We start from the raw sequence: 112370 nt of genomic DNA, 5'->3' as shown, positions 1-112370 counted from the left end.
CACGGTCGTTTTCGAAATCGTCGGACTGCACGACTTCGGCAAGCAGTACGGCCTTCGCGTCCGGACCGTCCACTACCTCAAGCTCATCGTCGGAGGTCCCTTCTACCAGGTCCTCCTGGCCGGCGCCGCGATACGCGCCGTCTGGCGGGAGCAGCGGGGACGCAACGAGTGGGAGCTGACCAGTCATGTCGGCGCGCATCTCACCGAGACCCGAGAGGACGCCCACCGGTGACCACAACTCTGCCTCCGGCTCCTGACACCGCCACTCCGCCCGCTGCCGCGAAGCCCCGGCCGACGGTGCCCGTTCATATCCGGCCCGTCATACGCTTCCGCAGCTCGCGGCCCGATCTGCTGCTGTGCTTCGGGCTGCTGGCCGTGATCCTCCTCGTCCAGGGCTGGAACATCACGCACTTCCCGACTCTCAGCGACGACGAAGGCACCTATCTCGCCCAGGCCTGGGCGGTCCAGCAGGGCGACGGGCTCGCGCACTACACGTACTGGTACGACCATCCGCCGCTCGGCTGGATCCAGATAGCCGCGCTCACCTGGATTCCGTCGCTTATCGCGCCCGAGACGATGACCGTGGCGACGATGCGGTTCGCGATGCTGCTGGTCAGCGCGGCGTGCGCGGTGCTGTTGTACGTGCTGGCGCGCCGGCTGTTCCTGCCGCGCTGGGCCGCCGGACTTGCCATGCTGCTCTTCGGGCTCTCCCCGCTCTCCGTGGTGCTTCAGCGCGAGATCTTCCTGGACAACATCGCGGTGATGTGGATGCTGCTGGCGTTCTGCCTGGCCGCGTCCCCCAGCCGCCATCTGTGGCACCACTTCGCCGCCGGGCTCGCCGCAGCGACCTCGGTGCTCACCAAAGAGACGATGCTGGTGGTGCTGCCCGCGCTGCTGGTGACGATGTGGCGGCACAGCCACCGGGACACCCGTAAGTTCGCGGTGACCGGCGCGATCACCGCATGTGCGCTGATCGGGCTCGCGTATCCGCTCTTCGCGCTGCTCAACAATGAGCTGTTCCCGGGGCCCGGCCATGTGTCGCTGATCGACGGGATCACGTACCAGATGGGCCGCGAGGGCTCGGGCTCCATCTTCGATTCGGGCTCGGGCTCGCACGGCGTCTTCCGGTCCTGGCTCTACTACGACCGGGTGCTGCCGCTCGGCGGACTCGCAGGCGCGGCCCTGCTGCTGGTGACCCTGCGCTGGTCGGTCACCGCCCGCGCGCTCGCCGGACCGGCGCTGGTGGTGGCGATCCTCGCGCTCGTAGCGATGAGGCCCTCCGGCTATCTGCCCGCGATGTACGTCATCCAGGCGCTGCCGTTCCTGGCACTGGTGCTGGCGGGCGGCGCGGCGAGCGTGGCGCACGCGGTGCTGCGGCGGCGGCTTGGGGCTTCGCCCCCAGACCCCCACTCCCGCCAGGACGCAGGGGGAGGGGTCCGGGGCGGAGCCCCGGCGATACGGTGGACGGTCGCCGCCGTCCTCGCCCTTGCCGCCGCCGCATACGTCGTGCCGAGCTGGTACGCCGGAAACCGCGACGCCCTCACCGTCGACGCCAACGCCCCCTACCGCGCGGCCGCTTCCTGGATGCAGAACGAGGTCGCCGACCCCGCCTCCACCCGGGTCCTGGTCGACGACGCGCTCTGGCTGGACCTCGTGCACGACGGGTTCGAGCCCGGCACCGGCGCGATCTGGTTCTACAAGGCCGACCTCGACCCCGCGGTGACGAAGACGATGCCGCGCGGCTGGCGGGATCTCGACTATGTCGTCTCGTCGCCGACCGTCCGCCGCGATGCCGTCGACCTGCCCAACGTCAAGGCGGCACTTGAACATTCGAAGCCCGTCGCCGTCTTCGGCGACGGCGAGGACCGGATCGAGATCCGCCGGATCACCGGAGGCGAGCGATGACCACCACACCCCGTACGGGCGCCGAGGAACTCGGCGATCCGGAGCTCAGTGCCGCCCAGCTCGCCGAGCCCGGCGCTGTCACCGTCATCATCCCGACCTTCAACGAGTCCGAGAACATAAGGGAGTTGCTCCACCAGCTCACCGAGTCCGTGCCGTCCCGGCTGCCCTGCGAGGTCGTTTTCGTCGACGACTCCACGGACGACACTCCGGATGTGATCCGCCGCGCCGCGCAGGACTGCCCGTTCCCGGTCGCCGTGTTGCACCGCGACGTCCCGACCGGCGGGCTCGGCGGTGCGGTCGTCGAGGGTCTGAAGGGCGCGGGCTCCGACTGGATCGTCGTCATGGACGCCGACCTCCAGCACCCGCCCGAGCTCGTGCCCGAACTCGTCGCGGCGGGGGAGCGGTCGGGCGCCGATCTCGTCGTCGCCAGCCGCTACATCCGCGGCGGCAGCCGCGCGGGCCTCGCCGGCGGCTACCGTATCGCCGTCTCGCGCGGGGCGACCTGGCTGACGAAGGCACTCTTCCCGCGCAGGCTGCGCGGCATCAGCGACCCGATGAGCGGCTTCTTCGCGATCCGGCGCAGCGCGGTGACGGCCGAGGCGCTGAAGCCGCTCGGTTACAAGATCCTGCTGGAGCTGGCGGTGCGCTGCCGCCCTGAGACGGTCGCCGAGGTGCCGTTCGTCTTCCAGGAGAGGTTCGCCGGCGAGTCCAAGTCGACGGCGAAGGAAGGGATGCGCTTCCTCGGGCATCTCGTCGCGCTGCGTACGGCATCATCGGCGGCCCGGATGGTGGCCTTCGGTCTGATCGGCCTCACCGGCTTTCTGCCGAACCTGCTCGGGCTGCATGTCCTGACCGCAGCCGGAATGCACTATCTGCCGGCCGAGATCGTCGCCAACCAGTTCGGCGTGATCTGGAACTTCCTCCTCATCGAGGTGCTGCTGTTCCGGGACCGCCGCAGGCACCGGCACTGGGCGGACCGGGTGGGCCGGTTCGCGCTGCTCGCCAACGCCGATCTGCTGCTGCGCATCCCGCTGATCGCGCTGTTCGTGGGCCGGATGGAGATGGCGGTGCTGCCCGCCACCACGCTGGCGCTGCTGACCACGTTCGTCCTGCGGTTCGCGGCGACGGAGGCGCTTGTCTATCTGCCGCGCAGCGGTGGGCGCCACCGGGACGAGGGAGGCGGCCGCAACAGCCGCAGCAGTCGAGGGAGCCGCAAGGAAAGGACCGTGTAATGCCAGCCGAGTCACCCACATCCGGGCCCTCGGGGCCAGAGACCGGTGCGTCCAAGCCGCGCATGCTGCGGATACCGCGCGTCCGCGCGCCGCGCCGCATGCGAGCGGCGGGCGCCGCGCTGCGAAGCGGGAGACGCCGCACCGCGCCGCAAGGCGCGAGACGCCGCGTCGCGCTGCAAGGCAGGAGACGCCGTGTCGCGCTGCTCGCCGTCGCCGCGCTCACCGGGGGGCTGCTGATATCCGCCCCGCAGCAGGCTTCCGCCGGCCCGCCCAACCTGATCACCAATCCGGGCTTCGAGACCGCCGGCGTTGCCGACATGCCCGCCTGCTGGGAGAAGTCCGGCTGGGGCGACAACGACTTCACCTTCGAGACCGTCGCCGACGCCCACTCGGGCAGCAAGGCCATGAAGGTCTCGCTGAGCCGCCGGGTCGACGGCGACCGCAAGGCCCTGATCACCGAGGACGCGGTCTGCGCGCCCAAGGTTAAGCCGGACAGTCAGTACGACCTCTCCCTCTGGTACAAGAGCACCACCCCCGACACCGCCGTCACGCTCTTCCGGCACGATGTGACGGGCGGCTGGCAGTACTGGACGGACCTCAAGACCCTTCCGATGAGCGCTGGTTACGAGCGGGTCGAGGTCCGCACCCCCGCCGTCCCGCCCGGCACCGACCAGATCACCTGGGGCGTGTCCGTGTACGGCACGGGCTCGGTCACCACCGACGACTACGTCATGGAGGAAGTGACCGTACCCGCCCCCGACCCCGTCTGCACGGGGACGCCGGAGGAGTGCGCCAAGGGCCGCTGGGACGTCCTGCCGGTCCAGAACCCGGTGCGTTCCATGCATTCCGTGGTTCTGCACAACGGGAAGGTCCTCGTCATCGCGGGCTCCGGCAACGACGAGGCGCAGTTCCAGGCGGGCACCTTCACCTCCGCCGTCTATGACCCGGCCACCGGCGCCTTCCGGACCATCCCCACCCCCGTGGACATGTTCTGCGCCGGCCATGTGCAGCTCCAGGACGGCAAGGTCCTGGTGATGAGCGGCAACAAGGGCTATCCGTCGGCCGACGGCACGATCGGCTACCAGGGGCTGAAGGACTCGTACATCTTCGACCCGGCGACCGAGACGTATACGAAGACGAACGACATGAACGGCGGCCACTGGTACCCGTCGGCGACGATCCTCGGCAACGGTGACGTCATCTCCTTCGGCGGTCTGAAGGAGGACTCGACGGGCAATGTGACGGCCGAGAAGTTCTCGGCGGCCCAGAACAAGTGGCTGCCGATGAACGAGGTCAACCAGACCTGGTCGTACTGGGGTCTGTACCCGTCGATGATCCTGATGCAGGACGGACGGCTCTTCTACTCCGGCAGCCATGTCTTCGGCAACGGCACCCAGGGCTCCGGCGCCTCCATCTACGACTACACCGCCAACACCATCACCGATGTGCCCGGTCTGCAGAACAAGGACCAGCGGGACGAGTCGGCGAGCGTGCTGCTGCCGCCCGCCCAGGACCAGCGGGTGCTGACGATCGGCGGCGGCAACAACGAGACCAACCCGGCCGCCAACCGCTTCACCGACATCATCGACCTCAAGGAGCCCAACCCGGTCTATACGCACGGTCCGTTGCTGCCGCAGGGCCAGGTCGACCAGGGGCAGGGCAAGCGGCCGCAGACCGGCGCCGAGGGCAAGATGTTCGTCTCGGCGGTGCTGCTGCCCGACGGGAAGGTCTTCGAGACGGGCGGCGGGCTGCACGACCGGGCCGACCCGGTGTACGAGGCGTCGTTCTTCGACCCGGCGACCAATACGTACGAGGAGGGTCTCGCGACGGACCCGATCCCGCGGACGTACCACTCCTCGGCCTTTCTGCTGCCGGATGGGCGGGTGATGGCGGTGGGCGACAACCCGGGCAACGGCACGTACAACCACAATGTGTCCGTCTACACGCCGCCGTATCTGCTCAAGGGCGCCCGACCGAAGATCACTTCGGTGATCGACGGGCAGTGGACGTACGGCGACACCCAGCGGATCACGGTCGACCGGCCCATCGCCAAGGCGGAGTTGATCCGCCCGGCCGCGGTCACGCACTCCTCCGACCCCAACCAGCGGTTCCTGGACCTGCCGATGACGGTGGACGGCAACAACGTCGACCTCAATGTCACCAGCAACCCCAATATGGCGCCTCCCGGCTGGTACATGCTCTTCGCGGTCGACGCGAACGGGATCCCGTCGGTGGCCGAGTGGGTGCATCTCGGGGGACCGGCGGCGATGGCGGCCGATGCCCCGTCCGCGCATGTCCACGACTTCGCGGACGCTCCGGCGAAGGCGCCGAAGAAGGCGCAGAAGAAGCGGAGTTCGGCGCCGGTGAGCCCGGAGATCGCGGGCTGCGACCGGCACTACGGCGCGGCCGGGGTCTGTGTCCCCACGGTGTTCCCACGGGAGGTGAAGGCGACGACGGCGGCGCGGTGCGGGTGGCTGGCGGCGCATGAGTACGGACGGCTGAAGGTGAACGGGAAGGACGACCCCTTGCGGCTCGACCCGAACAGGGACGGGGTGGCGTGCGGGAAGGAGGACGGGGCGAGGTAGCCCCGGGCGGATCGGGCACGCCCTTCGGGGCGTGTCCGCGCGGTCCGGGGCGGAGCCCCGAATTCAGCCTCGTGGGGGTCCCCCCGGACGAAGTCTGGGGGAGTTTGAGGCGCGGGGTCCGGGGCGGAGCCCCGGGTCAGAGCTTCAGCCCGCCCCGCATCGTCGTCAGCGCGCGGTCCACCAGCTCGACCAGATCGTCCTGGTGGTCTCGCGCCGCCCAGTACAGCATCACCTCGCGCAGCGCCCCGAGCACCGCCGCGGTGAAGACCCGTACGTCCAGGTCGTCGTGGTCCCGGCCGGTGCGGTCGGCGAGTGCGTGGACCAGCAGCTCGGACGTGGTGTCCATGGCCTCGGTCATCCTGGCCCGGACAGCCGGGACCTCCACCAGCAGCTTGGTGCGCTGAATGACCTCCTCGCGGTCGTCCCGGACGAAGGTCGACAGGCGGTGCGTGATCACATGCCGGATCGCGTCCAGCGGGTCCTCGTCGGCCGGACGCGCCCGCAGTTCCGCTTCCATGACCGGGTCGTACTCGTCGGTGAGGACGATGTCTTCCTTCGTCGGGAAGTAGCGGAAGACCGTGGACGGGGAGACCTCCGCGGCCTCCGCGATCTGCTCGATGGTGGTCGCCTCGTACCCCTGCTCCGAGATGAGCCGGTACGTCGCCCGGCGGATCGCGATCCGCGTCTTGAGCTTCTTGCGCTCGCGCAGGCCGAGTTGTGGCTGCGCTTCGGCGAGGGAATCGCGCGCGGGGCTACGTGTCGTGGCGGCCATGTCCGTCATTGTCCTGCATCGCGGCGGCGAGACATGGCAGCCAACCCGAGAGTCAATGTCAAATGACTGCAACTCTCAAAAGTTGTCATGAGTGCTGGTAGGCGACCAGCGAGATGCCCACGTAATGCACGATGAACGCCGCGAGCGTGAGCGAGTGGAAGACCTCGTGGAAGCCGAACCACCGCGGCGACGGATTCGGTCGCTTCATTCCGTAGATCACGCCGCCCGCGCTGTAGAGCAGCCCGCCGACGATCACGCAGACGAGCACCGCGATCCCGCCGGCGCGCATGAAGTCGGGCAGGAAGAAGACCGCCGCCCAGCCCATCGCGATGTAGCAGGGCGTGTAGAGCCAGCGCGGGGCGCCGACCCAGAAGACCCGGAACGCGATGCCCGCCACGGCCGCCGCCCAGACGGCCCACAGCAGTGCCTGCCCGGAGGAACCGGGGAGCAGCAGCATCGTCAGCGGGGTGTACGTGCCCGCGATGATCAGGAAGATATTGGCGTGGTCGAGCCTGCGCAGCACGGCTTCGCCACGCGGGCCCCAGTTGCCGCGGTGGTAGAGGGCGCTCACGCCGAAGAGCAGGCACGCGGTGAAGACGTAGATCGCGCAGGCCACCCGGGCCCGGGTGGAGTCGGCGAGCGCCGTGAGCACCAGGCCCGCGACCAGGACGGCGGGAAACATCCCGGCATGCAGCCAGCCGCGCAGCCTCGGCTTCACAGGGAGTGGCTCTATGTCGGTCACTTCGGACGCGGCAGCAGTCATGACGAGGATGGTACCTACGCAACCGTAGGTAACAGTGGGCCCGTACCTCCTCGCCGCGTCCTCCCTGCTGCCCGGCCCGAGCGGCCCTCGAGATGCGGATCGGGCTTCGAGTGGCGATGCTCACGTGAGAGGTCCTCTGGACATATGCGCATACTGCACGGATGATCAGATGAGTGCGGTCGGCACCGGATGAGCGCCAGGAAGCAACAAAGGGACCGAAGCATCCGGGTCGCAGCCCCCACGGGGCAACAACCTTCGAACCCCTCACTTAGGAGCGATCGTGGCGCGCGACATCGCGGCTCCCAGCACCGTCCCCACCAACCACCAGGAGCTCGTCTCCTGGGTCGACGAGATCGCAGCAATCACGCAGCCGGACAGCGTCGTCTGGTGTGACGGATCCGAAGCCGAGTACGAGCGCCTGTGTGAGGAGCTCGTCGCCAAGGGCACCTTCAAAAAGCTGGACCCGATCAAGCGACCGAACTCCTACTACGCCGCGTCCGACCCGAGCGACGTCGCCCGCGTCGAGGACCGCACCTTCATCTGCTCCGAGAAGGAGGAGGACGCGGGCCCGACGAACCACTGGAAGGCCCCGGCCGAGATGAAGGACATCTTCGCCGGTGAGGAGGGCATCTTCCGAGGCTCGATGCGTGGCCGGACCATGTACGTGGTGCCGTTCTGCATGGGTCCGCTGGGCTCGCCGCTGTCCGCCATCGGCGTCGAGATAACCGACTCCGCCTACGTCGCCGTCTCCATGCGCACCATGACCCGCATGGGACAGCCCGTCCTCGAGGAGCTCGGCTCGGACGGCTTCTTCGTCAAGGCCGTGCACACCCTCGGTGCCCCGCTGGAGCCGGGCCAGAAGGATGTCCCCTGGCCCTGCAACACGACCAAGTACATCTCGCACTTCCCCGAGACCCGCGAGATCTGGTCGTACGGATCGGGCTACGGCGGCAACGCTCTGCTCGGCAAGAAGTGCTACGCCCTGCGCATCGCGTCCGTCATGGCGCGCGACGAGGGCTGGCTCGCCGAGCACATGCTGATCCTCAAGCTCACCCCGCCGCAGGGCGAGTCCAAGTACGTCGCCGCCGCCTTCCCGAGCGCCTGCGGCAAGACCAACCTCGCCATGCTGGAGCCCACCATCTCCGGCTGGACCGTGGAGACCATCGGCGACGACATCGCCTGGATGCGGTTCGGCGAAGACGGCCGGCTGTACGCGATCAACCCCGAGGCCGGTTTCTTCGGCGTCGCGCCCGGCACCGGTGAGCACACCAACGCCAACGCCATGAAGACCCTGTGGGGCAACGCCGTCTTCACCAATGTCGCGCTCACCGACGACAACGACATCTGGTGGGAGGGCATGACAGAGGAGGCCCCGGCCCACCTCACGGACTGGAAGGGCAACGATTGGACGCCCGCGTCCGAGACCCCGGCGGCCCACCCCAACGCCCGCTTCACCGTGCCCGCCTCGCAGTGCCCGATCGCCGCGCCCGAGTGGGAGGACCCCAAGGGCGTGCCGATCTCGGCGATCCTCTTCGGCGGCCGCCGCGCCAGCGCCGTTCCGCTGGTGACGGAGTCCTTCAACTGGCAGCACGGTGTCTTCCTCGGAGCGAACGTCGCCTCCGAGAAGACCGCGGCGGCCGAGGGCAAGGTCGGCGAGCTGCGTCGCGACCCGTTCGCGATGCTGCCGTTCTGCGGCTACAACATGGGCGACTACATGGCCCACTGGATCAAGGTCGGGCAGCAGGCCGACGCGTCGAAGCTGCCGAAGATCTACTACGTGAACTGGTTCCGCAAGAACGACGCGGGCAAGTTCGTCTGGCCGGGCTTCGGCGAGAACAGCCGCGTGCTCAAGTGGATCGTGGAGCGTCTGGCGGGCAAGGCCGAGGGCGTCGAGACGCCGATCGGCATCCTGCCGACGCGTGAGGCCCTCGACACGAACGGCCTCGATCTGCCCGAGGAGGACCTCGACTTCCTGCTCAAGGTCGACAACGAGGTCTGGCGTGAGGAGGCCGCGCTGGTCCCCGACCACCTCAACACCTTCGGCGACCACACGCCGAAGGAGCTGTGGGACGAGTACCGCGCGCTGGTCGCCCGGCTCGGCTGACGCCCGTACTGGATCGTCGCGGCGGGCCAACTCGACATCCGCCCTGACCTGTGGGGTCACGCAGGTCCGCCGCGTCCCGGCCCCCGGAGCCCCCTCACGGCTCCGGGGGCCGGACCCTTTTCCCCGCTGGAATCAGCCACTCTCACCCACGCGACGCGCCCGTCGGCTGCGCTGGGCCGGAGATGCGAGTTGAGCCGCCCGTAGCGTATGACTCCCGTCACACGTGACCCACCTGTCCATGAACGTAAGCTCTTCAGACTTATGTGAAGGACATGTAGGAACTGGGGTGGGGTTGTGAGTAATGAGGATGTGGTGCCACCGTGCGCGCCACCCGAAGCCGATTCGCTTGAATCGGTCGATGCCGGCCAGGGGGAAGCCACCGACGCCATTCGGCGTGAGCCGACGTCAGCGGGCTTATGGGGAAGGAACTACCGAGTCGGATACTGGATCGCCTGGCTGGCGGTTCTCGGCTTTCTCATCACGGCTGCCATAGCGTGCTTCGGTCACTCGGCCGCGTCCGCCGCCGGCACCTGCGGAGGGGGAGGTGAGTTGGACTACAGCGGCGACTGCCTGCGGGACACGGCGATCGCGGATCCGGACGCGACGATCGGCGGCAAGGCCGGATCCGGAGCGGTCACGGTGATCTACGGCGGCACGGCCCGCGACTCGGGCCTGGACACCACGGCGGGCGCGGACTGGGCTCGCCGGGAGAGTCGATTCCCACCGCCGCCTTCGCGGGCGCCGCTTCCCCGGGGGCTTTCGAACGCCTTCGTCGACGCCGATGAGGAAATCAGGGCAGCGGGAGGAAAAAAGGCATCGTGACGCTGATACCGGGCAGCACGAGCGTCAATCACTACACGACGATCCACAAGTTCACGCGCCACGCTTTCCCTGACGACGGCTGGCCGAAGCCGCCAAAGGTGAAGAAGCAATCGAGCGGATTGAAGTGGTCACCGACGGGGACCTGATATTCTCCGTGGCATGGGAAGTGAAACTGGCGTAAGCCCCCTGTATCGATTTGTCGATGATGAATCGCAGCGGGTGTTTCTTGCCTCATGGGACATCGAGGGATTTTTCGTCGATTCGCCACAGGAAGAGTCGGGTGCCATTGGCCTGATCGGAACCTCGATGGCACCGGATCAGGTCCCCGGACTCCTTCAGAATGTGCGGCTCCAGGTGATGGACGTGCAGGGCGAAGTGATCGGTGAGTACTACATCGGCAGGGTCGACTTGAGGGCGGCCCGCGCGAGTGAACGGGTCAGCGGCGCCACGGATGTGGAAGCATCTTTCTTCGGCTGTTCCTTCCCTTATCCGTGGGCGGGAAAGTTCTGGCAGCTTTGGGCTGCGGGGCACCCGGCCGAATTGGGTGAATGGCGAAAATTCCCATCGGAATCCCATGGCAGTTGGCTGCACGTCGCGCAGACCGTCTGGTTCGGATCCGGTCGGAACGCGGCACGCTACGGCGAGGATGCGACGTGCGCGATTGACGGCGGCGGCCTGGCCGACATAGCGGGCTTCTATTGCGCTCTCGGAGAGGCCGTGAATGGTCCGGGAGGCTATTTCGGTTCGAATCTCGACGCGCTTGCCGACTGCCTGGCGTCGAGTCGATCGAATGCTGATCAATTCCGGCTAGTCTGGCAGAACTTTGCAGAGGCACAGGAGAACATCGGCGCGGGCGTTCTCGGATCTGCGATTTCCGTCCTGCGTGAATTTGGGGTCGAGGTCGACCTGAGTTGAGATACCAGAAGGGCCCACCGAAGAAGTCTTCGGTGGGCCCCTCTTGCGTACGGAATTGGTGGCACCCGGTCCGCGCGCCTCCGCGGCCCGCGAACCGGGGCCGTCAGTGGGCGCCGACCAGGCGGAGTTCGGCCAGGGCGGCGGTGTGTGCGTCCATCCGCTCGGCGGAGAGGATCGCGGCGGCGGTGTCGGCGCGGGATGCCGCGACGACGAGGGCGCGGCCCGCGAGGGCGAGTGCGCGGCGGTGCAGGGACGCGGGGTCCGAGCCGCTCAGGCCCGCGTGGCGGACGGGCGGGGTGCCGCGGAGGCGGGCGACCTGGGCCGCGATGCTTTCGGCGGCCCTGTCGAGGCCGAGCTCGTCGGTGACGGCGAGCAGCGCGGAGAGATGACCGGCGAGCTGGATGTCCAGCTCCTCCTCGCGGGTGCGGTGCGGGTACTGGGCGTCGTCGGCCATCGCGTGGACCGACTTGGTGCGGATCGGCTCGTACATGGGGATGGCCTCCTGCTCGCTGTCAGGAGACCATCCTAGCTTAGATTCTGTCTAAAGTTGAGCCGGGTCGGGACACTTTGCTCAGGCCACGCTCGCGGCCGGCTCAGGGCTGGCTGTAGCCGTCCAGGAACGTCCCGATCCGCGTCACCGCGTCCGCCAGGTCCTTCGCCGCCGGCAGCGTCACGATCCGGAAGTGATCCGGCTCCGGCCAGTTGAAGCCCGTACCGTGCACGACCATGATCTTCTCGGTGCGCAGCAGGTCGAGCACCATCTGCCGGTCGTCCTTGATCTTGTAGACCTTGGGGTCGAGCCGCGGGAACAGATACAGCGCGCCCTTCGGCTTGACGCAGGTCACGCCCGGGATCTGGGTGAGCAGGTCGTACGCGACGTCTCGCTGCTCCAGGATCCGCCCGCCCGGCAGGACGAGGTCCGCGATCGACTGCCGGCCGCCGAGCGCCGTGGCCACCGCGTGCTGCGAGGGCATGTTCGCGCACAGCCGCATATTGGCCAGGATTGTCAGGCCCTCGATGTACGAGGCGGCGTGCGCCTTCGGGCCGCAGACCGCCATCCAGCCGGAGCGGTAGCCCGCCACCCGGTAGTTCTTGGAGAGCCCGTTGAAGGTCAGGACCATCAGGTCCGGGGCGATCGCGGCGGTCGGAGTGTGCGTGGCGCCGTCGTAGAGGATCTTGTCGTAGATCTCGTCGGAGCAGACGATCAGGTTGTGCCGGCGGGCGATCTCCGTGAGAGCGCGGAGCATCTCCTCGGAGTACACGGCGCCTGTCGGGTTGTTCGGGTTGATGATCACGATCGCCTTCGTGCGATCGGTGATCTTCCGCTCGATGTCGGCGAGGTCGGGCATCCAGTCGGCCTGCTCGTCGCACCGGTAGTGCACGGCCGTGCCGCCCGCGAGGGATACGGACGCGGTCCACAGCGGATAGTCCGGGGCCGGTACAAGCACCTCGTCGCCGTCGTCGAGCAGCGCCTGCATCGACATCTGGATCAGCTCGGAGACGCCGTTGCCGAGGTAGATGTCCTCGACGTCCAGGTCGATGCTCTTCGTCTGGTAGTGCTGCATCACCGCGCGACGCGCGGACAGCAGCCCCTTCGCGTCGCCATAGCCGTGCGCGCCGCCGAGGTTGCGGAGGATGTCCTCGAGGATCTCGGGCGGGCACTCGAAGCCGAAGGCCGCGGGGTTGCCGGTGTTGAGCTTGAGGATGCGATGCCCTGCTGCTTCCAGCCGCATTGCTTCCTCGAGGACCGGGCCCCGGATTTCGTAACAGACGTTTGCGAGCTTCGTCGACTGGATCACCTGCATGTCGCTGAGCTTACGGGCGCGTAAAGCTGATCGCTTCCTGTTTTGGACCTCGCAGCGGCCCGGGAAGGGCTACGAGTGGGTGGTTCGAATGTCCGGTTTGGCGCATCGGCCGGTGAGAGCGGCTCGTTCCCTTCGAAAGGGGCGGCGGGACGGTCCGTACACCTGCGGTTTGCGCTGCGGGCGCGGGAAGGCGGCGGATCGATGTTGCCCTCGTCACCCTGTTGTCAGTGGTGCGGCCTACGGTGGCGCCATGACTCTGCTGAGTTTTGACCGCTACTGCGCCGAAATCGTCACGCAGACCGACCTGTTGAGATCCCGCATCGACGGCGCGGACCTGACGGCCCCGGTGCCCTCCTGTCCGGGGTGGAATCTCGGCCAGCTGCTGCGGCATCTCGGCGGCGGGCACCGCTGGGTCGAGACGATCGTACGGACCAGGGCTACGGCACCTCCCTCCGACGAGCAGCTGCGCGACCTGTCCGGCTACACGGACGAGGACCCGGCCGTGCTCGGCCCGTGGCTCGCCGAGGGCGCCGAGCAACTGGCTCAGACGCTGCGCGCCGCCGGGCCCGACGCGCAGATGTGGACCGCGGTGCCGGGTCGGACGCCGGTGTTCTGGGCCCGCCGCTTCGCGCACGAGACGCTCATCCACCGGGCCGACGCGACGCTGGCGGTCGGCGCGGAGTTCACGGCGGAGGAGGGGGTCGCCGTTGACGCCGTCGACGAGTGGATGGAGCTCGGCTCGCTGCCGCAGATCTTCGAGTACCACCCGGAGCAGCGCGAGCTGCTCGGCCCGAGCCGCACGCTCCACTTCCACGCCACGGACACCACGCCGGAGTTGGGGGCGGAGTGGCTGATGGACCTCACTGGCGACAAGATCGCCTGGCGCCGAGCGCACGAGAAGGCGGCGGTCGCGGTGCGCGGCCCGCTGACGGAGCTGCTGCTGGTGGTGTACGGGCGGCGGCCCGCGCGGAGCGAGCGCATCGAGATCCTGGGCGATGCGGAGCTGCTCGATTTCTGGCTGGAGCGGGTCGGGTTCGGGTGACCGGCGGTTCTTCCGGTCAAGCGGCGAATCGGTGGACGTAGCGCTTCTGCCAGGGGGTCTCGACGGCGCGGGCGTCGTAGTTCTGCCGCACGAACTCCACGGCCCGGTCGGCCGGAACCCCGTCGAGCACGGCGATACAGGCGAGCGCGGTGCCCGTGCGCCCGCGGCCGCCGCCGCAGGCGATCTCGACGCGCCCGTCGGCGGCGCGGTGCCACGCCTCGCCGAGGACAGCCCGGGCGTCGGTGTCGCTGCTGGGCAGCCAGAAGTCCGGCCAGCGCAGCCAACGGGCTTCCCAGGGGACCTCCGGCGGCCGCTTGCCGAGCAGATGGACGGCGTACGTGGGCGTCGGACCGGGAGGGAGCGGTCGGCGCAGGCCGCGGCCTCGGACGAGGCGTCCGGAGGGGAGGCACAGGACGCCGGGGACGGTGGGCTGCCAGGTCTCGGTCACGGCCACACCGTAGGGCATCCCGGCCCCCGGACAGGGCGGCCGGAGCGTACGCGCACCGTGCCGCACACGCCCCGGCCACCGAGAAGGCGGCCGGGGCGTCGCGTTCGCTCAGGACTCCTCGCATACCTTCCATGCGAGCCGGTAGATGGTGTTGATCTCACCGTCCGTCGAGTCCATCGTCATGAAGCTCGTCGTCTTCTTCGGATCCGAGGTTCCGGCATTGACCCGGATTTCGGTGTTGATGTTGAAGTTTCGCTTCACCCCGCACGGCGCCCATACCAGCTGACCCCATTCCGTGGAGTCGGTCGCCTGCCAGTTGTCGTCGAGTGGGCCCTTGAAGGGGTGATTTCTCGCCGCCGTGTCCGGTGAGCCCTGGAAGTAGTACGACGCTTTCTGGGTGGCAGTGGCGCCGGACTGCAGACCCGCGAAACCGCGGTAGTCGGCGCTGGCGATCGCGTACGTGAAGCCCTGCGGAACGTGCACGACGAGATTGAGCTGGCAGTTCTTCCGGTAGTCGGTCGGCCCTGCGCCCACGCCGACCTTCGCGAGGTACTCGCTGTACGTCACGGTGAAGGCGGTGTTGTCCTCGGACACGGCCACCGCGGCGGTGCCTGGGCGACACCCCGATCCGTTTACCGTCGCGATGTCGATCGTGATTTTGTCCGGGGGCGCGATGCTGACTGCGGAAGCGTTTTGTGCGGCAAGCAGTGAAGCGAGAAATGCCACTGCCGCGCCGCCCGCAATAAGTGTACGGGACATGATTCTCCCATCGGGAAATGTGAGGGGTTCACCCGGAGGCAAGCCCATAGAAGCGCATGGGCATGTCAACTCTTCAAGCAGTTCTGAGTGCTTCTCGAAGAGCCGGATCGATGGGAATGGTAGGGACCAATGCGGGCGTTGAATAGGGCTGTTATCGGCCGCGGTCGAGGGGGGGGCTGAAGGGGGCCTGAAGCGTGCGGAAGACCCCGGAGAGCGCTGCGGTGCTCTCCGGGGTCTTGGGCCACTGCGCCCTGTGCAGGCTGCTGGGCTGTCAGGCGGTGCTGCAGACGCCGCCGAAGGCAGGGTTGAGCAGGGCAACCACATTGAGGGTGTTGCCGCAGGCGTTGAGGGGAACGTGAACCGGAACCTGAATCACGTTGCCGGTGAGTACGCCCGGGGAGTCGGTGGCGACACCCTCGGCACCCGCGTCGGCCATGGCGGGCGCGGCGCCGCCCAGGGCCATGATGACGCCCGCGGCAACGGTTGCGACCTTCTTGTGCTTCATTTCGATCCTTTCGGCAGCGGTGTCATACGCATGCGCGACCTTCGCGCTGCGCAGCCAGTTTCCTGTAGTGAACACCTCTGCGCATTTGTAACGATTGGTTTCCCATAAAGAAACCTCAACAAGGCTGCAGGTCCAGAAAGTCACTCGTATGCAGCACGCGTAATTTGGCGGACTGCCGAGAGGATTCTCCAGGATTGCGAATCAGTGGCTCCAGGTGCGTATTTTGCATTTGTTGAAACAACTGACGCACCGAACATGAGCACGTTACTGGTTCTGCGTTCCGTTACCCGACAGGACGGGGATGTCGCTGAGGATGTGCGACAGCGGCTCGTCACCCTTGACCTGGGTGGAGTTCTCGGCGCACTGCTGGTTCTGCGGGGCCGAGAGAACCGGGATGTCCTGGACCGAGACCGGTACGACGCCGACGAGCGAGCCGACGTCCGCCTTGGCGGGAAGGCCGACGCAGGGCTTGTTCAGCGAGCCCTGGACGAGGCCGATCTGCGGGCTCATTGCACCGCTGGTGCTGGAGTTGCCGAAGCTCTGAATGGCGTTGTTGCCGCTGGTCGACATGGTGCCCTCGTCGTCGCCGATGGCCATGGCATGCGGCGCCATCGCCGCGCCGGCGCCAACCATCGAAGCGGTAACCATCGCGGCAGTCAGAATCTTCTTGATCACTGTTTGTCCCTCTTCGCTGTGAACGACCGATCGTGGATCAGGCTGATCAACCGCGTCCGGGCGAGTTTGGTTCCGTGCGTTCACTCGAATGCCGGTATCGCGACGGCGCACTCCTGCGCGATATCGGCGGAGGGTCTTCTTGAGGCCCTCCGCCGATGGTGCAGATCGTCGTGCCCGGATGCGCCATGACAATAGGAGGCATGGCTAGGCCCCACGACGCAATGCGCCGTCGGCTGGAGGCGTACACCCGGAGCAGATATCGTGCACGGTCTGCACGTTCATTTGACCACGGCTCGATGATCTACAGGGCTCGGTTTCATCCGTTTGCCGAATGGATTTTGGCGGGCATTCGCCATTCTGGATTGAGGCACGGTCGGGCCCCACTTCGCTATCAGAACGGTGAAACCATATGACAATTACAGTGACCGGACCGGTGCCCGTCGGCCATGGGAGAAGGCGACGGGCCGTCGAGAGAGAAGTCGGCGCCGGTCGTGGCCTCGCGTGGCTTCTGGTGATCACGGGTGCGGCCGGGCTGCTGGCTTCGTGGGTCATCACGATCGACAAGTTCAAGCTGCTTGAGGACCCGTCCTTCACGCCGGGGTGCAGTCTGAATCCGGTGGTGTCCTGCGGGAACATCATGAAGAGCGAGCAGGCGTCGGCGTTCGGGTTCCCGAATCCGATGCTCGGGCTTGTGGCCTACGCGATGGTGATCGCCATCGGTGTCGCGCTGTTGGCAGGTGCGCGTTACCGGCGCTGGTACTGGCTGGGTCTCAACGCCGGCACCCTGTTCGGCGTCGGCTTCTGCAGCTGGCTCCAGTACCAGTCGCTGTACAGCATCAACGCGCTCTGCCTGTGGTGCTGTCTGGCCTGGGCCGCCACGATCGTGATGTTCAGCTACGTCACCCTGCACAACATCAAGCACCGCTTCATCAGGGTCCCGGAGGGACTGCGCAAGGGGCTGCTGGAGTTCCACTGGGTGCCGCCGGTGCTCTGGACCGGCGGCATCGGGATGCTCATCCTGACCCGCTGGTGGACCTTCTGGACCAGCTGACCCGGACAGAGGCGTACGCAGACACAGCGAAGTCCCCGGCAACTGGCGCCGGGGACTTCGGTCTGCCGCTGGGACTCAGCCGTTGCCCTCGCCATTGCCCGACAGGACGGGGATGCTGCTGAGGACGTGCGACAGCGGCTCGTCACCCTTGACCTGGGTGGAGTTCTCGCTGCACTGCTGGGTCTGCGGGGCCGACAGGATCGGGATGTCCTGGGCCGAGACCGGTACGACGCCGACGAGGGAGCCGACGTCGGCCTTGGCGGGAAGACCGACGCAGGGCTTGTTGAGCGAGCCCTGGATGAGGCCGATCTGCGGGCTCATGTCCCCGAAGGTCTCGGAGTTGCCGAACGTCTGCTGGGCGTCGTTTCCGCTCTGCGACGTCGTACCGCCGTCGTCGCCGATGGCCATGGCCTGCGGCGCCATTGTCGCTCCCGCGGCCGCCACGGAAAGGGTCAGTGCCGCAGTCGTCATAACCTTCTTGAGCATGTTCCGTCCTTCTGTTGCATGGTCGCGTGGTCGCGTCGATGCCCGCTACTGGAGCGCCCTGGAGAACTACTCCCTCGGGAGGTTGGTTCTCCGGGTTCACCCAAATGGCCCGTACGACGCGACGCGCCGGCAAGCGGATCACATATTGCGCTGCTAATAGGGGCGTTGGGCCGAACAGGGGGTACCGACGTAGTGAGCCGTGTCATCTGTGGGGGGCAATCCGTTTCGATTCGTGTGAGCCCTACGTCGGGCAAAACATCGAACAGAAGGTGCTATCCATGAATTCTGTCAAGAAGGCCGCCCTGGTTCTCGCCACCGCTGGTCTCGCTGCCGGATCCGCTGCCGGATCCGCCTTCGCCGACGCCGGCGCGACTGGCGTTGCCCAGAACTCACCGGGTGCGCTGTCCGGCAACATGGCGGAGGTCCCGCTGCACCTGCCGGTCAACCTGTCGGGCAACAGCGTCAACGTCATCGGCGCCCTCAACCCGGCCTTCGGCAACATCGCGGAAAACAGCTGACCGCGCTTCGCATCGGGGTGGTGTCGCCGGTACTGGCCGGTGGCACCACCCCGGCATTGTGTCCCTGGCCTGGAGGCACAGAACGGCCGGCCTGGACGCACAGAACGGCAGGGGGTGCAGCCGCTGACGGCTGCACCCCCTGCCGAACGCGCTGTCGGGGAACGCCGGTTCAGCCACCCAGCTCGACGCCACCCAGCAGCGGGGTGACTTCGGCGGCAGTCTTGAGGGCCTGCTGCGGGGTGGCGCCCTTGACGCTGTTGAGGTCGGTCGCGGTGTCGGCGACCGAGTTCACCGCGGACCGCCCGTCGGTCAGATCCAGAGCCGATGCCGAGCCGAGGGTCTCAAGGCCACCGTTGAGGCTCATGGGAGGCATGGGCGTCGTACTGGCGGCGAAGGCGGGAGAGGCCCCCATCGCCACGACGGAACCGGCAACGACTGCGGCAACCCGCGAGTACTTCATCTTTTCGCATCCCTTTCTCCGGCCGCGTTCGTCGCCGCCGTCGTCATGGGTAACGAGTTCTGGCTGCAGCGGAAACCCCTGCATTCCACGGCCTGGGCGGGATCAGACCGGGTGCCGGTCATGGAGCCAGCCCCTGCGCTGAGGCGGCGGACCGGGGCGGCCTTCGGGTTCGCCGCCCGACTGCGCCGGATAGTGGGCGAGCCGGCTCCACTCCATGTCGGGCAGGCCTGGCAGCGTGCGGTCGGCGGCAGCCCACTCCCGTACGAGCTGTTCGTAGATCGGGGTCCCGGTCGGCGAACTCACCGGGTTCGGCACTGTGGCCGTCTGGACGCGCTGCCATCGGGCAGATGCGGTAGTCCTTGCCATAAGTCGGCCAACGCGCGCCCGCCGGGCGAAGTCACTGCCGTGGTACGGAGGTGGAGTACGGCGGGAACGGATTTTCGCCCTCTGTGAGGCACGGTGTGGAATTGCGGATCTGTCGGCTGACGCCTTCGGCCATCCAGGTGAACGGGTGGGGTGAAGGGCGTTGGCAGGCCACTAGGGTGCCGGACCATGACCACAGCCCGCTCTTCCAAGAACGCTGTTCGGCGCGGCCAGTTGGGCACCCTTTCGGTGCTCGCATGGACCGGTGACCCTGATGAGGGACATGACATGCCTTATCTGCTCGCCTACTCCCTCGGCGACGGCGCCGACGGTGCGCAGGCGGGGGAGGCGGCCGTGCTGGCGGTGATCGAGGAGGTCGGGCTCTCGGCCGGTGGCGGCATGGCCGACAAGACCCGCTCACCCAGCTCCCCGATCCGGCTGCTCGTCGAAGGCGGCCGGGCCGTCCTCAACATGCCCTACCTGAGCGCCCAGTGCCCCGCCCCGCCGGAGTGGCTCCGTGCCGCGGAGGAGCGCGGTCATGCGCACCTCCTGATCGCCAGCCGCCCCTGGCCGGACGCGGTTCCGGGCAGGCCTGTCACCGAGGAAGCGCTCCAGTCTTTCCTCGGCGACGAGCGGACGCTCACCACCGCGGCCCACGTTCTGCTGCCGGTGAGCCAACTACGCGGCTGACAGCCGCAGTTTTCCCTGTACGACCGAGCGCCTGACCGGAATCCGTCCCTTGTCGACCGTGGCCGATCCCCTAACAATGCGCATGACAAACCGAAGGAACCCTTCGGTCAGAAGTCGCAAGAGGGGACCCCCACATGAACAAGCCTCTCGCCGGCGCCCTGCTCGTCCTCGGACTCGTCGGGGCAAGCACGGCACCCGCGGTCGCGGCCGCCGGCCCGGACACGGCGTCGCGCGCCACGGCCACCGCTTCCCAAGTCGACGCCAGAGCAGTCGACTTCGCCGGGACGGTGGCGCTCAGCAACTGTTCCGGATCGGTGGTGCGCATGCCGGCCTCGGAGCCCGACGACCCCGCCCTCGTACTTTCCAACGGGCACTGCATAGAGAGCGGCTTCCCGGCCGCGGGCGAGGTCATCGTCGACCAGCCGTCCAGCCGCAGCTTCGGCCTGCTCAACTCCGCGGGCAGCAGAGTCGCCACACTGCGGGCCAGCAAGATCGCGTACGCGACGATGACGGACACCGACGTCTCGCTGTACCAACTCACCAGCACCTACCAGCAGATACAGAGCCGGTACGGCATCAAGGCGCTCGAACTGGGCGCCGCGCACCCGGTGCAGGGCACCGCCATCAAGGTTGTCTCCGGGTACTGGAAGCGCATCTACAGCTGCAACATCGACGGCTTCGCGTACCGCCTCAAAGAGGGTGAGTGGACCTGGAAGGACTCGGTCCGCTACACCTCCAGCTGCAACACCATCGGCGGCACCTCGGGCTCGCCCGTCGTCGACAACGCCACCGGCAAGGTCGTCGCCGTCAACAACACGGGCAACGAGGACGGCCAGCGCTGCACCGACAACAACCCGTGCGAGGTTGACGAGAACGGCACGGTCACGGTCCGCCAGGGGATCAATTACGCCCAGGAGACATACGGGATAGTCCCCTGCGTCGGCCTCGACAACAAGATCGACCTGGGCCGGCCGGGCTGCGTGCTGCCCAGGCCGTGAGCTGATTCGGTAGCATGTTCGATTATCTGGGTACCCTGGAGGTATGCAAGCACACCTCCAGGGTTCGCTCTTCGATCAGACCGACGAGATCCGACTCGGTCCGCTGAAGGACGTACGGCGGACCGTGCTCGGGGACGGGGCGTGGATCGACGTGCTCCCCGGGTGGCTCGGCGGGGCGGACGCCCTCTTCGAGGAGCTCGCCGCCGGCGTTCCGTGGCGTGCCGAGCGGCGGCAGATGTACGAGCACGTGGTGGCTGTGCCGCGGCTGCTCGCCTTCTACGGGGTGCGGGACGCCCTCCCGCACCCCGTCCTGGACGAGGCCCGCGCTGCCCTTTGCGCGTATTACGCCTCCGAGCTCGGAGAGCCGTTCACCACGGCCGGGCTCTGCTACTACCGGGACGGCCGCGACAGCGTGGCCTGGCACGGCGACACCCTGGGGCGCGGCTCCCGGGAGGACACCATGGTCGCCATCCTGTCGGTCGGCGCACCGCGCGATCTGGTGCTGCGGCCTCGCAGGGGCGGCCGCGCCCCGCTGCGCCGGCCGCTGGGGCACGGCGATCTGATCGTGATGGGCGGCTCCTGCCAGCGGACCTGGGAGCACGCCGTGCCGAAGACGGCGCGCGCCGTGGGGCCGCGCATCAGCATCCAGTTCCGGCCGCGGGGAGTGAGCTGACTACGCGGGTGTGCGGTCCGTCCGGCGGACCGAGCGGCCGGCCAGTACGTCCGTACGCGATCCGTCCTCGATCACGAACTTGCCGTCGATCAGCACATGCGGAATGCCGACCGGCAGTGTACGAGGGGCCTCGAAGGTCGAGCCCGCCGCGACCGTGTCCGGGTCGAACAGCACCAGGTCGGCGCGGTAGCCCTCACGGACCAGACCGCGGTCCGGCAGCCGCAGCCGGGCGGCCGGGCGGGAGGTGAGGTGGGCGACCGTCTCCTCCAGGGAGAGGATGCCCAGCTCCCTTGCGTACCGGCCGAGATAGTGCGGGAAGGTGCCGTACGCCCGCGGGTGCGGCTTGTAGCCCTGCAGGATGCCGTCGCTGCCGCCGGTGTGGATCCGGTGGCGCATGATCTGCCGGACGTTCTCCTCGTGGCCGACGTGCTGGAGGATCGTCGAGCCGAGACGGTCGCTGATCAGCAGTCGGCGGGCCGTGATCCACGGGGCCTCGCCGCGCTGGGCGGCCGACTGCGCGATCGTCTTGCCGACGCAGCTCGCGAGCCCCGGGTCGCTCACGCCCGAGATCTCGATCGTGTCCCATTCGATGGGCACGCCGTGGCATCCGTCCGCGCCGATCTCCTCCATGTGGTGGCGGATCTTCTCGGCGGTCTCGTCGTCCTGGAGGCGGGCGAGCACCGCCTCCGGACCACCCTCGCTCGCCCAGCTCGGCAGCATCGCGACGAGCGTGGTGCAGCCGGGGGTGTACGGGTATGTGTCGAGACTGATGTCCGCGCCGGCGTCCAGCGCCTGGTCGAGAAGGGCGAGCAGATCCGGCGCCTTGCCCTTGTTCACGCCGAAGTTCATCGTGGCGTGCGCGAGATGGAGGGCGCAGCCGGCGTCGCGGGTGAGGGAGACCATCTCCTCGTACGCCTGCAGGGCACCGGCGCCGTACGAGCGGTGGTGCGGGCAGTAATAACCGTCGTAGCGGGCCACCACCCGGCACAGCTCGGTCAGTTCGGAGTCGCCCGCGTACATGCCGGGGGTGTAGGTCAGGCCGGACGACATGCCGACCGCGCCCTGTTCCAGGCCCTCTGCGACGAGCTGCTTCATGCGGGTGAGCTCTTCGGCGGTCGCGGGGCGGTCGTCCCAGCCCACCGCGTACATCCGGACGGTGCCCTGCGGGATGAGGTACGCGGCGTTGACCGCGATGCCGCGGTCGAGGCGGTCCAGGTACTCGCCGACCGTACGCCAGTCGAAGTCGATGGAGGTGTCCCCGGGCGCACCGCCGTTCCAGCCGGTGATGGCTTTGCGGACCGCGTCGAGGGTCCGGTCGTCGACCGGCGCGTAGGAGAGGCCGTCCTGGCCGAGGACTTCGAGGGTCACGCCCTGCGCGGCCTTCGCCTCGTGCGCGGGGTCACGGAGCAGCGCGAGGTCGCTGTGCGCGTGCATGTCGATGAAGCCGGGGGACAGAGCGAGGCCGTGCGCGTCGAGGGTGCGGCGGGCGCTGAGGCGGGTGCCGCGGTCTCGCCGGATCTCGGCGATGCGGCCGGCGTCGAGGGCGACGTCTGCGCTGTAGGGGGCACTGCCGGTGCCGTCGATGACGCGGGCGTCGCGGATGACCAGGTCCATGGGTGTCACCTTTCAGCGGCGGGCTCCCGTAACCGGGGCTCCGCCCCGGGACCCCGCTCCTCACGCCGGAGGGGCTTGAGTGTTCCGGTCCGGCGGACATTTCAAGCCCGTCCGGCGATTGAGGACACGCCCGGAGGGCGTACGGGGGTCTGGGGGCTTGCCCCCAGTTACGGGAAGGGGCGGGGTGGGGGAGCAGCCCCGCAGGGTCAGAAGAACGTGCGGATGTAGTCCGTGACCGTCCCGTCCGCCTCCACCAACGGGATCAACTGCCACTTGTCGAAGCTCGTGCACGGGTGGGACAGGCCCATGCCGACCCAGTCGCCCACCTCCAGCTCCGCCTCCTCCGTCGTATGCAGCCAGCCGTGCTGGTCGGACAGGCCGCTCACCGTGATGCCGTGCGCCGGCCGGATCTCGCCGGTGCGGGCGTCTCGTACGACCTGGGCCTCGGGGAGATCGAGGTCGTACGCCGCGTCCCGCTTGCCCGCGTTGACGAAGGCCTGCTCCGGCGTGGGGCGGGAGACGACCTGGGCCCAGAGGCGGAAGGCGGGCTGGAGGGCGCCCTCGTCGGAGACGCGGTTGAAGGGGGTGAGGTGGCGGTAGTGGCCGTCGTCGTGCGAGACGTACGCGCCGGAGCGGAGCAACTTCAGTACGGGGAGGGAGAGTTCGGGGATCTCGGCGAAGACGTCCGCGACCGCGTCGAACCAGGCGCTGCCGCCCGCGCTGACGACGATCTCTTCCGTCTCCGACAGGGCGGCGAAGCGGCCCGCCTTGTCGAAGTCCGCGGCGAGGGAGACCAGGCGGTGCAGCCAGGCGCGGACGCGGTCGCCGTCGGCCTGCGGGACCTCGCCCTCGTAGCCCGCGACGCCGACGAGGCGGAGGGTACGGGTGGCGGCCACGGCGTCGGCTACGGCCGCGCAGTCGGATTCCGTACGTGCTCCGGTGCGGGCGGCCTCGCCGGCGCCGAGTTCGACGACGACGTCGAGGGGGCGGGTGGTGCCCGCGGACCGGAGGGCTTCGTCCATCAGCTCGACGCCGCGTACGGAGTCGACGTAACAGATGAAGCCGAAGTCGGGGTCGGCCTCCAGCTCGTGCGCGAGCCAGCGGAGGGCGGCGGGGTCGACGACCTCGTTGGCGAGGAAGATCCGCTGGATGCCGTAGGCGCGGTAGACGCGAGCCTGGTGGGGGACGGCGGCGGTGATGCCCCAGGCGCCGTAGGCCAGTTGGCGGGCGAAGAGCTGGGGGGACATGGAGGTCTTGCCGTGTGGGGCGAAGGCGAGGCCGTGGCGCTCGGAGTACGTCTCGAGGAGGGCGAGGTTGTGCTCGACGGACTCGGCGGAGAGGGCGAGGACGGGGGTGGTGAAGCCGCCGGTGAAGAGGTTGCGGCGCTCGGCGGCGAGGGCGCCGACGGTGAGGCCGGCGGTTGCGGCGTCCGGGGGGAGTGCCTTGAAGCGGTGGTCGACCGGTTCGTCGGCGAGTCGTCCGACTGCGTTGTCGGCTGCCATGGGGCCTCCTTGAGGTCGCCTGCCTTGACTGCGTTGCATTATGCGCAACGGTCATTGCGTACTTCGCTTAGCGCTGTCTAACATCCCAGCCAACGCCGGGTCAATGATGTCCGGCGGCCGACCATTGAGGAGCTTGAGCGATCGTGACCGCGACCGTGACCGCGACGGCGACCGTGCCCGGACCCGTGGACATCGTCTGTCTTGGCGAGTCCATGGTCACGTTTGTGCCCACGGCTCCGGGCCGCCTCGCCGATGTGCCGTCGTTCGTACGCGGCATCGGCGGAGCCGAGTCCAATGTGGCGTGCGGTCTGGCGGCGTCCGGGCACCGCGCGAAGTGGGTCGGCCGGGTGGGCGCGGACGGGTTCGGCGAGCATCTGGTGGCGGCGATCGCGTCGTACGGCGTCGACACGTCGGCGGTCCAGCGCGACCCGAACCGGCCGACGGGGATCTACTTCCGTACGGCGGGCGAGCGGGCGACAGGCACGGCGGGCGAGGAGCCGGACCGCGCGGAAGTCGTCTACTACCGCGCCGGTTCGGCGGCGTCGGCGATGTCACCGTCGACGATGCGGTACGAGGACCTGTGGTCCGGGCGGATCCTGCACCTGTCCGGCATCACGGCGGCCCTCTCGGCGGACTGCCTGTCCCTGATGCGCGCCCTCACGACGCGGAGCCCGAGCCGTCCGCTCGTCTCCTTCGACGTGAACTACCGCGTCAACCTGTGGCAGGACGTGGCGGACCCGCGGGTGCTCCTGGACCTGGCGCGGGGTGCGGACATCGTCTTCGTCGGCGAGGACGAGGCGGAGGCGGCGTGGGGTGTACGGGGCGCGGCGGCGATCCGCGAGGCGCTGCCGGAACCGGAGGTCCTGGTGGTGAAGAGGGGCGCGCGGGGAGCCGTGGCGTACGCCCGCTGCGCGCAGCCTTTCCGCTACCCGCCCCATCCCGAACCGGGGGCTCTGCCCCCGGGCCCGCGCGCCTCAAACGCCGGCGGGGCTGATCTTCCCCCCGACACTGTCACGGACGAGCCCGCACCCCGCGTCGACGTCGTCGCACCCGTCGGTGCCGGGGACGCCTTTGCCGCCGGGTTTCTCTCCGCCACCCTGCGAGGGCTCTCCGCCCACCAACGGCTGCGGTACGGGCATCTCATGGCCGCCGCCACCCTCACCGTCGCCGGGGATCTCGCCGTGCCGCCCGCTCGGGCGTATGCCGACCGACTGGTCACCCTCGACGCGCGCGACTGGGGGAGACTGCGACTCGGCCCCGGCTGGACCGCGACCGCGGAGCAGCACCCGCAGGGCACGCAGGACCCGCAGGAGGTACGTATCCCATGAGCCAGACCGTCGACCGCGCGCTGAGCATCCTTCCGCTGCTCGCCCAGGGACCCGCCGACCTCGGCCAGGTCGCCGAGCGCCTCGGTGTGCACAAGTCCACCGCGTTGCGGCTGCTACGTACGCTCCACGAGCACGGACTCGTCTACCGCCAGCAGGACCAGCGCTACCGCCTGGGCGCCCGGCTCTTCGCCCTGGCCCAGGAGGCCGTCGAGAATCTCGACGTACGCGAGATCGCCCACCCCCACCTCGTCGCGCTCAACGAGCAGATCGGGCACACCATCCACCTCGCCGTGTACGAGGAGAGCGAGGTCCTCTACATCGACAAGGTCGAGAGCCGCTATCCCGTCCGGATGTACTCGCGGATCGGCAAGCCCGTGGCCATTACCGTCGCCGCGGTGGCGAAGCTGCTGCTCGCCGACCTTCCCGAGGCCGAGCGGCGCACCGTCGCCGAGAAGCTCGACTACCCCATGTACACATCCCGTTCGATCCCGAACTCCGCCGCGTTCCTCAAGGAACTCGCCGTCGTCCGCGAACAGGGATGGGCCACCGACCTCGGCGGCCACGAGGAGTCCATCAACTGCATCGGCGCCCCCATCCGCGGTGCGGACGGCCGCGCCGTCGCCGCCATGTCGGTCTCCGCGCCGAATGTCGTCGTCACGGCCGAGGAACTCCTCACTCTCCTCCCGGTGGTGCGCCGCACGGCCGACGCCATCAGCCGGGAGTACTCAGGCGCTGTATCCCCTCAGCAAAAGACTGGCCCGCAGAAGGAAGTCTCATGACCGAGAAGACCGCGATCACCCCCGCCCCGCACACCGCCCCGCCCGCCAAGTTCTCGCACGGCGTCCGCAAGGGGAACATCCTCCAGGTCGCCGGTCAGGTCGGTTTCCTGCCCGCCGTCGAGGGACAGCCGCCGACGCCCGCCGGGCCGACCCTGCGCGAGCAGACCCTCCAGACCCTCGCCAACGTCAAGGCGGTCCTCGAAGAGGGCGGTGCGGGCTGGGACGACGTGATGATGATGCGCGTCTACCTCACGGACGTGGACCACTTCGCCGAGATGAACGCGATCTACAACACGTACTTCGAGGAGCAGGGCCTCAAGGCGCCCGCCTCTGCCCGTACCACGGTGTACGTCGGCCTCCCCCAGGGCCTCCTCATCGAGATCGACGCCCTGGCAGTCCTCGGCTGACCTCCGGCTGATCTTGCTCTACCCCGCACTTCACGGCGCGGCGCGCTTCCCCGAAGCGCCGCGCCGTGATCCCCCACACCCAAAATCCCCCGAACAACGAGGTCCCCCGCCATGCTCATAGCCGCTGACTCCCCACCACCAGCCCCGCCCCACACCGGCGGACTGCTCCTGCTCTTCGACGGCACCGCCGGTCTGCTGACCGTCGCCGCCCTCGGCATCGCACTCCTCCTCTTCCTGATCATCAAGGTCAGGCTGCAGCCGTTCGTCGCGCTGCTCGCCGTCTCCATAGCCGTCGGCCTCGCCGCCGGTCTCTCCGTCACCGAACTCTTCGGCACCGTCCAGAGGTCCGCCGCCGTCTCGGTCATCGAGCAGGGCATGGGCGGCATCCTCGGGCACGTAGCGATCATCATCGGGCTCGGCACCATGCTCGGCGCGATACTCGAAGTGTCCGGCGGCGCCGAGGTGTTGAGCGGCCGCCTGCTCCACCTCTTCGGCGAGAAGCGCGCCCCGCTCGCCATGGGCCTCACCGGCCTGATCTTCGGCATCCCGGTCTTCTTCGACGTCGGCATCTTCGTCCTCGCGCCGATCGTGTACGCCGCCGCCAAGCGCTCCGGCAAGTCGATCATCCTCTACGCGATGCCGCTGCTCGCCGGTCTGTCGATGACACATGCCTTCCTGCCGCCGCACCCCGGCCCGGTCGCCGCCGCCGGACTGCTCCATGTCTCGCTGGGCTGGGTCATCCTGATGGGCATCGTCGTCGGCCTCCCGGCGGTCCTGGCCGCCTGGGTCTACGCCGCCTGGATCGGCAAGCGCCTGTTCGTCGAGGTCCCGCAGGACATGGTGGAGGCCGCGGAGGACGCGAAGGCCGCCGTCGCCGCCGAGCAGTCCGCCGCCGGACGCACCGCGCAGGAGCGCCCGGTCTCCCTCGGCACGGTCCTCACCATCATCGGCACGCCGCTCGTCCTGATCCTCGCCGCGACGTTCTCCTCCATCGCGCTGGACCCCTCCACGCTGCGCTCGGTCATCGAGTTCTTCGGCAGCCCCTTCGTCGCACTGACGATCGCGCTGCTGATGGCGTACTACCTGCTCGGCTTCCGGCGCGGCTGGTCCCGCAAGTCCCTGGAGACCGTGTCGACCTCCTCGCTGAAGCCGGTCGGCAACATCCTGCTCGTGGTCGGCGCGGGCGGCGTCTTCGGCGCCGTACTGAAGGCCAGCGGCGTCGCCCAGGCGCTGTCCGACACCTTCAACGACATCGGTCTGCCGATCATCTTGCTCGCCTATCTGATCTCGCTGGTGCTGCGCGTGGCCCAGGGCTCGGCAACGGTCGCGATCGTCACCACGGCCGGCATCGTGCTGCCGCTGGTCGAGGGCGGTGACCACTCGCAGGCCTTCCTGGCGCTGGTCATCATGGCTATCTCGGCCGGCTCGATCTTCGCCTCGCACGTCAACGACGGCGGCTTCTGGATCGTGGCGAAATACTTCGGGATTTCGGAGCGGGACACGCTGAAGTCGTGGACGGTCCTGGAGTCGGTGCTGTCTGTCGCGGGCTTCGCGGTCGCGGCGGCGCTGAGTCTGGTGGTCTAGCGCCAGGGATACGTACGTAAGAGGGCGCCCCGGGACGACAGTGTCCCCGGGCGCCCCCTGTCCGTCAGCTCGCGCAGTACTGCTGCTCCTTGCCGATCGAGCGGTACATGCAGTCGGCGTTCTCAACCAGCTGCAGAACCGCGTCCCGGTTGCGGCTCGTCTCGCGCTCGATCACCTCGTCGGGCGGGTAGAAGCCGCCGCCGCCGAAGCCCGTCGGGTACATCTCGAAGGTGTACGCGAAGATCTTCTGGTTGCCCCACAGCCAGTCGTCGATCGAACCGTCCGTGATGTAGAGGTCGCTCGACTGCTCGGGGGTGTAGCCGTTGCTCGCGGCCATCTTCTTGCCGACCGCGGCGAAGGCGTCCCGGTCGTCCTGGGTCAGACCGGGGGCGGTGTCGGCGTTCGTGTAGCCGTACGGCCAGAGAACCAGCTCGCTGTACGTGTGGAAGTCGATGCCCGCCTTGATCTGCTGCTTGCCGCCGACGACCCGGCTGCGTGTGAAGTCGGCGACCACCTTGACCTCGGGCGCGGACTCGGCCCGCGCGCCGCGGAACGTCTCGGAGCTCGGGGAGCCCGAAGAGCCGTTGCAGCAGCCCCACTTGAAGTTCCAGTTGCGGTTGGGGTCCGTGCCGATGGCCGAGGAGCCGGAGTTGGGCTGGCGGTTCTTGCGCCAGCTGCGGTAGGAGCCGGTGGCGATGTCGTACTCGCCGCCGTCCGGGTTGACGTCCGGGATGATCCAGATCTCACGGTTGTTCACGGCGTTGGTGACCCGCGAGTCGGTGCCGTAGTCGTCGCCGAGTTCGCGCACCAGATACAGCGCCATCTCGACGGTGAGGTGCTCGCGCGCGTGCTGGTGGTGCGTGAAGAGCACCTCGGGCTCGTTCTCGTCCGTCGCGACGTTGTCGCTGATCTTGATCGCGATGATGTCCCGGCCCTGGTAGCTCTTGCCGATGACGCGCTTGCTGATGATGTTCGGGTGGGCGGCGATCCGCTGGTTGATCTCGGCGTTCATCTCGGCGTAGTTGTGATAGCGCGCGTCGGCCGACGGGAAGTCAAATGGCTCGACGGCCCGTCCGTTGGTCCTGGCCGGCGGCGCGGGCAGCGCCTCGATTTGGTAGCCGAGTGCGCGCAGCCGCTTCGCCTGGGTGGCGGTGGCGCTGACGACGGCCGAATGGGCGTCCGCCTCGTCCACCGATACACCGGTGGCGGCGAGTGCGGTACGGGCTGCGGCGTCGGCCGCGCCATGGATCTCGTACTGCCGGATCTGCTCCTCGGCGGGGGCGGCCGGTGAGGGCGCGGCCTTCGGGTCCGGGGACGCGGCCTCGGCCGTGAAGGGGGCGGCTACTGCGAGCGCCAGCAAGGCCGCGAGGGTCGCGGTCTTTCTGCCGCGAATGCGAAGTCGCATGCTGTCTCCTGGGTGGGGAGTGTGGGGGGTTGTTCAGGTGCGACGCCATGTCGTGTGCGGGTGTTCGGGCTGATGTTCGGTCTGTTCGGTTGTTGGGACCGGTTGTTCGGTTGTTCGCGCACATCGTGGGGCTATGGCATGGCCGGGTCAAGGGGCCACCTTCAGCCATACCTTCGCCCGCGGAAAATATCGGCATATATGCGGCGGAGCCCAAGCCCGAAGAGTGCGGGGGCCGCAGACCCTCTTGCGCGATCTCTTTCGCCCCGCTTTGGTGACCCCAGTCACATCCTGGGGCGAGTGGGAAGGCGGCCAAGCTCATGGCAGGCACCACCGACAGCAGTACTGACGAATCCATCTCCCTTCCGCGCAAGTCGAGTTGGAAGTACATCGGTCCCGGAATCGTCGTCGCGGCGACCGGGGTCGGAGCGGGTGACCTCGTTGCCACGCTCATCGCCGGCAGCAACTTCGGCTACACACTCCTGTGGGCAGCCGTGATCGGCTGTGTCGTCAAGATCTCCCTCGCCGAGGCGGCCGGCCGCTGGCATCTGTCCACCGGGCGCACGCTCTTCGACGGCTGGGCCAGCCTCGGCCGCTGGACCACCTGGTTCTTCGTCGTCTACGTCGTCGTCTGGGGCTTCGTGTACGGAGCCGCCGCCATGTCGTCCAGCGGCCTGCCCCTCCAAGCGCTCTTCCCCGACGTCATGGGCCTGAAGTGGTGGGCGATGCTGACCGGCGTCGTCGGCCTGGTCTTCGTCTGGTTCAACAAGTACGACGTGTTCGAAAAGGTCATGACGGTCCTGGTCGGCGTGATGTTCGTGGTCACCGTCTATCTGGCGATCCGGGTCACGCCGAATCTCGGCGATGCCTTCGCCGGACTGCTGCCGGTCCTCCCCGACGAGAAGGACTCGATCCTCAACACTCTCGGTCTGATCGGCGGCGTCGGGGGCACCATCACCCTTGCCGCATACGGATATTGGGTCAACGCCAAGGGCTGGACCAACGCCGGATGGATGAAGGTGATGCGCTTCGACAACCGCGTCGCGTACCTCACCACCGGCATCTTCGTCGTCGCGATGCTGTTCGTCGGCGCCGAGCTGCTGCACTCCGCCGGCGTCGCCATCGCCAGCGGCGACAAGGGGCTGATCCAGCTCGGCGACATCCTGGAGAAGGAGTACGGCGACGCGACCGCGAAGCTGTTCCTCATCGGCTTCTTCGCCACGTCCTTCACCTCGCTGATCGGCGTATGGCACGGCGTGAGCCTGATGTTCGCGGACTTCGTCGAGCGCTACCGCAAGGACCGTGCGGGCGCGGGTGAACAGGCCGTCACCGGCGAGGAAGTGGCCTCGGGCGCCCGCGAGAAGTCGGTGCCGTTCCGGGCGTATCTGCTGTGGCTGACCTTCCCGCCGATGATCCTGCTGTTCCAGGGCCAGCCGTTCCGACTGGTGATCATCTACGGAGTGCTGGGCGCCGCCTTCATGCCGTTCCTCGCCCTCACACTGGTTTGGCTGCTCAACTCCGGGCGTACGCCGAGGGAGTGGCGCAACGGCATGCTGAGCAACGCGATGCTGGTCATCGCGGGCCTGCTGTTCCTGGTGCTGTGTGTGAAGCAGATCGCCGACCAGCCGTGGGCCCAGTTCTTCTGACCCACCACGCACTGTGCACAACGGGTCAGCAGCGCCGCCGGGGGAGCGGCGGCGCTGCTGAATCACTCTCGTACTACGGGAGGCCGTGAACGTGCGGTCCCACCGCGTTCGACCAGGCGTTGCCCGACTTCGCGTCCCAGTTCGTGGACCACGTCATCGCACCGCGCAGCGACGGGTACGTCTTGGACGGCTTGAACGATCCGCAGTTCGTGCCCCGGGCCAGGCAGTCCAGGGCGTTGTTCACGATCGTGGGGGAGACATAGCCGCTGCCCGCGCCGCTGGTCGAGGCAGGCAGACCGAGCCCGACCTGGGACGGCGCGAGACCACCCTCCAGCTGGATGCAGGCGAGCGCGGTGAGGAAGTCCACCGAGCCCTGCGAGTAGACCTTGCCGTCGCAGCCGAGCATCGAGCCGCTGTTGTAGTACTGCATGTTGACGACCGTCAGGATGTCCTTGATGTTGAGCGCCGTCTTGAAGTACTCGTTCGACGTCGACTGCATGTCGATGGTCTGCGGCGCCATCGTGATGACGAGCTTCGAGCCCGCCTTCGAGGAAAGCGAGCGCAGGGCCTGCGTCATATAGGTGGCGTTGAGGCCGTTCTCCAGGTCGATGTCGACGCCGTCGAAGCCGTATGTCTGCATCAGCGAGTAGACGGAGTTGGCGAAGTTCGTGGCGGAGGCCGAGTCGTTGATCGTCACGGTGCCGTTCTGGCCGCCGATCGAGATGATCACGGACTTGCCGGCGGACTGCTTGGCCTTGATGTCGGCCTTGAACTGGTCGACGGTGTAGCCGCCGAGCCCGGCCGAGTCGAGGTTGAAGGTGACACCGCCAGGTGTGCCGGTCGCGTCGGCGAAGGAGACCGCGATGATGTCGTAGTTGGCGGGCACATCGCTGATCTTCTGGACGGTGGCGCCGTTGTTGAAGTTCTGCCAGTAGCCGGTCACCGCGTGCTTGGGCACGGTCCCCCCGCCCCCGCCGCCGGTGCCCGAGGTGGTACCGGTCACCGCCGCGGACTTCGCGGACTCACCGGCCGCGTTGGTCGCGGTCACCTGGAACTGGTACGAGGTGGAGGCGCTCAGTCCGGTCGCGGTGGCCGAGGCCCCGGTCACCGACTGCACCTTGGCGCCGTTCTGGTAGAGGTTGTAGCCCGTGGCGCCCGACACCGGGCTCCAGGACAGGGCCACGGACGACGAGGTCACGGCCCCGGTGCTCAGCCCGGCGGGCGTGGACGGCACCACCGGGTCGGGGTCACCGCCGCCGCCACCGTCCGGACCGAAGACGCTGACATCGTCCGCGTAGTACGCGGTCTGGCCGTACCAGCCGTGCGTGTACACGGTGACGGAGGTGGTGCTCGCACCGGTGGTGAAGCGGGTGGTCAGCTGCTTCCAGCCGGAGGAGTCCGGCGTCCAGGTGGAGACGTCGGTGGTGCCGGTGCCGGTGGCGCCGAGGTAGGTGTAGCCGCCCTGCACCCAGGCGCTGAGTGTGTACGTCGAGTTGGGCTTGACGGCCACGGTCTGCGTGCACTTGGCGTTGTCCTGCCCGGCGGGGGTTGCCTTGAGGGCGGAGGCGCCGCCGTGCACGGGGGAGGAGGTGGTGGCGCCGCTGCCCCCGGAACAGGTCCAGTTGGTGAGCCCGGACTCGAAGCCGGCGTTCTTGGCGACATTGACGTCGGCGGCCTGCGCGGTCCCTGTGGTGCCCATGAGGGTGAGACCGGTCCCGACGGCGAGCGCCAGCGCTCCGCCGAGCCATCTCCGTGAGCGTGTGGTGCGGTCCACTTGCTGCCTCCGGTGGGGGAGTTGGGGGTGTGGAGGGGGAATGGGAACGGTGGCCACCGCTGGGCGTACAAACTGGTCCAGACCAATAAGGTTGTCAAGGCCTTTGGCGGCGATTCGTATACGGGAGGCAGGGCCCGGGCGCTCGGGCCTCGTCCTGCAGCCGGTTTCGCCCGGCGTGGGTGTGTGGACCCATGTAAGGGCCCAAAGCCGAGCCCAGCGCCGCCGAATTCACTGAGAGGTAACAGGAGTTAACAGATGACCGCTTCGCCCGGTTTCGCCTGTGCGTAGCGTGTGCATGTTGCAGCTCTCGGTTCTGAAAGGTGTTCTCTGCCTCCTTGGACGTGGCTAAAGTGCTGGAGCAGGAGCACTGAGCAGTAGGGATCTGCGGGCGTCGGGACTCCGGCGGCCGGGGCGAACGGGGAACCAGCGTGCCGACCGCGATAGCTGTCACCAGCGCAGATCTCGTGCTGCCGCCGACCGACCAGCAGACGCCCACCGCGGCGCTGCTGCAGTCACCCGAAGCTCAGCCCCTGGACGCCGCCCTCGCCGACATGACCGTCCTGCTGGAGCAGTACGGGTATGTGATCGCCCTCTATCCCGCCTCCATCCCCGCGGTCCATGAGCGTCGGCTGCACACGGTCCGCTCCGTTCTGGAGAGTGACCGCATCGCGCTCCTCAAGCTCGATCTGCCGCCGCTGGGCGTCGCTGTGCTGGTCCGTCAGATGCGGCAGCTGTCGATCTGTGACTTCAGCGCGGGAGTCGTCGCTTCCGCGGCCCGGCTGCTCTCCCACTATGTCTACGCGGGTGCGCTGCTCAGCTCGGTCACCAAGCTCGACCGGGTCCCCGTGAGCCTGAAGGCCCATGCCAAGTCCTGGGTCCCGGGCTCTCAGTTCGGCGTACTGGCCAATCCCCATCCACAGCTCGTCAAGATCGGCGGTGGCGATCTGGCGGGGCCGCAATTCGGCACGCAACTGATCGTGGCGAAAGGCCAGTTACAGTCGGACTGGGTGACGGGGACTCTCGCGCCCGCCTGGCGGGTTCAGAATGTGCAGGAATCCATGCTGCCCGCCGAATCCCCCCGCTGGTGGGGAACGGCCAGGCTGATCGAATTCGCCGCCTTCCTGCCGGACATCTCTGTTCTTTATCAATTGGTTTCGTCCGTACGGCGAGAGGTGTGCTCCTGGTGCGGCATTCAACTGATCGGTGATCGCTGCGGGTTCTGCCTGTCCCCCCTCTCGTCCGTCGAGAACCAAACTCGCGCGCCCGGTGTCCTGAACCAAGGAACACCTACGCACCAAGGGTCGTGAGCCGTCGGCCAGGCGGTCCGTACGGGTCGCGGCGGCCGGTCGAAGGCGTACACCAACCCGCTCCGCTCTCCCTGTCCGCTCCGTCAGTCCACGTCTGAGAACGAGGTTGTCCCGCCCATGAATTCACGGCAGCGCCGCGGCGTCATACTTCTGCTTCTCTCGGTTCTGTGCGCCTTCGGCGCGTTCGCCGGTGTGCTTTCGGTGATCAGCGATGTGAATTCAAAGGTCGGGCCCGAGGTTGCCGCCTACCGGGTCAAGGCTGATATCGCGCCCTATACACCCCTGGCACCGGGACAGTTCGAGAAGATCACCATGCCCAAGCGCTGGCTCTCCCAGAGCGCGGTGACCGATCTCGACGTGATCAACGGAAAGATCGCCGTCACCCAGCTCCGCAGAGGATCGCTGCTCCAGGACGACATGATCGTGAAACGGCCGAGCCTGGAGAGCGGCCAGCAGGAGATCGCGATCATGATCGATGCGGCGACCGGTGTCGCGGGCAAGATCAGGCCCGGCAAGCTGGTAAATATCTTCGCCACCTTCGCCGCGCAGAACGACTCCGAGGTGGACCAGTCGCGGATCATCGTCGCCAATGCCAAGGTCCTGGACGTCGGCGAACTCACCCCGCTCGACCCGAAGAAGGGCGACCGGGACAGCGGCCCCACCGAGGCGGTGCCGATCACCTTCGCCCTCAACACCACGGATGCCCAGCGCGTCGCCTACGCCGAGTCCTTCGCCGAGCACGTACGCCTTGCCCTGGTTCCCGACGGCAGCCCCACCACGCTGCGCCCGGGCGACGGCAGCTACGACCTCTCCGAAGACAGGAACAAGTGAGGGCCGGATGACGACACGCATTCTCCCGGCCGTCGGTGACGCCGACGCCTCCCGATCCATCACCACCCTCCTCAGCCAGCTCCCGGACGCCGAACCGGCCTCGCCGGTCGGTGACTCGACCTCGCTGCTCGACCTGCTGGCCCGGCTGGCGGGCGAATCGCTCGACGAACTGCCCGAGGTTGTGCTGGTTCACGAGCGGATCGGGCCGGTCCCGGCCCTCGAGCTGATCCGGGAGGTGGCGCTGCGCTTTCCGGCCGTCGGAGTCGTCCTGGTCACCGCCGACACAAGCCCGGGCCTCTACTCGGCGGCGATGGATTCCGGCGCCCGCGGCCTGGTGGGACTGCCGCTGTCGTACGAGGAGTTGGCGCAGCGCGTCCAGGCGGCGGCCGGCTGGTCCGTCGGTGTACGGCGTCACCTGGGCCAGGGCGCCGATGTCTTCACGGGCCCCGGCGGCACCGTCGTCACCGTCAGCGGTGCGAAGGGCGGGGTCGGCGCCACGGTGACCGCGATCCAGCTCGCGCTCGCGGCCCAGGCCTCCGGCCACACCGTCGCGCTCGTCGACCTGGATCTGCAGGGCGGCGATGTGGCCTCGTACCTGGATGTGCAGTTCCGCCGGTCCATCGTGGACCTGACCGCGATCCAGGACATCTCCCCCCGCGTGCTGCAGGATGCGCTGTTCAGCCATGACACCGGCCTCGGGCTGCTGCTCGCGCCGAGCGAGGGCGAGCGGGGCGAGGAGGTCAATGACCGCCTGGTCCGCCAGATCGTCAGCGCGCTGCGCCACCGCTACGAGATCGTCGTCATCGACTGCGGCACACATATGAACACGGCCAACGCCGCCGCCATCGAGATGGCGGACACCACACTGCTGCTGACCACTCCGGACGTGGTGACCGTCCGGGCCACCAAGCGTATGGTCCGGCTCTGGGACCGGCTTCAGATCCGCAAGGCGGAGGAGACCGTCACCGTCGTCAACCGCCATACACGCAATACGGAGATCCAGCCGGCGCTGGTCGAGAAGATCACTTCCACCCGGGTGGCCCGGGTGTCGGTCCCCGCCAACTTCAAGGAACTTCACGCGGTCGTCGACGCGGGCCGGATGCAGGATTTGGAGTCCAAGTCCACGGTGAAACAAGCACTGTGGGCCCTGGCGGGGGAGTTGGGGCTGGTGAAGAACGCCACCGCCGAGAAGCAGAGCAGGTCCCGGCGAGAGGGCGGTTCGCTCGGCGGCGGCCGCCGTCAGGGGCGTACGAAGTGAACAGACACTCGGCTGAGGTTGAGGGGGAACGTTGAGCCATGAGGGGTCCAGGGTTACGCGCGCTTTACCGAGACCCGCGCCTGCGCGGTGACCGGGGCCAGTCCGTCATCGAATTCACGGGCATGGTCCCGATCATTCTGGTGACGATGGTCCTGCTGTGGCAGGCCGCACTGGTCGGCTACACCTTCGTACTCGCGGGGAACGCGGCGGACAAGGCGGTGAGCGCGGGAACGGCGGCCGAGGGGGACCGCGACGCGGCGTGCGAACGAGCCGGGCAGGAAGACCTGCCCGGCAGCTGGTCGTACCAGATCTCCTGCGGGCAGGACGGCGATCTGGTCAAGGCCAGGGCTGACCTCGAAGTGCCGCTTCTCTTCCCGGGGGCCTTCAACCTCCCGATCACTGTCCCCGGCCGCGCCGCCGCCGCGACGGAGAGGAAGTAAGCCATGCGGAAGCAGGCAATGCGGCGGGACAGGGGCCAGGCGGTCATCGAGTACGGAGGCTGGCTCGTCCTGCTGCTCCTGGTGGCGCTTGTCGCGGTCCAGGTCGGACTGGCCGTGTACGCAGCGCAGCAGGCGGGCACGGCCGCCCGGGCCGCGGCCCGGGTGGCCTCGCAGGACCAGGCCCGGATCGGCTACGACGAGGCGGGCCGGGCGTCGATGAGTTCCTGGCTCGACGCCGACTTCACCAAGACCGAGGAGGGCGACGAGATCAAGGTCACCGCCACAGTCGGGATTCCCTTCCTCGTCCCAGGCTTCGACTTCACCACCACCAAGAGCGCCACCATGCCCCGCGACTGACCGACAGCACCAGGCAAGCCGTACGAGGGAGTTGAACCCATGAGCCTGCGGGCGCGCATCAACAACCCCGAGCCGACGACCGGGCACAGCGAGGAGAGTCGGCTTGTCGGGGTCTACCGCGCCAAGCTGCTCGAGGAGATCGACCTCGCCGAGATGTCGGCTCTCGCCGCGGCCGAGCGCCGGGCCCGCCTCGAGCGGGTCCTGGGGCACATCATCAGCCGCGAGGGCCCCGTGCTGTCCACCGTCGAGCGCTCCCAGCTCATCCGCAGGGTCGTCGACGAGGCGCTCGGCCTCGGCATCCTGGAACCGCTGCTCGAAGACGCCTCCATCAGCGAAATCATGGTGAACGGACCGGATCAGGTTTTCGTCGAGCGCAGCGGACGGCTGGAGCTGCTCCCGATGCGCTTCTCCTCCAACGAGCAGCTGATGCAGACCATCGAGCGCATCGTCTCCACTGTCAACCGGCGCGTGGACGAGGCGAATCCGATGGTCGACGCACGCCTCCCCAGCGGCGAGCGTGTCAACGTCATCATTCCGCCGCTCTCGCTGACCGGGCCGATCCTCACCATCCGGCGCTTCCCCAGAGCCTTCACCCTCCAGGAGATGATCGGCCTGGGCTCGCTCGACGAGCAGATCCTGATGCTGCTGGCCGGCCTGGTCCGCGCGAAGTTCAATGTGATCGTCTCCGGCGCCACCGGCACGGGGAAGACCACCCTGCTCAACGCCCTGTCGGGACTGATCCCGGGCGGCGAACGCATCGTCACCATCGAGGACTCGGCCGAGCTCCAGCTCCAGCAGTCGCATGTGATCACGCTGGAGAGCCGGCCCGCCAACGTCGAGGGCAAGGGCCAGATCACCATTCGTGACCTGGTGCGCAACTCCCTGCGTATGCGGCCGGACCGCATCATCGTCGGTGAGGTCCGCGGCGGCGAAACGCTCGACATGCTCCAGGCGATGTCGACCGGTCACGACGGCTCGCTCGCCACCGTCCACGCCAACAGCGCCGAGGACGCCCTGATGCGTCTGCAGACCCTCAGCTCCATGTCCGAGGTCGAGATCCCCTTTGTGGCGATCCACGACCAGATCAACAGCGCGGTCGACGTCATCGTGCAGCTCACCAGGCACGCCGACGGCGCCCGCAAGATCACCGAAATCGCCATCGTCGACTCCTACGGCCGTGAGGACTACCGGATCGTCACGGTCTGCCGTTTCGACGCCCAGCCCATGACCGCGGACGGCCGCATCTACGGGAAGTTCGTGTACTTCCCGCTGCCCCGCCGGATCGCCGACCGCCTCTACATGGCGGGCGAGTCGATCCCCCCGGCCTTCGGCGTCGCGAACACGGAGGAGCAGCTTGCCTCGCGTACATCGACGGCCTGACCGGCTCGCCGTCCCCACCCGCCCCCGTCCGCCCGTTCACCGAGAAGGCCCCGCCCGACATGGATAACCTCCCGCTCCTGACGATGGGTGTCACGCTGCTCGGCTGTGTGCTCGCCGTCGTCGGGGTGCATGTCTACTCCTCGGGCCAGGCCCAGCGGCAGGCCCTGCTGGAGCGGATGACGCAGACAGGACAGCTCGCGATCGAGGGCGGCCGGCGTCGTCGGTTCAGCGCCGTGGACCGACGGCTGCGCAGAACGCGCCTCGGGAAGCGGATCGAGCGCCAGATCTCGGCGACCGGCCTCGATCTGACTCCTGGCGAGTACTTCGTCTACGTGGTCGGCGCGCTGCTCGCCCTGTACTTCATCGCCGGCTCGGTCTTCGCACCCTTCTTCGGGATCATCGCGGCCGTCATCGGAGTCTGGGGAGCCAACGGCTTCCTCAACTGGCAGCGCCAAAAGCGCACCGAGGCGTTCATCAACCAGCTGCCCGAACTCACCCGCGTACTCGCCAATGCGACTCAGGCCGGTCTCGCGCTGCGGACCGCCATCAGCATGGCCGTGGACGAGCTGGACGATCCGGCCAGGGAGGAGCTGCGGCGGGTTGCGGATCAGCTGACCATGGGCCGCTCTCTCGACGACGCGCTGAACGATCTCGTCGAGCGGCTGCCCTCCCGTGAGCTGACCGTCCTCGTATCGACCCTCATCCTCTCCAACCGGGCGGGCGGCACCATCGTCTCCTCGCTGCGCAACCTCACCCAGACCCTGGAGGAGCGCAAGGAGACCCGCCGCGAGGTCACGACCCTGCTCTCCCAGGTGAAGGTGACCGCGGTGGCCGTTCCCGTTCTCGGCGTGGGCTTCCTGCTGCTCATCGACGGAATGCGGTCCGGCGCCCTCGACGACATGACAAGTGCCCTGGTCGGCAGGCTCGCCGTGATCGTCTCGGCGGCTCTCTACGCGCTCGGCTTCTTCCTCATCAACCGCCTCACCCGCGTCCGAATCTGACCACACAGATCGACCCCACAGAAGGGAGGGAACACACCATGGGACTGCTGCTCGCGGCCGTCATCGGACTCGCCGTCTACGGAGCCTTCCAGGGCGTACGCATGTATCGCGCCGACGCCAAGCTTCCGGGCGACCTCGCCGTCGCCCTGGAGGTCGGCGCCGGCCGCACCACAGCCACCGGATCGGCCATAGACCGCATCGGCATGCGCTACGCGCCGTATGTGCTGCGGATGATGGGACCCAAGCGCGTCGACGCCGTCCGCCGGAAGCTGGACATGGCGGGCAACCCCAATGGTCTGACCCTCGACCGCTACGCCGCCCGCCGCGCCGTATACGGGGTCCTCGGTTCCCTCGTGGCCCTGGGCATGCTGATGAACGGCCAGATCGTGTTCGCCGTGCTCTTCCTCGCCTACGGCTTCTTCTGGACCGATGTCCTCATCCGCGCTGCCATCAGCAGGCGTAAGGACGACATCGAGCGGACCCTTCCCGACTTCCTCGACGTCCTGGCCGTCGTCGTCTCCGCCGGACTCGGCTTCCGCCAGGCGCTGGAGCGCGTCGCCGAGAAGTACGAAGGTCCCTGGGCCGACGAACTGCGCATCACCCTGCGTCAGATGGACATGGGCGTGGGCAGGCGCGAGGCCTTCGAGCAGCTGCGCAAGCGCAACGAATCCGACCAGGTGACGATGTTCGTCTCCGCGCTGCAGCAGGGTGAGGAGCTCGGCGCGCCGATCGTCGACACCCTCATCCAGATCGCCAACGACATGCGCAGGACCGACGCCCAGAACGCGCGTCGCAAGGCCGCCAAGGCCGTCCCGAAGGCCACGCTCATCGTCACCAGCTTCATGCTCCCCGGGACGATGATCCTGATCGTGGTCGGCTTCTACTACGCCTCCAATGTCAACTTCAACGACATCTTCGGAGGCTGAGCCATGTCTCCACGGCCGGCCAGGGCGGCACTTACCAGGGCTGCATTAACCAGGACCGGGCTGACCAGGACCGGGCTGACCAGAACCGCACTTATCGGTGGCTCCGGGGCGGACGCTCCCGAGAGCGCCCCGGGACATGTGCCGTCGCTGCCGATCCAGGTCAACGCCCTGCAGGCGCTGTGCCGGCAGCTGTTCGGCTTCCGCCTCGCCATGACCGCGCTCGCCGCCCCGTTCGCGCTCTCGGGCGTCGACCGGGGCCTTGGCGGCTGGCTCATGGGCGCGGCCGTCCTCGTCACCGTCATGGTGTCCTACGTTCTGCTGCGCGACTGGGAGCGGTTCGGCCCCGTGCTGCTGCGCCATCCCTCGTTGCTCGCCGTCGACATGCTGTTCGGGGCGCTGCTGCTGTTCTCGGCCTCGCCGGGTTCCACGCTCACGTACGTCACCTTCTGCACCCCGCTGCTCGCCGGACTTGTGTACGGGTGGCGTGGCGCCGCGATTTTCGCACCGCTGCAGACGCTGCTCCTCGCCGCCTCCTACGCGATCAACGAGAAGATCGAGGCAGACGCCTCGGCGCTGCTGATGGTGGGCCTGTGTGTGATGGCGGGAGCCGTGGGCAGCGCGCTCCGCGGCCTCCTGCTCGGATTCGGCGCCGCATCCCAGGCGCTGACCGAGACCCGCGCACGCCTCGCCGTCAGCAACGCGGTGGAGGAGGAACGCGCCCGGCTCGCCCGCGAGATGCACGACTCCGTCGCCAAGACGCTCCATGGCCTGGCACTCGCAGCCGACGGCCTGGCAGGCACGGCCGACCGGATGGACCCGCTGACCGTCAAGCATCAGGCCGAGCTGGTGGCCCGCTCGGCCCGCCGCGCCGCGACCGAGTCCCGCGAGCTGCTCTCCGATCTGCGACGCGAGTCCGGTCTGGACGGCGGCGTCGACATCATGGCCGAACTCCGTGCCAGAACCGATGACTTCGCCCGTCGGTACGGCGTGCGTGCCACGTTCCGCCGGCTCGGCGACATTCCCGTACCGACGGCGCCGCACGCCATCGCCCGCCAGGCCCTCACCATCGCCACCGAGGCCATGGAGAACGCCCACCGCCATGGTCACCCCAGCTACCTCGACGTCTCGGCGGGTGTCGTCGGCGACGTGCTGAGAATCAGCGTGTACGACGACGGGCGGGGCCTTCCGCCCGGCATCACCCTCGACGACCTCAGACGGGCAGGCCACTTCGGCCTGGTCGGCATGGTCGAGCGGGCCGCTTCCATCGGGGCCCGCATCCGGATCGGCAGGGGCCGGGCGGCGAAAGGCACCGAAGTCCGCCTGGAACTGCCGGCCGCCGCACTCAGGCTCATCCCCGGCATCCCCCCTCAACCCGCGCAGCACCGAACCCCGCTGCTCCACTGACCGGCTCACCACTCCAACCCAACCGACCCGTCCCCACCTTCCGAGAGGAGGCTGCAGCATGCCGGACGACATCTCCCACAGCTCGGGGCAGAACTGGACCCAGCAGTCCCATGTCTCGCAGCACACGTCCTCGCACGCCACGCCGCTCAGCTCCGACCACACCACGGGTGTCCCCCTGGCCTCCGCGCCGCCCGTGACCACCGGCGAATTCCCCGCGCTGCCGGGACCGGCCGCGATGCCGGCCGCCCCACCTCTTCGGGTTGTCGTCGCCGACGACAACCCGGTCGTACGCGCCGGGCTGACCGTTCTGCTGCAGGGCCGCGACGACCTGGAAGTCGTCGCGGAGGCGGCCGACGGCCGCCAGGCCTATGAGGCGACCGTCCAACACCGCCCGGACGTCGTTCTGCTGGACGTTCGCATGCCGGGCGTGGACGGCATCTCGGCGCTGCCGCACCTGGTTCGGCTGGCACCGGTGCTGATGATGACGTACAGCAGGGAGAGCGAGATCGTGCACGAGGCCCTGCGCCTGGGCGCGGGCGGCTATCTCGTACACGGTGAATTCACCGCCGACCAACTCGTCGCCGCGGTGCGGGACATCAAGATGGGCCGCGTCCACTTCACGCACTCCGCCTCCAGCGCACTGCTGGCGAGGGTGCGGGGTGAAGGACCGGGCGACGGAGGCGGTCAGCCGCTCCCCGACGGGCTGGGCACGGCGTTCAGCGGACCCGGACACCAGCACACCTCGCCGGAGCAATTTGCTCAAGCGTCTTCGCTTACGCAAGCAAATGTGGCACATTCATCTCGGAGCCCCGGTGTAGTCGGCGGGCTGCGCGGAGTGATCACGGAACTGAGTCAGCGGGAGGTGGAGGTGATGGAGCTGATTGCGTCCGGCATGACCAACCAGCAGATCGCCGCGTCCTGCTTCATCAGTCAGAAGACCGTCAAGAACCACATCAACCGCATCTTCGCCAAGTTGAATGCGGGCAGCCGCGGCGAAGCCATCGCCATCTGGCACAGCATGACGCGAGGGGGGTCGGCGCAGCATGGCTGAGCGTGTGCAGAGCCCTGGCTCGCACGTGGCCCTCAGGGCCCACCACCCCATGAGTTGGGTTTGGGCCCTGAGTTGGGCCCTGAGGCCCATGCCCGGGGATGTGGCCCCGACGTACGTTTCTCCCGTCGAAAGCGAGACCGGCCAGGAGGAAGCCGGAAGCGTGGACGGCATCGAGGAGTCGTACGTATCGGCCTGGCGACGGCCGGCCGAAACCGGAGGGGAGCGTCATGACGGACATCGGTCTGAAGGCCGCGACAAGGGCCAGGGTTTATGTGACCGGCTGGCGGGACTCGGTCCTCGACGGCGTCAAGAGCCGCAAGGACAAGGGGCAGGGAGCGATCGAGTACGTCGGCATCACCATCCTGGTGGTGGCCATCGTCGCCCTGCTGCTGCAGACCAACCTGGGCAGCGAGATTGCCAACAAATTCTCGGAGAAGATCCGCTCGGTCCTCAATGGCGGGGGTGGCGGCGGTGGGGGTGGCGGCGGACAGTAGGTCCGCCGGTTGGGTCAGACGCAGGGCAGGCCACACCGCTGTACATCACAGCGGTGGTGGGCCTGCTCTTCTTTGCGCTCGTGTACTTTGCGTTCGGCCAGGCCGACATCACCCGCAACGGCACGCAGACGGCCGCGGACGCCGCCGCCCTGGCGGCCGCACAGGATTCCCGGGACCAGCTGGAGCTGGAGGACTTCCTGGACGACCTCGACGGCCTTCTCGAAGGGAATCCGGCCGAGACTCCCGACGGCTGCGTGGAGGCCGCCCGCTTCGCCGCCCGGAACGACGCCGACAACCTCGACTGTGACGCGCTGTCGGACGGACGGTGGGGCTTCACGGTGGAGTCCAAGTCCCGCAAACCGATGGGCGACAGCATCATCGACGGTACGGAGAATCAGCACGCGAAAGCCACAGCCACAGCTGTGGTGGAGCCCCGCTGCACCTTCGCGCCCGATGAATCGGCGGCGCCCCCGGAGGATGGGGACGATCGGGATTCCGGCAAGGGCAATGACAAGAAGCCGTCCCCGGGCAAGCTCGTCTGCGACACCAAGGACTGGATCATCGATCCGGAAAAGCCGGATCTGCTTCCCGATATGGCGGACCTCTTCACCGTCCGACTGGCCGAAGACTGACCTCGAACGAGCGCGAAGGAACGGGATTGATGACGATGCGACACGTGAGGACCGTGCGCCGGGCCGGGGCGGCAGCCTTGCTGTCGGCGGCCCTGACCTTTTCGCTGGCCGCCTGCGGTGGCGACGGCGACGGTTCGGAATCCAAGGAGCCGGCTTCGACGGCGCCCCAGCCGACCAAGGGAGGCGCCAAGGGGTCCACAGCCCCTGACTCCGTGCCCAGCGAGCCGATCGCGACGGTCAAGGGCGATGGCGGGCTGGAGCTGTCCGTATTCGCGGCAAAGCGTGACGACGGCGGCTTCCTCACTGTGGACGGAGAGTTCAAGAACACCGGCTCCGCGGGGTTCTCCGTTCCCGTCAGCTGGAACGGCATGGAGCAGTCCGTCGCAGCCACGGGCCATTCATTCGCGGGAATGACGCTGGTCGATTCCAAGGGCAAGAAGCGCTACTACGTACTGCGTGACACCGACAACCGTCCTTTGACCACGTACGGGTACGACGGTTTCATCCAGCCCGGCCGGTCCCTCACCTTCTTCGCCCAGTTCCCCGCCCCGCCGGTCACGGCCACCAAGGTCGACCTTCAGTTCCCGGGGTTCCCCAGCACGTCGATCGAGCTCTCCTGATGAGCGCCGCCACCTCCACCCGCACCGGGCGTGTCTGCGCGCGCACGGCCGTGACCGTCCTCGCCGGCGCCCTGTCGTTCGGTCTCATGGGTGCGGCCGATGCCCTTGCCGATGAAGATCCGTATCCCACACCCTCGGCGGCGGCCCCCGTCAAGATCGACCCCAACGACTCCGACCTCAAGCTCCCTGAAGGGGGGACCCTCGCCGAGCCCAGGGTCCTCGACATCAAGTCGGTCGTCGAGGAGATCGGCGGCGAGGAACGCCGTGAGGAGACCAACTCCGACATCAAGTTCGCGCTCCAGGCCGAGGTGCTCTTCGGCAAGGACAGCGCGAAGCTCTCCAGCGCGGCCAATGCCCGTATCGCGGCCATCGCCGCGGAGATCAAGAACCAGGACGCCAAGAAGGTCCGCGTCTTCGGCTTCACCGACGACCTGGGTACCTCCGAGCACGGCGACGTGCTGTCCAAGCAGCGCGCGGATGCGGTGCACGGGGTGCTGTCGCGGCAGCTGAGCGCCCTGGGCATCACATACGAGATCCGTGGGTACGGCGAGCAGTACCCCATCTCGAACAACGCGACCGAAGAAGGACGCAAGAAGAACCGCCGCGTCGAGGTCTCCTTCCCCAGGGGAGCGGGCAACTGACGGCGGACGTGATGTGCTGAATCGCGGGGGAGCCGGCCTGCAGCGTGCCGCGGGCCGGCTCTCGCCTGTGTCGAGGGACCGGTGCGGTGCGGAGGAGCGGAGCAATGACGAGAGGCAGAGCCGGAGCGGTCAGCACGCTGGCCCTGTGCGGGCTCATGCTGGCTGTGCATCCGGTGGCGGCAGTGACCACCGCGGGTTCCGACGGGGCCGCCCCCTACCGGACGGCCCCGGACGCCGAACCTGTGCGCGGCTCCGCGACCAGCGCCGACGGCCCATCGCTCAAGCCGGGGACGTACACCGACACCATCTCCGCGGGGGAGAAGAAGTACTACCAGGTCATGCTGGACGACACGTCCAATGCCTTCGTCTCGACGGTTCTCGCCCCACCGCCGGGAACCGAGGCCGGCGCGCTCAGCGGAATCCGCGTCTCTCTGGCAAGCCCGCAGGGCGAGCGGTGCAGTAACAGCAGCGACGTCACGTTCAAGGGCACGACCGCCCGCCCGATCGCCGGTTACGCCACTCGTCGCATCGAGGCCAACCGTGCCTGTCAGGACGCGGGCAGCTACCTCTACACCGTGGAATGGATCGGCTCGGACGCCGGTCCGGGCTCCGCCGGCTGGCCCATCGAGCTGAAGTTCATGGCGGAGCCGGGGCTGAAGGCGGATGCGCAGGCACCCTCTGCCCCGGTCACCTGGAGCTCGCAGGCTCCGACCGCGCAGACGGGGGTGGAGAAGAGCCTGACGGGCGGCACCGGATTCAATGACGCACCGGCGGTCGGCGAAGGCGTCTGGCGGGACGAACTGAGCCCGGGCGAAAGCCGCTTCTACAAGGTGCCGGTCGACTGGGGCCAGCAGCTCTTCCTCGACGCCGAGCTCGCGAACTCCCCGACCTGGCAGGCGCCCGCGGTCGTCGACGGCCTGCAGATGGCCCTGTACAACACCGCACGCGGGCTCGTCGACGGAGCCGGCACCAGCTACCTCGGCAAGCAGGCGGCCGTGTCACTCGGCACGGCACCGGTCGCTTTCTCGTACCGGTACCGGCCCCAGGTGGACGCCATCAGCGCGATGCGCTTCTCCGGCTGGTACTACGTGCGGGTCACCCTGGACCAACGGATCGGCAGCACCCTCCCCCTGATCCTGCGTGTGGGCGTCGAGGGGGATCCACAGCCGGGCCCGGCATACGACGGGGACGCGACGGCGGCCGGCTTCGGGATCACGGACGAGGGCCGGGAGGCGGCCCAGGTAGGCCGCGTCGAGGACGGCAGCACGCAGAGCGCCGCGATGAAAGCCGTCGGCATCGCGGGAATCAGCCTGGGGACGGTGCTGCTGCTCGGGCTCGCCGTGTGGACGGCCATCGGACGTGGCGGCGGAACCGGGCGCCGCGGCAACGTGGCGGAGAAGACCCCTCTGCCCCGGGAGCCGTGATCCGGCCGCGGGTGCGTCCGTATGGCAACAGGTTGGTCCTATGCGGAGTTGAGCCCTTCTTTGGGCCCGAGGGCCCACGACCTCGTACCCGTGTCGCATTAGCTTCGCATTCATGTCGCCACAGGGGGTTGTGCGTCGGATTCGCCGTCAGGTGCGTAGGACTCTGCCACGCACACACGCACGGCTGCTGGGCCTGCGGAAGAGGCGGCCGGGCCAGTCGGGCCAGTCGGCGATCGAGTACGTGGGTCTGGTCGCGGTGGTCGTGGCGATCGTCGGGGCGCTGCTGGCAACGGGTCTCGGACCGGCCATCGCCAAGGAGTTCAGCACGCAGGTGTGCAGGATCACCGGCGGAGAGAACTGCGGCGGCGGTGACCCCGAGGCCCAGGACGACCGCGGTCCCGGCAATCCGGGCGACGGCCGCCCCGCCTCCGACGACGACGGTCCCGGCGACGGCCACAAGACGCAGACGCAGCTCGACTACGAGAAGGCCCTGAAAGAGCTTCAGGACGCCCAGGACGCCGAGAAGTCCGATCGCGACAAAGCCATCGAGGCCGCGAAGGAACTCGCGAAGATCCTCGCCGAGGAGCTCGGCATCACCGACGCCCTCGACTGCATCACCAAGGGCGACATGGGCGCCTGCACAGAGACGCTCGTCAATGTGCTCCTCAGCCTCGTCGGCGGCGCCGTCGGGAAGCTCGCCGCGAAGTACGGCGCGCCGTGGAAGTGGAAGAAGGCCGTCGAGCTCGTCAGAAAGCTCAAGAAGCACGGCGGGGATCTGTACGACGGGCTGAAAGGGCTCATCAAGAACCGCAAGCGGGTCGCGGATGCGGAGAAGAAGCTCGCCGACGCGAAAAAGAAACTCGACGCGGACACGAAGAAACCCAAGGAAGGCGAGAAGAAGCCGGACGACAAACCGGCCACCTGCCCCCGGCACAGCTTCCCTCCGGGTACGCCGGTGCTGCTCGCCGACGGGCGTCGGATTCCCATCGAGAAAGTGCGGATCGGTGACCGGGTCAAAGCCACCGATCCGTACAGCGGGAAGACCGGGACGCGGCGGGTGACGAACACCATCACCACGTACGACGACAAGGACTTCACCCGGCTCACGGTGCGTACGAAGTCCGGTACGGCCATGGTCGAGGCGACCGACACCCACCCCTTCTGGCTCACCGGGCAGAGGCGCTGGGCCGATGCCGGCGAGATCGAGGCCGGAGACCGGCTGCGCGCGCTCGACGGGACCGGGCTGAAAGTGCTCACCGCGCGGCACTACACAGGGCGGCAGACGACCCACGACCTCACCGTCGCGCAGATACACACCTATTACGTGCTGGCCGGGCGGACTCCCGTACTCGTACACAACGAGGACCCGACCGGCTGCGGTCCGCTCGACGGTGAGCGTGAGTACGATGTGTACGATCCGAAGACCGGAAACAGGATTACCGATATCGACCACATCGACGGCGGAGTCCTGTGGGAAGAGAAGAGTGCGCTGTTCGGCGACGAGACATGGCTGACCAAGCAGGTGGACGGAAAGCTTGCGAAGTATCTTCAAGCCCGTCAGCAGATGAAGGGGTACGAACAGGCCCCCATCGGATTCCGCTTCACGAACGCCAATGTCGATCCGCGTTTCCGTGCCGCACTCGAGCAGCGTATTCAGAAGCTCAGGGACCAGAATCCCGGGCTGGACATCAGGCTGGAGTTCACGGGATGAGTTGCTGCACGGGATGAGCTACTACTTCGAAGTCTCGGGTGAGACCGTCTGGGATCCGGCCCTGCGCATCGCGAAGTGGTACATCGCCCTCGCCGAGAGCACGGCGGAGCTGATGCGGCTGCCGACCGGCCTCACACCGTCCGAGCAGGACACCTGCGAGGTCGACCCGAAGCTCTTCCGGGGGTTCGTGGAGGGTCTGTACGAGGTCTACTTCTCGACTCGACATCCGGTGCAACACGGCCTGATCAAGGGCCTGTTGCTCACCTCTCTGGTGGTGCTGGAGCGTACGGGTACGGTCATCCACCCGAAGTCCGAGAGGGAAAAGCCGCTGTGGGGGGAGAAGCAGGCGCTTGCGCGGTCGATGTAGCCGGCGAGGACGGGTGCCCTTCGGGGAGCGGCTGCGGGACGAGTTGGGTACGCCGCGACGTGCCCGGCTGCTGGACAGCAGTCCGCGTTCCGCCGTCTGGCGGGTCGAGCTCGCGGACGGTACGCCTGCCGTGGTCAAGCAGCTCGTCGCGGGCCCGGAGGCGGCACAGCGGTACGGGCGGGAGGTGGCCGCGCTGCGGCTTGCCGGGCGGGTTGAGCCGGCCGTCGTGCCACGGGTGCTCGGGGTGGACGCGGACGACCGCGTACTGGTGCTGGAGTACCTCGAACACGGGCGGCCGCGTGATCGGTGGGAGGCCGACTACGCGGCCGGGCTCGCCAGGCTGCACGCTGCCGGTGGGGACGGAGCGGAGCTGCCGCGCTGGGCCGGGCCCGATGCGGGCGACGTCGGCTCCTTCGTGGCGTTCGCGAGGGCACTGGGTGTCCACGACACGGTCGGAGCCGAGGACGAGCTGGGCGAACTCACCCTGCGGCTGGGCAAGGTGAGCCGACGGCAGGCCCTGCTGCACGGCGATCCCTGCCCCGGCAACGATCTGCACACCGCCGACGGAATCCGCTTCATCGACTTCGAGCAGGCAAGCCTCGGCAACGGGCTGATGGAGTTCGCGTATCTCCGCATCGGCTTCCCGACCTGCTGGTGCGTGACCGCCGCCCCCGAACCCCTGCTGGCCGAGGCCGAAGCGGCGTACCGCATCGCGTGGCGGGAAGCGACCGGCACGGACGTCGAGGGCGATCTCGCCGACGCCTGCGCGGGGTGGCTGATCCGGGGCGACGCGCTGGTCCAGCGCGCGCACCGGGGGAGCGTCGATCAGTTGGCCCGGGTCCTGGACGAGGACTGGGAGTGGGGGACGGTGAGCGCGCGGGAGCGGCTGGTGCATCGGTTCGGGATCGTCGCGCGGATGACCGAGGACAGTGACGTACTGGGCGGGCTGAGCCGGCTGAGTACGGATGTACGGCGGCGCATGCTCGACCGCTGGCCCGCGCTCGGGACGGTGCCGCGCCGCAGGCCACGAGCGTCGTGATTGGGCCCGTGGGCCCATGCGCGGGCGTGCACAAGGTTGTTAGCGTGCGGCGACGGGACAGCTTCACGGCAGCGGGAAGCGGGATGGGGCGCGGATGAGGCAGCGTACGGCAGCGGTGGCAGCGGCCCTGACCCTCGCGGTCGGGCTCACGGCAGCCTGCGGCGGGGAGGGCGGCGACGGCGACACCGCCGACAAGCCCCGGCAGAAGAAGGCCGCCACCGCGAAGCCCGTTCCCGCGACGCCCACACCCGCCGAGCCCGCGCAGCCCGGCGCCTCGCCCCCCAAGGCCCTCTCCCAAGCGCAGTTGGCGAAAGCCATCCTCGCCAAGGGCGACGTACCCGGCTTCAATGTCGCACCCATGGACGCCCCGCCGCCCCAGGGCGAGACCGCCGACAAGACCGAATGCGCCCCGCTCACCGCCGTCATCAACGGCAGGCCCGAGCCCGTCGCCCAGGCTTCCGCGTACCGACAGCTCACCGGTGTCAAAGACAACCGCCCAGCCGTCGCGGAGTTCCTCACCACCCACGGCGTGCAGGGCGCCACGACCGCGCTCAGCCGGCTGCGCGCCGCCGTCAAGGCGTGCGAGGGGGGCTTCAGGGCGAGCGGCGGCGAAGGGCCGTCGACCTACCGGGGCGCAATGGCGCTGCCTGTCGCGGCGCAGGTGGGTGACGACGCGTTCGCCTACCAGGTCACCGGCGACTACGAGGGCGAGTCCGTGCCTCTCGTCTTCCACGTCGTACGCTCCGGCGGCACGCTGGCCACCTTCTACACCGCCAACCTCGAAGGGCCGCAGACCCCGCGGATCCCGCCCGCCCTGCTCACCGCCCAGGCGGACAAGCTCACCAGGCTCAAGTAGCGGCCGCAATACTCAGCTGTACGCCCGGGCGCAGGCCCCAGCCCGCCATGGCCCCGGCCTCCGCCTCCAGCACATGCCGTGCCCGCAGCCGCGGCCTGCCGAGTCGGCCCGGCTTCATCGTGTGGACGTCGACGACTCTCAACTCCCGGTCCAGATACGCCACATCGATGGTGAAGCGCATCCGGAAGGTGTGCACGCTGTTGCAGGGGGTGAGCAGGATCGCGCCCTCGATCCCGTCCCGCCCCAGCAGTCCGCGCCGCCGCGGCCCGTACGTAGCCGCGATTTCAACCGGCAAGGGCTCGTCCGACGCGTCGGCGGTCCGCAACGTTCCCATGCCGTTGTGCCATTGACGCCGTCGGCCCATGGCCGTACACCGTAGCGTCCGGCGCATCCTCGTGGGCCCCGGATCACCAGGATTGGGCCCCAGGGCCCATGACCGCACCCGCGGTCCCGCCTACGCTCGCTGCCGTGTACGCCACGCTGATCGTCGTCGCCGCCCTCTGGGGGGCCGCCACGGGGCTGCTCGTCCCGCGAGCCGCGTACCGGCTCTCCGTCGAGCCGGAGGAGCCGTGGCGCGAGAGCTGCCCCGCCGGGCACGCGTTCACGGGGCCCGCCCGGGGCTGGCTCGGCGGCGCGTGGTGTGCGGACTGCGCCACGGCCGTTCCCGCCCGGAAGGCGGCAGGCACCGCGGCAACCCGCGACACCGAAGCACCCGCACCACGTCCCGTCCCCCTCGTCCCGCTCGTCACCGCCCTCAGCTGCGCCGCCCTCGCCGCCGCCACCGGGCCGCGCCCCGAGCTCGCCGTCTGGCTGCTGCTCACGCCCTTCGCCGTACTGCTCGCCCTCGTCGACCGCAACGTCCACCGGCTGCCCGACCAGCTGACCCTCCCGCTCGCCGCCGCGGCCGCCGCGCTCCTCGGGCTCGCCGCGCTGCTCCCCGGCGACGCGGGCTCCTGGCCCGCGGCGCTGCTCGGCGGACTCGTCCTCGGCGCCGCCTACTTCGTGCTCTTCCTCATCCACCCCAACGGCATGGGCTTCGGCGACGTCAAACTCGCCCTCTCGCTGGGCGTCGTCCTCGGTTGGTACGGCTGGGCGGTGCTCTTCACCGGTGCCTTCGCCGGCTTTCTGCTCGGCTCGGTGTACGGGCTCGGTCTCGTCGTCCTGCGTCGCGCCGGCCGCAAGACCGCGATCCCGTTCGGGCCTTTCATGATCGTGGGGGCCCTTGCAGGACTGCTGCTCGGCGGCCTCGTAGCGTCTGGTTTCTGATGTCCCCTTCCATGCATTGTGGCCCCTGTCTGGCCCAGTGGACAGGGAAGTTGGACGTGCAGGTGTGCTGGCGTTCCCCTGTTCAGTGATCTACGAGTCGCGGCCAAGACGTGTCGGCACATCCCTGACTTCCTGGATCCTGCGGGACGGTGATGTCCCGCCAGTGGTGGACGTCAAGCCCATGGTCCGCGCCGCATACCGGGACGATGGCAGATCCGGTGGCGACCGGCCTGGAGCTTCAGCGTTCGGGGGCGTCGGCCCTGGCGGTCACCTTGATCACGAGCTTCTTCGCCCTATGCGGAACTGTAATGCGCCGCGCCGCAACCCCACCCGCCCCCCGCGTGTCAGTTCTGTGCGCGGATAACGGAATCCGCGCCTCAGGTCTCGTGGGGGGACCCTTTGGAAACGCAGGACACACAGGCGCTGGAGCCCGTGCCGCAGCCCGCGCAGGAGCTCGCGGCGTTGCCGGTGACGACAGCGGCCCCGGCCCCGGAGCCGGAAGCGGAGGGCGAGCCCGTGAGCCGACCCGCCCGCCGCCGTGGCCGCACCACGCTGATCGTCGCCGCTGCCGCCGTCATCGGCCTTGTCGGCGGTACGGCCGTCGGCTACGGAGTGCAGGCCGACCGCGAGCCCACGCCGCTGCCCGCGCTGAGCCGGGAGGATCTGGCGTACCCGGCGAAGCCGCTCCCGGAGGACAAGCGCCCGGCGCCGCTGTCCGCCGGCGAGGACCGCAAGGTCAAGACGGACGGCGATCTGCGCAAGCTGCTGCTCGCCAAGCCGTCGGGTGCCCGCAAGGCCCACATGTGGTGGGTGAACGACGGCTGGGTGGACACGGCGAGCTACGTCCTCGACTTCGAGAGCGAGGCCTACATGTTCGAGACCCTCGTGGAGTCGGACATCCGCCGGGTCGCTGTGGTCGCCTGGCAGCAGGGCGAGTTCAAGAACGCGAACATCAGGCTCGTCCAGTTCCGCTCGGGCCAGGGCGCCAGGGACCACGCAGAGGGCCAGCACGACTACATGCCGGAGGCCGAGGACGGCGCGGGCAACGAGGGCGACGCGCTGAACGGCAGCGGGAACGGCCGGTACTACCTCTACAAGGTCCATGAGAAGGCGGGTTATCTGCCGCTTTACCGGGCCCGTGCCATCTTCCAGCGCGGCGACATCATGGTCGACATCAACATCTTCGACACCAAGCGCATCAGCAAAAACGACATCCGCACCCTGGCCGAGCGACAGCTGGAGCGCCTGTGAACGAGGACCGGAGACCGCAAGACCAGCTCGCCGAGCCGGTCTCGGAGACCGAGGCCCAGTCCGTGCCGGAGCCCCAGCCCCAGCCGGTCGCGGCAGCTGACGCCCGACCAGTTGCGGAAGCCGATGCCCCGCAGCCCGTGCCGGAGCCGGAGGCCCAGCCCGTCGCGGAGCCCGACGTCGCGCCCGTACGCAAGCCCGCCCGCGTGCGCCGCCTCCTCGCCACCGTGCTTCCCTCCGTGCTCGTCCTCGGCGCCGTCGCCGGCGGACTCACCTACACCGGGCTCACCGTCGACCGCGCCGACCGCACCGCCCCGACCACCACATGGGGCCCGGCCGATGACGACCCGGCCAAGGACCCGGCGAGCAACGCCGGGCGCGGCCGGGCAGCGACACCGCTCAGCAAGCTGCTGCTGCCGGTGCCGCTCGGCTACCGCCTCGGCCCGGACATCGACTCGTACGGAAACGACGGCGAGATCGGGGACAAGGAGGCCGTCGCCCTCATCAAGGAGGGAGGCCGCGGTCTGTCCGGCAAGAAGCGCCGCGACTTCGAGAAGCGGATCGACAAGCTGGGCGTCAAGGGCATCGCCCTGCGCTCGTTCGCCTCGGACGCGAACGACCTCGTCGTCGAGGTGCAGATCACGCAGATGAAGGACAAGAAGCGGATCCACGATCTGTTCGAGCTCAGGACGGAGCTGGCCGAGCTGCTCGAGTTCCGCAAGGGCCCGAAGATCAAGGACCACAAGAAGTCCGCCTGCTTCCTCTTGCCTCAGGGCAACGCGGACCGGGAGGACAAGGACAAGTCCGACCTGGAGGCGATGACCTGCTCGGCATTCGACTCCGAGCTGTTCGTGAGCGTCACCGCCTACGGCACCAAGCCGTTCGACAAGTCCGCCGTCGCCGAGCTGGTGAAGAAGCAGCTCGACCACATCGCGTCCCCTGGGGAGTACGTATGACCGAGCCGACCACGGAAACGGCACCCGTGCCCCCGATGCCGGAGGCGCCACCCGCCGTTCCCGCCGAGCCCGTCGGCCCGGAAGCTCCCGCTGCAGCCCCCGCAGCCCCCGCAGCCCCCGTCGCCGTACGCGACCGCCGGGTCCTGCGGGCCGTGGCCCGCTGGACCGTCGCGGTGCTCGTCTGCGGCGGCCTCGGCGCAGGGACCGCCGTGGGTATCACGTCGATGGAGCGCACGGACGTCCCGGGACTCGCCACCGAGAGCGACGGCCGCTGGGACTATCCGAAGCTGTCGCTGCCCGCGCTCCCGAAGGACACCCCGCGCCCCTTCACCGAAGGGAACAGGGAAGAGATCCATTACGTCGATGAGCGGAAACTCCTGCTGCCCGCGCCGGCGACGGCGACCGTCGACAAGAAGCTCAACGGCGGTTGGGTGACGTCGAAGCAGTTCACCGCCGAGTACGAGGAGGGGAAGCGGGCCGACCTTGAGCTCGCGCTCAAGGACTACGCGGTCCGGCACATCGCGGCCCGCGGCTGGACCATGCCCGACGGCACGGCTTCCCGGGTGTATCTGCTTCAGTTCGACTCGGCCGCCTCTGCGGACTCGTTCAAGGACGACGAGATCGGCATCGGCGCGACGCCCGGAGCCGCACTGGCCGGCACGGCCGAGTTCAAGCTCGACCCCGACTGGGACACCTCGGGCAACGACCTGCCGACCGCGACGTACGTCTACCTGGAGAACCCGCCCGCAGGCGCGGAAGAGACCCGCCAGGCCTATGTCGTCGCGGGCGACACCCTCGCCCTGATCGTCCAGTCCCGGAAGGACAAGGCCCACCCGGTCCCCTTCCACCAGACCGTCGTGCTGCAGAACCAGCTGCTGAGCTGAGCCCACGAAGCTGGCCGTCTGCATCGGGGCGGTCAAGCCCGTCCAGTACGGGCAGGCCCGTCTAGCATCTGGACGCATGCGGACATTTTCTGACAATGCGGCGCCGCGTGGACTGCTGCGCTCTCTCGTTCCCGTCCCCTCTCCGGAGCCCGGATCCCGCCCCACTGCCCGCTTCCCCGCCGCCCTGCTCCCCTGGAGCTGGGCGGCGGCGTTCTTTCTGCTCTACGCCACCGTCTCCGTACGCCGTCATACGCTGCTCCGCACCACCGGCTACGACCTCGGCATCTTCGACCAGGCCGTCCGCTCCTACTCCCAACTGCGTCCGCCCCTCGTCCCGTTGCGCGGCGAGCAGTTCAATCTGCTCGGCGACCACTTCCACCCCGCGCTCGCCGTCCTCGCCCCCCTCTACCGCGTCTGGCCGTCCCCCGTCTGTCTTCTTGTCGCCCAGTCCGCGCTCCTCGCCCTCGCCGCCGTACCGCTCGTGCGCTGGGCCCTGCGGGTGCTCGGCCGGCGCTCTGCGCATGCCGTCGCCCTCGGCTACGGACTGAGCTGGGGCATCGCATCGGCCGCCGCCTTCGACTTCCACGAGGTCGCGCTCGCCGTGCCGCTGCTCGCCTTCGCCCTCGAGGCACTGGGCCGACGGCGCTGGGGGCCGGCCGTCGCCTGGGCCGCCCCACTGGTCCTGGTCAAGGAGGACCTCGGGCTGACCCTCGCCGCCCTCGGCTGTTACGTCGTCTGGAAGGGTCCGCGTCGCCTCGGCGTCGTCACCGCGGTGGCCGGTCTGCTCGCATCGGCCGTGGAAATCAAGCTGCTGCTGCCCGCCTTCAATTCCGCGGGCGGGTACGCACACGGCGGCCTCCTCGCCGAGGGCGCGCACAGCTCCCTGCTCAGCACCCTCGCCTTCGCCCCGCTCGACGCCCTGCGCCCCGACATCAAGGCCATGACCGTGATCCTGGTCTTCGCCCCGTCCGCGTTGCTCGCCCTTCGCTCGCCGCTCGCGCTCCTGGCCCTGCCCACGCTCGCGTGGCGCATGCTGTCGCAGAACGGCTTCCACTGGGGCACCTCCTTCCACTACAGCGCCGTACTGATGCCGATCGTCTTCGCCGGCCTCATCGACTCCCTGCGACAGTGGCGCGACTCCGACCATCCGCTGGCCACCCGCCAGATCCGCGCCTCGCTCGCCACCGTCCTGGCCGTCACCGCCGTCATGGTGCCGCCGTTCCCGCTCGCCCAGCTGGCCCAGCGCGCCACCTGGCAAACGACGCCACACATCGAGGCGGCCCGCTCGCTGCTCGACCGGATCCCCGACGGCGCGACCGTCGCCGCCTCCAACCGCCTCGCTCCGCAGCTCACTTCGCGCTGCGAGGTAGTCCTCTTCCCGGCCTTCCCCGTCGACGCGCGGCTCTATGAGTACGACAGGAAGCAGCTGCCCCGCCCCACCGCCGAGTGGATCATCCATGACAGCAAGGCGCCCGAGGCCTGGCCGTACAAGACGGGCCACTGGCCCTACCCGCCCGCGCAGCAAGCCGCCGAACTGGAGGCCGCGCAGCGGAAGTACGGCTACGAGCGCATCGCCCAGCGCGACGGCGTCACCCTGCTACGCCTCAGGCATGCCCCCCGACCGTGACCTGCCCCACCGTCAACTCGGCCCGCCCTTCGAGGACTTCGCCGACCTGCTCCACCTGCTCTTCGAGCTCCCGGCGCCGCGCGGCGCCGAGTGTCTTCCCGATCGGTTCCACCGTCACCGCGATCCGCCGCCCGGAGCGCCGCTGGTGCCACACCCCGGCAACGGTCCCGTCGACGAGCACCACGGGGTAGTTACCCGCCTGCCCGCCTGCCAGCGCCCGCTCGTACGCGGCGCCGGGGAAGAGCAGCTCGCGCGGCTGCGAAGCGATGGTGTACGCGTCGAAGTACGGCAGCAGCCGCACACCCCGTGCGGCCGCGTCGGGGAAGCCGGTGTCACCTGCCGCCACCCAGGCCGGGCCGCCCTCGAACGCCACTTCCTCGATCGCTCCCTCGCCCGTCAGCGTTGTGAACAGCTCGATGGCCCAACTCCCGGGCGCAGCCAGCCACGTGGCGAAGTGCCGCGGTGTTGCGGGCCCGTAGGCGTGCAGATAACGCCGTACGAGATCCGAGAGCGCGGCGGCTGACTCCCTGGGGGTCACGCCGGGGCTGGTGTACGTCACTTTGCGGCCGCGGTTGGGTCCGAAGGCAAGCACCCCACGGTGCGCGGCCGTGTGCGTCATCTGCCGCCAGCGCGGCCACTTGTCCTGGAAGGCGTCCATCACCCGGTCCCCGGCCCAGGGCCCGGTGCGCGCCACGATCGCGTCCGTCAGCTCGTCGATCGTCAGCTCGGCGCCGACAAGTGCGTCCCCGATGGCCGCGACGACCTGGTCGGTCTGCTCGGCGGTCATCCGTACGTCTGCGGGCAGCGGACTCGCCCCGGCCGGGATCGCGGACAGCGCCCCGGTCCACAGCGGCAGATCTGCCGCGGCCAGCAGATGGACGGTGCCCCGCGGTCCGTATGTCTTCACCAGGCTGCCGTCCGTCCACAGAGCCTCACGCACATCGGCCCGTGTCCGGCCGCCGTCCAGCCGCAGCGCGAGGGACAGCTCGGCGGCGGACAGCACCTGCGCATGCGCCCCGAGCATGGCGGCGGCGATCCCGGCGGGGGAGCTCTTGGCGGGGGCGGCCAGCCCCTGGCGCCTGAGCCGGCGGGCGTTTGCTTCGGTCCACGTCACACTGCGCGTCGTCATGCGAACGACTCTAGGATTTGTCTAGGACAGCTCTTGTCCTCATTGTGACTCCCGTAGAGTGACGTACTGGCGAAAAGGTAAGTGTTGGACGCATAGGAGGAGTTGCGGTGGCCAAGGTCAAGCCTTCTTACACCTGCGGTCTCGACGCCGCCGTGGACGTCGTCGGCGGGAAGTGGAAGCCGCTCATTCTCTGGGCGCTGCACGACGGGACGTACCGCTTCGGGGAGCTGAAGCGCCATGTGAGCGGCGTCAGCGAGAAGATGCTCATCCAGCAGCTGCGCGAGCTGGAGGCGGACGGCATCGTGCACCGCGAGGTGTACCGGGAGGTGCCGCCGCGCGTGGAGTACTCCCTCACCGAGCTCGGGCAGGCGCTCAACACCGCTCTGCTGCCGCTCGGCGAGTGGGGCGACATCTTCATGGAGCGGATTGTCGCCAACAAGACCAAGGAACCAGTGGCCTGACGAGTTGCCGGAACGGCCCTGCGTCAATCCGGCGCCCGCGCCCGGGGGTCACCCTTGGGGGGTACGGCTCCGAGCCGCCGCGAGGCCGGCACCAGGCACTTTCCGCCCCGGGTCACCGGCCGCCCCGCCGTCTGCCGCATTCGGAGCGTAGTTACGGCATGGCGTGGCACTCAGCACCACATACGAAGGGTTATGGTGGAAACCCCCCCTCGGGCCGGTCCGTATCCCCCCCACGGACCGGCCCGTTTTCTCTTCTCCGGCCTTGTGTCAGCTCCGCCCGGCCCAGATGTTGGTGCCCTCGGTGTCCACGGCGAACGCGTCGATCTCCTTCAACTCGTCGGCGCTCAGCGGCTGTCCGGCCAGCGCCGCGACGTTCTCCTCAAGCTGCTGCACGCTGGAGGCGCCGATCAGCGCGGAGGTCATCCGCGGGTCCCGCAGCACCCAGGAGATCGCCAGCTGGGCGAGCGACTGGCCGCGCCGGGCGGCGATGTCGTTCAGCCCGTTCAGCCGCCGTACGACCTCGTCGGAGAGCAGGCCCGGGTCCAGGGACTTGCCCTGTGTGGCCCGCGAACCCTCCGGGATGCCCTTGAGGTACTTGCCGGTGAGCAGGCCCTGCGCGAGAGGCACGAAGGAGATGCAGCCCATGCCGGCGCTCTCCAGCGTGTCGAGCAGTCCGTCGTCCTCGATCCAGCGGTTGATCATCGAGTACGAGGGCTGGTGGATGAGGGCCGGGACGCCCATCTCCTTCAGCAGCCCGGCCGCCTCGGCGGTCTGCTCCGCGTTGTACGACGACACACCCACGTACAGCGCCTTGCCCTGCTGCACGGCGGAGGCCAGCGCGCCCATCGTCTCCTCGAGCGGAGTGTCCGGGTCGAAGCGGTGGGAGTAGAAGATGTCGACATAGTCCAGCCCCATCCGCTTCAGGGACGCGTCGAGCGAGGACAGCAGATACTTCCGCGAGCCCCACTCGCCGTAGGGGCCGGGGTGCATGAGATAGCCCGCTTTGGTCGAAATGACCAGTTCGTCGCGGTACGGCGCGAAGTCCTGCGCAAAGATCTTGCCGAAATTCAGCTCGGCCGAACCGGGCGGCGGGCCGTAGTTGTTTGCCAGGTCGAAGTGCGTCACGCCCAGGTCAAAAGCGCGGCGCAGGATCGCGCGCTGCGAGTCGAGCGTGCGGTCGTCGCCGAAGTTGTGCCAGAGGCCGAGCGAAAGGGCGGGGAGCTTGAGCCCGGAGCGGCCGGTACGCCGGTACTCCATCGACTCGTAGCGGCTCGCGGCGGCTTGGTAGGGGGAGGAATCAGTCACGCATCCCTCCCTATCACGGACTTGTGACAGGCCGGGTTGGGCCGCTGTGGCCCGTGCGCAGTACTGTGGCGGCTTCGGGGACTGCCGCACGGAGGGTACAAGAACAGTGAACCTGCGCGACCTGGTGTACGGGCTCTACGCACGCCGGGTGGAAGGCCGACTCGACCACGCCCAGGTGCCCAAGCACATCGGCGTCATCCTCGACGGCAACCGGCGCTGGGCCAAGGCGTCGGGCGGAACCGCCGAGCAGGGGCACAAGGCCGGCGCGAGCAAGATCCAGGAGCTCCTCGGCTGGTGCGCCGAGACCGATGTCGAGGTCGTCACCCTCTGGCTGCTGTCCACGGACAATCTGGACCGCCCCGAGGAGGAGCTCATCCCGCTCCTCGGCATCATCGAGAACGCGGTCCGCGACCTCGCCGCCGACGGCCGCTGGCGTGTGCACCACGTCGGCACGCTGGACCTGCTGCCCGACCGCACCCAGTCCGTACTGAAGGAAGCCGAGCAGACGACCGTAGGACGGGACGGCATACTCGTGAATGTCGCCGTGGGCTACGGCGGCCGCCAGGAGATCGCGGACGCCGTGCGCTCCCTTCTCCTGGAGCACGCCGACAAGGGCACGAGCTTCGAGGAGCTCGCCGAGATCGTCGACGTCGAACACATCTCCGAGCACCTCTACACCCGTGGCCAGCCCGACCCGGACCTGGTCATCCGCACCAGCGGTGAGCAGCGTCTGTCCGGATTCATGCTCTGGCAGAGCGCCCACTCGGAGTACTACTTCTGCGAAGTTTTCTGGCCGGCCTTCCGCAAGGTCGACTTCCTCCGCGCGCTGCGCGACTACGCCGCACGCCACCGCCGCTACGGCAATTGAGGCACCGCAGCCCCTCCCTTCCGTAGGCCCCCAGCAGAGGCAATCACCCTCTGTTCATCTATGCGTCGTCATATGCCATGGCATGGCTGCGCATGTTCGAGGGAATATCCCTTCCAGGTCGACGTCCGATCCACGAACGTCGTATCTCAGTGAGCGGCCCAGACCGTTCACCCGGGAGGCCCTTTGCACACGAAGGACCGCACCTCTTGTGCGGACTACGGGCCGGGCCGGAGCTCGGCCCGTGCATCGTGGCCGGAGCCCGGTCCCATCGCCCGCGACGCCGTCGCACCCCGACCTCATTCGAGGGGGTACGTCCTTCCGTGGTGAACAGCACAAAGCGCCGCATGCCCGACAGGCGCACCTACGTTCTCGACACCAGCGTCCTGCTGGCCGACCCGAATGCCCTGACCCGCTTCGACGAGCACGAAGTCGTGCTCCCGATCGTGGTGATCACGGAGCTGGAGGCCAAGAGGCACCACCCGGAACTCGGTTACTTCGCCCGGCAGGCGCTGCGCCTGCTGGACGACTTCCGGATCCGGTACGGACGCCTCGACGCCCCCATCCCCATGGGCGACCTCGGCGGCACGCTCCGTGTCGAGCTCAACCACTCCGATCCCGGCGTCCTTCCGGCCGGCTTCCGATTGGGGGACAACGACTCACGGATTTTGGCGGTAGCGCGCAATCTGCAGGCCGAGGGGTACGACGTCACGGTCGTCTCCAAGGATCTGCCCCTCCGTATCAAGGCCTCGTCCGTCGGCCTGCTGGCCGAGGAGTACCGGGCCGAGCTGGCCATCACCGACTCCGGCTGGACCGGTATGGCCGAACTGCCCCTCTCCGCCGAACAGGTGGATCTGCTGTACGGAGAGGAGACGCTGTACGTCCCCGAGGCGACCGACCTTCCCGTCCACACCGGTCTCGTCCTGCAGTCCGAGCGCGGCAAGGCGCTGGGCAGGATCACGGCCGAGGGCAATGTCCAGCTGGTGCGCGGCGACCGAGAGGCCTTCGGCATCCACGGCCGCAGCGCCGAGCAGCGCATCGCCCTCGATCTGCTCCTCGACCCGGACGTCGGGATCGTCTCGCTCGGCGGCCGGGCCGGCACCGGAAAGTCGGCGCTGGCGCTGTGCGCAGGCCTCGAGGCGGTCCTGGAGCGCAGGCAGCATCAGAAGGTGATGGTCTTCCGGCCGCTGTACGCGGTGGGCGGGCAGGAGCTCGGCTATCTGCCCGGCACCGAGGCCGAGAAGATGAGTCCCTGGGCACAGGCGGTCTTCGACACTCTCTCGGCCGTGGCGGGCCGTGAAGTGATCGAGGAGGTGCTGGGGCGCGGCATGCTCGAGGTCCTGCCGCTCACCCACATCCGGGGCCGCTCGCTGCATGACGCGTTCGTCATCGTCGACGAGGCCCAGTCCCTGGAACGGAACGTCCTGTTGACTGTTCTGTCCCGAATCGGGGCGAATTCCCGGGTTGTTCTGACTCATGACGTGGCACAGCGGGACAATCTGCGCGTCGGCCGATATGACGGAGTCGTCGCTGTTGTCGAGAAGTTGAAGGGCCATCCGCTTTTCGCGCATGTCACCCTCACCCGCTCCGAGCGCTCGCAGATCGCCGCGCTCGTGACCGAAATGCTGGAGGAAGGCCACATCTAGTACGGAATAAGGCAGTTGACGCCGCCCGGCGGGAGCGCAAGAGCGTAGCCGGGCGGCGTCTTGCTGTCCGCCGGTTTCCGTAAAACTCCTGGCCCAAACGGGGTGTGAGCTTTCACACGCAACGAAGAATTGCCTTGCGGCGTGGGCTTCCGGCAGAGTCTTGCTTCCGTCAGGCCCCGCATACGGCACACCCGCACCACCAGAGGTGCACAGCACCACACAACTCAAGACCTGCCGTCGTATGCCGCCCGCGAGCATCATGCGGCTGCTCTCGCAAGGGAGTTGCCCACCGGGCCCGCGCCTCCCGTGACCCAGGAAATGGGGAGGCCAGCGTCAGGGGCACGATTGCGCCCGCGAGGTCACCTATGCGGGCGATGCTGGAAGGACACCGTGTGAGCCGGATCTCGGTCCGGGGATTCGCAGTGGCATCTGCCACCGCGGTCACCACCGTCGGCGCCGTAGTGGGCGTTGCGTCGGGCAATACCCAGCCCTCGGGGGACAACCTCGAGGCAGCGGCAGCCGACGGGACGCTCCTCGCAGACATACCCGTGGGCCAGCAGGCCCAGGTTCAGGTCTCGTCCCTGACGCAGCAGGCCGATGCACAGGCCGCTGCGGCCGACGCGGCCGCGAAGAAGTCTGCCGAGGAAGCCGCCCGCATCCAGGCTGCCAAGACCGCCAAGGCGAAGAAGGAAGCCGCCGAGGAGGAGGCCGAGCGCGAGCGGGAGGCCGCGGAAGCGCGCGCCAACCGTGACGCGGTGCGCGACGCTTCGAGCTTCTCCGCGCAGAGCTCCTACACCGTCGCCGAGGTCAAGGCGATCGCACGACAGATGGTCCCCGCGGACCAGTTCCAGTGCTTCAGCAACATCGTGGACCACGAGTCCACCTGGAACTACCGTGCGCAGAACCCGTCTTCCGGCGCATACGGTCTCGTCCAGGCACTGCCGGGCTCGAAGATGGCCTCAGCCGGCGACGACTGGCAGACCAACCCGGCGACCCAGATCAAGTGGGGCCTGAACTACATGAACAGCCGCTACGACAGCCCCTGTGGCGCGTGGGCGTTCTGGCAGGCCAACAACTGGTACTAGGATCTGCCGGCACTCAACTTCGCGGAGCCCCTCACCGTCCTACGGTGGGGGGTTCCGTGCGTGTACGGTCGGTCCCGAAGAGCTCCCGGGGGGAGTGGTGGGGGGAAGAGGAAAGATCATGTCGACACTGCCAGGATGGCTCGCCGGGCTGGGCGCCGGTCTGACCCGGTTCTCGGAACGCCTGGACGAGCGCCGTGAGGCCGCGGCGGACGAGTTGTCCGATGTGCCCGATGACGTCATGCCCGCCCGGGACAGCGTCCCGCCGCCGCCCGCGTACGCGCCCACGGTCGCGGCCAGGCCCGACCCGGTCGTCGCGATCCCCTGGGGCATCCGCGTCGCGGCCGAGGCCGGCTGGCGGCTGCTCGTACTGGCAGGCACGCTCTGGGTGTTGATGCGCATCATCAGCGCCGTACAGCTGGTGGTCCTCGCCTTCGTAGCCGCTCTGCTCGTCACCGCGATGCTTCAGCCCACCGTGGCCCGGTTGAAGAACCTCGGCCTGCCGCGCGGGCTCGCCACCGCGGTCACCGCGATCGCCGGCTTCGTCATCATGGGCCTGGTCGGCTGGTTCGTGGTCTGGCAGGTCATGGACAACCTCGACAATCTCTCCGACCGGGTCAGGGACGGTATCGAGGAGCTCAAGCGCTGGCTGCTCGACAGCCCCTTCCATGTCACCGAGTCCCAGATCAACGACATAGCGAAGAACCTCAGCGACACCATCGGGACCAACACCGAGGAGATCACCTCGGCCGGTCTGCAGGGCGTGACGGTGATGGTCGAGATACTCACCGGGATTCTGCTGGCGATGTTCTCCACGCTCTTCCTGCTGTACGACGGGAAGCGCATCTGGGAGTGGGTGCTCAAGCTGGTCCCGGCGCAGGCGCGTGAGGGAGTCGCCGGAGCCGGGCCGCGTGCCTGGCGCACGCTGACGGCCTATGTGCGCGGCACGGTGATAGTGGCTCTCATTGACGCGATCTTCATCGGCCTCGGCATCTACTTCCTCGATGTCCCGATGGCCGTGCCGCTCGCCGTCTTCATCTTCCTGTTCGCCTTCATCCCGCTGGTCGGCGCGGTCGTCTCGGGCGCGCTCGCGGTCGTCGTCGCGCTGGTCACGCAGGGCGTGTTCACCGCTCTGATGGTGCTGATCGTCGTCCTGGCCGTACAGCAGCTCGAGGGCCATGTGCTGCAGCCCTTCATCCTGGGCCGCGCGGTACGGGTGCATCCCCTCGCCGTCGTCCTCGCCGTCGCGGCGGGCGGGCTGACCGCCGGGATCGGTGGCGCGGTGGTGGCGGTGCCGCTGGTGGCGGTGACCAATACGGTCGTCGGCTATCTGCGCGCGTACGGCAAGGAGCAGGCCCTGCGGAGCACGCCGCCCCCCGGGGCGCCGGCGGTCGAGGTCGCGCCTACTCCGGCGCCGGCGAGTCCGACGAGTCAGTAGGAGTAGCTGCCCGGGCTTTGCGCTCGCCGGCCTGTAGAAGTGCCGTGACGTCGAGGGTGACCTTGGCGCCGATGGAGTCGGGCAGGGTGACCTGGTGGCCCCGCGCGTGGAGCGTGTGGTTCTCGTACGTGGACTCGCCGGGGACAGGATCCGTCAGCAGGTGAACACGGTCATTCTTGCGGTCGACGATCATGTAGACCGGGATGGCTGCCTCGGCGTATGCGGCGACCTTGTTCTTGAGGTCGTTGTTGTAGTTGCTGGAGGTGACTTCCAGCGCGATGCGGAAGCAGGCCGGGTCGTAGCAGTTGTTCTCGATGAGGTGCTCGTCGAGATCGGCGTCCACCACGACGAGGTCGGGGATCGCGTAGTCCTCCGGCCCGGTCGGCAGCCAGAGACCGATGGCCTGAAGCACCCTGGTCTCCTCGCCGTGCAGGCCTGCCGCAAGGAAGGGGATCATGAGGGTGGTCAGTGCGTTGGCGTGACGGCCGTCTGCTGGTGGGGCCACAGTGATGACGCCTCCGATGATCTCGACGCGGTAGCCGGGGTTCTGCTCCATGAGCTGGTTGGCTGTTTCGAGCAGGGTCGGCGGCTCGTCGTCGTCGCAAGGCATGTGGTGCTCGACTGCTGCGGCAGACATGGCGCCTCCTCATGGCTGGTGTCGAGAGAAATCATCGTAGGCCGGTACGCCGCTCCGTGTCCGGTGCGCAACTGTGCGCCCGGACGGGTGAACGCAAAGGGCCCCGCCGACGATCACGTCGGCGGGGCCCTTCGAACGCCTGGGTACGTGGACTACTCGGCCAGGGCGGCTTCCGCGTCCAGGGTCGTACCGACCGCCTGGATCACCGCGGCGATTTTGAAGGCCTCCTGGATCGTCTCGCGGTCCACGCCGGCCTTGCGGAGCACCTGCTCGTGCGAGTCGAGGCACTGGCCGCAGCCGTTGATGGCGGAGACGGCGAGCGACCACAGCTCGAAGTCGACCTTCTCCACGCCCGGGTTGCCGATGACGTTCATCCGCAGACCGGCGCGCAGCGTCCCGTACTCCGGGTCCGACAGCAGGTGCCGGGTCCGGTAGAAGACGTTGTTCATCGCCATGACGGCGGCGGCCGACTTGGCGGCGGTGTACGCCTCGGGGGAGAGGTTGGCCTTGGCCTCGGGCTCCAGCTCGCGCAGCACCTTCGGCGAGCGCGAGGCGATCGCGCAGGCCAGGACGGTGCCCCAGAGCTGCTGCTGCGGCAGCTCGCTGTTGCCGATCACCGAACCGAGGTTCAGCTTCAGGTCCTTGGCGAAGTCCGGTACCGCGGACTTGAGTTCATCGAGGGACATTCCGGATCACTCGCCCGACAGGAGCGCGACCGCGTCCAGGGTGTTCTCGCCCTTGTTCCAGTTGCACGGGCACAGCTCGTCGGTCTGCAGGGCGTCGAGCACCCGCAGGACCTCCTTGGGGTTACGGCCGACGGAGCCGGCGGTCACCATGGAGAACTGGATCTCGTTGTTCGGGTCGACGATGAAGACGGCGCGCTGCGCGAAGCCGTCCTCGCCCTCGATCCCGAGGTCGCGCATCAGCTCGTGCTTGGAGTCGGCCATCATCGGGAAAGGCAGGTCACGCAGGTCGGCGTGGTCCTTGCGCCAGGCGTGGTGGACGAACTCGGAGTCGCCCGAGAAACCGAGGATCTGGGCGTCACGGTCGGCGAACTCTTCGTTCAGCTTGCCGAAGGCCGCTATCTCGGTGGGGCAGACGAAGGTGAAGTCCTTGGGCCACGCGAAGACGACCTTCCACTTGCCCTCGTAGGACTTGTGGGTGATCTCCGCGAACTCCTTGCCACTCTCCATCGAGACGCAGGCGGTCAGTTCGAACGTGGGGAACTGGTCACCGACAGTGAGCACGCGCTCTCCTTGCATATAGGAAGTCCCTTTTTGGAGTCTTCCGGGGGTTGGACAGATCTTGATACTGGCACAGAGTGCATTGATCACGGAAATAGCTAGACTCGGTCATCGTGATCGGAGGTACTTATCAGTGTCCCAGCCAAACAGGGGTAAACAGCCCAGCCTCGCTCAGCTGCGCGCCTTCGCCGCCGTCGCCGAGCATCTGCACTTCCGGGACGCGGCGACCGCAATCGGGATGAGTCAGCCCGCGCTCTCCGGTGCCGTATCGGCGCTGGAGGAAACACTCGGTGTCCAGCTCCTGGAGCGTACGACCCGTAAGGTGCTGCTCTCCCCGGCCGGCGAGCGGCTCGCGGTGCGGGCCAAGGCGGTGCTGGACGCGGTCGGCGAGCTGCTGGAGGAGGCCGATGCGGTACGGGCCCCCTTCACCGGGATCCTCCGGCTCGGCGTGATCCCGACCGTCGCGCCGTATCTGCTGCCGACCGTGCTGCGGCTGGTGCACGACACGTACCCAGATCTCGACCTCCAGGTCCACGAGGAGCAGACGTCGTCGCTGCTGGACGGGCTGGCAGGCGGGCGTCTTGATCTGCTGCTGCTCGCCGTGCCGCTCGGAGTGCCGGGCGTCACCGAGCTGCCGCTCTTCGACGAGGACTTCGTCCTGGTCACGCCCGACGACCACTGGCTGGGCGGCCGCCAGGACATCCCCCGCGAGGCACTGCGCGAGCTGCACCTGCTGCTGCTCGACGAGGGCCACTGCCTGCGTGACCAGGCACTGGACATCTGCCGGGAGGCGGGCCGTACCGAAGGCGCCCCGGTGACCACCACCGCCGCCGGTCTGTCGACCCTGGTGCAGCTGGTCGCGGGCGGGCTCGGCGTGACGCTGCTGCCGCGTACCGCGGTAGAGGTGGAGACCGGCCGGGGCGGGCGGCTGCAGACCGGGTACTTCGCCGAGCCGGCCCCCGCTCGCCGGATCGCCCTGGCGATGCGCGCGGGTGCGGCACGCCAGGGCGAGTTCGAGGAGTTCGCACAGGCGCTGCGGGACGCGATGCGAGCGCTGCCCGTACGAGTGGTGCGCTGACCATACGGCGCTGCGCCGACTACTCCGTACGCAGCCCGTCCGGGCGCATCATGTGCCACAGCGGCGGCAGGCTGAGCACCGTCACCAGCAGGATCAGCGCGGCCCCGACCCCGGTGATCGGCAGGAAGGCCCACCAGTCGGCGACCTGCTTGTCGACCAGCTTCAGCAGGACAAGACCGAGCCCGATGCCGCCCGTGACCGCGAGGGCGAGACCCAGCACGATCGGCACGGCCGTCTGCCACAGCACCGACCAGCTCAGAGTGGCGCGCCGGGTGCCGAAGGCGACCAGCACCGACAGCAGCCGCTTGCGGTCGCGGAGCTGCTCCAGAGTGGAGACGAGCATCGACGCGGCGATCAGCAGCATCGTCGCGGTCGCGCCGACGAACAAGCCGGTGCGCACGCTGGAGAACTGCCTGTCACGCTCGAAATTCTGCAGCGTGAGGACGCTGGTCAGCGGATCGATGGCGGCCGCGCTGTTACGGGCGTACTCGGCGGCCTCAGGCACGTCCGGGTCGAGCCGGATCATCGCCTTGGCCGTCGGGCTCACCAGTTTCGACACATCGATGGTGGACGGCGTCGCCATGACGCCGAAGGAGACCTGCCCCACCGGGTCGGTACGCGAGTCCACCGTCCTGGTGGATGCGGGGATACGCCACAGCACCGGCTTGGTCGTCTTCGCCTCGCCTCCCGGGCCGAACTGCTCCGAGTTGAGGTTGACCTGGGCGCCGGGCCGGGCGGTCTCGGCGAGAAATTCGTCCGGCGGTCCCTGATTGCCGTGCGTACGGGCGATGAAGACGTCGCCGTCCTTGCAGGAGGGCAGCTTCGCCAGCTCCCGCAGCGACGGGCAGTCGGCGACAGTGATCTGGGTGCTGGGGATGAAGCCCTCGCCCTTGCGTATCGGTCCCGGCCGGTCGACGGACGCCTGGATCATCCCGATCACGCTGGAGACGCCCTTGGTCGCCGAGTACTTCTCGATCATCCTGCGCGCCACGGAGCCGTCCGTGGCCTTCGCGCTGGTCTCGAGCTGGGCGCGGGCCGCGTCCATACCGGTCGGCTTCATGAAGTCGCTCTGCACGGAGCTGAAGAGCATCTGCAGCGCGATGGCGCCGGCCGCCGCGACGACGATGCCGCTCACCGCACGGGCCGCCGTTCCGCTGCTCAGCTGGAGCCGCCGTATGGCCAGTTGCCAGGGCACGGGCCCGCCGCGCAGCCGGCCGACCACTGCCTCCACCAGCCACGGCAGCAGCGCGGTGACCCCGGTCAGCACCAGCAGCGCGCCGCCGGCGATCTGATAGGTGGCGATCTCGGTGTCCGCCAGGCCGACCCGGCCCGACTGGGGCAGCAGCAGGGCGAGACCGGCGGCCGGCATCAGCAGCCGCCACCACAGCCGGCGGCGCCGCGGAACGGTGTTCCGTACAACACCGAGCGGCTCGATCGTCACACCACGCAGCGTGAAGAGGGTGACCCCGATCGCGGAGGCCGGCACGGCGACGGCGATCAACGCGGTCAGCACCGGGCTCGGCACGATGTCGGAGGGGAAGGCGTTGACGTTCCAGATGGTCACCGAGCCGATGAACTGCCGTATCAGCGCCAGGAATCCGGCGCCCGCGACCAGCCCGAGCAGCGCGCCGCACAGTGACTCGCCGGCCGCGATCCGTCGTGTCATCGCCTGGTCGGAGCCGACCAGCCGGAGCGCGGCGAGCCGCCGGTCGCGCTGCTCGCCGCCGAACCGCACGGCGGTGGCGATGAACACGGCCACCGGCAGGAGCAGGGCCACACAGGCCATCACGATGATGAGCAGGAGCACCGCGCTCATCGGGTCGCCCTTGCCCTGGTTGCCGCCGTAGCCGTCCGCGCGCCAGTTGGCCGCCGCCGGGGAGAGGGTGGAACTGCCTGCGTAGTAGAACAACTCACCGGGGCCGATTAGGCCGCGGTCCCCGATGGTGGCGGTGACCCGGTACGGCAGCCGGTCCTTCAGCAGCGCTCCTTCGGGGGAGCTGAGCAGGTCGGCGAGTGCGGGAGAGACAGCCATCTCGCCGGGGCCCGGCAGCTTCGCGAGGCCGGGCGGCGCCGGGGCGTCGCTGCCGTCGGGCCGGAACACGGCGCCGTTGACGGTGTCCGAGCGGTAGAGCGTGCTGGTCTGGGCGAAGAGGAACGAGCGCTCGGAACGCTTCACCTCGTCGTTGAAGGTGACCGTGCGGTCCGCTTCGCGGGTGTCGCGGCTCTCGATGAGATGCGGCACGGACGCGGCGACCAGCAGCAGGGAGACGCCCAGGCCGACGCCGATGGCGGTGAGGATCGTACGGGTCCAACCGCGCCGGCCGCCGGTGACGGCGAACCGGGCGCCCAGGGTGAGATCCCGTATCCAGGTGGCGCCGCCGCTCATGCCACGCCCGCCATGTCGCGCACCTTGCCGTCGCGGACGATGACTTCGCGGTCGGAGTACGCGGCCACCCGGGCCTCGTGCGTCACCAGGACGACCGCGGCATTGGTGTCCCGGGCCGCGTCGGTGAGCAGCTCCATCACGCGCTCGCCGTTGAGGGAGTCCAGCGCGCCGGTCGGCTCGTCCGCGAAGATCACCCGCGGCGATGTGACCAGCGCCCGGGCGACGGCGACCCGCTGGCCCTGTCCGCCGGAGACCTCGCCGGGCCGCTTCTGGCCGACGTCGGCGACCTCGAGCCGCTCCATCCACTCCTGGGCGGTGCGCTCGGCGGCCTTGCGCTTGACGCCGGTGAGCCGGAGGGGCAGCGCCACATTCTCCGTACAGCTCAACTCCGGTACGAGCTGCCCGAACTGGAACACGAACCCGAACTCGGTACGGCGCAGGGTGCTGCGCTCGGCGTCCGACATCTCGGTGAGCTCGCGCCCGCCGTACCGGATGGATCCCGAGTCGGGCCGGACGATCCCGGCGAGGCAGTGGAGGAGGGTCGACTTGCCGGAGCCGGACGGCCCCATGACCGCGACGACCTCGCCGGGGTGGATGGAGAACGATGCGCCGTCGAGTGCGGGGGTCGGGCCGTACGCCTTGTGCAGATCGCCCGCGACGAGGAGGGAGCCTGCGGGGGTCATCCGCGCACCGCCTTGGCGAGCTGGTCGAGGCGGGCGGCGGTCAGTTCCAGCCAGCGCAGATCAGCTTCGAGATGGAAGAGGGCGTGGTCGCAGATGAGCTGATCGGCGAGATCGCCGCGGCGCTTGCGGTCGGTGAGGATGCGCATGAGCCGCAGATGCTCGGCCCGCTGCGAATCGAGCAGATCGGCGGCACTGCGGCCGGTGAGCAGGGCGAGGACGACCTTGGTGTAGAGGGTCGACTGAAGATACGGCTCGGGCTTTTCGGGCTGCGCGAGCCACTGCGACACGTCGGTGATCCCGGCGTCGGTAATGGCGTACCGCTTGCGCTCGGGCCCGCCGCCGGCCTCTATGCCGTCGACCTCGACGAGGCCGTTCTTGAGGAGGCGGGACATGGTGGAGTAGACCTGCCCGTAGTGGAGGGGCCGGTCGTGGCCGAACTTTTCGTCGAAGGCCCGCTTGAGGTCGTAGCCGTGGCGTGGGCCGGATTCGAGGAGCCCGAGGAGGGTGTGACCGATGGACATGAGCGCACTCTACACCGTGCGTATACTCGGAGTGTATACCGGGGGGCTCTGCCCCGGACCCCGCGCCTCAATCGCCGACGGGGCTTGAAATCAAGCCCGTTGGGGGTCCCCCGGACGAAGTCTGGGGGAGACCGAGGACACGAGGCCGAAGGCCGCGTACGGGGGCCCTGGGGCGAAGCCCCAGGGACTACCCCTCCTCCGGTGGCTTCGGGGGGCGGCCCCGCCGCGGGATCGGGCGCACCGTGCCCGGCAAGCGGCCCGCGTCCGACAGGGCGCGGCGGAGGATGAATTCGATCTGCGCGTTCGCGCTGCGCAGCTCGTCGGACGCCCAGCGCGCCAGCGCCTCGTACACCGCAGGGTCCAGCCGCAGCAGCACCTGCTTCCGCTCGGGGGGCGTCACTGGTAGAGCGTGCCCGTGTTGAGGACCGGCTGCGCCGCGCGGTCACCACACAGCACCACCATCAGGTTCGACACCATCGCCGCCTTCCGCTCCGCGTCCAGCTCCACGATGTCCTGCTCCTGGATCCGGACCAGCGCCGCCTCGACCATCCCCACCGCGCCGTCCACGATCTGCCGCCGTGCCGCGACCACCGCGCCCGCCTGCTGGCGCTGCAGCATCGCGGAGGCGATCTCCGGCGCGTACGCGAGATGCGTGAAGCGGGACTCGATGATGTGGACGCCCGCCGCCTCGACCCGCGCGTGCAGTTCCACCGCCAGCTTCTCGGTGATCTCCTCCGCGTTGCCGCGCAGCGACAGGCCGTCCTCGTCGTGCGCGTCGTAGGGGTACTCGATGGCGATGTGCCGTACGGCCGCCTCCGTCTGCGTGGAGACGAACTCCAGGAAGTCGTCCACCTCGAACATCGCCTGCGCGGTGTCCTCCACCTTCCACACCACCACCGCCGCCAGCTCGATCGGGTTTCCGTACGCGTCGTTCACCTTGAGCACGGCGGTCTCGTGGTTCCGCACCCGCGTCGAGATCTTGACCCGCGAGGTGAGCGGGTTGACCCAGCGCAGGCCGTCCGTACGGATCGTGCCCCGGTAGCGGCCGAAGAGCTGGACCACCCGCGCCTCGCCCGGCGCGACCATGTTCAGCCCGCACATCGCGAAGAAGGCCGCGATCGCGGCCAGGATGCCGATCACTATGAGAGCGGCCTTCGTGCCGGTCGAGCCGGCCGTCGCCCCGACGACGATGAGCAACACCCCCGCGGCGAGGCCGAGTAGGCCCAGCAGTAGCGCGAGGCCCCCGCCGATGCTGTGTGCCGGAATTTCACGGACCTGCGGCGCGGGCATCTCCGGCAGGTCGTCCGTGGTTGTCGTGCTGGTGGCAGGCATGATCGCTCCCCGTTTTCGGCAGTCCGGCAGCAGTCGGCGACCCTCGCCGACGATGCAATCATTCTGCTATCACTTTAACTTCCGTCGCAACCCTGTGTGCCTCTCATGAGTCGGTTCCTTGAGACGGGGTGCTCATTGTCACGTCCGGAAAAGACCGGATGAGTGGCCCTTTGTCCGTACCAGCGGTGTTAGCTTTCTGAGCTGATCTGAGACCGAGCAGACCGAGTAGTGAGAGCGGAGCAACGAAGCGATGGGCCGAGCGGAAGCACGACGGGCCCGGCAGAGTGGGGCGCGCCGGGCGAAGAAGGCGGGGCCCACGGGCATACGGCGGTTCTTCACCTGGAGGAAGCTGCTGGGCGCCTTCTTCGGCTTCTGCCTGCTGGCGATGGGCGCGTTCTTCGTGATCTATCTGATCGTGCCGGTGCCCACGGCCAACGCCCAGGCCGAGATGCAGAGCAACGTCTACAAGTACAGCGACGGCAAGATCCTCACCCGCACCGGCACTGTCAACCGAGAGATCGTCGGGCTCGAGCAGATCCCGAAGGACGTCCAGTACACCTTCGTTGCCGCCGAGAACAAGACCTTCTTCAAGGACTCCGGAGTCGACTTCAAGGGCACCGCCCGCGGCCTGATGAACACCCTCACCGGCAAGGGCAAGCAGGGCGGCTCGACGATCACGCAGCAGTACGTCAAGAACTACTACCTCGACCAGGACCAGACGGTCACCCGCAAGCTCAAAGAGCTGGTGATCTCGCTCAAGGTGGACCAGAAGAAGGAAAAGAGCGAAATCCTCGCCGGGTACATCAACACCAGTTACTACGGGCGCGGTGCGTACGGAATCCAGGCGGCGGCCCAGGCGTACTACCGCGTCGACGCGTCCAAGCTGACCGTCGCCCAGGGCGCGTACCTCGCCTCCCTCCTCCAGGCCCCCAGCCAGTACGACTGGGCGGTCGCCTCCGACACCGGCAAGAAGCTGGTCACCGACCGCTGGAACTACGTACTCGACAACATGGTCGAGGAGAACTGGCTCGACTCCGGCAAGCGCGGCGCCCTGAAGTTCCCCTTGCCCAAGGCCCCGAAGGCGGCCCCCGGCATGGGCGGCCAGACCGGCTACCTCGTCGACGCGGCCAACGCCGAGCTGGAACGCCAGGGCATCAGCGAGGACGAGATCGAGGCCGGCGGCTGGACGATCACCCTCAACATCGACGAGAAGCGCCAGAAGCAGCTGGTCAAGGCGGTCGACAAGCAGCTCGAGGAGAAGCTCGAGCGCAAGAGCGACAAGGCCGACGCGACCGTCCAGGCGGGTGCGACCTCCGTCGACCCGAAGACCGGCCATGTCGTCGCGCTGTACGGCGGCATCGGCGCCACCGAGCACTGGCTGTCCAACGCCACCCGCCGCGACTACCAGCCCGCCTCGACCTTCAAGCCCGTCGTCCTCGCCTCCGCCCTGGAGAACGGGTCCAAGACCCAGGACGGCGAACCGATCGGCCTCAAGACCACCTACGACGGCACCAGCAAGCGGCCCGTCGAGGGAAGCGACACCCCCTTCGCACCGGAGAACGAGGACGACCGGGACTACGGCCCGGTCACCGTCCAGAGGGCCACGAACAGCTCGATCAACTCCGTCTTCGCGCAGATGATCGTGGATGTGAGCCCGGAGAAGGCGAAGAAGACCGCACTCGACCTCGGTATGAAGGACGGCAAGGGCTGGCCGGAAAGGCCCGCGATGTCGCTCGGCACGATGGGCGCCTCCACCTGGGACATGGCCGCGGTGTACGCGACTCTCGACAACCACGGCAAGAAGGTCACGCCGACGATCGTGAAGTCCGCCGAGCACCAGGTCCGCGAGGCCGACCCGGCGGACCCGATCGGCGACCAGGTCATCAGCCGTGAGGCGGCGGACACCACCACCGCGGCCATGACGGGCGTCGTGAAGAGCGGCTCGGGCCAGAACGCGGCCGGCCAGTACGAGGCGGCGGGCAAGACCGGTACCTCGGAGAACAACCGCTCGGCGTGGTTCGTGGGCTACACCCCCGAACTCGTCACCGCCGTCGCCCTGTTCGGCGAGGACCCCAAGGGCGGGCAGGTCACGCTGACCGACACCGTCAACGCGGGCCGCGCCAACGGCGGTGGCGTGCCGGCCAAGATCTGGAAGCAGTACACGACGGGTGCGCTGGACGGCGGCTCGGACGCCGAGTTCGAGCTGGAGGTCGACGAGACCGCGACCGCGGAGCCGGATCCGACGCCGTCGGACACCCCGACCCAGACGCCCTCTCCGACGGCGACCCGGGAGCCGGAGGAGACTCCGACCCAGACTCCGACGAAGTCGCCCACCGAGACGCCGACGGACGATCCGACGCAGACACCGACCAAGACGCCGACGGGTGAGCCGACCTTCACGCCGCCGACCGATCCGACCGACGGCGGCCCGGGCGGGCCGGACGGCGACAAGGGCGTCCTCAGGCCGTAATGCCATAACTGCATGCCATGGCCGCCCTGCATGGCCGTCGCGACATGACTGTGCCCGCGGCACCCGGCTTCCGGGTCCGCGGGCACAGTCGTATCCGCTGTCAGCCGCCGTTCACGTTGTTGGCGATACGGTCGCCCAGCTGCTTGTCGATGTTGCGCCAGTACTGCAGCGCCCGGTCCACGATCGGCCGGGTCACCCCCTGCAGCAGGTGCCCGCTGACGTTCGACACCAGCCGGTCACGCGCGGCGTCGTCGAGGACCTGGCGGACCATGGTGCCCGGCTGGCCCCAGTCGTCGTCCTCGCGGTGCAGCCTGTAGGCCTCGCGCACCATCTCGCCCGCGGCCGCCCAGCCCGCCGGGTCGCCGAAGTTCGCCACGTCGGCCGCCGGGCCGCCGTAGGAGTTCGGGGCGTAGGGCCGTGCCGTGTTCGCCGGGCTCGTACCGCATCGGGCCGTCCTTCGCGTACGAATTCACCTGCGAGCGCGCCCTGTTGGGCGGCAGCTGGGCGTAGTTCGGACCGATCCGGTAGCGGTGGGTGTCCGGATACGAGAAGAGCCGGCCGAGCAGCATCTTGTCCGGCGACGGGCCGATGCCCGGTACCAGGTTCGACGGCTCGAAGGCGGCCTGCTCGATATGGATGAAGTAGTTCTCAGGGTTCTTGTTGAGCGTCATCCGGCCGACCTCGATCAGCGGGTAGTCGCTGTGCGGCCACACCTTGGACGGGGTCCAGATTTGGGCTATGTACGGGTGGGTAGCTCGAACCAGACCACCTTGCCGGTCGAGAGCCGGGTCGCTCCCCACCGTCTGGCCAGCCGGTTCACCAGGAACAGTCCGCGTCCGCCCTCGTCCGTGTCCCTTGCCCGCCGCTGCCTCGGCAGCTGCGGAGAGTCGTCGCCGACCTCGCAGCGCAGCACGTCCGTACGCAGCAGCCGCAGGGTCACCGGACGCTCGGCATACCGCACGGCATTGGTCACGACCTCGCTGACCAGCAGCTCCACCGAGTCGCTCAGCTCCTCCAGGCCCCAGCGGGTGAGTGCGCGGCGGGCCAGTCTGCGGGCCCGGCCGGGGGCCGCGTCCTCCGGCTCCAGGTACCAGTACGCGACGTCACTCGGTGCGATCCCGTCGAAGCGGGCCGCGAGCAGCGCGATGTCGTCGTCCCGGTCGCCCGGTCCGAGCATGTCCAGCACATCGTCGCAGAGCGCCTCCAGCGGGGGCGAGTGATCGGGACCGGTCAGCTGGGCGGTGGCGGCCAGGCGCTCCCGCAGCTGCTCGATGCCGGTCCACACGTCCCGCAGCCGGGACTCGACCAGGCCGTCGGTGTAAAGGAGCAGGGTGGCGCCGGACGGGGCGTCCAGCTCGACGGCCTCGAAGTCCACGCCGCCGACCCCGATGGGCGCGCCGGGCGGTACGCGCAGCACCTCGGCCCGGCCACCCAGGTGCAGCAGGATGGGCGGCGGGTGGCCCGCGTTGGCGATGGTGATCCGGTGCGCGACGGGGTCGTACACGGCGTACATGCAGGTCGCCATCCGGTCGGTGCCGAGCCGCTGGGCCTGCTCGTCCAGATGGTGCAGGACCTCCTGCGGCGGAAGATCCAGCCCGGCGAGGGTCTGCGCGGTCGTCCGCAGCTGGCCCATGATCGCGGCGGAGGTCATGGAGTGCCCCATGACGTCGCCGACGACGAGCGCCACGCGGCTGCCCGGCAGCGGGATCGCGTCGTACCAGTCGCCGCCGACGCGGGCGGTCTCGGCGGCCGGGAGGTACCGGCTGGCGAGCCGTACGCCGGTCGGCTGGGGCAGCGAGTCCGGCAGCATGGTGCGCTGCAGCTCGTCGGCGATGTACGCCTCGCGGCCGTACAGCACGGCCTTGTCGATGCCGAGCGCGGTGTGCGTCGCCAACTGGGCTGCCACCAGCAGGTCGTTGGGCTCGAACGCGGGCCGGTCGGGCCGGCGCAGGAAGACCGCGGCACCGATCACGCGCCGCCTGCCGCGGAGCGGGGCCAGTATCGCGCGATGGCCGCCCGGCACGGTCCGGCCGTCGCCGAGCAGCTCGGGCAGCGCGGCCCGGGCGGCGGCGGAGTCGCCGAAGACGGGCCGCACGCCGCGCAGCACCTCGGAGAGCGCACCGCCGGAACGCACCTCGCACAGCTCGGCGGCCGGCGTGAGGTCGTTCTGCGGGTCGATGACCGGGATCGGGACGGTGGCACCGAAGTCGGCGTCCTCACCGGCTAAACGCAGCCGGTCGGTGCGGCGCAGCCGCAGCACGAACGGCGAGACCGGACGCTCGTCGCCCACCGGCAGCGGGTCACGCAGATAGACGAGGATCGCGTCGGAGAAGGTCGGCACGGTGGCCCGGCACAGCCCCAGCACGATCTCGTCCAGATCTATGCCGCGCGCGATCCGCCGCGTCGCGGCCCCCACGAACCGCAGCCGGTCCCCCTCCCGCCGCGCGGTCCCCGCCAACTCCTGCGTGGGCCCGGACGGCGCGGGCACGGCCGAGGGCCCGGGCGTGGGCACGGCCGAGGGCCCGGTCGCCTCCGCCCGCGGCCGGGTGCGTTCCTGCGGCCGGGCAGCCAGGGGCTGCCGGCCTTCGTGGGAGGTGGGCTGCTCCGTCACGCGTGGGATTCCGTCCGTCCGGGCCGGTTGTGCGATGCAATCGCCTCGTGAGGCGGTATACCCGCTCTGCGGGCGGCGTCGACAGGGTGGCAGGCATCCGGCACAGCTCCACCCCCTAGCGGTGACTTTGAGATGACTTACGGTCAGGTCGTGTGCTGCGCTCAATGGTTGCTGAAACGGCGCAGCCTTGCGGACGACGATCCTACGTTTGCCCCCAGGGGGCGCATCAAGAGTCTCACGAGGTCGTATGCGCCGGAGCGGGTTCCCGGGCCGGAATCAGTCACTTCGCTCACCGCCCGCGCCGGGCGCTCACGAGGCCAGCTCCGCGGCCGTCCGCCCCCAGTCCGCCGGCAGCTCGGGCACCTGCCACGCGGGGTCCGGCCGCCAGCGCTCCCAGCCGTCGGAGAACGGGGCTCCCCAGGCCCGGATCGCCTCGACGGCCGCCTCGCCCGCCTCACGTACCCCTCGCGCCTTCTCCGCGTCCATCAGGCCGACCCGCTGGGCCTGGTCGAACTCGTCCTCGTCCAGCCAGCTCCAGCTGCGGTCGGGCCTCACCGCGATGTCCAGGAAGTGGTCTTCGGAGTCGACGCCGCCCGCCCAGCGCGTATGCGGCTCCTCGAGGTTCACGTACCAGTTCTTGAACCGCCAGCCGCGCTCCCAGAACAGCCAGACCGACCACGGCTCGCCGGGCCGTGCCAGCTTCAGGACGCCCGTGCCGAACCAGCGGGACAGGGCGGTGGTGCGCGGGGCCGTGTAGCGGGTCGCGAGTGGCTCCTGGTGGACCGGCGTGCCGTCCGCGAGTACCGGTCTCACGCACTCGGTGCCCGGCGCCATCCACACCACGAGCAGCTCTTCGGTGTCCTGTACGACGGTCACGGGGCGGCAGATGTGGACGGTGGCGCCCGACAGGTCCGGGGCATGGCCGCGATAGCGCCAGAGGATGTGGTCCCCGCGCGCCCAGCGTGCGATGCGTTCTGTGCCTGTCATGAGCAGATCTTAGGAGCACGGTCGGGGCCCTGCTGCGACGCAGATCACGGACGTCGCGTCACGGATGCGTCATACGCAGCACGTCGAGCGCCTCGTCGAGCTGCTCCAGGGTCAGCGCTCCACGCTCCACATAGCCGGACTCGAGGACGACCTCACGGATCGTCTTCCGTTCGGCCAGCGACTTCTTGGCGACCTTCGCCGCTTCCTCGTAGCCGATGTACTTGTTCAGCGGCGTGACCACGGACGGCGAGGACTCGGCGTACTCCCGGGCCCGCTCGGCGTTCGCCGTGATGCCGTCGACGGTACGGTCCGCCAGCAGACGCGAGGCGTTGGCGAGGAGCCTGACCGACTCCAGCAGGTTCTTGGCGATGACCGGGAGCATGACGTTCAGCTCGAAGTTCCCCGCGGCGCCCGCGGTCGCGACCGTGGCGTCGTTGCCGGTCACCTGGGCCGCGACCATCAGCACGGCCTCCGGGATCACCGGGTTGACCTTGCCGGGCATGATCGAGGAGCCGGGCTGGAGGTCGGGAAGGTTGATCTCCGCGAGACCAGTACGCGGGCCCGATGCCATCCAGCGCAGGTCATTGGAGATCTTGGTGAGCGAGACCGCGATGGTGCGGAGCTGACCGCTCGTCTCCACCAGACCGTCCCGCGCGCCCTGCGCCTCGAAGTGGTCGCGTGCCTCGGTCAGCGGCAGCCCGGTCGCGCGCGCGACCTCGGCGATGACCGCGGCCGAGAAACCGGGCGGGGTGTTGATGCCGGTGCCCACCGCCGTACCGCCCAGGGGGAGTTCGGCGAGCCGGGGCAGCGAGGCCGTCAGCCGCTCCACGCCGTACCGGATCTGCGCTGCATAGCCGCCGAACTCCTGGCCCAGCGTGACGGGAGTCGCGTCCATCAGATGCGTACGACCGGACTTCACGACGTCCGCGAACTCGGCGGACTTGCGCTCCAGCGAGGCCGCCAGATGCTCCAGCGCCGGGATCAGATCGCCCGTCACGGCCGCCGTCGCCGCGATGTGGATGGAGGAGGGGAAGACATCGTTGGACGACTGGGAGGCGTTCACATGGTCGTTGGGGTGCACCTCGCGGCCTAGGCGCTCGGTGGCCAGCGTCGCGATGACCTCGTTGGTGTTCATGTTCGACGAGGTGCCGGAGCCTGTCTGGAAAACGTCCACCGGGAAGTGCTCGTCCCAGCGGCCCTCGGCGACCTCCGCGGCGGCGTCGGCGATCGCGCCCGCGATGTCCTTGTCGAGCACACCCAGTTCGGCGTTGACCTGGGCGGCGGCCGCCTTGATCCGGGCCAGGGCCTCGATGTGGGACCGCTCCAGACGCTGCCCCGAGATGGGGAAGTTCTCCACGGCCCGCTGCGTCTGGGCCCGCCACTTGGCGTGTGCGGGCACCCGCACCTCACCCATGGAGTCGTGCTCGATCCGGTACTCGCTCGCGTCGCTCATCGTCTTCGTACCTCCCAGAAAAGGTGAGCACTTGTCTTGTTCTGTCTATTCCCAAGTGCGCTACCCGCCAGTAAATACCGGTGACAACCACAAACCGGGGAGGCGCAATGAGGCGCACCAGACGCAGACTTCGCTGTACGGTCGCGGCCGCCGCCGCACTGGCGGCAGGACTCGGCGGGGCGGCGGCCACGACCACGGCCGCCGAGGCCGACGAGACCCGCACCGTCGCATCTGTACCGCTCCCTCCCGAACTGGAGTCCATCCGCGCGGCCGAGGCCGTCAAGCTCTACGGCAGCCCCGCCGAGCGACCGCTCGCGGACCGCAAGTCTGGCCTGATCTCGCTCGGCGACAGCGAGATTTCGGGCGAGGGAGTCGGCACGTACGAGCCCGGCACCAACGGCCCCGACAACTGGTGCCACCGCTCGCCCGACGCCGCCATCCACCGCACGGGCATCGCGGCGGACGTGACGTACAACGTCTCCTGCTCCGGCGCGTACTCCGGGAACATCCGGATCGGCGGCTCGAAGCAGTACGCCGACGAGCTCGTCCAGAGCGACAATCTGGCCATCAAGGCGCGCAACACCCGCATCAAGATGGTGCTGTTGGTGGCCGGTGCCAATGACGATCTGCGGTTCGGCCCTGTGATGACCGACTGCGTCACGCGATTTCTGCTGATTCAGGGACCGTGCGAGCCCAAGTACGCACCGGGCTGGCAGGCCCGCATCGACGGCCTCGTCCCCAAGGTCGAGCAGACCGTACGGGACCTGCGCACCGTGATGCGCGATGCCGGATACACCGACGCAGACTACAAACTGGTCGTGATGGGCTACCCGAGTCCCATCGGCCCGGACTTCCGCGACAACCCCGGCTTCCCCGGCAAGCTGATCTGCGGCGGCATGGGCTACGACTCCGACACTGTCTGGGGCCGCAACACAGCCGTCCCCGGCTTCCAGCGCGGCATGCGTAAGGCCGCGCAGTCCACCGGTGCCGTCTACCTCGACAACTCGCGCCTCTTCCACGGCCATGAGGTCTGCATGGAGAACACCTGGGCGCGCGGGCTGTACGTGGACATCACCAACCCCTTCCCGCCGGACTCCAATTCGGTACGCCAGTCCTTCCACCCCAATGTGCGCGGACACGCGGCTTTCGCTTCGTGCCTCACGCAGCTCTACAACTCCGGGTTGCGTGAGGCGAGTTGCGCGGATGTGGCGTCGGGCGGGAAGCCCGAGCTGTACGCGGGAGCGTGGGACGACGCGTACAAGCCGCTGAGGAACGAGGCGACGGGCTCCTGTGTGGACGTGTCGGGTGCTGTCACCCGTAACGGCACCGGAGTCGTCGGGTGGGACTGCCACGGCGGACGTAATCAGGGCTGGTGGTACGACGCGGCGCGGAGGTCGCTGCACACGGAGCTGACGCAGGACCGGTGCGTCGACGTGCCGGGTGGCCGCTATGCGGCGGGCGTGGCGCTGATCGTGTGGGACTGTCACGGCGCCGCGAACCAGCAGTTCGTCCGCACCGGCGGCACGATCCGCCCGGCGGCGGCGCAAGGGCTGTGCGTGACGCTGGCGGCGCCGAGGGATGCGGTGCGGTTGCGGGCGTGCACGGGCGGGCCGGACCAGCGCTTCGCGTAAAGCCCCCACCCCGCCCCTTCCCGAACTGGGGCTCCGCCCCAGACCCCGCGCCTCAATGGCCCCCCACGGGGCTTGAGTTTCCGCCCGTCCGGCGGAAACTCAAGCCCGTCCGGCGATTGAGGACACCGCCCGAAGGGCGGTACGGGGTCCGGGGCTTGCCCCGGTTACGGGAAGGGGCGGGTAGGGCTGTGTCCGATTTTGCGGCTCCGCCGCGGGGCCTGCCGCAGGCGCTACGCCAGCCCCGGGCCCCGCACCGGGATCGACGTGAACGTCGGCGCCGGCGCCGGCTCCGTGAAGAAGTCGTTGCCCTTGTCGTCCACGACGATGAACGCGGGGAAGTCCTCGACCTCGATCCTCCACACCGCCTCCATCCCGAGCTCCTCGTACTCGACGACCTCGACCTTCTTGATGCAGTCCTGCGCAAGCCGCGCCGCCGGACCGCCGATCGAGCCCAGGTAGAAGCCGCCGTGCGAGCCGCACGCGTCGGTGACCTGCTTGCTCCGGTTGCCCTTGGCGAGCATGACCTTGGAGCCGCCCGCCGCCTGGAACTGCTCGACGTACGAGTCCATCCGGCCTGCCGTGGTCGGACCGAACGAGCCCGACGCGTAACCCTCCGGCGTCTTCGCCGGGCCCGCGTAGTAGACCGGGTGGTCCTTCAGGTACTGCGGCATCTCCTCGCCCGCGTCGAGCCGCTCCTTGATCTTGGCGTGCGCGATGTCGCGGGCGACGACGAGTGGGCCGGTCAGCGAGAGCCGGGTCTTGACCGGGTACTTGGTGAGCTCGGCCAGCACCTCGTCCATCGGCCGGTTCAGGTCGATGCGTACACTGCGTCGATCAGCGGCTTCGCCGCGGGCACCCGCCTCGTCGAGGTGCTCGTCCGTCGTGTCCGGCAGGAAGCGCGCCGGATCGGTCTCCAACTGCTCCAGGAACACGCCCTCCGCGGTGATCTTCGCGGTCGCCTGGCGGTCGGCCGAGCAGGACACGGCGATCGCGACGGGCAGCGAGGCGCCGTGCCGCGGCAGCCGGACCACGCGGACGTCGTGGCAGAAGTACTTACCGCCGAACTGCGCGCCGATGCCGATCTTCTGGGTGAGCTCGAAGACCTTCTCCTCCAGCTCCTTGTCGCGGAAGCCGTGGCCGGTCGGGGAGCCCTCGGCGGGCAGCTCGTCGAGGTAGTGCGCGGAGGCGTACTTCGCGGTCTTCAGCGCGAACTCGGCGGACGTGCCGCCGACGACGATCGCGAGGTGGTACGGCGGGCACGCCGCTGTACCGAGCGAGCGGATCTTCTCCTCCAGGAACTTCATCATGGAGGCCTCGTTCAGGACCGCCTTGGTCTCCTGGTAGAGGAACGACTTGTTGGCCGAACCACCGCCCTTGGCCATGAACAGGAACTTGTACGCGCCGCCGTCGGTCGCGTACAGCTCGATCTGGGCGGGGAGGTTGGAGCCGGTGTTCTTCTCCTCCCACATGGTGAGCGGAGCCATCTGCGAGTAGCGAAGGTTGAGTTTGGTGTACGCGTCGTAGATGCCGCGGGAGAGGGCTTCCTCGTCGCCGCCCGCCGTCAGCACGTTCTGGCCGCGCTTGCCCATCACGATCGCGGTGCCGGTGTCCTGGCACATGGGGAGGACGCCGGCGGCGGCGATGTTCGCGTTCTTGAGCAGGTCGAGCGCGACGAACTTGTCGTTGGAGGAGGCCTCGGGGTCGTCGACGATGCGGCGCAGCTGCGCGAGGTGGGCGGGCCGCAGGTAGTGCGAGATGTCGTGCATGGCCTCGGCGGCGAGCTTGCGCAGCGCCTCCGGCTCGACCCTGAGGAACGTACGCCCGTCGGCTTCGAAGGTGGAGACTCCCTCGGCGGTCACCAGCCGATACGGCGTGGTGTCCGCTCCCAGCGGGAGCAGATCGGAGTACGCAAACTCTGGCATTACGGCCAATCCTCACTCAGCAGACGGCGACGCGGCCTCCATTGGCAGCGCGCACCCCAGCGTAGAACGCCGCGCGGGAGCCGGGCTTGTGAGGTAGGGCTCACTGAAATCAAGCACTTGGGGTCTCCCCGGACGAAGTCCCGAGGAGTTTGGGGACAACCGGCGTGGGCCACTAGTCGCGATCTATCGCGTTTCGCTACGCTGGATCCGTGGACCTCGACAAGCACCCCCAGAAGCCGGTCGCCCACGCGGAACCCGGCGCTGCCATCCGTGCCTCCGATGCCGACCGTGACCGGATCGCGGACATCCTCAGGGACGCCCTGGCCGAGGGCCGGCTGGACGCCGAGGAGCACTCCGAGCGGATCGAGGCCGTCTACCGCGCCAAGACCGTCGGCGAGCTCGAACCGATCGTCCAGGACCTGCCGGCGACCCGCAGGCGCCCGGACGCCACCTCGTACGCGTACGGGCCCGAAGAGTCCCCCGGACCCGGCGGACCCGCCGACAACCTGATCGCCGTCTTCTCCAGCGCCACCCGCAAGGGCCGCTGGCGCGTCGGCCGCCGCACCAACGCCTTCTCGCTGTTCGGCAACATCGAGATCGACCTCACCGAGGCGCTCTTCGGGCAGCGGCTGACCGTGATCAACGCGACCTCCATCTTCGGCAATGTCGAGGTCCGGGTCCCGGAGAACATCTCGCTGCGCGGCAGCGGCACCGGCTTCTTCGGCAACTTCGACGTCCTCACGCTGGAGGCCGAGGATCCAGAGGCCCCGGTCGTCGTCGTCAACGGGTACTCGGTTTTCGGCAATGTCGAGGCCAAGCCCAAGCGCGGCCGCCGCATCTCCGATCTCCATGACCGCCTGCGCAAACACCTCGGCTGACGACTGCGCTCCGGAGCGCTTTTCGGCCGCGAGCGCCGGTGCGCAATTCCGTGCGTCGGAACTGAGTGCCACTCAGTGAATAGGAGTGCGCACAGCGGGTAGGGAGTGCTGCATCGTCTCTCGCTCGCGAAGCCGTCGTCAGGAGTAGACCGTGCTGCAACTGCCGCATCAGTCCTTGCAGGTCGCCGCCGTTCCGCCCCAGCGAATTCCCGCTCGGGAAGATCAGGCCGGACCCTGGCATGCGGAGGCGGTGTGCCGCCGGGACGAAGCGGGACTGTTCTTCGCCCCGTCCAAGGAACCAACGGCAGCGCGGCTGTCACGCGAGGAGGCAGCCAAACGGGTCTGCGCCCGCTGCCCCGTGATGGTCGAGTGCCGGGAACATGCCTTGCTCCAGCCCGAGCCGTACGGCGTGTGGGGCGGGCTCACCGCGGCCGAGCGCCGCGTGGTGCTGGCCCGGCGCAGGCGGCGCGAGGTCGAGCTCAAGAAGTCGGCGTCGGCGGCCTGACGGTCGACGAGGCGTCGGTCGCGTAGGTACGGGAAGGGGCGCCCCACCGCACATGGGGGCGCCCCTTCCCGTACCTACGGCCGGTACCTACTTCGCGCGGTCGAAGTCGATGGCGCTGTACGCGCGCAGCTTCGACAGCCGGTGGGTCGAGTCGATCTGGCGGATCGTGCCGGACTTGGAGCGCATCACCAGCGACTGGGTGGTCGCGGTCTCCGCGCGGTAACGCACTCCGCGCAGCAGCTCGCCGTCCGTGATTCCGGTGGCGACGAAGAACACGTTGTCGCCGCTGACCAGGTCGTTCGTGTGCAGCACCCGGTCCAGGTCGTGCCCGGCGTCGAGCGCGCGCTGCCGCTCGGCGTCGTCCTTCGGCCAGAGCTTGCCCTGGATCGTGCCGCCGAGGCACTTGATCGCGCAGGCGGAGATGATGCCCTCGGGCGTGCCACCGATGCCCATGAGCATGTCTACCCCGGTGCCTTCGCGTACGGCCATGACCGAGCCGGCGACATCGCCGTCCGAGATGAACTTGATCCGTGCCCCGGTCTCGCGGATCTCCTTGACGATGCCCTCGTGGCGCGGGCGGTCCAGGATGACGACCGTGACGTCCTCGGGCGTGGAGTGCTTGGCCTTGGCGACCCGGCGGATGTTGACCGAGACGGGGGCGTTGATGTCCACGAAGTCCGCGGCCTCGGGGCCGGTGACCAGCTTGTCCATGTAGAAGACCGCGGACGGGTCGAACATGGTGCCGCGGTCGGCGGCGGCGAGCACGGCGATGGCGTTCGGCATGCCCTTGGCGTTGAGCGTGGTGCCGTCGATCGGGTCCACGGCGATGTCGACCTCGGGGCCGGTCCCGTCGCCGACCCGCTCGCCGTTGAACAGCATCGGGGCTTCGTCCTTCTCGCCCTCGCCAATGACGACGACGCCGTTCATCGAGACGGTGGAGACGAGGGTCCGCATGGCCTTGACGGCCGCTCCGTCCGCGCCGATCTTGTCGCCGCGGCCGACCCACCGGCCCGCGGCCATGGCGGCGGCCTCGGTGACCCGGACGAGCTCCAGGGCCAGGTTGCGGTCGGGGGCCTCGGGGGAGACCTCGAGCTGGGACGGCAGATTGTGCTCGGTCATCGGAGCGCACCTTTCTGTACGACGACGGCCGGAAAAGAGGGTGATCCGACTCTATCTGTACGTCGACAAATTGAGCAGAGGGGGCCACGTTTGAGCACGCCACCATGATGCGACGATGGGGGCGTGGCAAGTATGCGAGGCAGACAGACGGTGCGCGACATGGTGCTGTCGATGGCGGTCATCGGGGCCGTCGTCGCGGTGATCTATGTGTTCATTCCGCACGATGACAAGGCCGACCCGATCAAGGCGGTCGACTACCGGGTGGAATTGCTGACGGCACGGCGTGCGGCGCCGTACCCGGTGGCGGCGCCGGAGGGCCTTGCGAAGGGGTGGAAGCCGACGTCCGTCTCGTACAAGGGGACCGACGGCAACGCCTGGCACCTCGGCTTCCTGGACCCGGACGGCGAGTACGTCGCGGTCGAGCAGTCCACGGCGCCGGCCCGCAAGTACATCCCGCAGGTCAGCCAGCAGGCCACGAAGACGGACCGCACGCAGCAGATCGCGGGCGCGGCCTGGGAGCGCTGGGAGGGGCCGAAGTACGACGCCCTGGTGCGCCATGACAAAGGTGGGACGACGGTCGTCACGGGTACGGCGTCGGCGCAGCGGCTCGCGGAAATGGCGGCCGCGCTGCGTACGTCATGACCAATGGCGAAGGCCGCCGCACGCGCTTCGGGTGCGGCGGCCTTCGCGTGATGACTGCGTGACGGCTCAGACGGTGGTGATGACCTCGTCGTACGCCAGTCGCGGCGAACGCGGGAACGAGGCGTCCTCGCCCGGCTTGCCGATGTTGATGACCATCAGCGGGGTGTGGTCGTCGTCCAGGAACTCCTTCTGGACGCCCGCGAAGTCGAAGCCGGTCATCGGGCCCGCGGCCAGACCGGCGGCGCGGACGCCGACGATGAAGTACGCGGCCTGCAGCGCGGCGTTGAGGCCGGCGGCCTGCTCGCGGACCGGGCGCTCGGCGAAGAACATGTCCTTGGCCTGCGGGAAGTGCGGGAACAGGGTCGGAAGCTCCTCGTGGAACTCGTTGTCGGCGGCGAGGATCGCGACCAGCGGCGCGGACGCGGTCTTCGCCTGGTTGCCCTCGGTCATGTGGCTCACCAGGCGTTCGTGGGCCTCGTCGGAGCGGACGAGGACGACGCGCAGGGGGCTCTGGTTGAAGGCGGTGGGTCCGAACTTGACGAGGTCGTAGATCGCCTGGACCTGCTCCTCGGTCACCGGCTCGTCGGTGAACGTGTTGGCGGTGCGGGCCTCACGGAAGAGGAGGTCCTGGGCGGCGGAGTCAAGGGCGAGGGTCATTGCTGACGTACCTTCCGGGGCATGCGGTGGATCATTACGGCAGGTGTAACCGTGCCCCAGTAGATTAAATTTCAACTACATGCCCGGAGTGACCCGGCTCACAGGGGACGGGCCCCTGACCTGCTCAGTCCTCGGCGGCCTGGGCGGCACCGGCCTCGCGCTCGCCCTCGGACAGCGCCGCGTCGAGCCGGGCGCGGGCGCCCTCCAGCCAGCGGCGGCAGACCTTCGCCAGCTCCTCGCCGCGCTCCCACAGGGCCAGCGACTCCTCGAGCGTCGTGCCGCCGGCCTCCAGGCGGCGTACGACCTCGATCAGCTCGTCCCGCGCCTGCTCGTAGCCGAGCGCAGCCTCGTCCGTGTTGGCAGCCATGCGATCCACCCTATGTGTGAGGTACGACAACGACGTTCAGCTCGCCCTCCGAGACCCGCGCGCGCAGCTCGTCGCCCGCCGCGACCTCCTCCGGCGAGCGGACGACCGCCCCGTCCGCCCGCTGCAGCACCGCGTACCCCCGCTCCAGGGTCGCCGCCGGCGACAGCGAGACCACCCGGGCCCGGGTGTGCGCCAGCTCCGAGTCGGCGCGGTCAAGGAGGTGGCCGAGCACCCGCCGGCTGCGGGCCACCAGCGCGTCCACCTCCGCCTCGCGCTCGTCCACCATCCGGTGCGGATGCTCCATCGACGGGCGGGCCAGCGCATGGGCAAGACCCCGCTCCTCGCGGTCGAGCAGCCCCTGGACAGTGCGCAGCGCACGGTCGCGCAACTGCCGCACCCGGTCCAGCTCCTCGCCGACGTCCGGCACGACCTTCTTCGCTGCGTCCGTCGGCGTCGATGCCCGCAGATCCGCCACCAGGTCGAGCAGCGGCGAGTCCGGCTCGTGCCCGATCGCCGACACCACGGGCGTACGGCACTCGGACACGGTGCGGATCAGCTGTTCGTCCGAGAACGGCAGCAGATCCTCCACGCTGCCGCCGCCCCTCGCCACGATGATCACGTCCACGTCCGTGAGCTCGTCCAACTCCTTGACCGCCTGGACGACCTGGGTCACCGCGTGCACCCCCTGCACGGCGACATTGCGCACCTCGAAGCGGACGGCCGGCCACCGCCGCCGCGCGTTCTCCAGGACGTCGCGCTCGGCCGCCGATGCCCGCCCGCAGACCAGCCCCACCCGGTGCGGCAGGAACGGCAGCGCCTTCTTGCGCTCGACGGCGAACAGCCCCTCCGCGCCCAGGGTCCGTTTCAGTTGCTCCAGGCGCGCGAGCAGTTCGCCGATTCCTACCGGCTTTATCTCCACGGCCCGCAGCGACAGCTGCCCCCGCGGTGCGTACCACTCCGGCTTGGCGTGCACCACCACGCGCGCGCCCTCCGCCACGACGTCCGCGACCGCGTCGAAGACCTGCCGGAAGCAGGTGACGCTCACGGAGATGTCGTACGAGGGATCGCGCAGGGTCATGAAGACGACCCCGGCGCCCGGCCGCCGCGACAGCTGGGTGATCTGCCCCTCCACCCAGACGGCGCCGAGCCGGTCGATCCACCCTCCGATGAGCCGTGACACCTCGCCGACCGGCAGAGGAGCTTCCGCGGACGTATTGAGAGCCATACGGGCGAGCGTATCGGCCGGGTGCGACAACGCGGCTCATACCGACGGTGGTACGAGTCTTCCCCTGGCGGGCGGCTCTCTCGCCCCTTCTGGGCGGCCTTACGATGGGGGGCATGACTGCTACGACTCCCGCCCGACGCGTCCTGCTCGCCGCTCCCCGTGGCTACTGCGCGGGCGTGGACCGTGCCGTGATCGCCGTGGAGAAGGCCCTGGAGCAGTACGGGTCGCCGATCTATGTCCGCCACGAGATCGTCCACAACAAGTACGTCGTACAGACCCTGGAGAAGAAGGGCGCGATCTTCGTCGACGAGACGGCGGAGGTCCCCGAGGGGTCGATCGTCATGTTCTCCGCGCACGGCGTGGCGCCGGTCGTCCACGAGGAGGCGGCGCAGCGCAAGCTCGCGACGATCGACGCGACCTGCCCGCTGGTCACCAAGGTCCACAAGGAAGCCGTCCGCTTCGCGGACGAGGACTACGACATCCTGCTGATCGGCCACGACGGCCACGAGGAAGTCATCGGCACGTCCGGCGAGGCCCCCGACCACATCACGCTCGTGGACGGCCCCGAAGACGTCGCGAATGTGTCCGTACGGGACGAGTCGAAGGTCGTCTGGCTCTCGCAGACCACGCTGTCGGTCGACGAGACGATGGAGACGGTGGACAAGCTGAAGGAGAAGTTTCCGCAGCTGATCTCGCCGCCGAGCGACGACATCTGCTACGCCACGCAGAACCGCCAGATCGCGGTGAAGCAGATGGGCGCGGAGGCGGACCTGGTCATCGTGGTCGGCTCCAAGAACTCCTCGAACTCGGTGCGGCTCGTCGAGGTGGCGCTGGGCGCGGGAGCGGGCGACGCCCATCTGGTGGACTTCGCGGATGAGATCGACGAGGCCTGGCTGGACGGCGTCTCGACGGTCGGCGTCACGTCGGGCGCCTCCGTGCCTGAGGTGCTGGTCGAGGGCGTACTGGAGTGGCTTTCGCAGCGCGGCTTCGAGGACGTCGAGATCGTGAAGGCGGCAGAGGAGTCGATCACCTTCTCGCTGCCGAAGGAGCTCCGGCGCGATCTGCGCGCGGAGGCGGCGGAGCTGTCCGGGAAGTAACTGACAGAGGCTGCCCGTAACGTTGTGTCCATGGACGTGTTCGGAGTGGACATCGGCGGATCCGGCATCAAGGGCGCACCTGTGGACCTTGAGCGCGGCGAACTGGCGCAGGAGCGCTACAAAGTCCTGACCCCGCACCCGGCGACGCCCGACGCGGTGGCGGACGGCGTGGCCGAGGTGGTCGGCAATTTCGGCTGGTCGGGCCCGGTCGGCATCACCTTTCCCGGCGTCGTCATGGACGGCGTTACGCGTACGGCGGCGAATGTCGACAAGCGCTGGGTCGACATGGACGCAGCGAAACTGCTGGGCGACCGCCTCGGGGGCCTGCCGGTGACGGTCCTGAACGACGCGGACGCGGCGGGCATCGCGGAGATGACGTTCGGCGCGGGCCACGGCCGCAGGGGCACGGTGATACTGCTGACGCTCGGCACGGGCATCGGCAGCGCGGTCTTCATCGACGGCCGCCTGGTGCCGAACACCGAGCTCGGCCACCTCGAACTGCACGGCCACGACGCGGAGAAGCGCGCGTCGACGAAGGTCAAGGAGGACGAGGGCCTGAGCTGGCAGCAGTGGGCCCACCGGGTGCAGAAGTATCTGGCGCACGTGGAGATGCTGTTCGCGCCCGAACTGTTCATCATCGGCGGCGGGGTGAGCCGCAAGGCGGACAAGTTCGTGCCGCTGATCGAGGGAATCAGGGCGGAGATCATCCCGGCGGAGCTCCGGAACAACGCGGGAATCGTGGGCGCGGCGATGGCAGCGGCTGGAAGGTAGGGGGCGAGCGGGCGGCGCCGGGTGCGCGGTACGTGCGGCGGCTGAGCCCGCCCCGGGCCGGTCCCGTGCCGCCGGACTGCGTGGCCGCGGACGCCGGCCTTGGTCTGGCGGACGTCGGCCGTGATCTAGCCGCGGCGCGGCGGAGGACCCCCGCGGGTGTGGCGCTGGCGGCGGGTCATCATGCGGATCTTCCGGACGCACGTGATGAGCCCCGCGATCAGCGTGCCGCCGTACAGCCAGCCGGCGTGCACCGCGAGTGCGGTGATCACCGCCATCGTCTGGCCGCCGAAGCCACCCGTGCCGCCGGAGATCGGCACGATCCCGACCGCGAACGCGATCGGCACGCTGATCGGCGCGGTGACCAGGTCCGCGTCCCGGACCCACAGCGCCGTCATTGCACTCACGGGCAGGAACAGCAGTCCGTACACCACGGCGGAGCCGCCGAACAGCAGCCAGTCCAGGCAGCCGAGCGCGAACATCGTCGCGGCTCCGAACAGTCCGCCACCGAGGCCGGTCAGCCGGGGCTTGGGCAGTCTGCGCAGCGCGAGGACCACAGGCGGCACGGTGCGCGCGGGCCGGGCAGCCACCCGGTACACGGGGGTGCCTTCCGCCAGCGTGCCCTCGGCGAGCGCGCTCTGCGGAGTAAGGGGGACTTTCGGGGAGAGAGGGGGCTGCGGCCGCTGCCGGCGCTGAGATTGACTTGTCCTGGGCTGCTCCACCCGAACAAAGTAGGTCGCGAGTGGGGAGGAATCAGGCATGGGACACGCCCTTTGGCTGACCTTGGCGTTGAGTTCGACTCCCGGCTCCCCGTCGATGCCCGGCTTGACCCGCCCGTAAACTGGGGGATCGGCCCACCTCCGGGCCGTACGGCCATCAGCCAGTCCTCACTCCAGGAAGTCGCCAACGTGTCGCTCACGATCGGAATCGTCGGCCTGCCGAATGTCGGCAAGTCGACCCTGTTCAACGCCCTGACCAAGAACGACGTGCTGGCGGCCAACTACCCGTTCGCCACCATCGAGCCGAACGTCGGCGTCGTCGGCGTCCCCGATGCCCGCCTCGCCACGCTCGCCGAGATCTTCGGCTCGCAGCGGATCCTCCCGGCGACGGTCGACTTCGTCGACATCGCGGGCATTGTGCGCGGCGCGAGTGAGGGCGAGGGCCTGGGCAACAAGTTCCTGGCGAACATCCGTGAGTCCGACGCGATCTGTCAGGTCATCCGCGCCTTCAAGGACGAGAACGTCGTCCATGTCGACGGCAAGGTCTCGCCGAAGGACGACATCGAGACGATCAACACCGAGCTGATCCTCGCCGACCTCCAGTCGATCGAGAAGGCGGTCCCGCGCCTGACGAAGGAATCCCGCCTCCAGAAGGACAAGGTCGCGGTCCTGGCCGCGGTCGAGGAGGCGCAGAAGATCCTCGAGGCCGGCACGACGCTCTTCGCCTCGGGCATCACCGCCGGCACGGAGAAGGGCCGTCTGCTGCACGAGCTGCACCTGCTCACCACCAAGCCCTTCCTCTATGTCTTCAACGTGGACGAGGACGAACTGGTCGACGAGGACTTCAAGAACGAGCAGCGCGTGCTGGTCGCCCCGGCCGAGGCGATCTTCCTGAACGCGAAGATCGAGTCCGAGCTCATCGAGCTCGACGACGACGAGGCGCTGGAGCTCCTCCAGTCGATGGGCCAGGAGGAGCCGGGCCTGGCGACGCTGGGCCGCGTCGGCTTCGACACGCTCGGCCTGCAGACGTACCTGACGGCGGGCCCGAAGGAAACCCGCGCCTGGACCATCAAGAAGGGCGCGACGGCCCCCGAGGCGGCCGGTGTGATCCACACCGACTTCCAGAAGGGCTTCATCAAGGCCGAGGTCATCTCCTTCGCCGACCTGGTGGAGACGGGCTCGGTCGCGGAGGCCCGCGCGAAGGGCAAGGCGCGCATGGAGGGCAAGGACTACGTGATGCAGGACGGCGACGTGGTGGAGTTCCGCTTCAACGTGTGACGGGTCGCCTGGCGCGACACTGCTGATCTGGCAAACGTGCAGGTCAGATGGGGTTCACCTCCTCCGGGGTGGGCCCCTAGTTTTTTCCCGTGCTGACTTGGTGCTGACTTCGGGCGACAGCACACGAGGGCCTCTGGTCTGCGATGTCCTGCCGCGCCAGCGGCGCCGCCTTCGAAGCACTGGTCGTAACCGTCGTCGGCCGCGATGCGGCGACAAGGCCGACGGTGGTGTGAACATCGGGCGAGCTCAGAGTTCAGATAGATGGACGGCATATGGAGTGCTTACAAAAAGAAGAATTCATCTCTAATCTTGACTTACTCCAGAACAGCCATACGCTGGATGTAACAAGCCCAAATCACGCAAAACGGGCTTCCGGCCAGTGGAGGTGCACGAACATGGGTCCCCTGGAACACCCGGGCGATCAGCGCAGTGAGCAGGCACGCGCACGGCGGGAGCCGTCGGGCGGCGTGGCCGGCGCGGCGCTGTTGGACCAGGAGCCTGCCTGCCCGCCGTCTCCCTGGCAGGAGGGTGCGGGCGTGTCCTCGTGGCCGCTGCCCTGGACGCCGACCGCGGTCGCTCAGGCGCGCCGCGACATCCGTGGCGGCCTGATGGCCGCATGGGTCCCCGCCACGCTGGTCGAGACGGCGGAACTGCTCGTGAGTGAGCTGGTCGGGAACGCCCTGCGCCACGCGGTGGGGCCGCTGCATCTCTCCCTGGTGCTGGCCGACGTGATCCTCTGCTCGGTCGAGGACGGCAGCAGCGTGCTGCCGCGACTGCGGTGTGCCGCGCCCGACGACGAGTGGGGACGCGGTCTGGCACTTGTCGAGGCGCTGTCCCGAAGGTGGGGCTGCTACCCGACCGCCCATGGGAAGATCACTTGGTTCGAGCTGGGCCCCTCCGGTGACCGCACCTGTTCCCCGGTGTGATGTGCCGCGAGACGACGGGAAGGCGGCGGCCATGAGCGAGGCCGGGCAGGAACCGATGGCGCGCGCGGCGTCCCGGCTGCGTGAAGCGGGCCTGCGGGTGACCGCGCAACGCATGGCCGTACTGACGGCGGTGGAGGCGCTGCCGGAGCACCCCGACGCCGACTCGGTCCGGTCCCGGGCGCGCGAGGTGACCGGCCGGCTCTCCCTCCAGGCGACGTACGACGTGCTGCGCGCGCTGACCGAGGCGGGCCTGACCCGCTGCACCCAGCTCGCCGGCCATCCCGCCCGCTACGAGATCGAACGGGGCGACAACCACCACCATTTCGTCTGCCGGGAGTGCGGCGACGTGGCGGACGTGGAGTGTGTGATCGGGGCCGCCCCGTGCCTGGAAGCCCGCCTGCCCGCTGCGTACAGCGTGGACGAGGCGGCCGTGACGTTCTGGGGCCGCTGCCCGGCGTGCGCGGACGGCCCGTCCGAATGAGCGCCCTGCCCGCGGCCCGGGATCCCGGCTCCGGGCCACCGCCGGAGAGGCTGGCCCCACAGTCGGTTCGGGCCGTCTTGGCGGACGGCACAATCTCCCTTCGAGTCGGGCGTGAGAACGGCGAATGCGTCGGTCGCGATCGCTCGTCAGTCGTTCTCCCTGCCTGAAGGCCCGTTTCCCGTGCGTACCGCGTCAGCGGGCCTTCGCTGTGCGCGGCCCGTCCGCGTCCGCCAGTTCCGCGAGCACCTCCGCGTGGCAGCGCTGCGGGACGCACCAGCAGCCGAGGCGGCGGCCGCGCAGGGACGGGAGGTGGGCGAGGAGGTCGGGGCGGGCCAGTAGATACGCGCGGTACTTTTCGACGACCTCTTCGCGGGTGCCGTCGGGGCCCGGGCGGAATGGGCAGGCCAGGGGGGAGGCGTCGAGGTGCCAGCCGCCGCGGTGCATGGCGCGGCCCACGTAGACGACGTCCGCGTACTCGGGGTCGTCGCGATGGCCCTTGAGGTTGACGACTGTCGTCCTGTCCATGTGCTGGATCCTCCGGCCTCAGGCCGCGCCCGGCAACGTGAAGACCGGCGCGGGTCGTCGTGGCGCGGCGCGTACGGCTTGGTCCCGCGGGCCGCAGCTCGCGGCCCGCGGGACCTCGTCCTCGAAAAACGGTCAGGGAAGCTTGACCGCCAGGAGGTCCACAGGGCGGATGTCCGGGGCCGAGCTCAGCATCGTCTCCGCCGCCTCCATCAGCGCCGCGGCGATCCGGCCCTGCAGATGACCGGACCGTCCCTGCTCGTCGTCGAACGTGTCGAAGACGCCGAAGGCCGTGGCGCTCTCCCGGAACGCGAACCAGGTGACCGTGTGCTCCTCCTCGCGGGCGAGCTGGAGCGCGTCGCGCAGCATGGCCTCCACCTTGTCGGCGTACTCGGGCTTGGCCTCGATGCGGGCCAGCAGACCGATGTTCATGGTGAGTCACTCCGTAGGTCGGCTCGGTTTCCCCCGTCCCCGTCGTCGGGGACATCAGTAAACCTAGGCTGGTGATCAGCACCTTCCCAGTGTCGTAAACGACGCTTCAGATATGGTTTCCGACATGGACGTGGCGGTGCTGGTCTACGACGGCGTGTTCGACTCGGGACTCTCGGCGATCCTCGACGTGCTCGACGCGGCGAACGCCATGCGCGCCGAGCTTCCGCAGCCCCCGCCCGCCTGGCAGGTCACCACCGTCGGTTTCCGCCGCCGCGTCCGCACCGGCGCAGGACACGTCGTCACCACCCAGCCGACCGCCGAGGCCCGGCGAGCGGACCTGCTGCTGGTGCCGGCGCTCGCCGAGCGGCGGCCGGACGCGTTGCTCGACCATGTCTCCGGCCCCGCATCGGCGGCGGTACGGACGCTGGTGGCCGACACCCGTGAGCGGGGCACACCCGTCGCCTCGGCCTGTACAGGCACCTTCCTGCTGGCCGAGTCGGGGGTGCTCGACGGACGGAAGGCGACGACGAGTTGGTGGCTTGCACCCGTCTTCCGGCAGCGCTACCCGGCTGTCACGATCGACGAGACCAGGATGGTCACCACTTCGGACGGTGTGATGACGGCAGGGGCGGCCTTCGGACATGTCGATCTGGCGCTCGCCATCGTCCGGATGAGCAGTCCGGCCGTGGCCGACCTCGTCGCCCGCTACCTGGTCGTCGACGAGCGCCCTTCGCAGTCCTCGTACACCATTCCGAGCGCGCTCGCGCAGAGCGATCCGCTCGTTGCCGCCTTCGAGCACTGGGCGAGGCTGCATCTGGAGGAGCCGATCAGCATCGTCGACGCGGCGCGCTCACTGGGCGTCAGCGAACGCACCCTTCAGCGGACCGTACGCCGCGTGCTCGGCATGTCTCCCGTGCGATTCGTCCAGGAACTGCGGGTCGAGCAGGCCTCGCACCTGCTGCGGACCACTGCCCTCTCCCTGGACTCGATCGCCCGCAAGGTCGGCTACGAGCATGCGAACACTCTGCGGGTCCTGCTGCGCGAGCGCACCGGCAGTACGACGGGCGCACTGCGCGGCCGCGTCCGGATGCGGCAGGGCTGAGTCAGTAGGTTTGAAGTTCAAGCCGAGACCGGGACTGGGGGCTGGGGAGGTAGTTGCCGGCTTACGCGCCCCCCTTGAACGTCTGGATTCGCAACCGACCGACCTAGAATGAAACGCATGTCCAAGAGCATCCAGCCCCGAGCGTGCTCCATCGCCGACGCCCTCGACCTGGTCGGCGAGCGGTGGACGCTGCTCGCGGTGCGCGAACTGAGCCACGGGGTGCGGCGCTTCGACCAGATCGTCCGCAACACCGGGGCGTCCCGCGACATCCTCACGACGCGACTGCGCAAGCTGGAGGCGGCGGGGGCGGTCCGCCGTAAGCAGTACAACGAGCACCCGCCCCGCTACGAATACCACCTGACGCCGGCCGGCCAGGAACTCGGAGACGTACTGCTCACGCTGATGAATTGGGGCGACCGGCACCTCAACTCCGATGATCCGCCGCTGAAGTGGCAGCACAGCTGCGGTGAGACGCTGGAGCCGAAGTTGATCTGCGCGCACTGCGGCGAGCCGGCGCGCAAGGGTGCGCACTCGCCGACGGGGCGCGGGGCACTGCCCGCCGGCTGACACGGTCACGCGCTCATCCGACCGCAAGTCCCGGAACCGGCCCGGCCGACTGTGCGTCCGGGGCGGGTATGGGTATCGAACGCACGCGTGGGTGGGCCGGATGCCTGGCTGTGGTGGCCGGTTTCTGCACCGGGTTCTTCGTCTGGGAGTCGGGCGCCGAGCCCGGTCTGCGCGGCGGCTTCGAAGGGGAGCGGGACTGGAGCCTGCTCTATGTCGAGGGGCCGCTGATGGTGTTCGGGGTGCCCGCCCTGGCGCTCGCGGCCTGGGCGCTGGTGGGCGGGGTGCTGCGGGCGCGGGACTCGGTGGCCGCGGTGGTGGTTGTGCTCGTGCTGGTCGGGGCGGGGCGGGGATGCCTGGAGTGGCTGGAGATGCGGACCGAGCCCTTCACCAAGAGCTACGGGTGGTGATACGGGTGAGGGAAGGCCGGGTGGTGCGGGAGGCGAGGTCGCCACCGAGTGGTCGCCGGAAGAACAGGCGGAGTTCTTCATCAAGCACGGCACCTAATGGACCGACTGAGGCTACGGCCCAGGTGCCAGGCCTGTCTTCAGGCCCGCCCCGCAGAGCGGCACTACGGCGTTGCGGTCGGTCCACCTGCCCGCTGCCGCCCAGCACGCGACGCCCGTGGACTCGACGAACAGCCCTCGGGCGGCCAGATCCAGCTGGGCGGCCCGGATCTGGTCCTCCGTCACCGTGAGGAAGGTGCCGCCGGATTCGCGCACGGCCCGCAGGATCTGCCTGGCGCGCGGAGGACGGGGGATCGCGATGCCCTCGGCGAGCGTCGGCCGCGGCGCCGGGCCGTCGTCGAGCAGCTCCTCGGCGTCGGCGTGGAAAGCGGCCGCGAGCGGGGAGACCCTCTCGGCCTGGACCGCGATCAGCGCGGGACGCTCGGCGATCAGGCCGTGGGCATGGAGCTCGCCGATGCCGAGGGCCGCGCCGAGGAGCAGGGTGCCGTTGCCGACGGGGACGACGATCGCCTCGGGGAGCGTGCCGCCGAGGTCCTCCCACAGTTCGTAGACATACGTCTTCGTGCCGTGCAGGAAGTACGGGTTGTAGACGTGGCTCGCATAGAACGTGCCGGGAAGGTCGGCGGCGGCGCGGGCGGCCTCAGCGGCGGCCTCGCGGTCGCCGGGGACGAGTTCGAGGTGCGCGCCGTGCGCCCGGATCTGCTCCACCTTCTTGGCGGAGGTGGCCTCGGGGACGTACACCGTGCAGTCGAGACCGGCGCGTGCGCAGTACGCGGCGATCGCCGTGCCCGCGTTGCCACTGCTGTCGGCGATCACCCGCCGCGGCGCGAGCCGGCGGGCCAGCTCCGCAAGCACCACCGCGCCGCGGTCCTTGAAGGAGAGCGTCGGCATCAGGAAGTCGAGCTTGACGGAGACGGTTTCGGTGAGCGGTACGAGCGGGGTGCGGCCCTCGCCGAGGGAGACGGCGGGTGCGGAGACCGGCAGCGCCTCCTCGTAACGCCACAGTGAATTGACCCTGGCGGACAGGGACTTGAGGTCGACTGGAGCGGCAGTGAAGTCCAGATCCCAGGGGCCGCGGCAGTTCGGGCAGCACCAGGATGCCGACTCGACGGGGGCGCGGGTGGCGCAGTCCGGACAGTGGTACGAGCTCATGGGTCGCCAGCATGGCAGTTGTGTGGCACATGTGTTACACCGCTCTCCGGACTCTTGTGTGATTCCTATGGATCCGCCAATCTTTCGCTCGGCAGGCAAGACGAGGGCACGACAGATTCAACTGTCAGGCATTGTCATGGGCCTGCCGGTATCCCCCACAGAAGCGCACCACCAATGAGGAGGACCCCTCACATGTCAGTGATGCGTAATTCGCGTCGAAGACTTGCCGCGGCCAGTGCGATAGCCGCCACCGCGCTCTCGCTCGGCGCGGCTTCCGCCCTCACGGCCACCGCGGCCGAGACGGCCCGTGAAGGCGTCATTCAGAACGCCGGCGCACCCGGAGTCATCAAGGGCAGCTACATCGTCACCCTCGACGAGTCGGCGCCCGAAGCGGACTCCAAGGCAGGCAAGGCGCTCGCGGCCGAGTACGGTGCGAAGATCAAGAAGACGTACGAAGCCGCGCTGAACGGCTACGCCGTCGAGCTCTCCGAGGCGCAGGCGAAGAAGTTCGCCGCGGACCCGGACGTAGCGTCCGTCGTGCAGAACCGTGTCTTCAAGGCGACCGGCACCCAGCCGAACCCGCCGTCCTGGGGCCTGGACCGGATCGACCAGAGGACCCTCCCGCTGAACCAGAGTTACACCTACCCGGACACCGCGGGTGAGGGTGTGACCGCGTACATCATCGACACCGGTGTACGGATCACCCACAGCGACTTCGGCGGCCGGGCGTCGTACGGCTATGACGCCATCGACAACGACAACACCGCGCAGGACGGCAACGGCCACGGCACGCATGTGGCCGGCACCGTCGCCGGTTCGTCCTACGGCGTGGCCAAGAAGGCCAAGGTCGTCGGCGTCCGCGTGCTCAACAACCAGGGCTCGGGCACGACCGCGCAGGTCGTCGCCGGCATCGACTGGGTGACGCAGAACGCCGTCAAGCCGGCGGTCGCCAACATGAGCCTGGGCGGCGGCATCGACACCGCCCTCGACACGGCGGTGCGCAACTCCATCGCCTCCGGCGTCACCTACGCGGTCGCGGCGGGCAACGACAGCTCCAACGCCTCCAACTACTCGCCCGCGCGCGTCGCGGAAGCCATCACCGTCGGCTCCACGACCAGCACCGACGCCCGCTCCAGCTTCTCCAACTTCGGCAGCGTGCTGGACATCTTCGCCCCGGGCTCGTCGATCACCTCGTCCTGGAACACCAGTGACTCGGCGACGAACACGATCTCCGGCACGTCGATGGCGACCCCGCACGTCGCGGGCGCGGCGGCGCTCTACCTCGCGGCCAACAAGACCGCGACCCCGGCTCAGGTCTCCACGGCCCTGACCACCGCCGCGACGAGCGGCGCGGTGAGCAACCCGGGCACCGGCTCGCCGAACCGCCTGCTGTTCGTCGGCAGCGGTGACACCCAGCCGCCCGGCAAGAAGTTCGAGAACACCGCGGACTTCACGATCAGAGACTTCGCCACCGCCGAGTCGCCGATCACCGTCAGTGGCGTCACCGGGAACGCTCCGGCCGCCCTGCAGGTGCCCGTTGCCATCCAGCACACGTACATCGGTGACCTACAGGTCCAGTTGATCGCGCCGGACGGCACCGCGTACACGCTGAAGGCGTACGGCTCCGGCGGCAGCACGGACAACATCAACACCACGTACACGGTCAACGCCTCGTCCGAGGTCGCGAACGGCACGTGGAAGCTGCGGGTCAGCGACAACGCGGCACAGGACGTCGGCAAGATCGACTCCTGGGCGCTTCAGTTCTGAGCTGTGCAGTTCTGAGCTGTGCAGGTCTGAACTGTGCAGTTCTGAACTCTGAGTGAGACGGAGGGGGCGGTCGCCACGGCGGCCGCCCCCTCCCGTCTGGGTGGGCGTACGATCCGCGCGCCTGTTCGTACGATCTCGATGAGGAGCGCCGTAGTTGTGGACCCATCCACCCAGGGCTGGCAGCCATATCCGCAGTACGCCCCCAGACCGTCCGTGAACGGCCTCTCCATCGCCTCCCTCGTCGTCGGGATCGTCTGCTGTGTGCCGCCGCTCGGCCTGGTCCTCGGGCTGATAGCCCTCTCTCAGATCAAGAAGAGGGGAGAGCGCGGGAAGGGCATGGCGATCGCGGGCATCGTTCTCTCCTCGATCAGTACGGCGCTGCTGCTCGTCGTGGTTGCCAACGGCGGGATCGGCGAGGCCTGGGACTGGTTCCGCAAGGGCATGGACGAGGCCGCCCGCTCGCGCAGCACCCTGGATCTGCGCAAGGGCGACTGCTTCAACCTCCCCGGCAGCGGCGTCCAGGAGCAGGAGACAACGGACGTCACTGTGGTGGACTGCGCGGGCAAGCACGAGGCGGAGGTCTCCGGCGGCTTCCAGGTCCGCGGCTACGACTCCTATCCCGGCGAGAGCCGCCTCGACGAGCTCGCCAACGAGCGCTGCCAGGAGATCAACGACGCGTACGCACTGGACCCGTGGGCGGTGCCGAAGGGCACCGAGACGTACTACTACCTGCCGACCAAGCAGAGCTGGCGGCTCGGTGACGATGCCGTGACCTGTGCATTCGCCACCGACGGTGCCAAGATCCAAGGCTCGCTACGGCGCGATGCCACCACACTCGACCCGCACCAACTCGCCTATCTGAAGGCAGAGTCGGCTGTCCATGTGACCGACCCGGACGGGGGATTCACCGACGACCCCGAGGGGTATCGGAGCTGGGCCAAGAAGACCTCCCTGGCGCTCGCCGCACAGGCCAAGAACCTGCGCGAGCACCGCTGGCCGGCAGCCGCGGCGGGAGGGGCAGAGGCGCGGGCGAAGGAGTACGACCGGGCACGCGCCCACTGGGACAAGGCCGCCCTCGCGCAGGACGAGGACACCTTCTGGGACCACGGCTACGAGGGCGAGGACGCGCTCACGGGGAGCACCGAGATCTCGGTCCGCCGCACGCTCGGCCTGGAAACCGCCCCGCCGGCCGAAGAGTCCACGCAGGAGTCCACCGAGGGGCCCGCGGACGAGGCCACGACAGCGTCCGGCGCCTGAGCCGCCGACAGCCCAGGCACCGGACTCGTCCGGCTACCCCGCCCGGCTGCTAGCGGCGCGAGAGCCCGCGGTCGACCGCGGTCATCAGCTCGCCGTCCGCAGTGTCCCCGTCCAGGGACCAGAACATCGCGCCGCCGAGACCCCGTTCACGGATGTACGAGGTCTTCGCGCGCAGCACCTGCGGATCGTCGTACGTCCACAGGGTGGTGCCGTCGAAAAGCCAGGCGTGGCCGCCGCGCCGGTCCCGGTGGAGTGTGTACGTCCCCGAGTCCGCCAGCTTCTTGAGAGCCTTGTAGTCCTCATAACCGGCCGCCCAGGTCGCGGGCGCCGGCGCTGTCGCAGGCCGGCCCAGGCCGTCGCCGCCGCCGGTCACGCCCGTCCAGCCCTGCCCGTAGAAGGGCATGCCCATCACCAGCTTGCGGGCGGGCGCGCCGCGGCGCTGCCAGTCGCGGACGGTCTGGTCGACGCTGAAGTCGCCGCGTGCGTACAGCGCGGACTGCTGGGCGGTGGTCTTCTCGCCCGAGACATGGAAGTCGTAGCCCTGGAGGTTGACGAAGTCGAGGTCGCGCATGATCTTGCGGACCTCGAAGCCCGCGTCGATCTTGGCGGGGGCGGTCGGGACGAAGGCGGTCAGCTCGTAGTGCTTGCGCCCCTTCTTCCCGAGTGCGTCGAGCTGCGTCCTGAACTCCCGTACCAGCGCGGTGAAGTTCTGCTTGTCCTCGGGCCGGTACACGGTGTCCGTGTCGCCCGCCGAACCCGGCCACTCCCAGTCGAGGTCGACGCCGTCGAAGAGACCGGCCGCCGCGCCCGCGCCGCCGCGGGCTCCGTCGACGGGCAGATTGCCCTTGATGTAGAGGTCGATGCAGGAGGAGACGAACGCCTTACGGGACGCGGGGGTGCGGGCCGCGTCGGAGAAGTGGGTGGACCAGCTCCAGCCGCCCAGGGAGATCAGCACCTTGAGGCCGGGGTGCTTTGCCTTGAGCTCACGCAGCTGGTTGAAGTTGCCCGCGAGCGGCTGCTCGGCGGTGTCGGCCACACCGTCCACCGAGTCGGCGGCGTCCAGCGGGCGGGCGTAGTCGGCCCAGGCGTCCGCCTCGCCGGGGACGCTGCCGGTGAAGCACTTGCCGTCGGAACTCACGTTCCCGAAGGCGTAGTTGATGTGGGTGAGCTTGGAAGCCTGGCCGCTGGTGTCCATGTCCTTGACCTGGAAGTCCCGGCCGTAGACACCCCACTGGGTGAAGTATCCGACGCGCTTGTACGAGGGCTTTTGGTGCTGGCCGTGCCCGGGGGTGGCGGTGGCGGCGGGCGCGAGGGTGGCGAGGAGGGAGAAGGAGAGGGCGGCAACGGCCGCCCTGGCAAGGGATCTTCGGCAGTTTCGACGCATGGCCAGCAACGTATTGGTCTGGACCATTATGGGTCAATGGTTCGACTCGGATTGATGGCCATACCTGCGGTAAGAGCCTGCTTAAACGTAAGTCATCACTTCGGGTGAAACTCTGGCCCACGCTTGCGGTCAACAACCCACGGTTGCCAGTCTGTTGCTGTCTGTCAACCTGTTGGGAGTGGCCCGTGACATTCGGTGAGCAGCCCGCCTATCTGCGAGTTGCGAGCGATCTCCGACAGCAGATCGTCAACGGCTCGCTGCCGCCGCACACCCGACTTCCCTCGCAGGCCCGCATCCGCGAGGAGTACGGAGTCTCGGACACCGTCGCCCTGGAAGCCCGCAAGGTCCTGATGGCAGAGGGTCTGGTCGAGGGCCGCTCGGGCTCGGGCACCTATGTCCGCGAGCGGCCGGTCCCGCGCCGGATCGCCCGCTCCGGCTACCGACCGCCGACGGGCGCCAGCCCCTTTCGTCAGGAGCAGGCCGAGGAGGGGGCCCGGGGCACCTGGGAGTCGAGCAGCGAACAGGAGAAGGCGAGCCCGGAGATCGCGTCCCGGCTCGGCATTCAGCTCGGCGACCGGGTGATGCGTACGCGCTATGTGTTCCGCGACGGGGGCGAGGCGATGATGCTCTCCACCTCCTGGGAGCCGATCGAAGTCACCGGGCGCACCCCCGTGATGCTGCCGGAGGAGGGCCCGCTCGGAGGCTGCGGCGTCGTCGAGCGGATGGCCGCCATCGACGTCGTCGTGGACAACGTCGCGGAGGAGGTCGGCGCCCGGCCGGGGCTTGCGGAGGAGCTTTTGGCCCTCGGCGGCGTACCGGGCCATGTGGTGATGGTCGTTGAGCGGACCTATTACGCATCGGGGCGGCCGGTCGAGACGGCGGACGTCGTCGTCCCGGCGGACCGCTACCGGATCGCATACCACCTGCCGGTGAAGTGACCGGTACACGAACAGTGCGTCCGGCCCCCGTGATCACGAGTTGACGACCGCTCGCGTCCCGTAACGCCCGGGCAATCGCCCGCTGCGACGCGCTGTCATGTCCGGCTCCTGCCTTCCCGTCCGTACGCGCCCCCCCCGCACACGGACCCGGCGTCGGGCCCGGTGCTGATGCCGGTGCCGACGATGCCGAAGGCCGTGGCGAAGGCCGGGTCGGCGGTCGTGCCGGAGGTTGTACCGGAGGTCGTACCGGAGGCGCCGTCGTCCGGCGCGTAGAGGGGGCCGGAACCAGCCAGAAGGAGCGCATCCAGACGGGTGCGCTCCTCTTCTTATCTCTTTGTGTAAATCCGTATCCGCTGAGTGAAGGTCAGGCGTACGCTCGGGCATATGCGTAGTGCGGTTTCCTGGCGATCGTTACAGACCTGCAGGCCGGCCGAGGGAGGGGCGCGATGAACGACAGTGCCGCTGTGCTGCCCTGGCTCGTCATACGGCAGGACGACAACGGCAACCGCTATCGCGTTGGGAGATACGCCACCAGGGACGAGGCGCAGCAGATCGCGGACACGCTCGACGGCCGCGAACACAAGCAGCTGTACTGGGTCGAGCGCATCGGGCAGACGACGCACTAGCCGTCCGGCGCGCGGCGGCCGGCTGACCCGACCGTGCCGGGCGGGCCGCGGGCGGGCGCGAAGTACGCTCCGGCGCATGAACGAGCGTCGCGTAGTGGTGGTGGCCGGGGCCGTCTTCGACCGGGGGCGGCTGCTGGCCGCTCGCCGTAGCGCCCCCGAAGAGCTCGCCGGCCGCTGGGAGCTGCCCGGCGGCAAGCTGGAGCCGGGGGAGAGCCCCGAGCAGGCGCTGGTGCGCGAGCTGCGCGAGGAGCTGGGTGTCGAGACGGAGCCGTTGGCGCGGATCCCCGGCGAGTGGGTGCTGAAGCCCGGCTACGTACTCCAGGTGTGGACGGCTCGGCTGCTCTCCGGGGAGCCGCAGCCGCTCGAGGACCACGACGCGCTGCGCTGGCTGGCTCCGCACGAGACCGATGCCGTCGACTGGCTCGATCAGGACCGGCCCGCCGTGGCCGAGGCCGCGCGACTGCTGCGGGACAGCGAACGGGACGGCGCGCGCGACTGACGCATACGCCGTTCGTGCCACGGTGCGCCCATTGCTGCCCTCGCCGCGATACCTCGCCCCGAATATCGGGTATGTGCTGATTAACCGCTCTAAATAGGGCGCGTGTCTGCTGCCGGTCTGGGAAGTGAGCGGTGTGATCGACACCGAAGGCGAAGTCGCCGAGTGGACCTTCCCTGCCGAGCTCGACGCCGTGGGCACCGCCCGGCACGCCGTGCGTGACACCCTGCGCGCCTGGGGGCTGGACCAGGTCATTGGTGATGTCACCGAGCTCCTGGTCAGCGAGCTGGTGACCAATTCTCTGCGGTATGCATCGGGTCCGATCGGGGTCCGGCTGGTCCGCCCCGGGCTCGGCCAGACCGCCCCCAGCCTGCTTGTCGAAGTCTCCGACCCGCTTCCGGATCCCCCCACCGAACGCGCCGCGGATCCCGATGACGAGGGTGGACGCGGGCTGCAACTGGTGGCTTGTACTGCCCGCCGATGGGGCACCCGGCGTGGGAGGACCGGTAAGACCGTGTGGTTCGAGCTGCCCGTCACTGGTTAGGAGTGTGAAGGGACAAAGATCACGCGGGGCCCGGCTCAAAATGAACGAGACCGTGCTGTGATCGTGAACGCCGTGTCGGTCGGGGCCGTAGTGCTGAATACTGCGGTCATGGCCGGTCCGGTGCGGTGAGCTGGAGGGGACGGTCGCGTGAGCGAAATACCTGAGACGGCGAGCGGTGTCGTATGGCAGAGCAGCCCGCCTGGCTCGATCTATGACTACATCAAGGTTGCCTCTTTCTCGATCGGCCCGGACGGGCTGGTTGACCAGTGGAGTCAGCGTGCCGTAGATCTCTTCGGTATCACTGCAGACGAGGTCAGGGGCAGGGACCCGGTCGAGGTCTTCATGCCCGCCGATCTGCGCCCGCGCGGCCGCCGTCATGTGGCCGAGATCCTTGACGGCAAGGAGTGGACCGGCCTGGTCCCCTTCCGCATGCCCAGGCAGCGCGGCGCGCACGGCGTCGCCGAGGTTTATGTGATGCCGAGTGAGACGGAGAGTGGCGACAAGGCTGCGCTCTGTATCGTCGTGGACGTCCGTGCCCTGCGCCGGATCGAGACTGATCTCGCCGCTTCGCAGGCGATTTTCGGCCAATCTCCTTTCGGCTTCCTCCTGTTCGGCACGGACCTCACCGTGCAGCGCGCCAACCAGCGCTTCGCCACCGTCTTCGGGGGCGCCGCCGACGACCACCGCGGACGCACCGTCCACGACTATCTCTCCCGCCCCGAGGCCGAGCGGATGAACGCATCGCTGCGCCGGGTCCTGGAGACCGGCGAATCCGCCATCGACCTCCAGATCGTCGGAGCGCCGCCGGGCAGCACGGAACGCAGGCACTGGTCGATCAACCTCTACCGGGTGCACAGCGGATCCGGCCGCCCCATCGGCGTGGCCGGAATCGGCACCGACGTGACCCGCCGTCAAAACGCCGCCCGCGAGGCCGCCAGCGCCCGCCGCAACCTTGCCCTCCTCAATGAGGCGAGCGCCCGCATCGGCAACTCCCTCGATCTGGAAACCACTGCCCGCGAACTCCTCGACGTCGCCGTCCCCGGCTTCTGTGACCTCGCATCGGTCGACCTCTATCAAGGACTCCTCACCGGTGACGAGGCTCCCCCCGGCAGTGCGGACGGCAGCGCCGAGCTGCGCCGGGTCGCCTTCGCCAGCGCCGTCTCGGACGCGCCACTGGTCACCACTCCGGGCTGCGGCCACAACGCAAGCATCCCCACCGCGGTCGGCGAGGTCCACCGCTATCCCTTCAACTCGCCCTGCGCCAGCGCCCTGCGCACCGCCCGGGTGCAGTCGATCCCGGGCGAGGACGGCACCCTCGTCCAGTCCACGTTCGCGGTGCCGATGGTCGCGCACGACACCGTCGTCGGCCTGGTGCAGTTCTCCCGTACGAAGGGCAGCGAGCCCTTCGGGGAACGGGACCGGGCGCTCGCCGTCGAGCTCGCCGCCCGCGCCGCCGTCTGCATCGACAACGCCCGGCTCTACCGCAGGGAACACGAGCGCGCGCTGATCCTCCAGCGCAGCCTGCTCCCGCCCGGAGACCCGGAGGCCGCCGGCCTGGACATCGCCTGCCGCTATCTCCCGGGCAATACGGCCACCGAGGTGGGCGGAGACTGGTTCGACGTCATCGAACTGCCGGGCCACCGCACCGCCCTGGTGGTGGGCGATGTGATGGGGCGAGGGCTGCGGGCCGCGGTCGCCATGGGTGAACTGCGCACGGCCGTAAGAACCTTGGCCTTGCTGGACCTGGAGCCGGCCGAAGTGCTCTCCGCGCTCGACGAGATCGCCCGCGGCCTCGGCAGCCCGAGCGGGGCGCAGCAGGCCTCGCGCGTCGCCCACAAATCCCGCGAGGCCGACCTCTCCGAGGTCTATCTCGCCACCTGCGTCTACGCCGTCTACGACCCGGTCACCCGTCGCTGCACCTTCGCCAACGCCGGCCATCTGCCGCCTGTGCTCGTCGAACCGGGCGAGGAGGCGCTGCTGCTCGACGTGCCGCCGGGGATGCCGCTCGGGGTGGGTGGCGAGCCCTTCGAAGAGGTCGAGGTCGAGCTCCCTGAAGGGGCGCTGCTCGCGCTCTACACCGACGGGCTCGTCGAATCCCGTGACCACCCCCTCGACGAGGGGCTGCGCGCCTTCCGCGCCGCGCTCACCGATCCAGTACGTCCCCTCGAAGACGTCTGTGACCATGTGCTGAACACCCTCGACACCCGGCACGGCGAGGACGACATCGCGCTCCTGATGGCCCGCATCCAGGGGCTGCCCGTCGATGCCGTCGGCGACTGGCGGCTGCCGCGCGAGCCCCGCTCGGTGGGCAGGGCCCGCGAACTGGCCCGGGCCCAGCTGGTCGCCTGGGACCTCGAAGCGCTCGTCGACACGGTCGAGCTGCTGGTCAGCGAGCTGGTCACCAACGCGCTGCGGTACGGCGAGGGCGAGATCCGGCTGCGCCTGCTGCGCGACCGCACCCTGGTCTGCGAGGTGTGGGACTCGGGGCTGGTCCAGCCGAGACGACGACGGGCGCGCGACACCGACGAGGGCGGCCGCGGACTGCAACTGGTCGGCCTGCTCAGCGCGGCCTGGGGCTCGCGCCGGACCCCGCGCGGCAAGACGGTCTGGTTCGAACTCGCCCTGCCCGACGGGGACTCGACGTCCGAGCCCACTGTCGAGCAGTTGCTCAGCATGTTCTGACGCCCCCAGGAAGGCCTGCGGCCCGGGCCGAAAGGTCCGGGCCGGGCGGCGCGCCCCCGACGCCTGCTTGAGCTAACGACTGCCGCCCATCCGGCCGCGGGTCCTCCCGCCGCCAAAACTGCCGGGCCCGCCCCCGAAGCCGCCGCCCCCGAAGCCCCCACCACGACCCCCTCCGAAACCCTCGGCGCTCGGCATCGAGTTCCGGCAGCGGCGTCCAACGCTCCTGCTGCGGAGGGCCCCAGCCCGCCCGGCCGCCCTGCGGTGTGGTGCGGGTCGCGGTCCGCTTCCTTCGCTTGGAGGAGGTGTACGCGGCGATCGCGCCGGCCGCGCCGGCCACCGCGATCGGAAGCACCAGATCCCCTGCCCCCGTCTCGGCCTCCGCGCCCAGAGCTCCGACCCGGTCGGTGATCCGGCCATCGCGGGACAGGCTGACGGGATCGTCGGCGAGGGCGCATCGAGCGGCGGGCACGACCAGCCACCACGCCGCCAGCAGTACGGCAAGAAAGGCCCGCGTGGCTATTCGCGTCATATTTGGGAGGCTATGTCGGCGACTGTGCCTCCGCTACCGGGCAGGTACCCGACCCGCGGTATCAGACCCGGTGTCAGACCCATGACCTAACGTTGCGACACATGGGGATCAACAACGGGGTGGGGGTGCGCGAGCGCGTCAGGGCGCTGCGCGTTTATTCGGGTGCGCGTGTGCTCCTGGGAATGTGGCGCGGCCCGCGTCTCAGATGGCCCAGGCGGATCGCCCTCGCCATGGCCGTCCTCCTGCTTGTCCCTGCGCTCACCGGCGCGATCGCGCTGCGCGTCAACTACGCGGGCGACCTGAAGGACGGCACGAAGACGCGTGGCCAGGACGCGGTCTGGCTCGGTCATGCCTGGGTGGACGGCCGGAAGAAGGACGCCGACCTCGACGCCTTCGCCGCGAGGATAAGAGGGACCGGGATACGGGACCTGTATGTTCACGCCGGCCCGCTGGAGCACGACGGAAGTCTGCCCGCCGACCGTTATCCACGCGCGCGGTGGCTGATAGACGCCGTCCACCGGAAGATCCCCGGCATACGGGTCCAGGCCTGGCTCGGCGACAAGCTGGCGAGCGAAGGCCCGGAGGGGCTGAAGCTGCCCGATGCCGGCACCCGCGCGGCCGTCGTGCGCTCCACCGCCCAGATCCTGGACGCGGGCTTCGACGGCGTGCACTACGACCTGGAGCCGCTGCACTCCGGCGACCGCGACTACCTTTCGCTGCTCGACGATCTGCGCGAGCTGACGCGGGCCCGCAAGGTGCCGCTGTCCATCGCCGCGCATCAGATCGACCCCCTGCCCGCCCTCCACTCACTCGCGGGCGGGCTCACCGGGCACCCCAAGTGGTGGTCGCAGGAGTTCTTCGGCCAGGTCGCTCGCCGGGTCGACCAGATAGCCGTCATGTCGTACGACACGGCCATACCACTGGAGAGCCTGTACGGCGGTTATATCGCCCAGCAGACCGCGCTCGCCCTCGAAGTCACCCCCGAGGACACCGATCTGCTGATGGGCCTGCCCTTCTTCCACGAGGACGACATCGGCCACTGGGAGAACGCCGAAACCGTCGCGGCCGCGATCCGCGGCACCCGGCTGGGCCTTGGGCGTACGGACCGCGACCGGGAGCGGTTCGGGGTCGCGCTGTATGTCGACTTCGCGGCGGAGGAGGCCGACTGGACGGCGTACCGAAAGGGCTGGGGCGGTCCTGCCTGAGCCGCTAATCCTCCGCGCCCCGCCGCCTGATCTTGTTGCCCAGCCACACCAGCGGGTCGTACTTCCGGTCCACCGCGCGCTCCTTCAGCGGGATCAGCGCATTGTCGGTGATCTTGATGCCCTCGGGGCACACCTCCGTGCAGCACTTCGTGATGTTGCAGTAGCCCAGACCGTGCTCGTCCTGGGCGGCCTTCTTACGGTCCAGGCCCACCTCGGCGGCCGCGTCCAGCGGGTGCATGTCCAGCTCCGCCACCCGCATCAGAAAGCGCGGACCGGCGAACGCCGCCTTGTTCTCCTCGTGGTCGCGCACCACATGGCAGGTGTCCTGGCACAGGAAGCACTCGATGCACTTGCGGAACTCCTGCGAGCGGTCCACATCCATCTGCTGCATCCGGTACTCGCCCGCCCGCACCCCCTGCGGGGGCACGAACGAGGGCACCTCGCGCGCCTTCGTGTAGTTGAAGGACACATCCGTCACCAGGTCCCGCACCACCGGGAACGCCCGCAGCGGTGTCACCGTGATCGTCTCCTCGCGCGAGAAGACCGACATCCGGGTCATGCACAACAGCCGCGGCTGGCCGTTGATCTCCGCGCTGCACGAACCGCACTTGCCCGCCTTGCAGTTCCAGCGGACCGCGAGATCGGATGCCTGGGTGGCCTGGAGGCGGTGGATGATGTCGAGGACGACTTCCCCGTCATTGACCTCGACGGCGAAGTCCTCCAGCTCCCCGCCGTCCGCATCACCGCGCCAGACCCTGAAGGCCGCTGTATAGCTGCTCACTCGTAGAGCTCCTCTTCGGCGAGGTACTTGACCAGCTCCTCCTTCTCGAAGAGGGCGAGCAAGTCGGGACGGATGGGATCGGTCGTCTTCCGTACGAGCGCGATCTGGCCGCGCACGGGGTCGGTGGCCGCCAAGCCGCCGGTGGGGTCGATGAGTTGGCACAGCAGGTTGGCCCGCCGCCACTCGCGCTCCATGGTCGGGCAGTCCTCGCGGGTGTGCCCGCCACGGCTCTCCGTGCGCTCCAGCGCCGCCCGCGCGATGCACTCGCTGACCAGCAGCATGTTCCGCAGGTCCAGCGCGAGGTGCCAGCCGGGGTTGAACTGCCGGTGCCCCTCGACCCCGGCGCGCCGCGCTCGTACCCGCAGACCCGCCAGCTTCTCCAGCGCCTGCTCCATCTCCGCCCCGCGCCGGATGATGCCGACCAGGTCGTTCATCGTCTGCTGGAGCTCCTGATGGAGGGTGTACGGATTCTCCGGCGGCTTCCCGTTCTCCTCGCCCGGCTGCGGTCCCTCGGCGCTGAACGGACGCAGCGCCTCCGCGGCGGCCTCGTCAATCTGCCCGTCATCCACCGCGGGCCGGTCGCTGAGCCCCTGTGCGTACTCGGCCGCGTGCAGACCCGCCCGCCGACCGAAGACCAGCAGGTCGGACAGCGAATTCCCGCCGAGCCGGTTGGAGCCGTGCATCCCGCCGGCGACCTCGCCCGCCGCGAAAAGGCCGGGAACCCCGACCGCGGCCGCGGTGTCGGACGCGACGGCGATGCCGCCCATCACGTAGTGACAGGTCGGTCCGACCTCCATCGCCTCCGCCGTGATGTCGACGTCCGCCAGCTCCTTGAACTGGTGGTACATCGACGGCAGCCGACGCCGGATGACCTCGGCCGGCATCCGGGTCGAGACATCCAGGAACACGCCGCCGTGCGGGGAGCCGCGGCCGGCCTTGACCTCGGAGTTGATGGCACGGGCCACCTCGTCGCGCGGCAGCAGCTCCGGAGGACGCCGGTTGTTGTCCGGGTCCTCGTACCAGCGGTCGCCCTCCTCCTCCGACTGTGCGTA

Annotated in this window: 112 protein-coding genes and 1 pseudogene (2 of these 113 cut by a window edge); 70 read left to right on the top strand and 43 right to left on the bottom strand. The window is 69.0% G+C overall.

The window, feature by feature from the left end:
• The 4 genes from ACZ3H8_RS08245 to ACZ3H8_RS08230 form a co-directional block, all read left to right on the top strand.
• Window positions 1-232: the final stretch of a glycosyltransferase gene (locus ACZ3H8_RS08245; protein ID WP_467398954.1), read on the top strand. It extends 1031 nt beyond the left edge of the window; 232 of the gene's 1263 nt are visible here — the last part of the coding sequence; its start codon lies beyond the left edge, outside the window; the stop codon is at window positions 230-232.
• Window positions 229-1905: an ArnT family glycosyltransferase gene (locus tag ACZ3H8_RS08240; protein ID WP_467398952.1), complete on the top strand. Its 1677-nt coding sequence runs from the start codon at window positions 229-231 to the stop codon at window positions 1903-1905. Before ACZ3H8_RS08245 ends, ACZ3H8_RS08240 begins: the two co-directional genes overlap by 4 nt.
• A complete protein-coding gene (locus tag ACZ3H8_RS08235) occupies window positions 1902-3137 on the top strand; it encodes a glycosyltransferase (protein ID WP_467398950.1) in 1236 nt (411 codons plus the stop codon). The genes ACZ3H8_RS08240 and ACZ3H8_RS08235 overlap by 4 nt, the downstream gene beginning before the upstream one ends.
• 98 nt (window positions 3138-3235) lie before the next feature.
• On the top strand, window positions 3236-5722 hold the full coding sequence (locus ACZ3H8_RS08230) for a galactose oxidase-like domain-containing protein (RefSeq protein ID WP_467399947.1): 2487 nt from the start codon (window positions 3236-3238) through the stop codon (window positions 5720-5722).
• Between the two features lie 136 nt (window positions 5723-5858).
• Here ACZ3H8_RS08230 and ACZ3H8_RS08225 read toward each other — a convergent pair whose 3' ends face one another.
• A complete protein-coding gene (locus tag ACZ3H8_RS08225; protein WP_467398947.1) occupies window positions 5859-6494 on the bottom strand; it encodes a TetR/AcrR family transcriptional regulator in 636 nt (211 codons plus the stop codon).
• A gap of 85 nt (window positions 6495-6579) precedes the next feature.
• Window positions 6580-7257, bottom strand: coding sequence for a PAQR family membrane homeostasis protein TrhA (trhA, locus tag ACZ3H8_RS08220; RefSeq protein ID WP_467398945.1), 678 nt, complete (start codon window positions 7255-7257; stop codon window positions 6580-6582).
• Window positions 7258-7537: 280 nt separating this feature from the next.
• Here trhA and ACZ3H8_RS08215 point away from each other — a divergent pair, with 280 nt between their 5' ends.
• From ACZ3H8_RS08215 to ACZ3H8_RS08200, 4 genes are all read left to right on the top strand, one after another.
• Window positions 7538-9361 carry a phosphoenolpyruvate carboxykinase (GTP) gene (locus ACZ3H8_RS08215; protein ID WP_398983469.1) on the top strand — a complete coding sequence of 608 codons (1824 nt, stop codon included), beginning with the start codon at window positions 7538-7540 and terminating at the stop codon, window positions 9359-9361.
• 549 nt (window positions 9362-9910) lie between these two features.
• Window positions 9911-10183 carry a hypothetical protein gene (locus ACZ3H8_RS08210; protein ID WP_467398942.1) on the top strand — a complete coding sequence of 91 codons (273 nt, stop codon included), beginning with the start codon at window positions 9911-9913 and terminating at the stop codon, window positions 10181-10183.
• Complete coding sequence (locus ACZ3H8_RS08205) at window positions 10180-10329, top strand: hypothetical protein (protein WP_467398940.1); 150 nt, start codon at window positions 10180-10182, stop codon at window positions 10327-10329. Before ACZ3H8_RS08210 ends, ACZ3H8_RS08205 begins: the two co-directional genes overlap by 4 nt.
• A 13-nt stretch (window positions 10330-10342) precedes the next feature.
• Window positions 10343-11098, top strand: coding sequence for a barstar family protein (locus tag ACZ3H8_RS08200; RefSeq protein ID WP_467398938.1), 756 nt, complete (start codon window positions 10343-10345; stop codon window positions 11096-11098).
• A gap of 103 nt (window positions 11099-11201) precedes the next feature.
• On the opposite strand, the gene ACZ3H8_RS08195 is transcribed toward ACZ3H8_RS08200, so the two are convergent.
• Together ACZ3H8_RS08195 and ACZ3H8_RS08190 are read right to left on the bottom strand one after the other, a co-directional pair.
• Entirely contained in the window at window positions 11202-11588 is a 387-nt protein-coding gene (locus tag ACZ3H8_RS08195) for an SCO4983 family protein (RefSeq protein ID WP_467398935.1), read from the bottom strand.
• A gap of 103 nt (window positions 11589-11691) precedes the next feature.
• The gene (locus ACZ3H8_RS08190; protein ID WP_467398933.1) at window positions 11692-12903 is read right to left on the bottom strand and encodes a pyridoxal phosphate-dependent aminotransferase; all 1212 of its coding nucleotides are present in this window, start codon (window positions 12901-12903) and stop codon (window positions 11692-11694) included.
• Between the two features lie 250 nt (window positions 12904-13153).
• Here ACZ3H8_RS08190 and ACZ3H8_RS08185 point away from each other — a divergent pair, with 250 nt between their 5' ends.
• Window positions 13154-13945 (top strand): maleylpyruvate isomerase family mycothiol-dependent enzyme, encoded by a 792-nt coding sequence (locus ACZ3H8_RS08185; RefSeq protein ID WP_467398931.1) that lies wholly within the window; start codon window positions 13154-13156, stop codon window positions 13943-13945.
• 16 nt (window positions 13946-13961) lie between these two features.
• Here the strand turns inward: ACZ3H8_RS08185 and ACZ3H8_RS08180 are convergent, their stop codons facing one another.
• From ACZ3H8_RS08180 to ACZ3H8_RS08165, 4 genes are all read right to left on the bottom strand, one after another.
• Window positions 13962-14393: a phosphatase domain-containing protein gene (locus ACZ3H8_RS08180; protein WP_467398928.1), complete on the bottom strand. Its 432-nt coding sequence runs from the start codon at window positions 14391-14393 to the stop codon at window positions 13962-13964.
• A gap of 108 nt (window positions 14394-14501) precedes the next feature.
• Window positions 14502-15152, bottom strand: coding sequence for a DUF4360 domain-containing protein (locus ACZ3H8_RS08175; RefSeq protein ID WP_467398926.1), 651 nt, complete (start codon window positions 15150-15152; stop codon window positions 14502-14504).
• A gap of 271 nt (window positions 15153-15423) precedes the next feature.
• Window positions 15424-15657 (bottom strand): chaplin, encoded by a 234-nt coding sequence (locus ACZ3H8_RS08170; protein ID WP_356226724.1) that lies wholly within the window; start codon window positions 15655-15657, stop codon window positions 15424-15426.
• Between the two features lie 264 nt (window positions 15658-15921).
• Window positions 15922-16332: a rodlin gene (locus tag ACZ3H8_RS08165; RefSeq protein WP_467399943.1), complete on the bottom strand. Its 411-nt coding sequence runs from the start codon at window positions 16330-16332 to the stop codon at window positions 15922-15924.
• 409 nt (window positions 16333-16741) lie between these two features.
• Between ACZ3H8_RS08165 and ACZ3H8_RS08160 the strand changes: the two genes are divergently transcribed.
• Window positions 16742-17383: a vitamin K epoxide reductase family protein gene (locus ACZ3H8_RS08160; protein ID WP_467398923.1), complete on the top strand. Its 642-nt coding sequence runs from the start codon at window positions 16742-16744 to the stop codon at window positions 17381-17383.
• Between the two features lie 75 nt (window positions 17384-17458).
• On the opposite strand, the gene ACZ3H8_RS08155 is transcribed toward ACZ3H8_RS08160, so the two are convergent.
• Window positions 17459-17869 carry a rodlin gene (locus ACZ3H8_RS08155; RefSeq protein WP_467398921.1) on the bottom strand — a complete coding sequence of 137 codons (411 nt, stop codon included), beginning with the start codon at window positions 17867-17869 and terminating at the stop codon, window positions 17459-17461.
• Between the two features lie 278 nt (window positions 17870-18147).
• On the opposite strand from ACZ3H8_RS08155, the gene ACZ3H8_RS08150 reads away from it, so the two are divergent.
• Window positions 18148-18387, top strand: coding sequence for a chaplin (locus ACZ3H8_RS08150; RefSeq protein ID WP_467398918.1), 240 nt, complete (start codon window positions 18148-18150; stop codon window positions 18385-18387).
• Window positions 18388-18556: 169 nt separating this feature from the next.
• On the opposite strand, the gene ACZ3H8_RS08145 is transcribed toward ACZ3H8_RS08150, so the two are convergent.
• Both ACZ3H8_RS08145 and ACZ3H8_RS08140 read right to left on the bottom strand, forming a co-directional pair.
• Window positions 18557-18847 carry a hypothetical protein gene (locus tag ACZ3H8_RS08145; protein ID WP_467398916.1) on the bottom strand — a complete coding sequence of 97 codons (291 nt, stop codon included), beginning with the start codon at window positions 18845-18847 and terminating at the stop codon, window positions 18557-18559.
• A gap of 102 nt (window positions 18848-18949) precedes the next feature.
• Window positions 18950-19150 (bottom strand): hypothetical protein, encoded by a 201-nt coding sequence (locus ACZ3H8_RS08140; RefSeq protein WP_356226689.1) that lies wholly within the window; start codon window positions 19148-19150, stop codon window positions 18950-18952.
• A 249-nt stretch (window positions 19151-19399) separates the two neighbouring features.
• Here ACZ3H8_RS08140 and ACZ3H8_RS08135 point away from each other — a divergent pair, with 249 nt between their 5' ends.
• The 3 genes from ACZ3H8_RS08135 to ACZ3H8_RS08125 all read left to right on the top strand — a co-directional run bounded on the left by ACZ3H8_RS08135 (window position 19400) and on the right by ACZ3H8_RS08125 (window position 21571).
• A complete protein-coding gene (locus tag ACZ3H8_RS08135) occupies window positions 19400-19900 on the top strand; it encodes a DUF5949 family protein (RefSeq protein WP_467398912.1) in 501 nt (166 codons plus the stop codon).
• Window positions 19901-20034: 134 nt separating this feature from the next.
• Window positions 20035-20898, top strand: coding sequence for a S1 family peptidase (locus ACZ3H8_RS08130; RefSeq protein WP_467398910.1), 864 nt, complete (start codon window positions 20035-20037; stop codon window positions 20896-20898).
• A 43-nt stretch (window positions 20899-20941) separates the two neighbouring features.
• Window positions 20942-21571 (top strand): alpha-ketoglutarate-dependent dioxygenase AlkB, encoded by a 630-nt coding sequence (locus tag ACZ3H8_RS08125; RefSeq protein ID WP_467398907.1) that lies wholly within the window; start codon window positions 20942-20944, stop codon window positions 21569-21571.
• Here ACZ3H8_RS08125 and ACZ3H8_RS08120 read toward each other — a convergent pair whose 3' ends face one another.
• Together ACZ3H8_RS08120 and ACZ3H8_RS08115 are read right to left on the bottom strand one after the other, a co-directional pair.
• Window positions 21572-23185, bottom strand: a complete 1614-nt coding sequence (locus ACZ3H8_RS08120; protein ID WP_467398905.1) for an N-acyl-D-amino-acid deacylase family protein — start codon at window positions 23183-23185, stop codon at window positions 21572-21574.
• A gap of 206 nt (window positions 23186-23391) precedes the next feature.
• Complete coding sequence (locus ACZ3H8_RS08115; protein WP_467398903.1) at window positions 23392-24687, bottom strand: amino acid deaminase; 1296 nt, start codon at window positions 24685-24687, stop codon at window positions 23392-23394.
• 143 nt (window positions 24688-24830) lie between these two features.
• On the opposite strand from ACZ3H8_RS08115, the gene ACZ3H8_RS08110 reads away from it, so the two are divergent.
• The 4 genes from ACZ3H8_RS08110 to ACZ3H8_RS08095 all read left to right on the top strand — a co-directional run bounded on the left by ACZ3H8_RS08110 (window position 24831) and on the right by ACZ3H8_RS08095 (window position 28785).
• Entirely contained in the window at window positions 24831-26015 is a 1185-nt protein-coding gene (locus ACZ3H8_RS08110; RefSeq protein ID WP_467398900.1) for a sugar kinase, read from the top strand.
• Window positions 26012-26794 carry an IclR family transcriptional regulator gene (locus tag ACZ3H8_RS08105; protein WP_398983513.1) on the top strand — a complete coding sequence of 261 codons (783 nt, stop codon included), beginning with the start codon at window positions 26012-26014 and terminating at the stop codon, window positions 26792-26794. The genes ACZ3H8_RS08110 and ACZ3H8_RS08105 overlap by 4 nt, the downstream gene beginning before the upstream one ends.
• Window positions 26791-27201: a RidA family protein gene (locus ACZ3H8_RS08100; RefSeq protein WP_467398896.1), complete on the top strand. Its 411-nt coding sequence runs from the start codon at window positions 26791-26793 to the stop codon at window positions 27199-27201. Before ACZ3H8_RS08105 ends, ACZ3H8_RS08100 begins: the two co-directional genes overlap by 4 nt.
• A gap of 111 nt (window positions 27202-27312) precedes the next feature.
• Window positions 27313-28785: a GntP family permease gene (locus ACZ3H8_RS08095; protein ID WP_467398894.1), complete on the top strand. Its 1473-nt coding sequence runs from the start codon at window positions 27313-27315 to the stop codon at window positions 28783-28785.
• 64 nt (window positions 28786-28849) lie between these two features.
• On the opposite strand, the gene ACZ3H8_RS08090 is transcribed toward ACZ3H8_RS08095, so the two are convergent.
• Window positions 28850-30190, bottom strand: a complete 1341-nt coding sequence (locus ACZ3H8_RS08090) for a M14 family metallopeptidase (RefSeq protein WP_467398892.1) — start codon at window positions 30188-30190, stop codon at window positions 28850-28852.
• Between the two features lie 317 nt (window positions 30191-30507).
• Here ACZ3H8_RS08090 and ACZ3H8_RS08085 point away from each other — a divergent pair, with 317 nt between their 5' ends.
• Window positions 30508-31833: an Nramp family divalent metal transporter gene (locus ACZ3H8_RS08085; RefSeq protein WP_467398889.1), complete on the top strand. Its 1326-nt coding sequence runs from the start codon at window positions 30508-30510 to the stop codon at window positions 31831-31833.
• A gap of 73 nt (window positions 31834-31906) precedes the next feature.
• On the opposite strand, the gene ACZ3H8_RS08080 is transcribed toward ACZ3H8_RS08085, so the two are convergent.
• Complete coding sequence (locus tag ACZ3H8_RS08080) at window positions 31907-33607, bottom strand: chitinase (protein WP_467398887.1); 1701 nt, start codon at window positions 33605-33607, stop codon at window positions 31907-31909.
• Between the two features lie 428 nt (window positions 33608-34035).
• Here ACZ3H8_RS08080 and ACZ3H8_RS08075 point away from each other — a divergent pair, with 428 nt between their 5' ends.
• From ACZ3H8_RS08075 to ACZ3H8_RS07985, 19 genes are all read left to right on the top strand, one after another.
• A complete protein-coding gene (locus ACZ3H8_RS08075) occupies window positions 34036-34914 on the top strand; it encodes a hypothetical protein (protein ID WP_467398884.1) in 879 nt (292 codons plus the stop codon).
• 117 nt (window positions 34915-35031) lie between these two features.
• Window positions 35032-35745 (top strand): Flp pilus assembly protein CpaB, encoded by a 714-nt coding sequence (gene cpaB / locus ACZ3H8_RS08070; protein WP_467398882.1) that lies wholly within the window; start codon window positions 35032-35034, stop codon window positions 35743-35745.
• A gap of 7 nt (window positions 35746-35752) precedes the next feature.
• Window positions 35753-37003, top strand: coding sequence for an AAA family ATPase (locus tag ACZ3H8_RS08065; protein WP_467398879.1), 1251 nt, complete (start codon window positions 35753-35755; stop codon window positions 37001-37003).
• A 122-nt stretch (window positions 37004-37125) separates the two neighbouring features.
• The gene (locus ACZ3H8_RS08060) at window positions 37126-37443 is read left to right on the top strand and encodes a pilus assembly protein (protein ID WP_467398877.1); all 318 of its coding nucleotides are present in this window, start codon (window positions 37126-37128) and stop codon (window positions 37441-37443) included.
• Between the two features lie 3 nt (window positions 37444-37446).
• Complete coding sequence (locus tag ACZ3H8_RS08055; RefSeq protein WP_467398875.1) at window positions 37447-37800, top strand: TadE/TadG family type IV pilus assembly protein; 354 nt, start codon at window positions 37447-37449, stop codon at window positions 37798-37800.
• A gap of 39 nt (window positions 37801-37839) precedes the next feature.
• Window positions 37840-39180, top strand: coding sequence for a CpaF family protein (locus tag ACZ3H8_RS08050; RefSeq protein ID WP_467398872.1), 1341 nt, complete (start codon window positions 37840-37842; stop codon window positions 39178-39180).
• A 59-nt stretch (window positions 39181-39239) separates the two neighbouring features.
• Window positions 39240-40181, top strand: a complete 942-nt coding sequence (locus ACZ3H8_RS08045) for a type II secretion system F family protein (protein ID WP_467398870.1) — start codon at window positions 39240-39242, stop codon at window positions 40179-40181.
• 38 nt (window positions 40182-40219) lie between these two features.
• Window positions 40220-41107 carry a DUF5936 domain-containing protein gene (locus ACZ3H8_RS08040; protein ID WP_467398868.1) on the top strand — a complete coding sequence of 296 codons (888 nt, stop codon included), beginning with the start codon at window positions 40220-40222 and terminating at the stop codon, window positions 41105-41107.
• A 3-nt stretch (window positions 41108-41110) separates the two neighbouring features.
• On the top strand, window positions 41111-42511 hold the full coding sequence (locus ACZ3H8_RS08035; protein WP_467398865.1) for a sensor histidine kinase: 1401 nt from the start codon (window positions 41111-41113) through the stop codon (window positions 42509-42511).
• Between the two features lie 58 nt (window positions 42512-42569).
• The gene (locus tag ACZ3H8_RS08030) at window positions 42570-43562 is read left to right on the top strand and encodes a response regulator (protein WP_467398862.1); all 993 of its coding nucleotides are present in this window, start codon (window positions 42570-42572) and stop codon (window positions 43560-43562) included.
• A 227-nt stretch (window positions 43563-43789) separates the two neighbouring features.
• Complete coding sequence (locus ACZ3H8_RS08025; protein ID WP_467399940.1) at window positions 43790-44056, top strand: hypothetical protein; 267 nt, start codon at window positions 43790-43792, stop codon at window positions 44054-44056.
• Window positions 43987-44688, top strand: a complete 702-nt coding sequence (locus ACZ3H8_RS08020; RefSeq protein WP_467399938.1) for a pilus assembly protein TadG-related protein — start codon at window positions 43987-43989, stop codon at window positions 44686-44688. Before ACZ3H8_RS08025 ends, ACZ3H8_RS08020 begins: the two co-directional genes overlap by 70 nt.
• A 29-nt stretch (window positions 44689-44717) precedes the next feature.
• Window positions 44718-45308 carry a hypothetical protein gene (locus tag ACZ3H8_RS08015; RefSeq protein WP_467398860.1) on the top strand — a complete coding sequence of 197 codons (591 nt, stop codon included), beginning with the start codon at window positions 44718-44720 and terminating at the stop codon, window positions 45306-45308.
• Window positions 45308-45949 carry an OmpA family protein gene (locus ACZ3H8_RS08010; protein ID WP_467398858.1) on the top strand — a complete coding sequence of 214 codons (642 nt, stop codon included), beginning with the start codon at window positions 45308-45310 and terminating at the stop codon, window positions 45947-45949. The genes ACZ3H8_RS08015 and ACZ3H8_RS08010 overlap by 1 nt, the downstream gene beginning before the upstream one ends.
• 104 nt (window positions 45950-46053) lie before the next feature.
• On the top strand, window positions 46054-47373 hold the full coding sequence (locus tag ACZ3H8_RS08005) for a hypothetical protein (protein WP_467398855.1): 1320 nt from the start codon (window positions 46054-46056) through the stop codon (window positions 47371-47373).
• Window positions 47374-47524: 151 nt separating this feature from the next.
• On the top strand, window positions 47525-49084 hold the full coding sequence (locus ACZ3H8_RS08000) for a Hint domain-containing protein (RefSeq protein ID WP_467398853.1): 1560 nt from the start codon (window positions 47525-47527) through the stop codon (window positions 49082-49084).
• A 13-nt stretch (window positions 49085-49097) separates the two neighbouring features.
• On the top strand, window positions 49098-49451 hold the full coding sequence (locus ACZ3H8_RS07995; RefSeq protein ID WP_467398851.1) for a DUF6086 family protein: 354 nt from the start codon (window positions 49098-49100) through the stop codon (window positions 49449-49451).
• Between the two features lie 13 nt (window positions 49452-49464).
• Window positions 49465-50490, top strand: a complete 1026-nt coding sequence (locus ACZ3H8_RS07990; protein ID WP_467398848.1) for a phosphotransferase — start codon at window positions 49465-49467, stop codon at window positions 50488-50490.
• 94 nt (window positions 50491-50584) lie between these two features.
• Window positions 50585-51346: a hypothetical protein gene (locus ACZ3H8_RS07985; protein WP_467398846.1), complete on the top strand. Its 762-nt coding sequence runs from the start codon at window positions 50585-50587 to the stop codon at window positions 51344-51346.
• On the opposite strand, the gene ACZ3H8_RS07980 is transcribed toward ACZ3H8_RS07985, so the two are convergent.
• Window positions 51339-51710, bottom strand: coding sequence for a DUF192 domain-containing protein (locus ACZ3H8_RS07980; RefSeq protein WP_467398843.1), 372 nt, complete (start codon window positions 51708-51710; stop codon window positions 51339-51341). The genes ACZ3H8_RS07985 and ACZ3H8_RS07980 overlap by 8 nt on opposite strands.
• A 104-nt stretch (window positions 51711-51814) precedes the next feature.
• On the opposite strand from ACZ3H8_RS07980, the gene ACZ3H8_RS07975 reads away from it, so the two are divergent.
• The 5 genes from ACZ3H8_RS07975 (at window position 51815) to ACZ3H8_RS07955 (ending at window position 57327) form a co-directional block, all read left to right on the top strand.
• Window positions 51815-52612 carry a prepilin peptidase gene (locus ACZ3H8_RS07975; protein ID WP_467398841.1) on the top strand — a complete coding sequence of 266 codons (798 nt, stop codon included), beginning with the start codon at window positions 51815-51817 and terminating at the stop codon, window positions 52610-52612.
• A 399-nt stretch (window positions 52613-53011) separates the two neighbouring features.
• Complete coding sequence (locus ACZ3H8_RS07970; RefSeq protein WP_467398838.1) at window positions 53012-53863, top strand: hypothetical protein; 852 nt, start codon at window positions 53012-53014, stop codon at window positions 53861-53863.
• Window positions 53860-54816, top strand: a complete 957-nt coding sequence (locus tag ACZ3H8_RS07965) for a hypothetical protein (RefSeq protein ID WP_467398836.1) — start codon at window positions 53860-53862, stop codon at window positions 54814-54816. The genes ACZ3H8_RS07970 and ACZ3H8_RS07965 overlap by 4 nt, the downstream gene beginning before the upstream one ends.
• Window positions 54813-55700, top strand: coding sequence for a hypothetical protein (locus ACZ3H8_RS07960; RefSeq protein WP_467398833.1), 888 nt, complete (start codon window positions 54813-54815; stop codon window positions 55698-55700). The genes ACZ3H8_RS07965 and ACZ3H8_RS07960 overlap by 4 nt, the downstream gene beginning before the upstream one ends.
• A 76-nt stretch (window positions 55701-55776) precedes the next feature.
• Window positions 55777-57327: a DUF2079 domain-containing protein gene (locus tag ACZ3H8_RS07955; RefSeq protein WP_467398831.1), complete on the top strand. Its 1551-nt coding sequence runs from the start codon at window positions 55777-55779 to the stop codon at window positions 57325-57327.
• Here ACZ3H8_RS07955 and ACZ3H8_RS07950 read toward each other — a convergent pair.
• The gene (locus tag ACZ3H8_RS07950) at window positions 57305-58456 is read right to left on the bottom strand and encodes a winged helix DNA-binding domain-containing protein (protein WP_467398828.1); all 1152 of its coding nucleotides are present in this window, start codon (window positions 58454-58456) and stop codon (window positions 57305-57307) included. The genes ACZ3H8_RS07955 and ACZ3H8_RS07950 overlap by 23 nt on opposite strands.
• Window positions 58457-58563: 107 nt before the next feature.
• Between ACZ3H8_RS07950 and ACZ3H8_RS07945 the strand changes: the two genes are divergently transcribed.
• Window positions 58564-58917: a winged helix-turn-helix transcriptional regulator gene (locus tag ACZ3H8_RS07945; protein WP_467398826.1), complete on the top strand. Its 354-nt coding sequence runs from the start codon at window positions 58564-58566 to the stop codon at window positions 58915-58917.
• 267 nt (window positions 58918-59184) lie between these two features.
• Here ACZ3H8_RS07945 and mgrA read toward each other — a convergent pair whose 3' ends face one another.
• On the bottom strand, window positions 59185-60222 hold the full coding sequence (gene mgrA, locus ACZ3H8_RS07940) for an L-glyceraldehyde 3-phosphate reductase (RefSeq protein ID WP_467398823.1): 1038 nt from the start codon (window positions 60220-60222) through the stop codon (window positions 59185-59187).
• 106 nt (window positions 60223-60328) lie between these two features.
• Between mgrA and ACZ3H8_RS07935 the strand changes: the two genes are divergently transcribed.
• From ACZ3H8_RS07935 to ACZ3H8_RS07920, 4 genes are all read left to right on the top strand, one after another.
• On the top strand, window positions 60329-61090 hold the full coding sequence (locus ACZ3H8_RS07935) for an isoprenyl transferase (RefSeq protein WP_307661385.1): 762 nt from the start codon (window positions 60329-60331) through the stop codon (window positions 61088-61090).
• A 320-nt stretch (window positions 61091-61410) separates the two neighbouring features.
• Complete coding sequence (locus ACZ3H8_RS07930) at window positions 61411-62733, top strand: PhoH family protein (protein WP_307661384.1); 1323 nt, start codon at window positions 61411-61413, stop codon at window positions 62731-62733.
• A gap of 392 nt (window positions 62734-63125) precedes the next feature.
• Entirely contained in the window at window positions 63126-63818 is a 693-nt protein-coding gene (locus ACZ3H8_RS07925) for an aggregation-promoting factor C-terminal-like domain-containing protein (RefSeq protein ID WP_467398820.1), read from the top strand.
• 118 nt (window positions 63819-63936) lie between these two features.
• A complete protein-coding gene (locus ACZ3H8_RS07920; RefSeq protein WP_467398817.1) occupies window positions 63937-65253 on the top strand; it encodes an AI-2E family transporter in 1317 nt (438 codons plus the stop codon).
• On the opposite strand, the gene ACZ3H8_RS07915 is transcribed toward ACZ3H8_RS07920, so the two are convergent.
• The 3 genes from ACZ3H8_RS07915 to ACZ3H8_RS07905 form a co-directional block, all read right to left on the bottom strand.
• Entirely contained in the window at window positions 65219-65890 is a 672-nt protein-coding gene (locus ACZ3H8_RS07915; protein ID WP_467398815.1) for a Uma2 family endonuclease, read from the bottom strand. The two genes, ACZ3H8_RS07920 and ACZ3H8_RS07915, sit on opposite strands and share 35 nt — an antisense overlap.
• A gap of 152 nt (window positions 65891-66042) precedes the next feature.
• Window positions 66043-66576 carry an alkyl hydroperoxide reductase gene (locus ACZ3H8_RS07910; RefSeq protein ID WP_307661380.1) on the bottom strand — a complete coding sequence of 178 codons (534 nt, stop codon included), beginning with the start codon at window positions 66574-66576 and terminating at the stop codon, window positions 66043-66045.
• Between the two features lie 6 nt (window positions 66577-66582).
• Window positions 66583-67137, bottom strand: coding sequence for a peroxiredoxin (locus ACZ3H8_RS07905; RefSeq protein WP_467398812.1), 555 nt, complete (start codon window positions 67135-67137; stop codon window positions 66583-66585).
• A 130-nt stretch (window positions 67138-67267) separates the two neighbouring features.
• On the opposite strand from ACZ3H8_RS07905, the gene ACZ3H8_RS07900 reads away from it, so the two are divergent.
• Window positions 67268-68212: a LysR substrate-binding domain-containing protein gene (locus ACZ3H8_RS07900; protein ID WP_467398809.1), complete on the top strand. Its 945-nt coding sequence runs from the start codon at window positions 67268-67270 to the stop codon at window positions 68210-68212.
• A gap of 19 nt (window positions 68213-68231) precedes the next feature.
• Here ACZ3H8_RS07900 and ACZ3H8_RS07895 read toward each other — a convergent pair whose 3' ends face one another.
• The 5 genes from ACZ3H8_RS07895 to ACZ3H8_RS07875 form a co-directional block, all read right to left on the bottom strand.
• Window positions 68232-70598 (bottom strand): ABC transporter permease, encoded by a 2367-nt coding sequence (locus tag ACZ3H8_RS07895; protein ID WP_467398807.1) that lies wholly within the window; start codon window positions 70596-70598, stop codon window positions 68232-68234.
• A complete protein-coding gene (locus ACZ3H8_RS07890; protein ID WP_467398804.1) occupies window positions 70595-71281 on the bottom strand; it encodes an ABC transporter ATP-binding protein in 687 nt (228 codons plus the stop codon). Before ACZ3H8_RS07890 ends, ACZ3H8_RS07895 begins: the two co-directional genes overlap by 4 nt.
• A complete protein-coding gene (locus ACZ3H8_RS07885; RefSeq protein WP_307661375.1) occupies window positions 71278-71802 on the bottom strand; it encodes a PadR family transcriptional regulator in 525 nt (174 codons plus the stop codon). Before ACZ3H8_RS07885 ends, ACZ3H8_RS07890 begins: the two co-directional genes overlap by 4 nt.
• A gap of 187 nt (window positions 71803-71989) precedes the next feature.
• A complete protein-coding gene (locus ACZ3H8_RS07880) occupies window positions 71990-72202 on the bottom strand; it encodes a hypothetical protein (RefSeq protein ID WP_398983591.1) in 213 nt (70 codons plus the stop codon).
• Window positions 72199-73134, bottom strand: a complete 936-nt coding sequence (locus ACZ3H8_RS07875; RefSeq protein ID WP_467398800.1) for an SPFH domain-containing protein — start codon at window positions 73132-73134, stop codon at window positions 72199-72201. The genes ACZ3H8_RS07880 and ACZ3H8_RS07875 overlap by 4 nt, the downstream gene beginning before the upstream one ends.
• Before the next feature lie 250 nt (window positions 73135-73384).
• Between ACZ3H8_RS07875 and ACZ3H8_RS07870 the strand changes: the two genes are divergently transcribed.
• Window positions 73385-75604: a transglycosylase domain-containing protein gene (locus ACZ3H8_RS07870; RefSeq protein ID WP_467398797.1), complete on the top strand. Its 2220-nt coding sequence runs from the start codon at window positions 73385-73387 to the stop codon at window positions 75602-75604.
• A 100-nt stretch (window positions 75605-75704) separates the two neighbouring features.
• Here the strand turns inward: ACZ3H8_RS07870 and ACZ3H8_RS07865 are convergent.
• From ACZ3H8_RS07865 to ACZ3H8_RS07850, 4 genes and pseudogenes are all read right to left on the bottom strand, one after another.
• Window positions 75705-76323 (bottom strand): annotated as a pseudogene (locus tag ACZ3H8_RS07865) (catalase); the annotation flags it as partial.
• Window positions 76324-76340: 17 nt separating this feature from the next.
• Entirely contained in the window at window positions 76341-78215 is a 1875-nt protein-coding gene (locus ACZ3H8_RS07860) for a SpoIIE family protein phosphatase (RefSeq protein WP_467398795.1), read from the bottom strand.
• Between the two features lie 309 nt (window positions 78216-78524).
• On the bottom strand, window positions 78525-79202 hold the full coding sequence (gene fomD / locus ACZ3H8_RS07855; protein ID WP_467398792.1) for a cytidylyl-2-hydroxypropylphosphonate hydrolase: 678 nt from the start codon (window positions 79200-79202) through the stop codon (window positions 78525-78527).
• Window positions 79203-79260: 58 nt separating this feature from the next.
• A complete protein-coding gene (locus ACZ3H8_RS07850) occupies window positions 79261-80655 on the bottom strand; it encodes a class II fumarate hydratase (protein ID WP_467398790.1) in 1395 nt (464 codons plus the stop codon).
• A gap of 107 nt (window positions 80656-80762) precedes the next feature.
• Between ACZ3H8_RS07850 and ACZ3H8_RS07845 the strand changes: the two genes are divergently transcribed.
• The gene (locus tag ACZ3H8_RS07845; RefSeq protein ID WP_467398787.1) at window positions 80763-82286 is read left to right on the top strand and encodes a ricin-type beta-trefoil lectin domain protein; all 1524 of its coding nucleotides are present in this window, start codon (window positions 80763-80765) and stop codon (window positions 82284-82286) included.
• 230 nt (window positions 82287-82516) lie between these two features.
• Here ACZ3H8_RS07845 and ACZ3H8_RS07840 read toward each other — a convergent pair whose 3' ends face one another.
• On the bottom strand, window positions 82517-84208 hold the full coding sequence (locus ACZ3H8_RS07840; RefSeq protein WP_467398785.1) for a fumarate hydratase: 1692 nt from the start codon (window positions 84206-84208) through the stop codon (window positions 82517-82519).
• A gap of 209 nt (window positions 84209-84417) precedes the next feature.
• Here ACZ3H8_RS07840 and ACZ3H8_RS07835 point away from each other — a divergent pair, with 209 nt between their 5' ends.
• Window positions 84418-85086: a DUF1707 SHOCT-like domain-containing protein gene (locus ACZ3H8_RS07835; RefSeq protein WP_467398783.1), complete on the top strand. Its 669-nt coding sequence runs from the start codon at window positions 84418-84420 to the stop codon at window positions 85084-85086.
• A gap of 151 nt (window positions 85087-85237) precedes the next feature.
• Complete coding sequence (locus tag ACZ3H8_RS07830) at window positions 85238-85591, top strand: WhiB family transcriptional regulator (protein WP_215094504.1); 354 nt, start codon at window positions 85238-85240, stop codon at window positions 85589-85591.
• A gap of 87 nt (window positions 85592-85678) precedes the next feature.
• Here ACZ3H8_RS07830 and glpX read toward each other — a convergent pair whose 3' ends face one another.
• On the bottom strand, window positions 85679-86710 hold the full coding sequence (glpX, locus tag ACZ3H8_RS07825) for a class II fructose-bisphosphatase (RefSeq protein ID WP_307661363.1): 1032 nt from the start codon (window positions 86708-86710) through the stop codon (window positions 85679-85681).
• Between the two features lie 123 nt (window positions 86711-86833).
• Between glpX and ACZ3H8_RS07820 the strand changes: the two genes are divergently transcribed.
• On the top strand, window positions 86834-87352 hold the full coding sequence (locus tag ACZ3H8_RS07820) for a DUF4245 domain-containing protein (protein ID WP_307661362.1): 519 nt from the start codon (window positions 86834-86836) through the stop codon (window positions 87350-87352).
• 66 nt (window positions 87353-87418) lie between these two features.
• On the opposite strand, the gene ACZ3H8_RS07815 is transcribed toward ACZ3H8_RS07820, so the two are convergent.
• From ACZ3H8_RS07815 to xseA, 3 genes are all read right to left on the bottom strand, one after another.
• Entirely contained in the window at window positions 87419-88009 is a 591-nt protein-coding gene (locus ACZ3H8_RS07815; protein ID WP_467398777.1) for a malonic semialdehyde reductase, read from the bottom strand.
• Window positions 88010-88133: 124 nt separating this feature from the next.
• Entirely contained in the window at window positions 88134-88376 is a 243-nt protein-coding gene (locus ACZ3H8_RS07810; RefSeq protein ID WP_356228521.1) for an exodeoxyribonuclease VII small subunit, read from the bottom strand.
• 10 nt (window positions 88377-88386) lie between these two features.
• Window positions 88387-89601 (bottom strand): exodeoxyribonuclease VII large subunit, encoded by a 1215-nt coding sequence (gene xseA, locus ACZ3H8_RS07805; protein WP_467398774.1) that lies wholly within the window; start codon window positions 89599-89601, stop codon window positions 88387-88389.
• A gap of 104 nt (window positions 89602-89705) precedes the next feature.
• Between xseA and ACZ3H8_RS07800 the strand changes: the two genes are divergently transcribed.
• A complete protein-coding gene (locus tag ACZ3H8_RS07800) occupies window positions 89706-90698 on the top strand; it encodes a 4-hydroxy-3-methylbut-2-enyl diphosphate reductase (RefSeq protein ID WP_467398771.1) in 993 nt (330 codons plus the stop codon).
• 30 nt (window positions 90699-90728) lie between these two features.
• Entirely contained in the window at window positions 90729-91469 is a 741-nt protein-coding gene (gene ppgK, locus ACZ3H8_RS07795; protein ID WP_467398768.1) for a polyphosphate--glucose phosphotransferase, read from the top strand.
• Between the two features lie 125 nt (window positions 91470-91594).
• Here ppgK and ACZ3H8_RS07790 read toward each other — a convergent pair whose 3' ends face one another.
• Complete coding sequence (locus ACZ3H8_RS07790) at window positions 91595-92188, bottom strand: DUF6542 domain-containing protein (protein WP_467398766.1); 594 nt, start codon at window positions 92186-92188, stop codon at window positions 91595-91597.
• Window positions 92189-92374: 186 nt separating this feature from the next.
• On the opposite strand from ACZ3H8_RS07790, the gene ychF reads away from it, so the two are divergent.
• From ychF to ACZ3H8_RS07775, 3 genes are all read left to right on the top strand, one after another.
• Window positions 92375-93463 (top strand): redox-regulated ATPase YchF, encoded by a 1089-nt coding sequence (gene ychF, locus ACZ3H8_RS07785; protein WP_467398764.1) that lies wholly within the window; start codon window positions 92375-92377, stop codon window positions 93461-93463.
• A gap of 395 nt (window positions 93464-93858) precedes the next feature.
• Window positions 93859-94389, top strand: a complete 531-nt coding sequence (locus tag ACZ3H8_RS07780; protein WP_467398761.1) for an ATP-binding protein — start codon at window positions 93859-93861, stop codon at window positions 94387-94389.
• A gap of 31 nt (window positions 94390-94420) precedes the next feature.
• Window positions 94421-94870 carry a Fur family transcriptional regulator gene (locus ACZ3H8_RS07775; protein ID WP_467398759.1) on the top strand — a complete coding sequence of 150 codons (450 nt, stop codon included), beginning with the start codon at window positions 94421-94423 and terminating at the stop codon, window positions 94868-94870.
• Window positions 94871-95062: 192 nt separating this feature from the next.
• Here the strand turns inward: ACZ3H8_RS07775 and ACZ3H8_RS07770 are convergent, their stop codons facing one another.
• Together ACZ3H8_RS07770 and ACZ3H8_RS07765 are read right to left on the bottom strand one after the other, a co-directional pair.
• Window positions 95063-95395 carry a DUF4326 domain-containing protein gene (locus tag ACZ3H8_RS07770; RefSeq protein WP_467398756.1) on the bottom strand — a complete coding sequence of 111 codons (333 nt, stop codon included), beginning with the start codon at window positions 95393-95395 and terminating at the stop codon, window positions 95063-95065.
• Window positions 95396-95527: 132 nt separating this feature from the next.
• Window positions 95528-95824 (bottom strand): putative quinol monooxygenase, encoded by a 297-nt coding sequence (locus ACZ3H8_RS07765; protein WP_467398754.1) that lies wholly within the window; start codon window positions 95822-95824, stop codon window positions 95528-95530.
• A gap of 112 nt (window positions 95825-95936) precedes the next feature.
• Between ACZ3H8_RS07765 and ACZ3H8_RS07760 the strand changes: the two genes are divergently transcribed.
• The 3 genes from ACZ3H8_RS07760 (at window position 95937) to ACZ3H8_RS07750 (ending at window position 97900) form a co-directional block, all read left to right on the top strand.
• Entirely contained in the window at window positions 95937-96926 is a 990-nt protein-coding gene (locus ACZ3H8_RS07760; protein ID WP_467398751.1) for a GlxA family transcriptional regulator, read from the top strand.
• 117 nt (window positions 96927-97043) lie between these two features.
• Window positions 97044-97493, top strand: a complete 450-nt coding sequence (locus ACZ3H8_RS07755) for a winged helix-turn-helix transcriptional regulator (RefSeq protein WP_467398749.1) — start codon at window positions 97044-97046, stop codon at window positions 97491-97493.
• A gap of 68 nt (window positions 97494-97561) precedes the next feature.
• Window positions 97562-97900, top strand: coding sequence for a hypothetical protein (locus ACZ3H8_RS07750; RefSeq protein WP_467398747.1), 339 nt, complete (start codon window positions 97562-97564; stop codon window positions 97898-97900).
• Between the two features lie 111 nt (window positions 97901-98011).
• On the opposite strand, the gene ACZ3H8_RS07745 is transcribed toward ACZ3H8_RS07750, so the two are convergent.
• Window positions 98012-99109 (bottom strand): threonine synthase, encoded by a 1098-nt coding sequence (locus tag ACZ3H8_RS07745; protein WP_467398744.1) that lies wholly within the window; start codon window positions 99107-99109, stop codon window positions 98012-98014.
• Between the two features lie 192 nt (window positions 99110-99301).
• Between ACZ3H8_RS07745 and ACZ3H8_RS07740 the strand changes: the two genes are divergently transcribed.
• A complete protein-coding gene (locus ACZ3H8_RS07740; protein WP_467398742.1) occupies window positions 99302-100876 on the top strand; it encodes a S8 family peptidase in 1575 nt (524 codons plus the stop codon).
• Between the two features lie 156 nt (window positions 100877-101032).
• A complete protein-coding gene (locus ACZ3H8_RS07735) occupies window positions 101033-102133 on the top strand; it encodes a DUF4190 domain-containing protein (protein ID WP_467398739.1) in 1101 nt (366 codons plus the stop codon).
• A gap of 49 nt (window positions 102134-102182) precedes the next feature.
• On the opposite strand, the gene ACZ3H8_RS07730 is transcribed toward ACZ3H8_RS07735, so the two are convergent.
• Entirely contained in the window at window positions 102183-103517 is a 1335-nt protein-coding gene (locus ACZ3H8_RS07730) for a glycoside hydrolase family 18 protein (protein ID WP_467398737.1), read from the bottom strand.
• Between the two features lie 185 nt (window positions 103518-103702).
• Here ACZ3H8_RS07730 and ACZ3H8_RS07725 point away from each other — a divergent pair, with 185 nt between their 5' ends.
• The 5 genes from ACZ3H8_RS07725 (at window position 103703) to ACZ3H8_RS07705 (ending at window position 108803) form a co-directional block, all read left to right on the top strand.
• Window positions 103703-104455, top strand: a complete 753-nt coding sequence (locus tag ACZ3H8_RS07725; RefSeq protein ID WP_467398734.1) for a GntR family transcriptional regulator — start codon at window positions 103703-103705, stop codon at window positions 104453-104455.
• A gap of 446 nt (window positions 104456-104901) precedes the next feature.
• Window positions 104902-105081 carry an SPOR domain-containing protein gene (locus tag ACZ3H8_RS07720; protein ID WP_398983647.1) on the top strand — a complete coding sequence of 60 codons (180 nt, stop codon included), beginning with the start codon at window positions 104902-104904 and terminating at the stop codon, window positions 105079-105081.
• 76 nt (window positions 105082-105157) lie between these two features.
• On the top strand, window positions 105158-105580 hold the full coding sequence (locus ACZ3H8_RS07715) for a (deoxy)nucleoside triphosphate pyrophosphohydrolase (protein WP_467398731.1): 423 nt from the start codon (window positions 105158-105160) through the stop codon (window positions 105578-105580).
• Between the two features lie 124 nt (window positions 105581-105704).
• The gene (locus ACZ3H8_RS07710) at window positions 105705-106121 is read left to right on the top strand and encodes an ATP-binding protein (RefSeq protein WP_467398728.1); all 417 of its coding nucleotides are present in this window, start codon (window positions 105705-105707) and stop codon (window positions 106119-106121) included.
• A 147-nt stretch (window positions 106122-106268) separates the two neighbouring features.
• The gene (locus ACZ3H8_RS07705; protein ID WP_467398725.1) at window positions 106269-108803 is read left to right on the top strand and encodes a SpoIIE family protein phosphatase; all 2535 of its coding nucleotides are present in this window, start codon (window positions 106269-106271) and stop codon (window positions 108801-108803) included.
• Here the strand turns inward: ACZ3H8_RS07705 and ACZ3H8_RS07700 are convergent.
• A complete protein-coding gene (locus ACZ3H8_RS07700; protein ID WP_467398723.1) occupies window positions 108790-109332 on the bottom strand; it encodes a hypothetical protein in 543 nt (180 codons plus the stop codon). The two genes, ACZ3H8_RS07705 and ACZ3H8_RS07700, sit on opposite strands and share 14 nt — an antisense overlap.
• Before the next feature lie 182 nt (window positions 109333-109514).
• Here ACZ3H8_RS07700 and ACZ3H8_RS07695 point away from each other — a divergent pair, with 182 nt between their 5' ends.
• A complete protein-coding gene (locus tag ACZ3H8_RS07695; protein WP_467399935.1) occupies window positions 109515-110537 on the top strand; it encodes a glycoside hydrolase family 18 protein in 1023 nt (340 codons plus the stop codon).
• Between the two features lie 4 nt (window positions 110538-110541).
• Here the strand turns inward: ACZ3H8_RS07695 and ACZ3H8_RS07690 are convergent, their stop codons facing one another.
• Both ACZ3H8_RS07690 and ACZ3H8_RS07685 read right to left on the bottom strand, forming a co-directional pair.
• On the bottom strand, window positions 110542-111318 hold the full coding sequence (locus ACZ3H8_RS07690) for a succinate dehydrogenase/fumarate reductase iron-sulfur subunit (RefSeq protein WP_467398720.1): 777 nt from the start codon (window positions 111316-111318) through the stop codon (window positions 110542-110544).
• A protein-coding gene (locus ACZ3H8_RS07685; RefSeq protein WP_467398718.1) for a fumarate reductase/succinate dehydrogenase flavoprotein subunit crosses the window boundary here: on the bottom strand, window positions 111315-112370 show its 3' portion. Its footprint extends 885 nt past the window's final position; 1056 of the gene's 1941 nt are visible here — the last part of the coding sequence; its start codon lies beyond the right edge, outside the window; the stop codon is at window positions 111315-111317. The genes ACZ3H8_RS07690 and ACZ3H8_RS07685 overlap by 4 nt, the downstream gene beginning before the upstream one ends.

It is taken from the genome of Streptomyces sp. NPDC002868 (assembly GCF_055563295.1).
The sequence above is the reverse complement of the archived record's forward strand: the minus strand, read 5'-3'. Positions and strand labels throughout refer to the sequence as shown.

Coding starts and splice junctions, on each gene's coding strand:
- ACZ3H8_RS08100 (WP_467398896.1), top strand. CDS start 26,791: ATGACCGAGAAGACCGCGATCACCCCCGCCCCGCACACCGCCCCGCCC.
- ACZ3H8_RS08130 (WP_467398910.1), top strand. CDS start 20,035: ATGAACAAGCCTCTCGCCGGCGCCCTGCTCGTCCTCGGACTCGTCGGG.
- ACZ3H8_RS07765 (WP_467398754.1), bottom strand. CDS start 95,824: ATGAACATCGGTCTGCTGGCCCGCATCGAGGCCAAGCCCGAGTACGCC.
- ACZ3H8_RS07695 (WP_467399935.1), top strand. CDS start 109,515: ATGTGGCGCGGCCCGCGTCTCAGATGGCCCAGGCGGATCGCCCTCGCC.
- ACZ3H8_RS08105 (WP_398983513.1), top strand. CDS start 26,012: ATGAGCCAGACCGTCGACCGCGCGCTGAGCATCCTTCCGCTGCTCGCC.
- ACZ3H8_RS08225 (WP_467398947.1), bottom strand. CDS start 6,494: ATGGCCGCCACGACACGTAGCCCCGCGCGCGATTCCCTCGCCGAAGCG.
- ACZ3H8_RS07850 (WP_467398790.1), bottom strand. CDS start 80,655: ATGAGCGACGCGAGCGAGTACCGGATCGAGCACGACTCCATGGGTGAG.
- ACZ3H8_RS07755 (WP_467398749.1), top strand. CDS start 97,044: ATGTCCAAGAGCATCCAGCCCCGAGCGTGCTCCATCGCCGACGCCCTC.
- ACZ3H8_RS07955 (WP_467398831.1), top strand. CDS start 55,777: ATGCGGACATTTTCTGACAATGCGGCGCCGCGTGGACTGCTGCGCTCT.
- ACZ3H8_RS07985 (WP_467398846.1), top strand. CDS start 50,585: ATGAGGCAGCGTACGGCAGCGGTGGCAGCGGCCCTGACCCTCGCGGTC.
- ACZ3H8_RS07895 (WP_467398807.1), bottom strand. CDS start 70,598: ATGAGCGGCGGCGCCACCTGGATACGGGATCTCACCCTGGGCGCCCGG.
- ACZ3H8_RS07770 (WP_467398756.1), bottom strand. CDS start 95,395: ATGGACAGGACGACAGTCGTCAACCTCAAGGGCCATCGCGACGACCCC.
- ACZ3H8_RS07845 (WP_467398787.1), top strand. CDS start 80,763: ATGAGGCGCACCAGACGCAGACTTCGCTGTACGGTCGCGGCCGCCGCC.
- ACZ3H8_RS08025 (WP_467399940.1), top strand. CDS start 43,790: ATGACGGACATCGGTCTGAAGGCCGCGACAAGGGCCAGGGTTTATGTG.
- ACZ3H8_RS07910 (WP_307661380.1), bottom strand. CDS start 66,576: ATGTCCCTCGATGAACTCAAGTCCGCGGTACCGGACTTCGCCAAGGAC.
- ACZ3H8_RS08055 (WP_467398875.1), top strand. CDS start 37,447: ATGCGGAAGCAGGCAATGCGGCGGGACAGGGGCCAGGCGGTCATCGAG.
- ACZ3H8_RS08230 (WP_467399947.1), top strand. CDS start 3,236: ATGCGAGCGGCGGGCGCCGCGCTGCGAAGCGGGAGACGCCGCACCGCG.
- ACZ3H8_RS08010 (WP_467398858.1), top strand. CDS start 45,308: ATGAGCGCCGCCACCTCCACCCGCACCGGGCGTGTCTGCGCGCGCACG.
- ACZ3H8_RS08045 (WP_467398870.1), top strand. CDS start 39,240: ATGGATAACCTCCCGCTCCTGACGATGGGTGTCACGCTGCTCGGCTGT.
- ACZ3H8_RS08135 (WP_467398912.1), top strand. CDS start 19,400: ATGACCACAGCCCGCTCTTCCAAGAACGCTGTTCGGCGCGGCCAGTTG.
- ACZ3H8_RS07740 (WP_467398742.1), top strand. CDS start 99,302: ATGTCAGTGATGCGTAATTCGCGTCGAAGACTTGCCGCGGCCAGTGCG.
- ACZ3H8_RS07950 (WP_467398828.1), bottom strand. CDS start 58,456: ATGACGACGCGCAGTGTGACGTGGACCGAAGCAAACGCCCGCCGGCTC.
- ACZ3H8_RS08195 (WP_467398935.1), bottom strand. CDS start 11,588: ATGTACGAGCCGATCCGCACCAAGTCGGTCCACGCGATGGCCGACGAC.
- ACZ3H8_RS08060 (WP_467398877.1), top strand. CDS start 37,126: ATGGTCCCGATCATTCTGGTGACGATGGTCCTGCTGTGGCAGGCCGCA.
- trhA (WP_467398945.1), bottom strand. CDS start 7,257: ATGACTGCTGCCGCGTCCGAAGTGACCGACATAGAGCCACTCCCTGTG.
- ACZ3H8_RS08175 (WP_467398926.1), bottom strand. CDS start 15,152: ATGTCCCGTACACTTATTGCGGGCGGCGCGGCAGTGGCATTTCTCGCT.
- ACZ3H8_RS08030 (WP_467398862.1), top strand. CDS start 42,570: ATGCCGGACGACATCTCCCACAGCTCGGGGCAGAACTGGACCCAGCAG.
- ACZ3H8_RS07700 (WP_467398723.1), bottom strand. CDS start 109,332: ATGACGCGAATAGCCACGCGGGCCTTTCTTGCCGTACTGCTGGCGGCG.
- ACZ3H8_RS08050 (WP_467398872.1), top strand. CDS start 37,840: ATGAGCCTGCGGGCGCGCATCAACAACCCCGAGCCGACGACCGGGCAC.
- ACZ3H8_RS07960 (WP_467398833.1), top strand. CDS start 54,813: ATGACCGAGCCGACCACGGAAACGGCACCCGTGCCCCCGATGCCGGAG.
- ACZ3H8_RS08035 (WP_467398865.1), top strand. CDS start 41,111: ATGTCTCCACGGCCGGCCAGGGCGGCACTTACCAGGGCTGCATTAACC.
- ACZ3H8_RS07775 (WP_467398759.1), top strand. CDS start 94,421: ATGAGCGAGGCCGGGCAGGAACCGATGGCGCGCGCGGCGTCCCGGCTG.
- ACZ3H8_RS08005 (WP_467398855.1), top strand. CDS start 46,054: ATGACGAGAGGCAGAGCCGGAGCGGTCAGCACGCTGGCCCTGTGCGGG.
- ACZ3H8_RS07980 (WP_467398843.1), bottom strand. CDS start 51,710: ATGGGCCGACGGCGTCAATGGCACAACGGCATGGGAACGTTGCGGACC.
- ACZ3H8_RS08040 (WP_467398868.1), top strand. CDS start 40,220: ATGGGACTGCTGCTCGCGGCCGTCATCGGACTCGCCGTCTACGGAGCC.
- ACZ3H8_RS07870 (WP_467398797.1), top strand. CDS start 73,385: ATGGGCCGAGCGGAAGCACGACGGGCCCGGCAGAGTGGGGCGCGCCGG.
- ACZ3H8_RS07730 (WP_467398737.1), bottom strand. CDS start 103,517: ATGCGTCGAAACTGCCGAAGATCCCTTGCCAGGGCGGCCGTTGCCGCC.
- ACZ3H8_RS08190 (WP_467398933.1), bottom strand. CDS start 12,903: ATGCAGGTGATCCAGTCGACGAAGCTCGCAAACGTCTGTTACGAAATC.
- ACZ3H8_RS08200 (WP_467398938.1), top strand. CDS start 10,343: ATGGGAAGTGAAACTGGCGTAAGCCCCCTGTATCGATTTGTCGATGAT.
- ACZ3H8_RS07915 (WP_467398815.1), bottom strand. CDS start 65,890: ATGTCTGCCGCAGCAGTCGAGCACCACATGCCTTGCGACGACGACGAG.
- ACZ3H8_RS07800 (WP_467398771.1), top strand. CDS start 89,706: ATGGGGGGCATGACTGCTACGACTCCCGCCCGACGCGTCCTGCTCGCC.
- ACZ3H8_RS07810 (WP_356228521.1), bottom strand. CDS start 88,376: ATGGCTGCCAACACGGACGAGGCTGCGCTCGGCTACGAGCAGGCGCGG.
- ACZ3H8_RS07780 (WP_467398761.1), top strand. CDS start 93,859: ATGGGTCCCCTGGAACACCCGGGCGATCAGCGCAGTGAGCAGGCACGC.
- fomD (WP_467398792.1), bottom strand. CDS start 79,202: ATGACAGGCACAGAACGCATCGCACGCTGGGCGCGCGGGGACCACATC.
- ACZ3H8_RS07885 (WP_307661375.1), bottom strand. CDS start 71,802: ATGTCCATCGGTCACACCCTCCTCGGGCTCCTCGAATCCGGCCCACGC.
- ACZ3H8_RS08185 (WP_467398931.1), top strand. CDS start 13,154: ATGACTCTGCTGAGTTTTGACCGCTACTGCGCCGAAATCGTCACGCAG.
- ACZ3H8_RS08150 (WP_467398918.1), top strand. CDS start 18,148: ATGAATTCTGTCAAGAAGGCCGCCCTGGTTCTCGCCACCGCTGGTCTC.
- ACZ3H8_RS07875 (WP_467398800.1), bottom strand. CDS start 73,134: ATGCCTGCCACCAGCACGACAACCACGGACGACCTGCCGGAGATGCCC.
- ACZ3H8_RS08095 (WP_467398894.1), top strand. CDS start 27,313: ATGCTCATAGCCGCTGACTCCCCACCACCAGCCCCGCCCCACACCGGC.
- ACZ3H8_RS07760 (WP_467398751.1), top strand. CDS start 95,937: ATGGTTTCCGACATGGACGTGGCGGTGCTGGTCTACGACGGCGTGTTC.
- ACZ3H8_RS08125 (WP_467398907.1), top strand. CDS start 20,942: ATGCAAGCACACCTCCAGGGTTCGCTCTTCGATCAGACCGACGAGATC.
- ACZ3H8_RS07715 (WP_467398731.1), top strand. CDS start 105,158: ATGAACGAGCGTCGCGTAGTGGTGGTGGCCGGGGCCGTCTTCGACCGG.
- xseA (WP_467398774.1), bottom strand. CDS start 89,601: ATGGCTCTCAATACGTCCGCGGAAGCTCCTCTGCCGGTCGGCGAGGTG.
- ACZ3H8_RS08235 (WP_467398950.1), top strand. CDS start 1,902: ATGACCACCACACCCCGTACGGGCGCCGAGGAACTCGGCGATCCGGAG.
- ACZ3H8_RS08115 (WP_467398903.1), bottom strand. CDS start 24,687: ATGGCAGCCGACAACGCAGTCGGACGACTCGCCGACGAACCGGTCGAC.
- ACZ3H8_RS07720 (WP_398983647.1), top strand. CDS start 104,902: ATGAACGACAGTGCCGCTGTGCTGCCCTGGCTCGTCATACGGCAGGAC.
- ACZ3H8_RS08155 (WP_467398921.1), bottom strand. CDS start 17,869: ATGCTCAAGAAGGTTATGACGACTGCGGCACTGACCCTTTCCGTGGCG.
- ACZ3H8_RS08170 (WP_356226724.1), bottom strand. CDS start 15,657: ATGAAGCACAAGAAGGTCGCAACCGTTGCCGCGGGCGTCATCATGGCC.
- ACZ3H8_RS07995 (WP_467398851.1), top strand. CDS start 49,098: ATGAGCTACTACTTCGAAGTCTCGGGTGAGACCGTCTGGGATCCGGCC.
- ACZ3H8_RS08085 (WP_467398889.1), top strand. CDS start 30,508: ATGGCAGGCACCACCGACAGCAGTACTGACGAATCCATCTCCCTTCCG.
- ACZ3H8_RS07750 (WP_467398747.1), top strand. CDS start 97,562: ATGGGTATCGAACGCACGCGTGGGTGGGCCGGATGCCTGGCTGTGGTG.
- ACZ3H8_RS08160 (WP_467398923.1), top strand. CDS start 16,742: ATGACAATTACAGTGACCGGACCGGTGCCCGTCGGCCATGGGAGAAGG.
- ACZ3H8_RS07815 (WP_467398777.1), bottom strand. CDS start 88,009: ATGACCCTCGCCCTTGACTCCGCCGCCCAGGACCTCCTCTTCCGTGAG.
- ACZ3H8_RS08015 (WP_467398860.1), top strand. CDS start 44,718: ATGACGATGCGACACGTGAGGACCGTGCGCCGGGCCGGGGCGGCAGCC.
- ACZ3H8_RS08145 (WP_467398916.1), bottom strand. CDS start 18,847: ATGAAGTACTCGCGGGTTGCCGCAGTCGTTGCCGGTTCCGTCGTGGCG.
- ppgK (WP_467398768.1), top strand. CDS start 90,729: ATGGACGTGTTCGGAGTGGACATCGGCGGATCCGGCATCAAGGGCGCA.
- ACZ3H8_RS08120 (WP_467398905.1), bottom strand. CDS start 23,185: ATGGACCTGGTCATCCGCGACGCCCGCGTCATCGACGGCACCGGCAGT.
- ACZ3H8_RS07920 (WP_467398817.1), top strand. CDS start 63,937: ATGTCGACACTGCCAGGATGGCTCGCCGGGCTGGGCGCCGGTCTGACC.
- ACZ3H8_RS08065 (WP_467398879.1), top strand. CDS start 35,753: ATGACGACACGCATTCTCCCGGCCGTCGGTGACGCCGACGCCTCCCGA.
- ACZ3H8_RS08090 (WP_467398892.1), bottom strand. CDS start 30,190: ATGCGACTTCGCATTCGCGGCAGAAAGACCGCGACCCTCGCGGCCTTG.
- ACZ3H8_RS07745 (WP_467398744.1), bottom strand. CDS start 99,109: ATGAGCTCGTACCACTGTCCGGACTGCGCCACCCGCGCCCCCGTCGAG.
- ACZ3H8_RS07890 (WP_467398804.1), bottom strand. CDS start 71,281: ATGACCCCCGCAGGCTCCCTCCTCGTCGCGGGCGATCTGCACAAGGCG.
- ACZ3H8_RS07840 (WP_467398785.1), bottom strand. CDS start 84,208: ATGCCAGAGTTTGCGTACTCCGATCTGCTCCCGCTGGGAGCGGACACC.
- cpaB (WP_467398882.1), top strand. CDS start 35,032: ATGAATTCACGGCAGCGCCGCGGCGTCATACTTCTGCTTCTCTCGGTT.
- glpX (WP_307661363.1), bottom strand. CDS start 86,710: ATGACCGAGCACAATCTGCCGTCCCAGCTCGAGGTCTCCCCCGAGGCC.